Here is a 91,114-nt window from a genome sequence, read left to right on the forward strand (position 1 = left end):
TCATCACAACCGCTATATAGTACTCTTTCCTCTAAAGAGTCAATAGCATCTCTATAGCTTTTTTAGCATTTCTATAGCTTTTTTTAAAATAAATAATTCTTCCATAAATTGCAATCAAAAAGTGTTATTTTAAAAATACTACCATAAATATCTTTCTATCTTTCAACCAAAATACTGCTAGAGAGAGTACTCTTAGCCATAAAACCCAGGAATCACCCGTGCATATTTCGTACATGTTTGTTGTGCGATGTTCAGATCCTTTTTAACGCTGTTGTTGCTCTTCTTCTTTTCTTTGCTATTATGTTCGTAGAAAGCCATTACTCGATAAATAAGGGTTCGTTCTTTCTGTAAAATAATCAACTTCTTGTAGAAACACTCTAGGCTATGCAAATTTTTCATATTCGATATTTTAAAAAGAGTACAATAAAATTCCATGTGGGATGACAAACAACAAAAAAACGATCCCGGACTGGACCCTGCTATTGTGGTCAAACGCTTTCTGCCTGCTCATCGACAAGTTTCTGTTCGTTGGCTTACAGGGACAATTCTTACCGGAATCACTTCCTGCGTTCTTATGGGTATTGCGCTTTTTGCTGCCCTCGATGAACAACAACGTTTGGTAACACCCCCACAATGGTTTACGCCAACAAACCTCTCACAAACACAAAATCCTGATACCAATGGACATAAAAGAGATCGTATTGCTCAAACCCATGCACGGCAAAGTTTCGATAGTAAGCGCCAATTTGAATTATCAATTCTGCAAAAAAAGGGCGACCAAAAAGTTATTCAAACACAAAATTTTGAATGGATTCGAATGGCATTAGCCGAAGAGCGCCCCCAGAAATATAGCTATCCTAAATTTGATGCCCTAAATATTTTCGCTATTGATTCGAAAAATCAAGCCGCTATTCCACAAGACACCGGAGAAATTTATGCTGCAAAGGTAGAAACAAAAATAACCCTACGCAACCATAATTTTATCCTTGATCAAATAAACTTTGATGGCGCAGATACCCTCACAGATGATGAAGCACAACAAGAATTACAAAAAGCTGGATTTACTTTAGAAAAAAACCATGAGCTCCTTTCAATTCTCACACTGGTTGACCCTTTAAAATTAGAGAATTTATCCTCTAGCTCCCAATTTACAGATACCCCTGAGGTACGTATCATTCAAGAAAATGTAACCGTTTCCTCTCAAAATCACCGCATTGATCTCACCAAAAACTATGCTGAAGATATTATTCCTATTCATAAAAAACAAAAGATAATCGAAGCTTTTAAAGAAACCAATTACACAAAAGAGCAAATTGAACAGGTTGCAAAAACCTTAGCTCTGTTCAACCACTCTGAAACACTAAAAGCGGGAAGTCTTCTGCGTATTGGCATCGTCACACAAGCTGGAGAAGAAGATCACCTTGTGCGGGCAAGTATCTATCAGGGCATGTATCATGTTCTCACCATTGCTCTAAATGATAAGGGGAAGTTCGTTGAAAGTACAGAACCCCAAATGTCTCAAGCACTGAAAGCCGCTTTTCAAAATGGTATTCCGCATTCTTATATCAATACAGCACAGTTACCAACAGTTTATGATGCACTCTATAATGCTATACTAAGTCATAATATGTCACAATCTCTCTCGCGGCGTATCATTCGTTTACTTGCCACAAACGTTGATATGAAAAGTCGTATAGCACCAACCGATCAGCTCGAAATATTTTATGCCGTTCCACAACAAAGCGAAACAGGAAAAAACAACAAAGAAACGCCAAATGGCCAAAAGAGCCAAAAAGCCAAAGAATATTCGACCAATGCAGATCCTGAAATTCGTTATATCAGTGCTACTTTTGGCAACGCAACATATAAATATTATCGTTACCAATCAAAAGATGGCAGTATTGATTACTATGATTCAGAAGGAAAAAGCTCAAAACCTTTTTTACTCCGCAAACCCACTCCGAATGGCATCTTTGGCTCCCCCTTTGGACCACGCAAACATCCTATTTTAGGCTATATCCGCATGCACACAGGCGTTGATTGGGTTGCACCAAAAGGATCACCTATTATTGCTATAGGAGATGGTATTGTCATAAAAATGGGTGTCAGAGGTGGCTACGGCAACCATACAGAAATTCAACATCCCAATGGATATATCAGCAGTTACTCACACCAAAGTCGTTATGCACCAAACATCAAACCAGGTGTTAAAGTACAGCAAGGACAAATCATTGGATATGTTGGAACGACGGGGATGGCAACCGGTCCCCATTGTCACTTTGAAATTATTGTCAATGGCGTAAAAGTTGACCCCATGCGCATTCGTATACCTGACAGTAAAGCCCTAACCAATCAAGACCTACAAGCATTCTTACGCGAAAAAAACAATATTGATTCTTTGCTAAACAGCCCGATGAAACCATCAGAAGATACTTCTTAAACCATGCAGTGAAAACCTCTTGATCACTGGAAACAACTTTCTTTGAATCCTTTGTCAAAAAGGGACACTGTAAAAAATCTGAGAAAAAACAAAGCCTTAGCTTTTACCGTTTTCTCAACCTTTTTACAAAACCCTCACGAGTGGTGACAAGGTTTCTTATTAATTTCCTATTTCTTGAGACCGATTGTCGCAAAGTAATAAATTTTACTGAAGCGCTTCTCACCATTAGAGGTTGATATGGTGGAAAACCTCAACAGGTTTTTAAAGTGATTACTGTATTTGACGTTCCCTTATCATACGCATCACGCCAAGAATACATCTTAGCAGACTTGAGAGAGCAGTGTTTCATCCTCTCCTTCCTCTAAAGAGAAAGGATAAGAAAACGGAAAAGACTGGTAAAAAAGAATATTGATGAACAAAAAGTGAAAATCATTGACCAATTTTTAACGGTTGATGAGGATAACAATTCAGCACCCCTTCATTTTAAGGAAGATGAAATTACTCTAGAAATGCTTTGTAAAGGGAGAAAATACCAGAGCTTAAACATAAAATTCTTTGCCTTTTTTGCTTTTTGCCCATTTTTATCTTTTATAAATTTAAAGACATCTGTAGATAAAGATATCTCTTATGTCTTTGATTTATGATTGTTCGCTTATGTGGTACCTAAAAATATCTTTGTCAATGAAAACATCAATTGGACAGCAGGAAAACTTCAAAATTCAATTTATAAGAATACCAGCCCCCATGTTACGAAAACCTTTGCATTGATACAGTTTATAAACGCAGGTTATTTGACTTCTTTCTTCAAGAATTTTTCTCATACGCTAATTCGGCTTGTAATGTGTAATGAAATGGTTTTAGCGATTGAACATACACAGGTTTGAAATAAAAGAATCTTAATGTATTCGAGAATTCTCATTCAACATGAGAAACAATGAATTATTCTTATAAATCAATATGTTCCTATATATGCATTGCCTCTTTATTTAAAATCAAGCAGATGCTTCTTTTGAGGTGTTGGGGGTTAATTTTGGCAAAGGAATTACAATTTTTGTTCCTCCTAAAGCAGAAGTTTCAAAAAGTGGTTTCTCACCAAACTGCATACAAAGCTGTTCAACCACCACCCGACCAAGACCTGCTTTTTTCTCTAGCGTTTGGTTCTTCATACCCACGCCATTATCTTCCACAATCAGCATCAGTTGCCCATCTTTCTGAGGACCAAATGAGATGTAAATATCACCAGAGCGTTTATCAGGAAAAGCATGTTTTAAGGAATTTGTCAGCAATTCACCAAGAATAATGCCAAGTGTTGTCGCATCTCTTGAAGACAATCGACACTCTTTAAAAGAAGTATGAATAACGATATTTTCGCGCAATTCAAGAGGCATTGCCAATTCAACATCATGTACCACTGAACTGAGAAACTCAGCCAATAAAGTTGTTTCCATATCATCACTCAAACGCAAACGGCGATGTGCCGTGGAGATTGTCTGAATACGATCGCGTGCAGCACCAAGAACAGAACGCACTTCTTCATTGTCGCTGCGATTTAATTGGAGCCCTAGCAAAGAAGAGACCGTACCAAGAGAATTGCCAATGCGATGGCTCACATCTTGCAATAACATTTCAACACGTTGTCGTTCTTTCTCAGCGTGATTGCGTGCTTTTTCCAATTCTTGCGTACGTTCTTTCACCCTGGCTTCAAGAGCTATATTTTCACTATGAAGCAGCAATTGATACATTTTTAAAGAGCGTACATCACGGTGAAAACGATTAATGACAAAATAAGCCGACATAAAAGTACTCACGACAGAAACAATGGCCGCCAATGTTAAAGCAGCCCGCATCAGTGCGATTCCTTCGCGCTGTTTTTGCCGCACCACATCATCACCATTAATAAAGCTTGTCATCAATTGTGCTAAACGCGCTACTTGAATCTTTGGGATTTCAGAAGAAGATGGTTGAGAAAATTGATTAGGAAGTGCATCAAGAGCACGCATATGGTCATTCATAAAAGCTTTGCGTGCTTCAACTTCTTTTTTAAAAGAAGTAAACCATTCATACCACTGCGGATGTGCGTAAACAATAAGTTCAATATACTCGAGAATATCATCAAGATTACGAGCGGCATGTTCAAAGCGTGCTTTATCTTCTGCCTTATGGTTTTTTGCATAGCTACGGTCAGCTACGGCCATATCGATCAAACTAATAAGCACCAAATCAGCCTGTTCACGCAATTCTGAACTTGTATTCAACTGTGCGACTTCGCGATCAACAGCGTTTGAGAGTAACAAAATAAAAGCCGAAGCCAACAGAGCCATAATAAGAGAAACAATAATCGCCAACCAACGCCAACGCGATATTGTTGCATCAGAAGAGGGTATGTGAGGAAACAAATTCGTCTTTGTTGTCATAGAATTCCCATTGGCGAACCTGAAAATCGTCATTTTTCAGCGCAAAAGAGGGCGCCCTTATGGCATCATAGTGCAGCAAACCCAATAGAGAGTTCCTATAAGCTTCCTTTATTTTTCCCAAGGGTCACGTTAAACACCATGAATTTCTTTAGATGCTGACTTTACTTTAATAGCTATAAAGGGAATTAAAAAAACAAGACTCTTAAACATAATTATTATACTTTTTTAGCCGTTAAATGAACATAATGTGCTTCTAGCCGAATAAGAATCGGGACCATAATCAGATTCACCATCCACTTTGAGAAGTTCCTGTAAACGATTACGCGCTCGGCTCACACGGCTTTTAATTGTTCCAACAGCACAGCCACAAATCACCGCGGCATCTTCATAAGAAAAACCGGATGCACCAATCAGAATAATGGCTTCTCTTTGATCAGAAGAAAGTAGATTTAAGGCTTTTTTAAAGTCTTGCAAATCAAGCGATCCATATTGAGGAGGATGAACAGCCACATTTTCGCTAAATATCCCTTCGCTGTCTTGAACTTCTCTACCCCTTTTGCGCATTTGACTGTAAAATTCATTGCGTAAAATGGTAAAAAGCCAAGCTTTGAGATTGGTTCCCATTTCAAAACTATCCTGCTTAGCCCATGCTTTCATAATAGTATCTTGAACCAAATCCTCAGCTTTATCGTGCTTACTACTTAAAGAAAGTGCAAAAGCCCGCAGAGACGGTAGGATCAAAAGGAGTTCCTGTTTAAAGTCTTTCATACCCTTTGCCATAAAGGATTCAAACCTTTTCCACATTTTTTAAGCTAAATTGCTCTGCTTGCTCCAACCTATCCAAAAGTTCGAGCAAATGCGCAGGCAGTGCTTCTTCCTGAATTTCCAAGTAAAACTGGCGTAACTTCCGTGCTATTTCGCTATTGACACCGAGAAGATCCTCTCCAAACGTAAAATGATTGGTGAGATTTTTTTTATCACGGTCGTTCATTTTTTCCCCCCCTAATCCATATAATAAGTAGCAGCTAGAACAATTTTTCGCCCTGTAGTTGTAAATATGCTTGTATGTAAAAAGTTCCATACGAACAGAGGAACTTTTTCCTCTGTTAAGGATTTCGATCAACAAAGTGCTTCAAATGTCAAAGGAGTTAGAAATCATGTCATTATCAACGCGCATTGCACCGCATCTCCCTTATCTTAGACGTTTTGCCCGCTCTGTCACAGGCAGCCAATCCTCTGGCGATGCTTATGTTTCAGCGATGTTAGAAGCGCTCATTACGGATATTTCCATTTTTCCAAGAGCATCCAGTGACCGGATTGGCACCTATTGGCTTTTTTGCCACCTTTTTGACCAAACCACGCCTAATATCCCCGAACCATTGCCACAATTTGGTCTTGAACAAAAAACCAGTGCGAAATTATCGTATCTCACACCCCGAGCACGCCAAGCGTTTTTGTTGATTGCTGTTGAAGGGTTTAATGAAAAAGAAGCCAGTGAAATCATGAATCTGGATGCAAAGGAGTTCCGTAAACTTCTCAACCAAGCATCGCTTGATATTTCTCAACAAATTGCCACACAGGTTATGATTATTGAGGATGAACCTCTCATTGCAATGGATATTGAGCAAATGGTTGAAAGTCTCGGTCATCAGGTGGTAGGCATAGCTCGAACCCACAAAGAAGCTGTTGTCATGTATCATAAAGAAAAGCCACGGTTGATTTTGGCTGATATTCAACTGGCTGATAACAGTTCCGGCATTGATGCAGTCAATGATATCTTGCAAAATGATCGTATACCAGTGATTTTTATTACGGCATTTCCTGAAAGATTATTGACCGGAGAGCGTCCAGAACCAACTTTTTTAGTCACAAAACCCTTTAATCCTGATATGGTAAAGGCTCTTATTTCACAGGCTTTATTTTTTAAAGAGAATGCTTCTAAAGCTGCCTAGAAAAAATTAGCATCCTGACCATGATCATTACGCCTATTCCCAAGCATCCTGTAGAGAGATCACATCTAAGCGCTCTGATGCAAGCGATCCGTGGTGCTAATATTTGTGTTTTATACCAGACAACGAATCTGGTCTATTTATGGGCTGAAAACCTGCCACATCATTTGCACAGCAAATGGCGGATGGGCTGCCGTGACAGTGATTTTTTTTCGCTTGATCTTGCAGACAATATGGAAACCATCAAATTACAGGTTTTAGCCACGGGCAAGATGCAAACCATTGAAGCACGGTTTGAAGATATGGCCAAACAAGCCATTTGGTATAAATTTTCTATTGATTGCCACCACAACGATAATGGAGATATTATCGGTATTATCACCACTGGTGTTGATATTTCAGGATTACGCCGCCGTGAGCAAGTGCTAAAAATATTGCTTCGCGAAGTCAGCCACCGTTCTAAAAATCTTCTGGCTATCATTCAAAGCATTGCCAGTCAAACCGCACGCTATACTGAATCTCTTCAGGTTTTCTTACGCAAATTTCAAGGACGACTTCATTCTCTGTCACATTCTCAAGATCTGATCACCGCTTCCGATTGGCGTGGAGCCCAATTTCGCGAATTGGTTCATTCGCAAACTTTGGGCTATGTGATTAAAGAAACAGAACGCTTTTCACTGGAAGGCATAGATCCTTATCTATTTCCCAATGCTGCTTTGCACATTGGTTTGGCTTTCCATGAACTCATTGTCAATTCTCTTTCTTTTGGCGCTTTATCACAAGAAAAGGGAAGCGTCTGTGTGCGGTGTGAGGTGCACACAAAAATGAATGGAGAAACACAACTTCTCATCACTTGGAATGAAAATTTTGCAGCAGAGACTCCTCTCTCTAACCATAAAAAAGCTTGTTTTGGGAGTGCTGTCTTAGAAAAGATTGTCCCTGTTTCTGTCAATGGTTCGGCTTCCTTAAAACTGACCGAAGAAGGAATTATTTATTGCTTGTGGGTCCCTGACAGTTATTTTGACATCTTTTTTTAAAAAAACGTTTAAAACACTGGGAAATGAAAAAAACAAAACACCTGCTCCGCACAATTGTCTGAGAACCTTCATTTCTCACAAAAAAACATATTTCCCAACAACCAGCGTCTTGTAAGTCGAACCTCTCGCCTTTATCCTATCCCATTGAAACGCCCACGCTAAAACGAGCACACTGTAGAAATCCAATTCAAATAAACACATCCCCACACACGGTAAATGTATTATCTAACTGCATCATCACCTAGCATATGCCCATGTCTTCTTTCAAAGGCAGAGCATTTCCATTTTTTTACTGCTCTTTTTTTGATACATTGCTTTCACAAAAGATGAAGATTTGGTCCAAGATACTATTATGAAAGCATGAGCAAAAATAAACAGTGTCTTTTCTTATCTTCAGTGTTTATTGCATCGCATTCTTGCGCCTTATTTTCATCGTGATTCTCATCACAGCGAACAAATGGAACTTTACCAACTCTCTTATCACATAAGAACAAAAAAGCAAAAAATATCCATCATCCCACACTGTTAAGACGATAACATCACCACAAATGCTTAAACAGCGCTTTTTCATTTAAGCATTTTTCCTTGCTAAAGAGAGCACCCCCGCCCCAACATGATTTGTTTATCTTCACCCCAGAAAAAATACAGCCTAATCTTCCCACTGGAAACCAACACAACAGCCCATTGGAACCAAGAACCTTTAAGAACGTTTTGCCGTAAGAAAGCTCGCAAAAGTAGACAGATTATGTGCCCTGCTATCAACCTCTCATTAAGAAAGTTTTTTATGAATACCCTTGTTTTTATTCTCTTAGTGGTTTCATGTACAGATGATTTTAACAGCTGTTATTCTAACAATACAATGGCCACAATCTACCCAACAGCTGAAGCCTGTGAACAAGCTATGGTGCCTTCCACCAAAAAATTTGCATCCTATGGGCAACAAATCTTCGCTCAATGTACAAAGCTATATACAAACCTACACCGACAAGAAGTCAATCTGATCTGGTCTGTGACAAACCGAGGAAATTTCCTACTTCAAAGCCAAAACATCAATGATAACATGTCAACAGAAAACGAAGCAGATATCTTAACCACATCAACCCCTCTTCTACATCCCCCTCTATAAACTTCTTGCATAAATGCCTTTAAAAGCATAAGTCCATCGGACACTCAGAAAACAATTAATGGAAAAGTGCAGCATGGTGGATAATAAGCAGATTCATATTTCAAAAGACCATTGCATAGAGCAATGCGCACTGCCTCAAGAGCTCCCTTTAGACCCTACAGTAGAGCGCATCAGAAAAAAACTTATGCGTTTCATGATTATTTCCATTTCCATAACGCTCATGATAACTCTTGCTGTCTTATTTTTAGTTGCTTATAAAATGTTAGCAACAAGATCAACTTCCAAACACCTTCCTCAATTTTCCTCTCACAGCAAAAATCCAGAAGTTGCTTACCACACACTCTCTCTACCGAAAGGAACACAAATTCTGTCGCAAAGTCTTTCGGAACACAATATCGTATTGAAAATCTTAATGCCAGACAATCAAATAAAATTTATGGTTTACAATTACCATACCGGTGCACTTATCGCTGTTCTTTCTGTTGAAACAACACAGCCAAATATCGCCCCTCAGCCCCGTTAACACGGCAACACTGCCACAGACCCTTAAACAATGTTTTTTCGTTCAAACATTCTCCTCTGCCAAAGGGATTACGACAAAGTGACAACATGGTTTTCCCTATATTTCGCACCCAAGCAAAGGCAAAGACGTATCTTTCTCTGTCAGTTACAGCACCATTTTCTGATGCTGCCCATAAAAATCTAAAATGGGAAAATTCAAGGGATGATTCTTCTTGAACACGGACAGTGCGCTGACGTGAAGGTTGACGTGTTTTCTTGACAGGTTCAGGCTTTTCTCCCAAAATCCACTGCGCTTGGTCCGTATTTTCATCTGGCAAAGTACCTGCCTCTAGCGTCTCATACAGGCATATTCATTTTGAGTTTCTGCCCGCCGACCATTTCCATTTTTCTGCAGCTGTGTTTGTGACACACTGATATCACAGTGAACGACAGTGTCTTTTTTTGCATCTTCCACATTTATTTCATCGTATTATCGCGATTCTCATCACAACGAACAAATTGTGGCATCTGCTCAATCCTTTTTCTCTCATGATAATAACAACGCAACCCAATACTGCTTCCCCCGCCCCATTAACAAAGCATCATCGCCACGGGCTCTTAAACAGTGTTTTCTCATTTAAACATTTTTCTCTGCCGAAGAGGTTACTACCCGACGACGACGTGGTTTTCTCTGTATTTCTGCACCCAAGCAAAGCAAAGACGCATCTTTTTCTGTCGATGCATCGCCATTTTCCGATGTTGCTCGTGACAGTTCAAGGGATGATTCTTCTTGAACACGGACAGTGCGCCGACGTGAAGGTCGACGTGTTTTCTTGACAGGTTCAGGCTTTTCTTCCAAAATGCACTGCGCTTGGTCCGTATTTTCATCTGGCAAAGTACCTGTCTCTAGCGTCTCATCACAAGCATATCCATTTTGAGTTTCTTCCCGTCGACCTTTTCCATTTTTTTGCTGCTGTGTTTGTGATACATCGATATCATAGTGAACGACAGTGTCTTTTTTTGCATCTTCCGCATCTATCTCACCGTATTCTTGCACGTTGTTTTCGTCGCGATTCTCATCACGGCGAACAGATTGTTGCGTCTGCCCAACCGCTGCGAGAATAATACGCAAGTAGTGTTCAGCATGCTGCAGATAATTCTCTGACATAACGCGATCACCAGCACCCTGTGCATCACGCGCAAGACTTATGTATTTATCAGCAATTTGCTGAGCATTTCCGCGAATCTTAACATCCGGACCGCTACTTTCATAATTCCGAGACAACGGGTTAGGACCGCGACGATTATTATTATTGTTATTACCATTGCTGTTATTATTGCGACCGCGTGCCCGTCTATTTTGTTGTGGCCTCATCTTTATCCCTTTTGGAGTGTTTGTATGTCTTAATGACTTTTCCTCATCGCATTACTTTTCTATAATGCTGATCATGTTAAAAATACGGTTATCAGGCTATCCGCGTTTACTTCACTCAAATGATAATACCTACTGATATTTGATAAAGCATATATGTTTTGAAAATCACAAAAACAGCAGGGAAACCGTAAACCTAAAATTCCCTATTTCTCTGCTAACCAGCAAAAACCTAGTGATGTTCACATAAAATGCCAAGTGTTTTTTTTCAAAATAGATCATATTTCACTAAAAAATAACCATCTTGTGGAAAAATAATGAAAAATGAGAACAGACACACAAAGCTTCTGGCACAAAAAACACCTCTGCTAGAAAAAAATATCTGTTTCTCTTTCCCTTTAAAACCATCGATCCTAAAAAAACCGATACTTTCTACCTTTCGCGCACTTAGCTTACAAGCACTTGTACCCTTAGAAGTTATTGCACGAATGTATTTATTGATTATATAAGCATAACCTCTCTTTTACGCTAAAGCACCCCCCTTATGAAAGACAATTTTTAAGCGATACTTCCGCTTTACAAGACCTTTTCACATCTATAGCCTATAGATATAGATGAATAGAAAGCATTATTCAAGTACTATAACTATCATTGGATCTCTTTTCTTGCCAAAGCTAACCAAAAACACTGTAAATTTTTCAGTTCGGTAGATTTGGGTGAATTGTATCTATAATGGATGACAAACTCAACAGAAAAGCAAAAAAACTATAGAGCTTTTAAGAAAGAAACAAGCAACATGGCGCACACCTTAAAAACAAAGTTTATCAATAAGAATGGCAGAAAACACTCTTCTGTTTGTGTTATACTTCCTGATGAAAAAACTGTGTTTGCAAAACGCACGCAACGTTTTATACATTTAGCCAATGAGACGCCAAACAAAGAATCTTTGCTTTTTTTTGCACATTTTTGTAATGCCCAACAACAATCAATCGAAAAATTTAAAGATTTCGCCAGACCTCTTAGTCGTTTTGGAACAACTTCTACCTCTTCTTCTGCTTCTCCCACTTCTTTTGATCGCTCAAAATTGTTATCTTTGGGCTTGTATAGCAGTATTGTGAAAGATTTTCTGCAACGTCTCTCATCCCCCACGCTTTCTATCCGAGCCTTTTCGGCAACAAGGCACAAAGCTTTAAAACGCACGCATCAGCAAGAAGATCAATGGCGTTTGTGGGCAGAGAATCTGTTAAGCCATAGCCTTCCCCAACAACAATTAGCAGAACATCTTTTCATCATCGGCGCATTGCAAATTATGTATTCTCTTGCAGCTTCACAGCTTGATGGACAAAGCTTACCTCCACAACCAAACAACCTCTGCCCTGCTTGCGGGGGCACACATTCAGCCAGCATCATTATCGAGAAGGAACCGCGAAAAACCATACGAGTGTGTTCTTGCCTTTATTGCAACACCCTTTGGCGCACCCCGCAGTCCCAATGCACTTTTTGTGCAACAACGCAGAATATTTCCACCTGCGCTATAGAAAATATTCCCAACGATATTGTACTAGAAACCTGTAAAACATGTGGATATTATTGCAAACAATTCAATTCCCACCAAAATCCCACCTTGGATGTTTTTGCCGATGATATCAGCACACCTACACCCGATTTTTTGCAGCAAGGCTCTTTTCATTTCAAACACGGAAACTTCAATCCCTTTTTAGCAAAAAAGAGGAAATAATTTTGTTCTCAAACAAAGAACTTAATGGACAACAAGCCACATTAGCAACGACTGGAACAAAAAGCTGACACAAATCTCCGGACAGTTAACAAAAAAAAAACGCCGATCTCAACAGGTAGATATAACAAATACAAAGGCTCCCTTTACACCTCACTTGCACCCACAAGGAGCTCCAAATCTATCTTTACTGTCACAAGCAATAGGATAATTTTATGGTTTGATTGAAGTTCATCAGGTTAAAAATGCGCATGCTATCTTACCAAAACACCCTATTGATTTTTAAAGATAATTCATCATTTTGAAATGTGAATAAAAACCCTGAATATCGTAAGATTCTCTGATCTCAAAGCCTCTTATAGTGAATAAAGCAAAATCATTGGCTTGCATGTCACGAGCGAGGTTCGCATGTGGATGAAAACTCTTCAAGAAAAGAATAAAAATACTCCTTATGAACCATCTCAAGTGCCGAGGGCTGATGCAACATTTTGAGCTGGCAAAGAGAATGATGATGCCGGTTTTCTCCTTCATAAGTGCAAAGAGGATGGTTCACAATAGCTTTTACGATACCCCCTTCACAAGCACCGTCGTAAAAGGAGATTGTGGACATTAAGAGATATCTCTTAAAAAAACACGTGAATGCACAACACAATATTGTTCTGTTTTGCATTGAGGGTCTTGCCCCCACTAAAGAACGAGATAAACAAAAATGTGAGGCAATACACACTCTCCATTACTTAAAAGACAGTGCTCTGGATGCTCTTGCAAGCTGGAAAGCCGAATTAAAAGGAAATGGTAAGGCTGGAAACTGGTTTTCACTTTTACAACTTCATATTCTCCCTAAATTAGGCAGCCTACCCATTTCAGAGATTCGCCAAACAGAGATACGCAAGCCTCTTCTATCTAGTGGCATACAAAAGCTGCAACAACAGAGAAAGCACTTATCCATCTCAATCTTTGTCTTAAACATGCAGCTGTTGTTAGGTTTAGATATTGATTTATAAGCAACAGAAAAAGCATGCACTTTAAATTAGAAACAACAACTCCATAAAACGCATGAAATGAGTTGAGAAATCAAAGTAAAACACACCTCAGATCTAACGAACAACGTAGATTGCAATAACGATTGATTGTTGCAAAGTCTCGTGTGTTTTGGGAGGATAAAGACTTGTGAAGCGTGCTTGTTTATCCTGATCAGAAAATTTATTATCTTTCTTGTATGGGATTTTGCAGCAGCTTTTCATCTTTTTCTCAAACGATAGCTACATCTCTTTCTTTCCAAAGTACTCTATGATATCTTTCAAACAGTTAGAAAAAAGAAAGAATCCATTAAGCACTCATGATCACTTCAAAGTTGTCACTTTAAACAGGTTTGTTTTACAAAATGAGATATTCTTTCATAGAACAAACAAGCCTTTGAAAGAAAATAGTTTCCATCGCGATAGTCACATCCATTTTCATACATTTTTTTGCAGTAAGAGTACAACTTTTACCTTTTTTCACGCAACTTGCCGCCCTTTAAATTTGCTCATGAATTTAAAAGTGGTTGCGCGCCTTATTTTTTTCACCGTCTTTTTCATTGAGCAAACAGTCCTGTAAGAGAAAATAGTTTCCATCGCCTGGTCGCACCATTTTCATACATTTTTTCTTTGAAGTATCAGAAAGCGTATTCCACATTTCACGAATTGCAAAATAAGCTTCACTTTCCAAATAAAGACAGTGCTGATACGCTTCCTTTTTCATATCGGGCATCACTGAAGCAGCAATTTCTTTGCAATACACACGGTGATCAAAAACTGGAATAGTCAATTCAACAGGCACGTGTTGTGTTACTTGTTTGTTGGAAAAAAAATAACCGATAATTTTTACAACACCAAAACAAAAAAACACCACAAAAAAGAGCAGCATACAAACAAAAACGATCTTACGATATAATTTTTTAAAATAAGCTTTTTGCCTCGCGCGGATTCTTTTTTCCATAAAGACCGTATCCTTTGAATATCTCAAGAGAAGCTTTTTACAACAAAAAATGAGAGAAATATCAATGCACACCATACATGTTGTCGCCACACATGATCAATCTTTTCTGTAAAAATACGTTTTTTTCTTTATGCCATAAACGTTTTTATTTTCTTTGATATTAAAAAATCCTTGTCGATTTTTTTGTGTTGCCTTTATAAAAAGGGTATAGAGGTATTCTCCATAAAATTTTGGAGATGTAAAATCCCATACAAGAAACGTGATAAATTTTCTGATCAGGATAAATAAACACGCTTCACAAGTTCTTATCCCCCAAGACACACAGGACCTTGCAACAATCGTTATTGCAATCCACGCTGCTCGTTAGATCTGAGGTGTATTTTACTTTGATCTCTCAACTTATTTCATGCATTTCATTATTGTGAATGTGATTCTATTCTTTTTACCTATTAACGACTTAATTACCTCTCTTATATTTTTCAAAAACTTTATAGAAAAAAATCATCTCAATTATCTCTTCTTGAGACAACCCACTCAAAGCAGCTTTTGAGAGATTTTCTGAATTTCTTTAACGCTATAGCATTAATAACATGAAAAGCAATTTCCGTACATCTCGGCTGTATGATCATTATGCTTTTTACATTATCATATTGATTTATAAAGACAATTAATCGTTTTGAACGGTAAACGAGAACCCTGAATATCGTATGATACTCTTATAGTGAATTACTCAAAATCACTCGCTTGCACGTCATAAGAGGGATTGGCGTGTAGGTAAAAACTATTTAAAGAAAGGAATTTAAAATACCTCTCATAAACCGTCTCAATGCAAGGGCTAGTGAACTATTTTGCGCTGGCACAGAAAATAATGGTGCCGACTTGCTCGTTCATAAGCGTAAAAAGAGGATAGTGCACAATGAGCTTTTACAGTAAAATCGTTCACACACACAAACAAAAAAAAGAGAATTTTTCACCTCCGTGGTGGTATTGAGTTCTTCTCCCTCCCTTAATAATTCATAATATCCTTGCTTTTAACCAAATTGATCTATTGCTAAAATCCAGGGTGATAAGAGTTTTTTTTAATCAAAGAAGCAGATCTATGAATAATCAAAGATTTATTCATATCACGCAAGAGAGCAATACATTTGTCTAGCACCTCATCAAGCCCTATCAAGAGCAAGAAAGAAGCAGAAAGAGATAAAATTTCCTTCATCATTTTATCACGATTTTGTAAGATTGAAACAGCTTGGATCAAAGTTGTTATGCTCAAAGAAGCATCCATAAAAAAAGCTGCTCAACGCAGCGTCAAGCATAAAGACGACAAGAAAGCTCTCATAGAGAGAAAAAAATCACGAGTACTCTTCTCTCATCTGATAGACAGACATCCCAATAGCAGTGATTGTAGCCAAAACCATAACCACAACTAAAGCCCATTGTATAGGTCCCTGTCCCGTTAAAATCCCTGTTAATCCTGAAAATGAACCAAGGATTGGCGCTAAAACTTCTATCTTCCCCAAAAGGCTTTCTAGGCGTTTTGACTTGTTGATAATTGGAAGCAATATAAGCACCCTTAGCCTACAAACCTGCTTCAGAATCTCGGCGATCACAAGTCTCTGTAAGCGTTTCCTTCCTGCTCTGGTCCATTTTTGCAATTCAGTCGGCATAGCTTCATACTTCCCTTTATTAAGTTTTTTAGGAGTTTAGAATTGCAAAAAGTTTCTTATTCCAATATTACAGCAAAAAGGTATAAGAGCAGAAAACTGCTCATCGTTTAAGGGCTGCTTCACCATTTCTTCGACAGTTTTTTCAAATTGTACGAGATCTTTTTGCAACAGAGTTTCCGCTTCAGCAACAGTAATCTGCGTTCCTTCCTGCACAAGAGGATTGCCCACTCTTGGGCGGTGTGTCCATAACCAATTGTCTACACACCAACGGCATCTTGATAAGCATGCAAATGGAGCCCTTCCCATTGTTTAATGAGTGTAAGTCACTCTTTTGAAATTTTTCGCATTTTTAAAAACTCCTCAAATCACCTAAGAATATAAAAATAAAATTGGAGCATAAGCCATGACGATTACTTACAAAATACTCATCTCCAGAAACAGCCTCATAACCTGCCACGGATTACTTTTTCCTCTCTCTTGTATATTTTATATGTAGTGCAATAAATGATATGCTCCTTTCAGCGAGCGATAGGCTTTCTCCTCTAGCAAATAATCGGCTTTTTCAGTGAGTAATAGATTTTCTTTAGCTCCTGATAGACACACTTTTTCAGCTACTTTTGTTGCATAATAATCTGTTTCACTGTTTTTGCTAGCCTTCTTTGGCATCTCGTTGAAATTTAAGATGTTCAAGATCTTTGAGAATCACTTTCAATTGTTGTTCCAAAGCATCCATACGCTGTAAAATTTGCGTAGTATTTTTAACTTGTTTTTTTTCAAAACATCCGATGGTTTGGTGCATTTGCTTTAACAGTGCATTTAAAGGGGCATGGCCCATTCTTCCGCTAGCGTAAAGAACCACACGAATATGTTCAGGATCATCAATATCAGCAATAGAAAATGGGAAAAGTGCCATTGCATTCTCTCCTTTTACTGAACTCTAGAGCAGCGATATTGTTAGATTTCAGTACATTTTTACCGACAAACTTTTGCACCGTGCAAAGCCCCTCAAGATGGCCCCCCAAGGCAGAACCATTGAAAAAATTTAGGAAACCCGAGCAAAAAATCATCACAAGACAGCGTCTTTTTTCTCTCACTCGAAACGGATGAGCTCCCAATCTAAAACCTTATCCTCTAGAACACACTCGAAACAAAGAATACCTTCCCAACAAAGTTGGTCTTATTATCCACCATCGTCTAAGCACAAAGACATTTTTCCGCAAACCAGCCCTTTAAACTTAACCTCTAGAATCTAGCCCCTGTAACGCACCCACTAGATCTAACCGACAGAGAATCCAGACTGGTAAAATTCCAACTCAGACGGTCACATCTCCACAAATGATTCAACACCACTCTCTCACTTGAACATTTTCCTCTGCCACAGGTTTTACCACCTAACGTTAACGTGGTTTTCTCTGTATCTCTTCACCAAAACACAAGCAAAGTGGAATCGAGCTCTTTGGAAACCAACCAACTAGAAACCAGTCTACGCCCCCCCAAAAAAGAAATGCTCCAAAACCTCGCAGGTCCACTCCATCACCTACCATCTTTTACAAATAACTTTTCTGGTCCTCATATTCCTCGTAAGCCAATTTTCAGCAACCAAAAGCAAAATGTCATAAGGAAAAGCTTTTAGAGCACACACGCCCACCATAGGTTGGTGTCATAATAAATTGGTCATAGATAAAAGCCATACAATTTTTTTTTGCACACCTTCCTTCTTTATCAAAAAAGACAGAGCATTGTTATTCCCTATTTTCTTAAACCATGGCAAACTTGAAACAACACAGAAAGTCTTTCATCAATAAATGTCACTTCTACCAACTGAACAAAGATGCATATAAATTTTAAACGCACCTTTACGCATGCTATTTTTCTTAGCCAATTTTTCGTATATTAAAGACAAAATAATGCTCCCTTAACAAAAAGAGGAAGCGCTTACAAAAAACAAAAGCACTTGTACTTTTTTCTTGTCAGCCGATGGGAGAAAAATGGCAAAGAGATCAAGAAACAGATCCAAACGCTGGAAAACACCCCACACAGCCCTCACTTCTCTCTGCACAGAAGCATTGAAATACCTTCAAGACAAAGTAAACGAAAGATGCATTTTTTCTTAAAATCAAGCGCTTGCCATTAAATTTAGTGCACGACATATTTTCAATTTTTTAATGCACCTTTTATGCCAAAGCTCTTGCAACAATTGAAATCTACAAGAGTTTCAATTTTCACACTTTGATAGCATAAACAACAGCCACATTGACGGGGCGCGTTTCATGCCCACCTGTTTTTTCCAAAAAAATCTGATGATCATGCTCTCCTTCAAATTCTGTTAAAGAATTTTGGGAATCGTATCCATAGGCATAAGCTTTCCACTCATCCAAATTGCGCTGTACAACCACGCTTTTAAACCCTTTAAAACCATGCTGGTGCTTACCGGTGGAATTTGTTTTTCCTTCATGGGTATGGGCTTTAAAAGACTCTTCTTGCCTACTTCCCAAAAGACGTCCTTTATCAATTTCTTTTCCACTATCGAGTCCCCGCAAAAACATTCCACGCAAATCAGGCACATTAAATGTTGTTTGCCCATCACCTTTTCCCCATATTTCACCGAGAACAGCAAAGAGGCTTGCATATGCGTTGCGCGAATATTCTTTCCCATCGCAAAGAAGCCAACCCGTTGGAATTTTTTCCGTAGCAAAAGTCCCAATAAAACCTGATGAAAAACTTTCCGGCAAAGGGGGAAAGGAGGGGATTTCAGGAAATCTGAGTGTAGGATTGGTTAAAAACCAACCATCCGCATTTTTTCCAGCAATATCACAAACGTAAACGAGTTCATAAAGGCCGCCCCTTTGAATTTCCCCGCCCTTTAAAGGCACTATACCATCATCGTGATTTACCATATAAACAGGCCGTGAGAACAATTGATTTAAGGCAACATTTGTCATTCCCTTATTCACCTCTTGTGCTTTAAAGCGCACAACAATCCCACCCATATAAGCCTCAAGAGAAGACTTTGTCATCAAATGGATAGATGTTCTATTCTTCTCCTCATCGAGCATAAACTGCGTCTCAATCACCCCACCATTATCTAATAAATATTCTTTGATGCGTTGCATCATCGCCCGCGCACTATCATTGACCGAACTTGGAGGCTGTCCTTCTGCCCAGTTTATACTCTCATCAACATAAGCATTTTCAGATGCAGTAAGCGACCAATCATAAATCGAACTCATAGAATATATCCTTTTTGCAAAAAGCAAAAACGTGCAAAGAGAGCAGAAAAGAAAGCAGAAATTCTTTTTTTAGGTGCTGGTATTTTCTTCATTTTCAAGCCGATTTTGTCATAATCGACATGCAACAATTTTGTTTTTGCATTAACAAAAACAGCCTCAGGCTTCAAACACAACACTTCTTGGGCAAGAACGCCACGATAGCGTTGCGGATCTCCTTTATAATTAAAGACATAAAGTGAATAGCCATTTTTTTCGCCCACAGGGACGATATTTTCTTTAGCTCTCATATCACAAAGTCCTAAGACTCCTCCCATCAATCCAAGCACTTGCTGTGCATCACGCAACGGATCTTTTGTAACGGAAGGCATTTTTGTAGATTTTCCTGATATTGTTCCATAATTTCCAGCGGCTTGCGTACCCACACGCAACAAGCGTTCTAATTGGTTCCAAGCTTGATTATCTTGTTCTGTCCATTTTTGGCGTTCAGTATCTAAGGCATTTTGCCGGTTAACATCTTGAATGAGACCACCTTTCAAAGCATTGTTTTGTGCATTACTTTGCCCTTGATAGTAGTTATTTGCCGCATTCACTTGATCATACAAGGAGCGATCAATCATCTGATTAGCATTCACCATATTATGAATATCTTGATTATATTGCTGTGCAGCAGCGTTTGTTGCCAATGCACCAAGCTCATCAGCAAGCACCCCGGTATGCGCACCAGAACCATAGCGACCAGCTCCCGCCATAGATTGATTAATAGCATCGGAAGTTTTACTTAAAGCATTTTGCAAAGCAGCATTAAATTTACTATTATTTCCAATCCAATCACCCTTAGCCATACCAAGAAGATTCTGAGCACTTTGGGTTGGTGTATTAAACCACTGTGTCAATGCGGGATTATTATACTGACCAGCAACCTGTTCTAAACCGGTAAGAGCATTCTTTGTCATAGTACCAAGCCCAGCGATGCGTTCTCCTTGATAAACATTTCCACCAATTCCTTTATTATAAAGATCAAGTGCTTGGCTACTTGCTTTTTTAAGGATATCAGCTGCCCAAGCAGGTGGTGCATTTGTTTGTGTTGTTGTTTGCACTTGAGGTTTTGTTTTTCTACTCATGGAACGAGAACCTTTCTATAATGAATAAGATTACGGAAATATCCGTGATGACTAAGCATTTTAGACCATCCAGGCCTTCCAAACATATGCATTTCCTCAGCATGAATTGTTCGCGCCCATTCTTCAACCTTATCGATCAATTTGACCAAATCCAGCCCTCCCTCTCCCGCCAAATCTGAAAGGATGACGCGTTTTTTTCCCGTATGGGTTATTTCAACTTTGGTAATCGCAAAAGCACTAAATTGGGTTTTATTTTTAAAGGCTAACCACAATTGTGCTTGTCCTCTCACCAGTTCTTCCGCAATTGTTGCCAAATAAACATCATCAGGAAAGCGCTGAGCGTATTTTTTCAGTGCGGCATTGATAGCCTCTTGATAACGTGCAACTTTTTCCCATGACCATTGCTCTGTAAGATGAACAGAATAAGAATTTTGTCTCTCGCAACGCCGTTTCATAACTTTGGCTTTTTCCGCTTTTTCGCTACGAATCTTCCAGCCTTTCACAGCAAATCCTCAAAAAATATTCATTTTTTCCGCAGCATATAAGGGCATTACTTGTTTTTTATAATAAGCCATTCTAACACATTATTTTTGACGTTATAAAGCATAGTTAACATGCTGCTTCCCCCTCATAAGGCGTATCTCACTGCATTATTCTTTCACGATAGGAGGCATGCTTTACCGTATAGCGCCTTTATATTTAAAGCCATGCATTAGCGCATGCCAGCAGACTGCAATTCCACATCGAACCCCGTAACATGAGACCAATTCATTCCTTCCGGGATGCGCAACTTAAAGCGATAAAACCTTGCTCTTGCACGGAGATGAATTTGCCCCGTATTATGAGAAGGTTGTCTTTCTGGCAACCAAACAGTTTCCTCTTCAAGGGATTGCCGAAAGCGCATGCCCACAGATAAATAAAACTCTCCACTATTCACTTGAGGCATAATATTTTTCACCCGTGTTATCATGCCATTTGTCTGCCCCATTTCCTGTGATGTCACCACACAAGCCATAGGAGAACCAGAAAACGACCCCATTCTCCCCTGATGATCAAATGCACCAAGAATAGGAGATTCATTTTTCCAAACTTTACTGTCGAGAGAAAAGGGTAAATCATCAATATTCTGAGCAACCCGATCCAGTCCTTCTAAGGTAATTCCTGCAAAAAAAATGGGCAAAATCATTTTGATATCCACGACCGCCTTTGTCCATTTTTGCAATCCCCAATCATAAACAAGTAAAATGCGTTCGTGAATACTCTCATCGGTATCAACCATCCAATAAACGCGATTATACACCCCATCGATAGCAGCAGACAGAGTATACAGATTATTCTGTCTCGATTTTGCCGTCATGGTTCGGTCGACTTTTTCGAAGCCAATTGGTATAATTTGTCCCTCATTGGTGATCTGATAAAATCCACCCTCATCAGCAAAGAATGCAAGATCTCCTCGACAAACGATAGATTCAGCGTTTTTTGCGCCGCGCTTATCGTGGATTTTTTGGAAACTAAAAATAATCTTAGATCCAGGAATAAAAGAGCCGGCATAGATTGCAGAACGCATAAATATGATTGGATTTGTTGTTTCTGTTGCGCCTTGCACAAAACCGCCATCGGGAAAATCTTGATAATCGCAGCTTTTTTTTCCCACAGTCCAAAATTCGGCATCGTTCAATCCTGACCAATGGACACGTCTTGGATGCTCTGTCAATTTCATCAAACAAACGAAATCTCCCCACACACGCACAATCCCGGCTTGTGGTGGATTTCCACCTAAATTTCTAAAGTTTTTGTCATGATTAATGTCGATCACTTGTGGCTTATCATTGGCATTCACAGCAATGACATAATCCCCAAATAAAGCGAAAGACCATGGAGCATCGACATTGGCAAGATAAGATTTTCCCTTTTGACTGATATTTTTCCACTGCTTTGTAGTATTGTCGAGAAGGTAAATTTTTTGTCCGGTCCCAACAATAATAGACACACCATTTTTCGTTTTAACGGCAAGAGCTCCTAAAATTGGATCAGGGCAAGGTTCTGACATAGGTTGAAAGCTTGGCATAGGAATATAGGACCCATCAGCAGGCAATACATTGATAAGCTCATCGGTAAAGATGCCATTAATATCAGCGACATCAGGCCGATAATCAGCAACTGGAAAAAAAGCCATTGAGAACCCCATTAGAAGAATATTTGAAAAGCCTTATCAATGCGAGATTTCAAACCGCCAAAGCTTTTTTATTTTAACCACAAAAGTTCTATAAGATAAGACTCTGTAACAAAAGCATAAAACTTAGATTATAGAGAGCAAACGCAAACACATTGATATATTCACGAGTAAAATGACATAAATGTCAACACACCAGCAATTAACACCAGTCATCAGCCACCAGCGACCAACGCCAATCATCAATGATAGAGTAAAGAGCCTCTAAAACCGCATTGGAAGAATATTTGAAGAGCCTTTTCGACGCGATGTTTCAAATCGCAAAGCTTGGAGCTGTTCTTGAAAGTCTCTAAAAGAAGAAGAAGCATATTCAGGATCTTTAAGGATATTTTTGTAGAGTTCGTATTTTGCACGTGCTTTAATAAGATCAAATGCATAAATCAACCAAGGATTATCGTCCTCCATCACCTGTTCATCTCCAAAACGGATAGAAGCATAAGAAAGACGCACGGTCTCAACCTCTTTGGGTGTTGGAAAAAGCCCTATTTTTTGATCAAGGTATGTATAAAAGAGAGGCATTCCTTGTGGAGGTTTTAATCCATATTGTTGTTGCAACACTTCAACGGATTTAAAAAGTAATTGTATTTGTGTTGCAGCATGTGCTCCTAAAAAGACGGTTTCAAGAGACCTTTTTGATTGAATAAAAACGCCCTCTTCCTGCCCATACCATGTTTTTTCACATTGCGTTTTGAATATCACCTCCCTTTTTTCATTAAAGAAAAAGGGTTCTCGTTCACACAAACGCAAAGCATTAAAAATTGAATCTTGAATTTGAACGGAATATTCAGCTGTTGTATCATCAATTTCATCTTGAATAAGTGCGACCATAAAGGCAAAAGTGTGAGAATGGTCTGAATGTATAAGATTGAGATGATTTGGATCAATGGATGAAACGGTCATGGGCAATGATAATCCTTTTGCGTGTGAAGCATTTTAAGTATCTTTCCTACAAAAAATGTATTCTTGTGAGAGAAAAAATTCGCAAGCTTTTCAAACAGCTTTTAAAGTAAGCACTCCAGAAGCTCAAATCACGCGCGTACAGAAATTCGAACACCTTCTCTCCTCTAGAAATTTCTCCTCCCTAGCAGCATCTTCTGTTAAGAAGAAGGATTCCTATAACTTTTAAGCAGCTCTTAAAGGAAGTGCTCCATAAATTGGCATCACGATACTACCAAAATTCTAGGCTCTTTGGTTGTTCTCTGACAAGCTCTAAAGCCAATACTTGGAGCCGCTCCCCCCAACAAGATATTCTGTTGGGAAGAAGCATTCGAATATCCTTTAAGCGGGTGCTCCATAAGTTGGGATCACGATGGTACCAAAATCTTGTGCCCCTTGTGTACTTCCTGGCAAGGTGAAGCAAGTTTTTTTCATACCGATAATGGTTTTTGCTGCAACACCGAACTCTCGTTCATAATCGAACAACTCTTCTACCAATTTATAGCGTGTAGCGCCGCGATCTTTTCCAAAAGCGATGACAGCACTTTGTGCACCCAAAAGAACAGCACGGCGCACATTTGGTACAGCTTTATTTGTTGCACTTGATTCAACACCTTCGGTAACATGCTCAGCCTCACGCAAGACGACGCCATTATACATCCCAAGTGATCCATCATAGAGAGGGTTTTTAAGGCGGCTCCCACTATAGATTGCCTTGGTAATATCAAGCCACTGACCGGCTTCTGTATTTGTTCGCAATTGTGTCACCTGCGTTGGGTGCAGATAAAGCACATAAACATTTTCCCCCTCGACGCGGACAGGTCTAATTTTTGGATTTGCCAACTTAGCTCGTTCAACAGCTTGATCGATCAGTTTAAGATCAAAGACATCGGTTTGTTTCAAATCTTCATCTTTTGTTTTTCCATTAGGGCGCACGACGCGTTTATCGGTTGGTGCAGTTGGTGCATTAAACCCATAATGGACAGGTTTAAGAGCAATAGTACGTCCTTCAAAATTAATGGCTTTTGCAGTATAGCCGCAAACTTGAATAAAGAACATCAAACTTAAACGATCAGCATACCAATCAACCAACCCATTTTTGGCTTCAGTACGCAAATCGTGCAAGATACGTTGCTGATCGATGGTACCTTCATTTTTGACACGCACCGCATGAACAAGTTCATTAATTGCCAAGCGATCACTGAGAAATTGGAGGGCTTCTTCATTGCCTTCAAGCGCCTGCCCTTCACTCACCCCATCGCCAAGCAGCTGTACGCGCAAATTAAAACTAATGGCATCACCACTTGCTTTGGTGGTTTCATCTTTTAATTGTACGATACTATTTGAATCATTCCCAATCAAAGGTGCAATAGGGATTGCTTTTGAGACTTCCTGGTTCAAGAGTTTAGACCACGTGCGCACTGCCATTGGGTCATTAAGTCCGATGTAAGTTACAGTCATTTTATCCTCTAAAAGTTTATTGACATAAAAAAGTCGGCAAAGTGCCGGTTGTTAACATTCCACATTTCTCCTTTTCAGAGAGTGGATCAGTTATTAGGTGTTTTGTATGATTTTTATTGATTATCTTTGCCTCCCCCTTTGAGCAATTTTCTCATTGCACGAGCCACCTCAACTCCCATAGGTTTGCCTCAAGAGTTCCTAGGCAGACGTCTCAAAAGGCCCGGCACATATCGCCTCCAATCCCTCACGCAACCGCCTCAAGCCCTACACAACCACTTCACGCCTCCAAACAATCTACTTCGAGAATTTCCCCACCATGCATTCATGGCTTTTAGAATTCTCCACCACCCATTAAGCGATTAAAAACAGCTTTGTTTTTTGGATCAGCAATCCAATGATTAAATTCTGTCTCCGACATTTTGTCGAGCATATCCAAAGAAATGGGTTCTTTTGGCGTCAAACCGTTATAGGCAGCAAGTGTGCGTGCAGAATTTTGCCTTTCCTGAAAATTTTCACCAATGGTATTTGGAGAATTTGTGTAACCAATTTTTTGCGCGATAGCGTAAATCACTTCGGCAGGATTTTGATTTTTTTTCGCACAATCGTGCAAGATCTGTTTCAATTCATTACCAATCACTGCATCCACGATATTTGGGTCAGCCATTTCAGGATAGAGCGAAGAGAAAGCTGCCAACTGCTTAGCCCGCGTATCATAAATAAAGTCAGCAGCTTGATCAAAATCATGATGCTTTTGTTTAACAGCAGCAACAGATTTCTGATAGAAAGCATGCAACTGTTCTGAGTCAGGGCTCATAACAGGTGGTTGTTCAGAGAGCAACGCCCCTTGTTTGTAGAGTGTTTTTCCCAACCATTGTATATAACCCATAAAATCTTTTTGCGGGTCTGGTGGAACATCAACTTCTAGCACCTTTTGAACATCTTGTGACTGTGAATCTACTTGCAATGATCGCTGTTGTTGATGTACATTTCGGTGCCCTTGGAAATTTTCTTCGAAAGTTTTTGCTTTTTCTCCCGCTCCAATTTCACTATCTTCTCCCTGTTGGGCTCCTGAAAGAGAACCCTTTTTCAATTGGTTTTGTTCTGCTGGGTTTAAATGTTCTTGATCCATATTGTTGGCCTTCTCTTTTTCAGACAATAAAATAATATTTTTTCAAATGAAGTCGTTTACCTTTACACATGCGCCTTCTACAAAATGGTCTACCAACTGCTTTTCCCCTGCATGACCACTAAGGCTGCCTCCAACATTACCAGCGCCTCCCCTTTATTCACACCGCAATGTTATACTCTCCACTAGCTCCACCACTAAGTTCTTCTACTACTGAGCTGCTCTCCAGCATGTCATGTAATGGAGCACTTTGCCTCACTAAGCTCTGTTTTGTATTCTGAGTATAATCTTATGGATGAGTGATGCGGACAAAAGAAAAGAACGCTGAAGATTAGGCATCCTGAACATAAAGCCATTTACCTTTGCGCCTTTGCCTTCTACAAAATGGATTGCATCAACTGCTCCACATTACCGTTAAGCTCTCCACTAGCCTCTCTGCTAAACTCTCCTCAACGCCTGCCATACAATGGAGAACTTTTCCTCTCTAAACTCTACTTATGCGTTTTAAGTGCAATTTTGTTGAAAAGCCGATGCGGACAAAAGAAAAGTATGCAAAAAATTAGGCATCCTAAACACAAAGCCATTTCACTTTTTATGTGTCTTCTGCAAAATGGATTGCATCAGCTGCTCCACACCGGCATGACCGCTAAACCCTCCTAAAGCCTCAGTACTATTTTGCAATGAAGCACTTTGTTCCTCTAAACTCTGCTTTTGTACTTTGAGTGCAATTTTATGGATGAGTGATGCGGGCAAAGGTGAATAACGCAAAAGATCGAGCATAATATCTGGCGTTGTAAAACTTTGCATCAAAGGCAGCAATTGTATAATAATAGCAAATGTCCGCTCTTTTTCATTGAGACTTGTTGGAGCATCATCAACCACAATATCATATTCCAAACTGGTGATCATTTCGCGTGTTAACGGCACATACCTAGCATTTTCATCACCAGCAATACGCACCAATCGCCCATCGGAAAGATAGTTTTGAATAAGATAGAGAATAATTTTTCCCTGTCGTTGCCGATATCGCCGCAAACCATCAAAAAAAGAAGCTAACAAATTGAGTGAAGATTGGCGACGTTGTTGTTCAAGAATTCCTGGTTGGTTTACCGCCCGCGTTCCGACAAATTCAGAAGACAATCCGGTCACTTGTTCGATCGCGCCTTTTGCTTCATTAAACAACTGAAAGAAGCCTTGTGGGAATTGTGCAACAGGCTTAGGCTGGATTCTTCCCCCAGAAACAGCCCCACTTTTTAGCCAAGTAATGCTATCGGCTCTTGCCCAACTCTCTGTGGCTTGGCGATCATCATCAAAAGCATCGCGTTCAGCCATAATTCCGCCTTTTGACTGACTATTAAGCAAATGCATCACTTGACTAAAATATTTATTTGCCCAGCGTTGCGGATCTTTTGTTGGTTTGACAATCCCATAAAATTGCCGGCTCAACTTATCAAAAGTGCCGGTAATACACTCCCACCCCAATTGATTTGGTGGCACCAAAGGTTTATCTGGTGCTTCAAGCAGTTTTCGACCCAAAAAAGCACGTTTGACAATTTTTTTCGTCAATCTTGTCGCTTGGAGTCCAGGAAAATTTTCGAACAAATTTTGGAAATCCTGCTCCGAATAATCGATAAATTTTCCACTTAAAGGATCGAGGACTTTATAAACAATCTCACGCTCGAACCAGCGGCATTCAGCTAATGTGACCATTTTAGGACGTTGATAGCTACCCACCTCCTCCACATCTACACGATAGCTTTGCGTATTAATAACGCTAGTTTGATGAAAAAATGTCTGATGTTTGACCCAATCAGCATTGAGATCACTCCAATGGACATGAGGAAACATTTCCTGAGCCATTGCCAGCGGTTTTTCATCAATATACCATAGACGCTGTGCATCAACTAGATTGGGCTTTACAGCACTTGCATCCCAGACCATTTTCATTGGGTCCAATCGTGCAATCACAGGTTTTCCTTGCGGATCCTCTTCATAATCAAGCCTGGTATCTGTCCACCCCATTCCGCAAATGATAGCATCTTGAAAGGCATCAGAATCCTCGTACTCTCCGTCAGCTTCATCACGAAACCATTCGGCTGCTCCAGTGAGAATCTGGTTGGCAAAGGCAGCCCCTTCTTGACGTGGAATAAATTGCACTTGTCGTTTATTATTACGCTCTGCACCAATCACAGCATTGATCAAAGGAGCAATGCGGTTAAAAGTCATGACCGGTCTGTTTTGTTCGCGCAACACGGCAAGATCTTGCTCATTCCATTGGCGTCCATTATAAAAATCGTAGTCTTCTTGGGCATTTTTTCGCCATTGCTCGACATGTGCAATATCGTCCTGATACCAGCTGACGAGTTTTTTGAAGAGTGCTTGGTGTTCAAGCGTCTCTAGTGGATCAAAAGAGTCTGTAAAAATATTCATTAAAAAGCCATCCATGAAGTTTGAGAATGGTGATAAGAATGATAAACACTTTTTTTCAGCCGTATATTTGGCTGTTCATAAGCCACACACATGAGTCCGAAACTATCAGCACCATGGCTTGCCCAATCATGTTCAGCACCCAGTCCGATATTACGCTGTTCGTCCCGTTTTTCATGATACCAAGCGAGTGCTTTTCGCCCAGCATGTGTTGTTTCACGGTTAAACCATATAGCAGGAAACAATCGCCTTACGGCTTCGATACGCATTTTCACAGCCCCCACACCTTGATTAGGAATAACCTTAGTTTGAAACCCAGCTTGTTGGAGAGCACTTTCAAAACTCACATTATAGACACGATCTTTCGTTGCCCCATCATGGGGCAAGACCATCAATGCCTTGTCATATCCTCTTTGAAACACCCAGCCAACATGCTCAGAGAGTGGTTGTCCTTGGGCTTCATAATAATCGAGGACACGGATTTCTCGTCCTACAAATTGTGCTACCCATAAAGCGGTGGCATCAGCCTTTGCTCCTGTTCCACCGATATCCCAAAAGATTCTGATCTGCATCAAGGGATCACGAGGAACAGTAGTAATGCGCCCCTCCTGTTCAGCTTCCAGCAGCACTTTTTGATAATAAGCACCTTCAACAGTTTGGAGATATTCCCCTTCCCAAATATGGTTATAGTATTCAGGCCGTTGTTCTAAATCCGCCTTGCGATCTCGATTAAGTTTTTCGGGAAATTGAGGATTATCACGCCAAGTGATTTCAGCACCTTTGATATGAGGATTATTGACATTTCGGAAACGTTTTTCGACGGGTGCATTTTCACGGCAAGGATTCCATGTCACCCACAATTCGGCATTCCAATCTTTTCCTTCCTCGCGCAAAGTTGGAATAAGCGTTTGCCAAGCGGCCTCAGTCACAGGCTCTGCCTCATCGACCCAGCAAAGGAAAACACGCCCCATGGATTTAATACTTGCGATATTGCGATCAAGTCCAGCAAAAACATAGACGATATTTCCATCTTTTGACTTGATATATTTATCGCCGATTTCATAATAGTCTTGCAGGAAAGGATAGGCTTTAATAGCCCGTTTAATTTCTTCCAAGGAACTTTCACTGAGTGAATTTTGAAATTGTCGTGCACAGAGTATAATCCCTTGTTCTCCAGACTTTCCATGCCGATATCCAATCACGGCAGACATCAAAGCAAAGGAGCGTGTTTTCCCAGACCCCCGTCCTCCCCAAGCAGCACGCACATCGGCTTTTCCGGTAAAAACAGGTATAAGCTTTGGAATAAGAGCAATTTGCGCAGTCGTCATTCATCCTCAAGCATAACGCCCCTCAAAAAACACGAGTGCCCGTAGACTACAGTGTCAAGACTCTACCATCTTCAAATATCATGCCAAATACTCCTCCCCTCAAGCATCACCCTCTTTACTCTTCTCAGAGATTGCATCCTTTGCACGCACCAGTACAATCTCAACAGGTGAAACAGTCTTAACACCTCCTCCCTTTTCATCCCATAACTTGCACAGGTAAAATTTACAAGAAGCGAAAAACAGCCTCATAAGGCACACACACCAGCTTTTCCAGTAAAAACAGAAATAAGCTTTGGAATAAGAGCAATTTGCGCAGTTGTCATTCATCCTCAAGCATAACACTCTTCAAAAAACATGCCCCCAAAGGAGACGATGCCCGTAGACTACAGTGTCAAGACTCTACTATCTTCAAATATCACGCCAAATACTCCTCCCCTCAAGTATCACTCTCTTTACTCTTCTCAGAGAGAGCATCTTTTGCGATCACCGGCACAATCTCAACACGTGAAATTGTTTTAACATCTCTACCCGCTTCTCCGGTAACTTGCAGAGGCAACACTTTAGCCAGAAGCGAAAAAAAAGGCACAGGATTATTCAATGCATGATATTGAAGATAAGACACCAACCCATCTTCACCATAGTGATATCCAGCTTGCTCAGCAGCTGTAAGAAGGGCTTCATTAAAGCGCTTTGTTGTTTTATTCAAAGCACTTTTTGACCGTCCTCTTCGGCGTAAGGGAAGAAGCTGTTTCTCTGCCATCATCTTGTTCCTTCAAATTAAAGAAAAGCTAATCCTATATCTTGAAAAACAGCATGAAAATCAGCAATGAAATTTTAAGAACAACCAACTACACGCAAAAAATTTGTGATCAGAGACCAATCGGATAGCTTCGATAAGCTTTGTGTAATGATGTATTTTTGGTAATCCTTTACCGGATAATTGAGCGAAAATTTTTTTGCCTTTTTATCATAAGCTTCTCTCTCTCATAACCGTAGCTCTCTTTATCCTCTAAAGAAACGCGCAAACCTTCCCTTATAGTTTCCAACAAAGAATACATAAAAGCTACAACAGCAATAGAAGAGAAAAAGAATCATGACCTTTAGAAGAGAAACCACCTGAGATAGAATAAAATAGAATTTTCTGATAAAAAAAAACGAAAAAAATCTACACTCATTCCCCCAACCTTAGCCATCCGGCAAAGGATTACCAAAAATGTATCATCACGTAAAGACTCACTAAGCCATACCCTCTTTCAGAGAAAGACATCTCTTAGAAATCTCTCAACGACCGGAAAACTTATTGATTATATAACACAGTAAAACTGATGAATACGACAGAGTCTGACTACTGAGTGAACAGAATTCAAGAATTTATAAATGAATAACCACTTATAACAATAAGCCTGTCATGATAATCCAGAAAACGATCACTGAAAATGAGAGGAGCTGAAAGCTCACAGACTCTAGAAAGCTCTTAGGAAGTAACCGAAAGACAGAAAGTATCTTGTTTACAAACCGCTTCTCCCGTAATGAAGTGTCACCACCACTCTATCATCCGCTTTACAAAAGCAAAGAACGCTGATTGTATCATTATGATACGCGTTCAGATTTACCTTGTCAAGTTTTTTGATGTTTTATTATTTTTTCTCTGCTTCATGCAGCATTGTCTTAACGCATTATCATATCCTTATTTCATTGCCATGTTCCTTATTTCTAAGGCGTACAGTGTCTTAATTTTCAGGAAAAAAAGTCAACTGCTCTCCTTTTTTTGCAATTGTCACCATCATCTCATCGTGAATTTTCCCGAACAAAATGTTTTCTGCCAGTGGATCTTGAATTTCTCTTTGGATAATGCGTTTGAGAGGTCGCGCCCCATAGAGAGGATCATAACCCTTATCGCCAAGGAATTGCCGGACTTCTGGTTCGATATGCAAAGTTATTTTGCGTTCATTGAGCAAATTTTGCAAATGTTGTATTTGGATATCAACGATGGCTTCCATGTCCTTACGTTGTAATCTCTGAAAGAGAATGATCTCATCAATACGATTAAGAAATTCGGGACGGAAAGCTGCTTTTACAACATTCATGACGTCATTTTTTGCCTGATCGGTCGTTTGCCCTTCTGGCAAGGCGGTTAAAAATTCCGCTCCCAAATTTGAAGTCATAATCAGCAAAGTATTACGAAAATCGACGGTACGTCCCTGGCTATCGGTCAAGCGCCCTTCATCAAGCACTTGCAGCAAGAGATTAAAAATATCGGGATGCGCTTTTTCAATTTCATCGAACAAAATGACCTGATAAGGTCTTCGCCTCACAGCTTCAGTAAGCACTCCCCCTTCTTCATATCCGACATATCCGGGCGGTGCCCCAATCAGTCGTGCACCGGCGTGCTTCTCCATATATTCCGACATATCGATGCGCAACATGGCATTGGGGTCTTGGAAAAGAAAAGCGGCAAGAGCTTTGGTTAATTCAGTTTTTCCCACACCGGTAGGACCAAGAAACATAAAGGAGCCAATGGGGCGATTAGGGTCTTGCAGACCGGCACGTGCACGCCGTACAGCACGCGAAACAGCTTGCACAGCTTCACCCTGTCCAACCACACGGGTGCTAATTTCGTCTTCCATACGCAGGAGTGCCTCTCGTTCTGCCTCGAGCATACGATCAACAGGAACTCCAGTCCATCGAGAAACAATCCGAGCCACATGTTCAGCGGTAACAGTTTCTTCAACGAGATGATTTTGCTGATCATCATTTTCAGCTAAGCTCAATTGTTTTTCGAGCTGCGGAATGACGCTATAAGCGAGTTCTCCAGCTTTTTGGAATTGTCCATCACGCTGTGCAATAGCCAAAGCATTGCGTGCTTCTTCGAGCTGTTTTTTCAGATCTGCAGCATGTCCTAATTTTTGTTTTTCAGCCTGCCAAGCAGTTGTCATCTCGGTAGACTGTTGTTCCAATGTTTCAAGTTCAGCTTGCACGATTTTCAGACGATCTTTTGCTGTTGGCTCCACATCAGTTTTCAAAGCCTCACGTTCGATTTTCAACTGTAAGATTTTCCGATCAAGTACATCGAGTTCTTCAGGCTTTGAATCGACTTGCATGCGCAACCGTGCCGCCGCTTCATCGATAAGATCAATGGCTTTATCGGGCAAGAAACGATCAGTAATATAACGGTTAGACAAACGAGCCGCAGCGATTAAGGCGCTGTCTGCCAAACGCACTTTATGATGCTGTTCATATTTTTCTTTAATGCCGCGCAAGATAGAGATTGTATCCTCAAGGGTTGGTTCAGGCACAAAGACGGGTTGGAAGCGACGTGCAAGAGCGGCATCTTTTTCAACATATTTGCGATATTCATCGAGTGTCGTTGCCCCCACACAATGGAGTTCTCCGCGCGCAAGAGCAGGTTTTAGCAAATTGGAAGCATCCATAGGACCATCAGATTTTCCAGCACCAACGAGATTATGCAATTCATCAATAAAGAGAATGATCTGTCCATCTTCGACTTGCACCTCGGCCAAAACAGCTTTAAGACGTTCTTCGAATTCGCCGCGATATTTTGCACCAGCGATAAGTGCTCCCATATCTAATGCATAGAGTCGTTTATCACGCAAAGTTTCTGGCACATCGCCATTAACAATACGCAGCGCTAACCCTTCAACAATTGCCGTTTTTCCCACCCCTGGTTCACCAATGAGCACAGGATTATTTTTGGTACGCCGTGAAAGCACCTGAATAGTGCGACGAATTTCTTCTTCACGTCCAATAACAGGATCAAGTTTTCCTTCCCGTGCATCTTTGGTAAGATCGCGAGCATATTTTTGCAAAGCATCATATTGGCTTTCGGCATGAGGGCTTGTAGCCGTTTTTCCTTTACGCAGCGCATTAATGGCTTGATTGAGCGCTTGCGGAGTCAAGCCTGCTTTTGTGAGAATATCGGCTGTTTTTGCAGTTTTTTCCATGATAAGCGCTTGCAGAACACGCTCCACGGTTACAAACTGATCCCCGGCTTTGTGTGCGAGATCTTCTGCTAGAGTGAAGACTTTTGCCAACGGCTGCGAGAGATAGAGCTGCCCATTTCCGCCTTGTACTTTTGGCAAAGCATCGAGCGTTTCTTCAAGCGATTTTTGAATAAGAGAGAGATCACCGCCAGCTTTTTGGATCAATGATGCGGCCAATCCTTGAGAATCCTCTAACAATACTTTGAGGAAATGCTCCGGCATAAATTGTTGATGATCAGAAGAGAGAGCCTTATTTTGTGCTGTTTGTAAAAAACCTTGCAAACGTTCGCTATATTTTTCCAGATTCATTCTTTTTCCTTTCTTGCGCCACCGCTGCACTTTAACTCCCCAAGGCATCCGCAAGGATCAGACCTACCCCTACAAAACACCGCGAACGAAGCAGCATGAAAATAGCTGTAGTGCTAAAACAAATATGGGTTCTCACAAGCCCCATAGCAAGAGGGGAATCACGCGAGTAAAGAAGAAACAAGAGTAAAAACAAACAACGACAAAAAGAACCGTACAAGAAAGATGATAGCAAAGAGAACAATTGAAAAAAAGAGAGTATTGTTCATAACAAAGAGTGACAATATTCTGTTTTAACATACCACTCTCAAGGCTCAATTTTCTTTTTGGTTTCAAATATATGGTTTTCTTTCAACTTCAAATACTTAAACACTCCGGACTTCAAGCACGCAACACCCGCTCTATCATTCATCCAATCGACTTCCTTCTTGCTACCTAGTGCCGGCTCCCATGGTCCAATACCCAATCCTTCTCTAACAAAAATACCAATTCCCCCAACCCTAATGCCCAGCCCTGCTCAACTTCAAACACCCGTGCTCTACCCAACCAAAAGCCAGATCTTCAACGCTTCTCAAAACTGCGCAACTCTTTTTACTCTTCTTCGTCAGTTTTTTTCGAAGGTAGAGCTTTTTCTCAACTTCAAACACTTAAGCGCTCCGGACCTCAAACACGCAACACCTGCCCTATCATTCATCCAATCGACCTCCTTCTTAGTACCCAAGGTGCAATTCTCTCGGTTCCAATAGCCAATCCTTCTCTAACAAAAATGCTGCTTTTCTTTTCGTTCAAACACCAATCTTGCCCAACTTCACCATCTCAATCCTTGTAAAATCCAAAGCCAGATCTTTAATGCTTCTCAAGACTATGCAGCCTTTTCACTCTTCTTCATCAGTTTTTTGTGGCGGGGGTGGCAAGATATAAGACCCCGAAAGCCATCGGTTTAGATCAATTGCCCGGCATCGTGTTGAACAGAAAGGATAGGCGTTTTGCTGTGCCATCTGACCACAAATTGGACAAGGATGGGGAGGACGGATTGAAGAGATCTCTGTTTGCGTCAAATTCGGCTGTGTTTGCGTTTGGTGCATTTTTTTTATCTGTTCGCGTACCTTGCTTAATTTTTGTTTTGTTTGCTTCTTTCCGTTTTTCTTCCTCTGTTCTATTTGTTTCTTATTCTGTTCCATTGGTTTTGCCAGTCAATCCATTTCTCTAGTGTGTTTTTCCATTCCAATGCGGAAGAAGTGGATAGTGATAAGCCGTCAGAAGATCCATTGTTTCAGCCAAAGGCAAGCCCACCACATTGGAATAAGAGCCAGCGATATAGACAACAAAAGCACCCGCTTTGCCCTGAATAGCGTATCCACCGGCTTTTCCTTGCCATTCTCCAGAATAAAGATAGGCCTCCATCATGGGAGAGGTCAATCGTTTAAAACGGACACGACTTTCGACCAATTTTACGGTTATTTTTCCGCATTCATTCAGCGCACAAACAGCGCCATAGACTTTGTGTGCACGTCCAGAAAGGAAGCGCAAACATTCATAAGCCTCATCTTCACTTTCTGGTGAGGGAAGAATGGTACGTCCAACAGCAACCACAGTATCAGCAGCCAAGATGACCATTTTCTGCACTGATGCTTTTCCTCCACTGCTTTGATAGCGCCACAGAAAAGTTTCTTGCGCTTTAAGAGCTTTTTCCTTTGCCAAACGTTTTGCAAGGTTTGCAGGATGTTCTCTTAATTTTGGTGTTTCATTGATATTGGTTGCATAAACCTGATGGGGATCAAGACCAATTTGTGCTAAAAGCGCCAAACGACGCGGCGAAGCGGAAGCAAGCACCAACTGTATTTCCTCTAACGAGGTTTCTCCCAAACGAGACTTTTTAAAGAAAGCTTTTCTTATGACTTCCATTTTCACCCCCTCAAAATAATCTTAAACGACCAGCCAATGCGTTTTAGCACCACAGATTTTCTTGTTGAGAGACCTCTAATATTCTTCACTCACTCATATGACGCATTTCCAAGATGATTTTTTTTGCCTTTTTAATTTTTTTCTCTCGAAGGCTTTTAGAGAACACTATTGCTGCTTTTAGAGAAAGTAACAACCACAGATGAGCTACTTATAGCGATATATAATACGGCCTTTTGTTAGATCATATGGAGTCATTTCAACCATGATTTTATCACCAGCTAACACACGAATACGATTTTTGCGCATTCTTCCAGCGGTATGGGCAATAATTTCATGATCATTTTCCAGTTTTACGCGAAACATCGCATTCGGTAAGAGTTCAGTTACGATACCAGAAAATTCCAAAACTTCTTCTTTTGACATAAAATAATAATTTCCTTTATAGATAGCTGATGCGTTTTTGAGCAGCGCATTATTTTTCAGCGTTCATATCTTATTTTCTTGGTTTTGTGAACAAAAATTCAACAAAAAGGAAAAGGTTTTTCTTGTTATATTTGTTCCCTGACGCTCTCAAAAAAACTTTAACAAGTCTCTGTACATATCCTTTTAGCAGGTTGAACTACACTCTCAAGGCATTCTTTAGGGCAAATTTCACTCTTCTTACTCTTTATCTCACCGACATCGTACCTGACCAAACTTCTCGTTTAGCGCACTCTCCAGCCTACTCTTTTTTCCTTCTTTCCGTTCTACTCTCCCCATAGTCACCACACCTCACTGATAACCAATCATCCTCCAACCTTCCAACAACAACCTCATCGCAAACCGCACAATCCTCCTTGTCATCCGGCCCTTCACCCCACTCCCCATCTCATCCTTCAGCCTACTCTCTCTCCATCGGACACAATCACACCAATAACTCCCCTTCACATCCCTCTCATTTCTCCCTTCAAATGGCACACCATATCATTCTTTAGAACAATCTTTGCCCCATCTTTACAATACATTTGTGAGGACGAAGATCATACACACTGTTTTCCATTTTTACAGATTTACGTTTTATCGTTTTTGTGATTACACGAAAAATAGTAAAGTAAGCTTATGATAAAAACACCGTTAGGATACATTTGAAAAACACTTAAAATAAGAAGAAAACACATGAAAGTGTACTCCTCTTATTCACTCATCCACTCCTTTCTTTTCCAGCTTGCTCTCAGCCTATAAGCAAACTTCCACGAACAATTACCCCACCAAAAACCACTCTCATGATTTAATTTTGAAAAGTCCTATTTCTTTTCATTGCAAGATAAAAAAGTAAATTTTAACATGTCATTCAACTCTGCATTATGCAAAACTTTTTACGAACGAACAACTTCCCCACCGGCATCCAATTCCACCAGAAACAACCTCCTTCAACGCCGCTTCACCAACAACCAACCCACAAACCTACAAGTACCAGCCGCCTCCTCATCCTTTAGCCCACTTTTTCACCTCGCTCACTACACCACCCTCCAACATCCTCTCTCCCTACCGGAAACGGCCTCACCGGCAACTCCTCTTCACCTCACTTTTCAATTTCCCCTTCAAAAAGCCATCCTCCCACACACCCTTTCCCATCTTTACATCACACTTTTAAAAACACAGATCATACACAATTTTCCTATTTTTTTTATCTTTACGTTTTTACATTTTTACGAATTTACAGAAAAATATAAAAGAGTATAAAATGAAACACGATGATAAGTTTTTAAGTTTATCGATCAGAGAACGCACTTAATAGAAGCTATAGTATATTGATATTTTCTCTTTAAAAGCCAGTATTTTCACAATAAAAATGCACACTATCCCCCGCATTAAAGTAATGCAACACATCGATTTATAATGATAAATCATCGTTTTGCTTATTGAATAAGATCCCTGAATATCGTAAGGTTCTCTCATCTCAAATCCTTTTATAATCAATCGATTAAAATCACTTACTTGCATGTCATAAGCGGGGCTGGCGTGTGAATAAAAACTCTTCAAGAAAAGAGGTAAAAATACTCCACCATCTCAATGCAAGGACAATCGCAACATTTTGAGCTGACAAAGAGTTATGACAAAACTATCTTCCAATTTCATAAGCGTAAAAACGATAGTGAACAATGGCTTTTACAGTACCTCCTTCACAAACGCCTTCGTGAAATAGGCTTAGGAGCCTTGAAAAATGTTTCTTTAAAACAAGCGCGTGAATTGGCAACACAATAGCATTTTATTCTTCGTGAGGAGCATACCCCCATTATACAATGCATAAACTTTTGCTATTTTAAAAGAAATAATTATATAGACTCTATAACCCCGTTTATGATGACATATTATCCAACTAAGAACTTTAAGAGTCTTCAAAAAAAAACAAGACGAATATCATCTTTGTTTTACCCTATTCTTAATCTTTATCTCACCCCTTAACATCTGCTCTGTCTTCCGTGGGGCATAACATCCATAGCCTTATCTCCAACTGCTTTATCACGATGCACAGCTTGTTTTGATAGAGCGCCCCTGTAAAATTATAGTGGAAGTGAAGAACAAAGGATAAGGTTAAAAGCATACTTGAACACTTTTCGCAAGTGCACTCCTACCCCCAAGCACCGCAATTTCTCATTCATTTACCATTTATTGCATTTTTATTCAAAACAATCGTGGCTGCTTTAATCAATGACGCATGGAGAATTGCGTTATTTTACATCCATAATTTCAATCTACACTTCCTGCTTTATGCCTGGCAAAAACTTCACCATCCTTAACAGTCGCAAAGCTATGCATGTGGATGATTATGCCACATTGCATAAATAGAAAAATCCTTTTGCCAATGCGTAACGCACATGATTATTTAAACAATCATCCCCCTCCTCAACATTGTTTAAGCATGCTTTGCACTCATAAAACCCTCAAAATGCGGACCCTTATTTAACAGGGAAAATCCGTATGTATATCTGATCGCTACAGAGAAAAAATCTGCCTCACGACAAAACCGACAATCATTTATAACACGAAAAACAATCCACCGACAAATAGACACGCTCCACTAAAAGCTTTTGGTAACCAACCATTCCTGTTTGACGCAAAAAATTCTTAAAATTAATCAAATAAGCTGATAAATTATTGAGCCCACTTCAATCAAACGCACCCAATCAACCGCCTTTGCAAAAGCAAAGCAGTCTTGCCAGAAGATCAAAAACTGGAGAGCTTTGCTCTCAAAAGCTTTTGCAAAAAAGAAGCGGCACAGTTAAAAATGCCGCCTTTTTAGTTATAACATTCAAGATATACAGATAGAAAATTTATTGAAAAACCTCTTTAATGAAGAGGAAAAAAACTAATAGGATAACAGCTCATATCTTACGGGATCATCGGCACACTGCCCAACTCCACATTCAAGCACAGTAGAAACCAAGTTTGCTGCAATTAAAAACACAAAGAGAGCACTTGCCATTTTACTGAGTAAAGGGAAAGGAGCAAATACTTTGAATTTGTACGACAGTTCACTTAAAATCATGAGGAAAGCAACTGCAAAAATACAGAGCACAGCAATAATAAATGCCCAAGTATAAAAATGCAGTCCAAAGAACGTTGAACCATATCCAAGATCATCTGGTGTGATATGTAAAAATACCTGACGTGCAGCAACAATACTGGTTACCATACAACCAAGAATAACCATACCATAATGGGTATTTTTAACCTTATAATGGATATTGAGAAGGAAGCCACATCCTGCCAGCATCAACCCCACGCGCTGAAGAAGACAAAGAGGGCATGGTAATTCAAACTTCACCAGTTGATAATAGAAAGCCACCAACAGGACAGCAGAAAGCCCTAATAATCCTAATGTGTTCATAAATATGATAAAATGATGATTTTTTTGTTGAACATTTTCCATGGTTATTATCTCAAAAAGACAGATTTAAAGTAGAAGTTGCATGATGATTAAAAGTGAGAAGAATAACAACCAAGAGAATTGCCCATAAGGCGTAACTTATGTTTTTTTTGCCATACACAGTCGTTATTGCTGTACTTAAAGCGAGTAAAAACGGAACAAACATCTAAAGTCTCCTTTCTTATGTAACGTGCAACATATCGCACAATTGTGCTAAAAAATGGAGATAATATATTAATTATTCACAATTCATTACAAGTTATTACAATTCACAATTATATTGTGTTCTCTATATGATTATAGACAAGGACAATGAAACAGAGAGACTGCTAAAAGTGAATTTCAAAACAAAGCATCTCAGCATGTGCTGGCTTTTTCATGAAGCAAAAGAACGTATTCAGCCTAACCATAGAAGAATCATCTGAACGACAAAAATCATCATTCACTAAATATTGAGATTTTCATATCTTTCTTTTCACAACATACTCTTTCTTATTTTTGCAACAAAATTCTCCTTCTCGCCAACTAAGCGGTGGTTTAAATTGTAATACAATGTGCCAATTTTCTGCCCTTTTAGCAAATAAAAAATGCTGAGAATTTCTAAAGGTCTCACAAAAAGGTGGGTTTATGCCTCTAAAATCTCTCAGAGGAAAAGAATTAGAATGAATCTCCAAGAAAAATGAGGAATGCATTAGGAGAAAAACGATTTGCGTCAAGAAAGAAGGAGATGTTTTACCCACGTAACCTTAACAGCTGTTCAATTTTCACCCTCCACTTCTCACCCTCTGCCTCTCATCTCTCATTAAAAAATTGTACGTTCAAAAAAGCTATCTTAATTTTTATTGTAAATCCCCTGAAATTACTTTACGATTTTAAAAATGTTTGGTCGAATACGCAACAACCAACAGAGAACTGAAAGCCCGAAACCCTAGCGTAAAAATGAACCCACTCTGTGGATGTCTCGGGATTCCGGGATTTTTTGCTATATCCAGGTACTTCTCAGCACTAAAAGCAAAAAAACTGACTCGAACTCAGTATTTTGACTCCCAGAATACTAATGCGAGAGCACTCGCAACCGGCTGGGATCAAATGCAAACTAGCAATCTTCATCAAGAAAAAAATCCTCATAACGACATTTTTGTTGGCAAAAAAATTCGCTTTAGAAGAAAAATGCTGAAAATGTCTCAAAAAACATTAGCTGATCACTTTAAGGTAAGCCATCAACAAATTCAAAAATATAAAACAGGATTAAATCGTGTGAGCGCAGAGCGTTTAAAGGAAATTGCTAATATATTGAATATTCCTATTGCCTTTTTTTATACGGATCTCTTAACACAACAAGAGCACTCCACCCAGCATGATGAAATCGCCTCAAACAGAGAGGAATACTTCCTTTTTAAAAATTTTAGAGAACTCAAACCTAAAAAACAGAAGGCAATTTTACAATTGATTTCTGATTAAAATAAAATCACTTTTCCTTCATTAACCTTTCACAGAATCATTATAATGGCGGATTAAAAACTGTAAAAACATCACCAAGAGTGAAAAATTTTACTTAAGCCGCGTCAATTTCTTAACAAGTACCCGAAGTACATTTACATTTTGTGAATAACACACCTTACTATCTTATTAGCATATATGATCGTCAAATAGCCGCTAATAGAACGGTCTTGCGTATTCATCACGAGGATTTTTTTTAAGCACTTAGTATTGCTCCAGAGCTTAAATATGAACGTGAAAGAGACCCCAATATTCCCGCGTGTCAGGCTATTCAGGCTATTATTTCTCAACGTACGGTGCATCTTGCTGTCGATCAACTAAATTTTTAAAATATAGTTATTTTTAATTTTTTAGTTACTAATGCTGATGTTCAGGGCAAAAATTTTTCCCTCCTTTATAGACAAAAAAACAAAGTTTTCTCCTGCATATGATTTATTAATATAGCTATTTATCCAGATTTATCTCAGAAAATGGCTATAAAAATAGGAGGAGAGTATATGCCGAAAATACATATTTACGTCATTTTATAAAATGGTTGCTAATACAAAAGAATCTTAATTATCTTTGGAAAAGCAAATAAAAAGAATGATTGTTTCAATTAATGATAAGGCAATAAAATTAAAAAAAGAACTTAAGATGCAAGATTTGAATTCTGAAGTTTTTAGTGCAATTATGAATATTATTCAAAAACGTTCTCAACATTTAAAATTTTAAGCTTTTCTCTTTCCACTTTATGTCATGATAGACAATTCAATCATGAAAAATTGTTTGTTTTTAGCTTACTTTAGCTTAAAAGAAGCTTCGCTAAAAGCTATTAAAAAGAGCTAAGAGACAAAAAAGTCCCTTTCTGACTTTTTTCACCCAAAAGAAGAGCTCTTACTTGACCACTTTGACACCATATTACCTGTTATCGTAGCTGATATATCTAGGACATATCCAGAAAACGCACCAACCAATCTGCTTTTCCAAGACTAAACTGCTAAAACAAGGGCGTTTCTTTGCAAGAAAGTGAATCTCGTACAACAAGATACACTTTCTTCATCAAGAGTCGTTCTCTCTTTACTACTTTTAATTAATAGAGCATAACATCCATTTTTGGCCACTATATTCCTTCGGGTCAAGATCCATACAACCATTCCTCATTCCCATAGCCCTAAGAATTGCATGGTACTTCTTTTGAATTTTAAATTTGTCATTGTTATATGTAAAGAGATTCTTTCTTTCAGGAACAATGATTTCTTGAAGAATCTTTTTCTCTCTGTCTCCAAAACCATTTTTTGTTACAAGTTGCCCGACTATCGCATCACTCTTAGTTCCCCAGCTATTTCCCACCGGCAGAGCATTAGCCGTTACCGGAGATAATACTGAAGAAAAGATAGAAAACAAAGCTGCAGTTAAAACAATACGTTTCATGAGATAAATTCCCTTATTAATAATTAAATTTATAAATGATTTCTGCTATGAAATAAAGCAGTGCACATTTTGTGTTATAAACATTTTTGTTATTTTTTTGTTATACACATTTTGGTTATAATTGTCAACTTTATATTCTGCTTATACCTTTCAGCCTCTCACCGTCCCCTTATTACACCTCTTCTGCTTATATTCCATTTATCATTGTCGATTTGTAAGATACGGCATCTCGTTTAACTAGCTATAACTACCAGTCAGTCTGATTTCGTCATCATTTCAATGAAGGAACAGCAATAAAATGTTTTGGTCATCATTGATGATTATTAAAGAAATTCATTGAAACATAAAAGCTGTACGCCGTTCTATCACTCACGCTGTTTTATTTATTCAGTCTAAAGTTGTTGCCAAATCTAGAGCTTCTCACTTTGTCTCATCTCAGTTTAGAAAAAATCACCAAATTGATACCTTTGAAACTGAAATCAACGAATGTGATGCATTCTCAGCGATTTTTGCAGCTGGAGATTTTCATTGTGACCTCAATATAAAGGAAATCAATGACCTCAACGCTGTAATGAGTAATTTTGAAGCATTCGCTGCAGAAGTTATTAAAAAAACTGAGAGATAAGCAGACAAAGAAAGAAATAACGTCATGCGTTAACACTTAAGAACACTCTTTCTATGCTTTGTTGAATCAAGATTGCATAGAAAGACTGAACAATGGACATACAGAAAAAACTATTAAACCAAAATCAAAAAATGAAACAATTCTTTAGTTTCAATCAGAACTAAATCAATTTTTGAAAAATTTAAAAACGTCAAAATTTTCAAATAAATTTACTTAACAAAACTAAAGAGACAAAGGCATTCTTAAAAAACCTCATTTTTGTAGCTCAATTAAGCCATATGATAAAAAGGTCATCAAAGGAGGTTTACTATAGAATATAGCAATGGCTTCAAAAGATGTTGTATGAATACGCATAGACAAAAATTAAAAAAAGAAGCACATGAAAAAATATAAAATGCTCTAGAACTTACAGTGTCTGATTTTAGAGGGATTGCTCTCACTAAAGTTGTTAGTGAAAAAGAATTGCCGTTTGAAATGCATATTCCTAATACAGAAACGCTTAAAACTTTTGAAAAAACGAACAAAGGTGAAGATATTTTTTACGCACAAGATATGAAAGACTTGTTTAAACAAATCGATATTTAATTATGCGTTCAGTTAGCTATTCTGGTAAGTTTAAAAAGAGCGAAAAAATGCGGAGAAGATATGTATAAATTAACAGAGGTTATGCAACTTCTGATCAATAAGAAGAAATTACCAGGCATCTTAAAAGATTATGCTTTGCAAGGGAACTGGAAAGCATGTTGTGATCTTCATAAAGAACCAGATTGGTTGTTAATTGATAGTGTGAATGATAAACATGTTCATTGTGATAGAACAGGAACACGTTCTGATTTATTTAAATGAATTTAATCTAATCCCTGTAAAATAAACATTGATTCATTAACGATGATAATTGTGTGTGTTTTAAGCTTGCTTTCTCTTGTATAGGTTGATCACTACAGCGCTATATGACGGCGCGTTCCCTTCCCTATACATCGCTTTACTTGTAAAATGACAGGCTTTCCGTCTCTCAAACTTTCTGACCTTTCATCAAAATTATGACATCATAACCTGCGTTTTTTGAGGAAACTAATAAACCTTGGTTTTAAGGTCAAAGAAACCCTTACAGGGCACCTTATAACGTCATTGACTCCATAATCAAACAACTTATTTTGTCCTTCACACACGAATCCAAAATCATGATTATCAGTGGGAGCTAATAATGGCACCTTAAGAAAGGATTATAATATGGTATAAAGATACTAGCGTAAACGCGTAGAAAGTGGATCTATCTTAGGTTGTTTACGTTTTAAAGCTTTCGATAAATCATAATTTGTTTGCATAATTAGCCAAGCACGTGCTGTACTTACACCAGCCATTTCAAGCCGAATAGAGAGATTAGTACTAATAGCGGCTTTTCCATTTAAAACTCTAGAAAATGCGAAACGCGACATACCAAGACGTGTAACCGCTTCATTAACAAACAAACCAAATTCTTTAATCACATCTTCACGCAATAATTCACCGAGATGTAGAGGATTTTTTCTTATTGTTTAGCAATCTTTTTTAGTGATAATTATGCCATCAAAGCAGAACATTATGCGACAATTTCCATTTACAGTAATTGACCAATAACCCTTGAGATCACCCTTTAGCGAATGGAGACGAAAAGATAGATAATTTAAATCATTTTATTATATAACGACTTCAATAGCAGAGAGAATACGCTTGAGTTTTTCAGCATGTGCAGCTGTAATCTCTTCGATAGTACCAATTTATAGAAGGCTTTAAATCTTTTATGTTTAAAGCTTATAATCATGATTTATCGTATATTGATACAAGAAAAATATTCATTTTTAATCTAAAATATCATAAATCCTAATAATAAAATCGCATCTTTCTATGCTACGTCTTTTTTCTATTTAAAAGCAGTCGCTCCCCGTGCCCGTTATTTACGCTGCTGTAGCGACAATATCTACAATGTTAGTGCCATTAATAAACCTCAAACGTTGTATGAGCAAATTCTATACTTGTTAATTTTGCATTCCCATATATTTTCTCTTAAACCTTTACATAACCAGAAAGTTTAGCATTATCATAAACAGAGTCATAGATTCTTGCGTAGCCACTCACTGTAGCATTACCATCAACACTAACCTCTCCGATAAACCATAGCATTCTCCCCAACCCAACAATCACCATAATGTTCTAAATTTTCTACCTTATGTATAAAATAAATTGGAAAACACAGATTAATTTAACTTAACGTATAGGTATTTTTCTAAACCTCTTCTGTTAATCTCAGTTGTTTTTTGCCATTCTATTTCCTTTTATTTTGAACAATTAACGTTTTCAAAAATTAAGGTTTAACTCTATTGATAAAGAAAAAAGTTAAAAATATTCAAAAGTAAAGCTCTTTCAGTATTGTTTTTTCGATCTAATACATGAAGTGTCAACGAGAAGCTTGCCAATAAAAACAAAATTGCGATGAATAAAATAGCAAATTTTACAAGTTGTTTAGCAATTATCTTGGCGTTTTTTCATTCAGCCAAATCACGCAAAATAAAACACTGCACAACGAGCAGAGCATTCGCAATCCATTTATCTTTAAATATCCAAGCTCATAGAAGTAATTCATAGCTTTATAAACGAGCTGTTTTCAATATTTTACAGGTCCTCATATTTACCATGAATCCCCCTTATTGTTTACTGTATCTTACATTCTATAGCCCACCTTAAAAAGGAAAGTGAAATTGAAAAAAACTGTTGTTCTGTCATCAATTAACTTTGCAAAAGCCTGTAAGGCTCTTAAAGAGTAAGGAGAGAGAATCGCCTTGAACGTTTGAAAAGGATGTAGAACGATGAAAAAATCATGCGACGTAGCGATTTTAATGGGCAGCCAATCGGATTGGCAAACGATGTGCCATAGTTCAGATATTTTAACCTGTCTTGGTATTTCTCATATTGCACATATTATCTCAGCCCACCGAACTCCTGAACGACTTTACCAATTTGCGAAAGAAGCAAAAGCGGTAGGTTTTAAAGTTTTGATTGCTGGAGCTGGCGGTGCAGCGCATCTTCCTGGTATGCTAGCGGCACTCACTCCCCTTCCTGTTTTTGGAGTTCCAGTGCACTCACAATCTCTATCTGGTCAAGATTCTTTACTTTCAATTGTGCAAATGCCGGCAGGAATACCGGTTGGAACGTTAGCAATTGGAAAAGCAGGAGCTATTAACGCAGCTCTTTTAGCGGCAGCAGTGATGGCAGTTTATGATGATCATTTAGCACAACGGTTAGACGATTGGCGTCAGAAACAAACAGCTAGTGTTGCGCAAACGCCTACAATTGAGGTTTAAAATGACGGACTCTTTTAACATTCTGTTCTCATCCAGCACATCCTCCTCACTCAGCACGTTCGCTTCACCCAATACATTCCCCTCATCCAACGTATCTTCTTCATCCAATATTCTCCCTTCGAGAAGCGTGATCGGTTTAATAGGTGGAGGACAGTTGGCGCGCATGTTAGCCATAGCAGCAGCAGAACTAGGATTTCGAACGGTTGTTTTTTGCCCTGAAACGGATTGCCCAGCGTCACAAACAACAAACGACCATATTGTTTCACCCTATGATGATTACTCAGCCTTAGATCATTTTATATCTCTGTGTGATGTTATAACCTATGAGTTTGAAAATCTTTCCCTTCAAATGGTTCAATATGTAGAGAAAAGCAAGCCAGTTTATCCCTCTTCGAAGGCATTAGAGCTTACGCAAGATCGGCTTTTTGAGAAGCAATTTCTGCAAAAGCAAGGCATCAAAACGACATCATGGTATGCTGTTGATGATATGTCTTCTCTGCTTTCGGGACTTTCCCAGTTAGGCGGTCGTGGTCTTTTGAAGACACGACGTTTTGGTTATGATGGAAAAAATCAGATGATGCTCAATCATCCCAGTGAAGAAGCCCTAGAGAAAGCATTTATGACTTTTAAGGAACAGGCATTGATTTTGGAAGAAATTGTTCCTTTTTTATCGGAAATTTCGGTTCTTTCGGCACGCACGAAACAAGGAGAACATATTTTTTATGATTGCCCTGAAAATCAGCATCAAAACGGCATTCTTTACAAATCATTTGTTCCATCACGTATTCCGTTTTCGGTACAGAAGGCAGCACAAGAAATAAGTGCAACGGTTATGGATTCCTTAAAGTATGTAGGTATTCTTTGTATTGAATTTTTTGTCTTAATGGATGGAAGCCTTTTAGTGAATGAATTGGCGCCTCGTGTTCATAACTCTGGTCACTGGACGCAAAAGGCGTGCGTAACTTCACAATTTGAACAGCATATCCGTGCCATTTGCGGTCTTCCTTTAGGGAGCACATACCGACATAGCAATTGCGAGATGATCAATCTTCTTGGCAGCAATCTGCAAGATTTCAAATATTATCTCACACAAGAGCATACATCAGTCCACTTATATGGCAAAAGCTCTTTGCAGCCGACGCGCAAAATGGGGCATGTCATCCAATTAACGGGACCAGTTACTAAATCCAAACAGTAACCCCAAACAGTAGCCTATGTGAGAAAGAATATATTTCATTACACTGTTTGAACACAGGACAACAATTTTCAGGACTCTTCATACGCTTACTCTTGGTGTGCAAGGGAAGACGCAAAACAGCAGTATAGCTTTCCAACGGCACCTTCGAGCATTACCCTTAAAAGTTTTCTGTCAAAACACCTCATCAGATACAGCACTCCCAATATCACTCCACTATCTTCTCAAGAATAACACCCCAAAATCTTTCGTTCAGAGCATATTTCTCAGAACATCCCCCTAAAACAACTCTCACGCCTCCCCTGAAATATCTTCGAAAGCCTTACTCATCACCTTTAGCAATACATAACCGATCACCGCGACTTAATTGCAAAGTGCAAACGAACAAATCGTCAGCCATAGCTTTTTCCAAACGTAACACTGCTTAATCCTGAGAAAAATCTGACAAAAGCACGCACTCTTTCTCAAAGCAAACCAAGACTTTAAGGAGCATCATTCTGGACAAGACGTTAATCTCCCCTGTTACGCCAGCCTCCACAACACCCGTACAGCCCTCACGCTTCCCCAATGCTCCCAGCGCAAATTTTCCTCAGGAAATCTTTTCCAAAAACCTCTCTCACACCTCATCAGCCTACTTTTTGGTGGGCAAATTGCTCCTTATCCCAAGCTCTTTCAACATCCTGCACGGCTGAGAAGTTATAGGGAATTTGTAAGGGAAGATTACTTGACAAGAATAAGACTTCTTGTTAGAAATAAGGTAGATTTTTTTGTAATTTTCACTTATTCGTTGTGCTGATGAAGTGTTTTAATGCGTGCTATATTAAAGGTGCGTTTTTCTTTTGTGATTACAATGAAAAAGTGCATAACAAGATGTTATGACGCAATCACAGTCTTAGATACAGTGTTGTCTCTTACAGCGTGTGGCTATGAGAATGCGATTAGAGGCTTGAAGTTATGACATTGCGTTAGAGAAATATCTATCAACGGTGAGTATGATGAAAATTAAAAATTCGCTTAAAGCACTTAGGGAACGCCACCGTAACAATCGTTTGGTGCGTCGCAAAGGTCGTGTTTATATCCTCAACAAAACGAATCCACGTTTTAGAGCGCGTCAAGGCTGATGGTTTTTGTGCCTGCTTTTTTGCAGGCATTAAACCTTTTTGGTCTTTTGGAAATTTGTTTTTGCATCGCCAATCGGTTGGTTGGTCCCTCATTTTTGAAGATTTGTTTTTATGAAGTTTTTTATTTTTTTAAAAACTTTACAATTACGCAGCTTTTGTATTTTTCAACAAATTTTTTTGCTTTTTTTTACGGTTTTTTTTATTATTTTTGTAAGCAATCTTTGTTTTATTTCTCGCGGATACGGGCAAAATCCTCCTTCACTTCCTGAGGAATCTCCTTCTCCACAATTGCTTTTGCCCTTAGATGATCTGATCCCCAACGATTCTGCCTCAACACCAACTGAGCCTGATTCTGATTCGGCAGCAACCATTCTTGAAAATTTTGACGCCGCCCACCAGTCCCATACCCAGAGAGCTGAACAACAAAAAGAAGTAGAAGTTTTACGCTTACTCAAAGAATTGAAATTTTGTGCTGATGTTGAAAAAGCAAGAAAGATCAGTCGGCAACTTCAGCGTTTATGGTCACAATCGGGCAGTGAGACAATTGATCTTTTGATGTTATGGGCAGAAAATGCTATTAATGCTGACAATTATGGTCTTGCTCTTGATTATATTGACAATGCTCTTGCACTTTCACCGACTTACGCTGAAGGTTGGGTAAGGCGCGCTTGGGTGCATATTCAACTGAGTGATTTTAAACTTGCCATGCTTGACCTGCATCATGCTCTAAAACTCGAACCGCGCAATTATATAGCATTTTTTGAGCTTGGAATTACTATGGAAGCAACGGAACGTCCAAAGCTTGCACTCAAAGCTTATGAAACAGCACTAAAATATTATCCGCAAATGCAAAAACTACAAAAGCGCATTGAAGAGCTTTTAAACAAGCAATCACCGCAAGCTCTTTAAATTTACCCCTGAAAACTAGTGATTACATCCTTGTGCTTTTACCAACTTATACTGAAAACTGAAGCGGAGGTGCTTGTGCATATTCAACTGAGTGATTTTAAACTTGCCATGCTTGACCTGCATCATGCTCTAAAACTCGAACCGCGCTAATTATAGAGCATTTGAGCTTGGAGGTTACTATGGAAGCAACACAACCACCAAAGTTTGCATTCAAAGCCTATGAAAGAGCACTGGAATATTACCCACAAATGCAAAAGCTAAAAAAGCACTTTAATGTGCTTTTAGACGAGCAATCACCGCAAGTTCACTTACTCCCTTAAGAGTGGAATGCTCTTCTCCTTCTTTTTTCATTTTGAGCGAAAGTTTTCATATTCTATAAATAATATGTTTTTAACCAAGGATCATAATATAGATGAGGTTTTTATCAAACCATTTTGAATATTCACTATTTGATTTTCATTTTGAGAATAATAATGGCAAAGAAAGTACAAGAAAAGAATTGCATGCAAAATCATTTTCTCTCTAGCTGAAGACTTCAAACTGTCTTATAATAAGAACGGTGTTCTACGCTTCGCGACAGGAAATAATGTATTCCTGAGACCTTAGTGATTTCCAAGGGAGCTGTCCCTGATTAAGCTCGTGGGCTTTTTCATATGGCGCCCACCTATTTTTGTAGGTTCCCGGGGATCAACTTTTTCCATCGGTTGTTGTGGATCACCACTTTTGCACAAATGCAACAAGATGGTATTGTCCTTTGGAGCTTCTTTGCATTAAAATCGTGGGCTTTTTCATATGGCACCCACCTATTTTTGTAGGTTCCCAGGGATCAACTTTTTTCATCGGTTGTTGTGAATCATCACTTTTTGCACAAATGTAGCAAAATGGTATCGTCCTTTTTGGCGGGGGGAAAATCATTTTGATCTTTTTAAGAGATTTATGAGAGCTAGCTTTAGAATAGCTTATTTTATTACACCTTTTCGCCATTTATGAAATAATTGAGAAATAATGACCCAAGACACAAAAACCGCGCAATCTGTCTCATCGATTCGCTCACAGTTACGCAAGAGCGGCTTATCCAAACGCGATGCACTCTCAGCACAAGAGCGGGATGTTTTTTCGCAGCAAGCTTGTTCTCACCTGATGCATCTCCTTGAACAAAGGGGGGAAGATTTTTCACGTATGATTCTAGCGGGTTATTGGCCAATCAAATCAGAAATCGATCCACGTCCTTTATTCGATTGCATAAGAGCGCGTGGTGGAAGTTTAGCATTACCGGCAGTGCTTGATTCCACTACCATGGTTTTTCGTACATTTTCACAAAACACGGTTTTAAAGCCTATGCGCTTTGTCACATTGGGTCCTGGTGCAGAAAATGCAGTTGTTGTTCCAAGCCTTATTCTCGTCCCCCTTTCAGCGTTTGATAGTCAATGTCACCGTCTTGGCTATGGAGGAGGCTACTATGATCGTGCTATTGAAAGTCTTCAAAAACAAGGGCATCAAATTACTTTATTGGGTTTAGGCTTTTCGTGCCAGGAAGTTATTTCCATTCCTCATGCAGAACATGATCTGATAGTAGAGGGCGTTTTTACAGAAAAGGGTTTCTTAAAACGCTAAAGTATGATTAAAACGCTCATGCGTTTTTTATTTTTAGGTGACATTGTTGGAGAAACGGGTTGTAGCGCTGTTTTTGCAAAGCTTCCAGGGCTTATTAAAAAATGGCAGCTTGATTTTGTTGTGGTGAACGGTGAAAACGCCTCTGGTGGTTTTGGGATCACGCAAGAGACTTATCAAGATCTTTTAATGGCAGGTGTTGATGTTGTAACCACAGGAAACCATGCTTTTGCACGCAGAGAAATAATGCGCTATATACATGAGAATGATCGTTTTTTACGTCCAGCCAATTTTTCTAATGAAACTCCAGGAAAAGGTTCAGGTGTTTTTACGGCAAAGAACGGAGCGCGTGTTCTTGTAGCAAATTTTTTGGGACGTGTTTTTATGCCGTGTAAAGTTGATGATCCGTTTGAAATGGCTGAAAAGATTCTTCTTGCCTGTTCTTTGAGAGAGCAAGCAGATGCGATTATTTTTGACTTTCACGCAGAAACGACGAGTGAGAAGCAATGTTTTGGTCATTTTCTTGATGGTCGTGCCAGCGTTATTGTAGGTACTCACACGCACACTCCAACAGCTGACGCGCAAATTTTAGAAGGCGGCACTGCTTATTTATCGGATGCGGGGATGTGCGGAGACTACAATTCATCTCTTGGAATGGATAAGGAAGAACCTTTACACCGTTTTCTTTATAAGAAGAAGCAAGATCGTTATGAGCCAGCGCGAGGTCCTGCAACACTTTGCGGTTTAGCGGTTGAGATTTCAGAGAAAACAGGTTTAGCAGCAAAGGTCTCACCGGTACGGATTGGTCCCCATTTAAAGCCTGAGAGTCCAGATTTTTGGTAACCCCCTTTGCCCACTTCGGGGATTTGGGGAGGAGAAAGCTTCTTCTACGGTGATTCCTTAGTTCATTCTTTGAGGGGTTTTCTTTTCAAGTTTTTCTCCCTTGAATACCATTTTTCAAGGTGAAAATCTGACAGATGACCATCCTCCACGATAATTTTTTTAAAGAGCTGCCTCATCTTCGATGGAAAACCTTTCTGGAGCGACGTTTCTTAGGGCACCCCTCTTCGAAAGAAAGTGCTTAATAAAAGGAAGGAGAGAGCTTGAAGAAACTACACTAAGACAGGGATAAACCCCGAAGGGAGTGAAAAGAGTAAAAAGGAAATTATACTGTTATGCGTTGAATGGTAGCCCCACAACGTGCTAATTTTTCTTCCAACCTCTCAAACCCGCGATCAAGATGATACACACGATTGACGGTAGTTTTTCCTTTTGCAGCAAGCGCGGCGATAACAAGAGAGACAGAGGCACGCAAATCGGTTGCCATTACTGGTGCACCTTGTAGGCTCTCTGTTCCAGAGATAGTTGCTGTCCGACCATCGAGCTTTATTTTCGCGCCCAAACGAGAGAGTTCCTGCACATGCATGAAGCGATTTTCGAAAATTGTTTCGGTAATATGAGAGGTTCCTTGAGCACGTGTCATCAGAGCCATGAATTGGGCTTGGAGATCTGTTGGGAAAGCAGGATAAGGACCTGTTTTAATATCGACGGGCATTATTTTTGTTTGCCGTGGATTTCTTTTAAGGTGAATTTCTTGAGGTTTAATTTCGATATCGAGGCCAGTTTTTTGGAGGATCTTAAGCACCTGTGTAAGATGGTGAGAGTTAGCATTTTTGAGCACCACATCGCCCCCTGTCATAGCAACAGCCATTGCATAAGTTCCAGCTTCGATTCGATCAGGGATGACAGAGATTCTTGTTCCCTTAAGTTTTTCAACACCCTCGATGATAAGAGTTTTTGTTTCTTCACCGGTTATTTTTGCTCCCATTGCATTAAGGGCTTGAACAAGATTTGTCACCTCAGGTTCACAAGCAGCATTTTCGAGGACGGTTGTTCCATTTGCGGTTGCTGCAGCCATGATCATAACGTGCGTTCCACCGACAGTGACTTTAGGAAAACGATAGTGAGCACCTTTTAATTCTTTTGGGACCTTAGCATGAACATATCCATTTTCGATAGTAATACGAGCGCCTAAAGCTTTGAGTCCCTCGAGGATAAAATCAACAGGCCTTGTTCCGATAGCACACCCTCCTGGCAGTGAAACATAGGCCTCTCGGCATCGTGCGAGCAATGGCCCGATCACCCAAAAGCTTGCACGCATTTTTCGAACGAGATCGTATGGTGCATATGTTGTGGTTATTTTTTGTGCGGTAAAATGAATTGTTCTTGAATGAATACAATCGGTATGGTTTTTTTGCCCATCGACGGCATATCCGACACCATGATTATTGAGGATACGGATTAACAGCTCGATATCAGCGAGATGGGGGATATTGTCTAAAGAAAGGGTCTCTTCGGTGAGCAAAGCAGCAATCATAAGAGGCAATGCAGCATTTTTTGCCCCTGAGATAGGAATAGTACCTTTCAGTTTTTTCCCCCCAACAATTTCAATAGAATCCATAGTACTTTCCTTCTTTTGCTTTGCATTCCCCCTTCGAAAGCTTTTGCTTCCTTAGGAATTTATTGTTCGTGATGGTTTTAGAACGAATCCCAAACTTTAGAACGAATCATGAAGAAATTTGGTTGCAAAGAAGCCGTAAAAGGCATTCTTTTTAGGGTTCTGTTTGCGCCCTTTTTCGACTTTGCTCTTTTCGACGTTTTAAGTTTTGGCGCAATTGTTGCGCCAATCTTTCCTGACGTTGTTTTTGTTTTTGTTCTTGATGATTCATTTTCTCTTGCTTTTGGTTTTGATACATTTGTGTCATTGCACAGCCTTTTGAGGAGTCTTGAGCATTTTTAAGCAATCCATTACTATTTATATAAAGAAAGAAAATACGTCATGACACAAGACGTATTTTCTTTCAAGAATGCATAAATGCTCTCTTGCCTATTTTATGACAATATGGCACAAGGCAGCGCAGGAATTGAAAAAGTGCTGCGGTAGCTCAGTGGTAGAGCACTCCCTTGGTAAGGGAGAGGCCGAGAGTTCAATCCTCTCTCGCAGCACCATTGTTTAGCGGTTTTCTTGCGCGCAATCTAGTAACACTCTTGTAAACTTTTGTTTCGGTATTTTCTGTGGGTTTTTAGTACTGCGCTAATCCGCCTCTTTTCTTTCCCTTCCTATACTTTGTTTTGCCTTTTCTGCCCCGGAGAGACCTCTCCTCTCACACGCCTGCCGGCTTATACTCTCCTCTGAATCATTTTGGCTTCTCACGCTTTCTGCTGTTTTGGCACCCTGAATTTGTTGCACCATAATTTCCAAAGCCTCATTAAAATGGTTAATCTCACTTTCCAGTTTGCGAATATAGGCTTCGTCACGATAAGCGCGTTTAATCAAAGGCGGCATATCAGGCCAATAGAGCATCAAATCGATCCATTCGCGTTGGGCGATCCATAATCCTCCCTGACATTGCGCTTTATGCTCTGCGGGAAAACTTTTTTGCGTAAAATGCGGGATCAAGATTTCAGGTTTTTTTGTTTTAATTTCCAAGAGTCCATTTGTTCCAATAAAAGCATCGGGAGAAAACCCTTTCATGCGATCATCAGCCAGAACAAAACCAACAGACTGAGGCTCAGTATGCGTGAGTGTAGCATAAAGCTCGCGTGCAATTGGTTCCAATTCTGTACCGCGGCGCATGGAAAGCGTTGTTGCCTCTTCGACGACTTTTCCGGTGATTCTTTCTCCCGCGAGTTTTCTCATAACAGCATGATATTTTGAGGTTTTTTGCCCCTGTTTTTTTTGTGCCATCACCATTTCAAACAAAGACGCCGTAATCAAGCCATTGCGCACCTGATGCCATTGCTCTGTTCCTTGAATACAATCGATAATAATTGGCATATTATTCTCCCCTGATTTTTGAAGCATCTTTACTCTTTAAAAAGACTTGAAGAAGTCTTTTTTATAAAGCAGCACCTCTTTCGAAACCCATCCGCTATTTCCAATATTTTTGAAACATTGTGCGATATGATCCCCCTGCAAACATGGGCCCGCATCCCCACGGATGCACTGCACCTCTCCCCAGCATAAACACTTTCCCCTTAGCTGCCCCACCTAGACGCTCCCCCCCAGAAAAACTAATAACTTCTCTGTTCTGCTATAAAAGCCCCAAGAATCTTCGATCCAAAAAACTTTCAGTCCAAAGAAACTTCAGTCTGAAGGGCTTTCTCCCTTGTCACTAACCTCGCAATCTCTGCCTCCTCCATCAAACACAATACAGCTTTTCCCAAAACACCTCAGACATAAAGCATTTTGAGTATTTTTCATGCTTATCTTAAAGAGCTATCGATCAAATCACAGAGGATTTCTAAGTCTACGTCCTTACTTCATTGACTCAACATGATCCCTCCTCAATAAAGTCTACATTTCCCCATGGACGCTCTGCACCTCTCCCCAACATACACCCCCGTAGCCGCCCCACCTAAACACTCTCTCAGAAAAACCAAGTAACTTCTCTGTTCTGTTATAAAAGCTCCAAGAATCTTCGATCCGCAGAATCTCCACCCTAAAGAACTTTTAATCTGAAGGACTTAAGGACTTTTAGCTAGCCACATCTTCAATCTGAAGAATTCTAATGGCTTTTTTTCCTGAGCTTCTATGACAAAAGATTTTCAATCATGCTGTTGCACAACGAAAAAATCATTTCGTAGATATTTCTCTGCCAATTTTTTTGCCATACACTCTGCAGCCTTTTGCGATATGAAAACAACAGCATTGTGTTTTTGTGGTTCGAGTCTGATTTTATTTTGGGCATTTCCCGCGTAATAAAGTGGAAATCCCTGATAAAAAGTCTTCAGATAACGTGCCATGATCTTTACCACCAGTAATCGTTCAAGACGTCACATGGGCGCAAACGATGCTGTTTCTCGTAAGAACCATAGAGATTATCTTCATACTCGCACGCGACTTTTTCATCTAAATAAGCATGATAGGCATCACTATTGAGAATGAATGGCTGAAATTGGGTATTCTGTTCGTCAATTTCATAATTAAGGACGTATGCATCAGCGATTTGCTCACTCACATCATCGGCATGTAGTGTTGTAAGATCAAGACGTAAGATTCTTTGAACGGTTTCTTTCTCTTCAATAAATTCGAGCACTTCTTCGACTTGTTCGATCGGTCCTTCAATAACATCACAACTTTCATCTTCACAGAGAAGTATGATAATTTCGTCCTCTTTAACGAATGGAATATTTTTCATGATTTCCCCCCTTTGTAAGTTAAAACCAAAGCTTTATCTTGACATAGTCAAATATAGCGTTAGTCTTATCTCCTCTATGGGAGAGATGTCAAATTATTTTATCCTTAATAAAAGATATATTTTTAGTCTATACGACGTTCCAAACGGCATGTGTGAATAAAAACTTGCCTTATTTTGTTCACCTCATAGCCTTGTATTGTTCTCTATTTGTTCTTACTCAACGCAACCACAAACAGACAGGAGAGCTAAAATGAGTGATTTAGAACTGATAAGGTATTGGCGTACTCTTGATTTAAAAACACAGAAAGAACTTATTTTGATGCTTCGTCGGATGGCCGCCGCAAAAGAGTCAAAATTGCCTGCCTCTCCTGAGGAGAAAGCTTTGAAATAAGATCAAGGAACTCTTTATCTTCAGGACTAGCGCCCTGTCCATAGAGAATATAATTCATACTGATATTAATTTCATGACAAATGCGCGCTAAAGATTGAATTGTTGGTTCTTTTCCTTCAATGAGGATAGAATGAAGATATCCCGCACCTTTACCGGCTGCGAGGGAGATAGATCTTTTAGACCGACCACTTTTTTCAAGTGCTGCCGCGAGTCTTTGACGCCAACCATTAATATACATAGTTTCACCATATAGCGCGTCTTTTAAAAAAAACACGTCCTTTTTTATAAAACAGACTTGCATTATCCTCCAAAAAGGATAAAATTAAGGAAACAAATTTTACTTTTTTAGGGGGGTAAGAGCTCATTTTCGGGTCAAAAGAACACTTTCCCACCCCAAAGGATGCGAAAAGGCGCCCCCCGAAAGGCCGTGCGTCTCTCAAGTTTTGTACTGTTTACCCTTTGTCATCTATACAATCTCAAACTGTAAGCATGCACCCGAACATGCACAACGAGCTGTCAGAGTGTACGAAAGCCTTTCAAGAGCACGTTCTCTAACAGAACAACCGCAACAAACCTGTAACACATTGCACTAAAGCGTAAAAACTTTAATCGCACACCAACAACTGCACAAGAACATTGTTTTGGTTTTGTTGTGAAAAAAAAAACATAAAAAAAAGAAGAAAGTGGATTGAAGTATGCAACACGCCAATCAACAAGAAACTCCATATTATGAATCGTGTACGCTTCCCTATGTTTGTTGGTATCAGAATGATTTTCTAGGAGGTGTTCGTGGAATGCGGGCACACGAAATTGGGATTTATACGATTCTCCTTAACGAAATGTACGCACGTGGTCGTCCTCTAGAGTTATCGGTAGAACGTTTAGCGCGTCTTTGCGGTTGTGACAAGCGAACTTTTGTAAATGTTTTAGAAATGCTTGTACGAGAGGGAAAGATTTTAAATTTAGCGAATGGTTTATGGAATAAGCGGTGCGAAAATGTATTTTATGAGCGAGCGAAATTGCTTGAACAAAAATCCTTTGCGGGTCGTTCTTCGGCAAAAAAACGCAAGGAAATCAATGCTAAGATTCAACGACTGCTCAACGAGAGAGCAAGAGATAATGAACGTAACTCAGAATCTCAGAAGGGAGAAGAAAAGGAAACACCTCACGGTGTTTCAGAAAAGCCATTTTTTTTGATGCAAGCAGGAGAAGAGAAAAGGTATGAGACAGCATGCACAGACCTATGTTCTGGATGCACATCCACACAGGCTTGTACCCTTACGACACCTCCAGAACAAGAGAACAGCAAGCACTTTGCTGATTCTAGCGGAGAGCAAGCAAGTTTCTCCGGCTCTATCGGCAAAGCCACAAGCCGGCCAATACTCCCCAAAGGACAACGTCTTCCGAGCGATTGGCAAGCAGACATCGGTGCAGCGATTTCAGAAGGTTTGAGTGAAGAGCAAGCGCGTTGGCAAGAAAAGAAATTTCGTGATTACTGGCATGCAAAAAGCGGCAAAGAGGCGCTGAAAGTAGATTGGCAAGCCACATGGCGCAACTGGTTTCGCCGCGAGATTGAACGAATAAAAGAACATCAAGAAAGGCTTGCCATTTTTTCTTCTCATGCATCCCCAGCACCACCTCGGAGCGACAATAATGCCCTTTACCGCAGTCTCATCAACTACCACACGAATGAACATGAACACGATTGTTGAAATCAAACAAAAGCTTATCTCTCAAACGAACACAAGAGCAAAATCAACGGGATCGCAGTGTGAAACAATCTTGTTTGGCTGGCAAGCTCTTTACCCTGCAGGCTACGCACCTAACTCAACAGACCACACACCACTCTTCACACATCACGCCCCTACTTCTATAAACCACGTATCCTCTTCGATGCACCATGCCTCCAACACAAACAGCAACACCCAAAGTCTTCCTGCTACACTGACAAACGAGGAAAACTCTAACCATTCACAGGCAAACATCAAGAACCCCAAAAGCTTGCAAGAAAATACACAAAATGCCTCCTCCCCCACAAACCACACATCCACCTCCACACACCAAAACACCTACCCTAAAAGACCACACATTTCCCTCAATAAACCGAGTTCTTGCCTCAATGGTTTCATCAGGTTTGAGCGAAAAAAAACGCGTTGGCAAAAATGTCGTAATTACTGGCATGCAAAAAGCGGCAAAGAAGTACTGACTGTAGATTGGCAAATCCCATAGCGCAACGAGTTTCAAAGTAAGATTGAACGGATAAAAAATCATCAAGAAAGACTTGCTATTTTTTCTTCTCATACATCCCCAGCACCGCCTTGGAGCAACAACGATACCCTCTAGCATCTCATCAACGATCATAGGAATGAACATGAGTACCATTGTTGAAATCAAACAAAAGCTTATCTCTCAAACAAGCGCAATAGCAGAAATGCTCCTTCCACAGGGGCGAAGACGTGGCAACGATTGGGTTGTCGGCAACACAAGAGGAGAAGCGGGTCAAAGTTTATCGGTCTGCTTGAGCGGCAGTAAAGCCGGTCTCTGGTATGACTTTGCAGAAGGCAGAGGCGGTGATCTTTTAGACCTTTGGTGTGCAGTCAAAGGGATTAGCCTCTCTCAAGCCTTAGAGGAAGCACGTGCCATCCTCAATCTGACGCGCCACAAACCCTTTATAGCACCGCATCGTTCCTATCGGCGTCCACCAGTTCCTAAAGGAGGCATACCCCAAAATTTGGTGAAGACGTACTTAAACAGAGAACGCAGTATTCCCCTTGAGATTTTAAAACGTTACCGCATAGGAGAAGAGGGTGAAAAAATCATTTTCCCCTTTTATAAGCCTGATGGCACCCTTGCTTTGGTAAAAGAACGATTGGCACAAGCGGGAGCAAAAGCAAAACCAACAGCAGCACAATGTGAAGCAATCTTGTTTGGCTGGCAAGCTCTTTACCCCATGGACCACACGCCTACCTCCACAAACCATGTACCCTCTTCCATGAACCATGCCACCAACACAAACAGCAACACCCAAAGCCTTCCTGCCACACCAACAAACGAGGAAAACTCTAACCCTTCACAGGCAAACATCAAAAAACCCACAAACTTGCAGACAAATACGAAAAACGCATCCTCTCTCACAGATCGCATAGTTTTCTCTACGCACCATTCATCTCCTTCCACGCATCACATACCTACCCCAACAGACCACACACCACTCTTCACACATCATGCCCCTACCTCTATAAACCACGTACCCTCTTCCATGCACCATGCCGCCAACACAAACAGCAACACCCAAAGCCTTCCTGCCACACCAACAAACGAGGAAAACTCTAACCCTTCACAGGCAAACATCAAAAAACCCACAAGCTTGCAGACAAATACGAAAAACGCATCCTCTCTTACAGATCGCACAGTGTGCTCCACGCACCACGCATCTACCCCAACAGATCAGGTCTTTTGCTTCACGAACCGTACACTTGTCATCACTGAAGGAGAAATTGATGCCCTCTCGCTAGCTGCCTATGGCTATCCAGCAGTTTCAGTTCCATTTGGAGGAGGCAGCGGAGGTAAACATAACTGGATTGAAAATGAATTTGATCATTTAGAATCTTTTGAAACCATTTTTTTAGCCACCGATATGGATAAGCCTGGCGAAGAAGCAGCATATGAGATTGCCAACAGACTTGGTCGTCACCGCTGCTACCGTGTACAACTCCCCCGCAAGGATGCCAATGACTGTTTAATCGCTGGTATTGATGCAGCCACCATAAAAGCTGCTTTTTCATCAGCAAAAAGCTTTGCACCAGAAGGCTTACGACGCGCCTCAAACTATAAAGATCAAGTTATCGGTCTGTTTTGGCCAGAACCTAAACAGCATCTTGGCTATACGGTTCCCTATCCTAAACTCAACGGCAAGCTATATTTTCGCCCAGCAGAATTAACGCTATGGAGTGGCGCCAGTGGTGCTGGAAAAAGCCAACTGTTATCAGACTGTATTCCCCATTGGATTTCGCAAAATAGTCGTCTTTGCTTAGCCTCTCTAGAGATGAAAGGAGCACAATCCTTGCGCCGTTTAACGAAACAAACCGGAGGTTTAGAACAACCAACAAGAGAGATGATTGAACGAATTTTACAGTTTTTAGATAACGGACTTATTCTCTATGAGCATGTTGGCAAATCGAGCGTTGACACATTGCTGGATGTTTTTGACTATTGCCGTGCGCGCTATGGCTGCGATCAATTTGTCATAGACAGTCTCATGCGGCTAGGCATTGCCTCAGATGATTATACTGGTCAAGAACAAGCAGTTTATAAAATGGTTGATTGGGCTGTTTTAAACAATGTACACATTCATCTTGTTGCCCATGCACGCAAAGGCAGTTTGGATAAGGATATTCCAGGCACTGAAGACATTAAAGGTGCCTCAGAGATTGGTGCCAATGCTTTTAATATCATCACCATCTGGCGCAATCGATCCTTAGAAGACAAAATTTTTGCTGCCTCTCTCGAGCAAGAAAAAGCAGATTTAGAGAAACGTCCAGGCGTGATTATGAATATCGCCAAACAACGTTCTGGTGATTTTGAAGGCAAAATAGGTCTTTGGTTTGACCCGCACACTTATCGCTATCGCTGTTCTTCTGAACGCCCTTTAACCCTACGTCGTTATCTGGAACACCCAATCCAAAACACTAACCTCTCTAAGTACCAACCCCATGAAACACCAAAACACTTTGTCACTTCATCAGCAAATCTCCCTTCATAGGCAACACTAAGGACACTTCCAACAATACAGATCAACCCCCACTCACCCAAGAACCAAAGCCAGCTAAAACCAAAATGCTTTGCTCCCATAAAAGCAAAGACAGCACTCACAATGCACCAACCAATTCAAAAACAACAAACCACGCAACACCAATGCACCCCGTACTCTCTCATGAGTATAGACCAATGGCACTCGCAACAATGAAGGCAACTCAGACTTTTCAAAGATTCCCTCTTTGCAGAAGAGCACGCACAAAAACTTTCTCTCGACAAGCTTATATTGAGCGGCATTCAATTTCTTTAAACCAAAACTTACAATTTTCGAGGAGATAACATGAACCATCAAAATAAAAGAAAAAACACTCCACCAACTTTTTACCCTTTCCACTGTGGTGAAGCACAACCACATCTTGGCCATTTAAAGACGCAAGAAGTGGCCATTGAAACAAGCAATCCTTATTTTCAATCAACACATCCAGAAAGCTCTAGCAACCCACGCACCATCAAAGCCATTATCAATGCCCGAAGCCGTCCCATTGCGCTTTTATACGGGAAAGGGCATATCAGCAAAGCACAATATAGAGCAGCAGAACGTTTCTATATTTATTGGCGCCAAAGTCAGGCAGATCTGCATATGAGCCCTGATTATACACGTCAAAAGGTTGCGTGCAGTCAGAGTTACACACACCCCATTGAACTACAAATAGAGGCATCCAATCATTTACAAAAGGTCAAAGTTCTTCTTGGTGTTCTTGGTTATTCTCTTGTAGAAAAAGTTGTTGGTTACGGTCAAACGATCAAAGACTTAACCTCTTCAAAACGCAAACAAAACTCCCTTGCTGATCATTTGCGAGATTGTTTAGAGCTCCTGGCATGCCATTGGGGATATACAAGCCGTAAACACTCTAAATAAGCTCTGCGCCTCTCTTTTCCACCCCCTCTCTAAGCCTCTTTCTCTCCATTTTTCTCCACGCCATTCTCTACACACTTCCCCCTTTCGCTTATCATCCCCCACCTTCTCGCCCACCGGCAACCAACCCATGAGTAGCTAAACATCCCAAGTTCTTCACCAGCAACCACCCCATCTTTCTCCATCCATTCACTTGCTCTCCAGCCTCTTCTCCTCCATCTATTCACCCTACTCACCAGTCCCTTTTCCGCTACCAGCACCTCAGCTCATTCTTTACATCATACTGATAAGAATATATGTCATGTGCAATACTTCTATTTTCCGTTTTATCGTTTTTACGTTTTATCGTTTTTACGTTTTTACGTTTTTAAAGAAATAAGACAAATAGATTTCTGATAAAAAACTCCAATAAAAATACCATGGCAACATATGCGAAAAACCCTTGAATGGAATACAAAACTTTTAAAATTTTCTCCCCTACTCCCCCATCCTTCTCTCATTCTTTAACTTTGCTTGTCCAGCCTCTTCTCTTCTACGGCAATCAGCCCACGAACAACTAACCACTAAAAACTACCTCACCAGCCACCAATATCTCCCAGACAACCGTCAAGTATCTAACGACCAGGAAATATACACCTCTAGCGCCTCTACACTTTTCCACTGCCGCACATCACCATCCCCCGCACCCACCACGTCTCTAACCACCATAGAGTTTCAACAAAGCGCACTCCCACAGAAATAAAAACCGAATGACAAAAAACAAAAAGCACTTATGCTGAACCAACGCAATCATTTTTTACCAGAGCAAATCACACACAAAACCGTTCAGCTTAACACCAAAAGTAAGGTTTCCATTTTAATTGCAAAGTTTATTTGAAGTATTGCTCCATAGAACTATTTGCCCTCTCCATGACTGAACAAATACTTCCTCCATTACTAAAGAAACCAAACTGATTGAAGTATTTTCCATTGAGATTTGCACATTTAAATCTTTCATTTTTTCTGTGAAAGTATTCTCTGTAACAAATGATACATAATATAAAACGAAGATCCACTTTCTTAGCTTCTGGTTGTAGATGAAACAATTACAAAACGAAACAGCTTTATAATCAATCAAAAGTTAAACGATACCAAGCATCATCCATGACTAATCGTCCAAAACAACATGGATGAAATGGATCTAAAAAGCAGCAAAGAATAGCAAAACCAATGTTATGAGGGAGTTTTTCTCACGAGCAACTATTATACCAGGAAAAATCCCAGCAAAAGCTTCTCTACCAATCAACCAATCTTACCAGGGAACAAAGCCACATGAGAAATCAACCCATGCTTCCCCATCCTTCACTTCGCTCGCCCAACCTCTTCTCCTCCACAGCAACCAAACTACCGGCAGCTAATCTCAATCTACTAAAAACGACTGCTCAATGGCGCAACTATATGTAATTCTCTTGCTCCTTCGTATTGATTTTGAGACATTGATAAATCTTTATCTTATGTAGTTTAAAAATTATGGGAAATGCGTATGAACATCTTGGCAACACATTTCAAGCGGAATTGTCATACAATACAGAGTAAAAAAGAAAAAACGTAACAGACTGTCTTGCTACTCTGGAAAAGCAACTATAGCTTTTAGGAAAACGGTCGACAAAACCTACTCGATGGACAAAACCGATACAATCGGCCATAGCGCGCTTAACCTTTCACTGAACTTTTTCTAAATTCTTGCTTCTGAAAAACGCTTTTTGGTAAATTTTTATGAACTTAAGCCATATTTTACCGAGTTACGCTGCTAAAATACGAGAGAGATCCCCTTGTTTTTATGATTGTCATAAATTTTTCTTCTGCCTAAACAGGTGCAACAACATCTATTTTGTCTAAAAAGAATGGGTATCATAGCACCCCCTTTAACGGGCATAAGAAGAGCTTTATAGCAAATATTTTGCTGACAAAATTTTACATGAGAGTGATTTTTGCTCCACCCAATAAAACCGAAAAAAGAAAAAGAAAATAGACTGACAAAACAGTTGCGTGCAATAAAGTGAATAACGAAAATATGGAGTTTTTATGTAATTCCTTAATTATATAAGGTTCTAATTGACAACGAGGTATTCTAGACAATTACAAAATTGTAACATAGAAGTCACCATACTAAGGAATGAAGCCCTATCATAGAGTCTATAGCCTCATCCTTATTGGCTCGTAATAAATAAAGAGTGAAACATTTATGGGCATAAAAAAACACAAGTAGTGGATTTTAACGCACCAACCATTCCTGCTAAACTTATGCAAAAGCTTTGACGTGGTGCCTACACACCCTATCGTGATACAAAAGTGAAACTTCCCCTGAAGAGAGAGAAAAACTCGCGACACAGCTTTATGGAAAATCGCAACAACTTATTCATAACATTAACGATAACAAAAGAGTTTAAGCTAACTTTTCCTCTTTTAAAAATTCATTGTACTTATGGATGACACAAAAAGCTGTTAACCAACGCTTTTTTTGTTCATGGTGAAAGAGCTCACTGAAGAGCACAATATTCATGAAAATTCAGCGAATCCTGAAGATTTCGGCTGTGACCTATGCCAATTAAGTATTTGCTATGGAAGCTATATATCTAGAGCATCAAATTAAAGCTGAAATAATACATCGATAATGACACAAAATTCGACATAATAGCGCTCTACAATGAAAAAATTAAGAAAAAAATCTTTTTTACTTTTTTGTTATTTTAAACCGATTGCAAAGCAGTTTTATTTTTTATTTAACTTTTTCAAAGGTTTTTCAAAAGCAATTTTCTCGTCTTTCAAAAACTTTTTAAAAACCTTTACAGGAATTTTAAAGGCCACGGGTTTAAAGATCCTTCATAACTTTTTCTCCTTTTTGCAATCAAATGTTGATTTTTGAAATTATTCGCTCTTTTTTTGATTTTTGGCTCTCAAAATCCAATTTGATAAACACCGTGAACGATAAAAACGGAGATAAAACAAAGGAGGATCACTTCTTCTTTTCTCATCTCGAAGATAGAACGGGCTTTCAAATGACACACAAAGGCAATCCTCCCCAATAAAATCGCCAGACTAGTAATCTACCAATCTTCATCTTTCTTGAAAGATTATTACTTTTACAACCATTGGCTAATTTCTTTCAGATCTTTATCGATTGGCCTTTATCTTTTCAGCTCTTTCTCCATCAAGTATATGGAATCACTCTCACTATTTTCAAACATAAGTAAATCTTTTCAGGTTTATTTTTCTTGTCAAAATTCTGTTTCGACAAATAAAAAAGCCTCTTTATAAGAATACTTATACCCTAGTTATTCTAATACTCTAAGTTCTTCTTTTATAAAACAATTTGAATATATTGAAAAAATAAATAACTTAAAAAAGGATAAATAAAACAACAATTATTATAATAAAGTTCTTTCTATAGAATTTTTTATTACATTTATAACCTAAAACACAAACCTCTGCGAGAGGTACACTTTTAAAAATTACCAAAACAAAAAAATAAGTAAGCAGTAGCACTAAGATTCGCCAATTGTTCTAGATTTTTCATCGTCTTTCTCCACTAGCTTGTTCTCTTCAATCCTCATCATAGAATCACCTCATATGCAAGATATCAAAGGAACAGCAAAAGAGAGACATAAGCTGTTAGTGTGAGAAATAGAAAGAACCAACATTTCTTATTTTTTCAACTTTTTTAAAGAATTTACCACATTTCCACAGGATATCCACAGCATCGCGCAACATCCTTAAGCTCCACACAGAATGTCCACTTCCAACCTCCATAAAATATCCCTACCCCGCAAAAGAGATGCACCCCACAGGAAATAGGTACACCACAGGAAATACATGCACTACAAGAGATACAGAGTCTCCACAGCAGAGATCTAACCGGCACAGATTACAGCCAAAACCTTCAGGATTCGCTGAATTTGCATGGATATTGCGCTCTTCAATGGACCCCTTTACCATGGAACAAAAAAACTTTGGTTAACACTCTTTTGTGACATCCCTTTTCGTGTGAGTGTTCGACAGAATTTCTTCCATTTTACACAATCAATAAAACAATATTTGAAATAAATTATGAAATATAAAAAGAACAAATTTTATTTAAATATAGTTTAACTTTATTCTTTTTATGAGTGTTGTATTTTTACTATGGTAATATAAACACAATTTACATATTATACATTTTGATATTTATTTATATTAAATAAATAGTAGGAGAAAATGATGAATATTAGATACTTTTTTATAGCAGGAGCAATGACAAGTAGTTTAGCTCTTGCTATGCAAGAAAATAATTATATTATTAATGACCAACAAGCCCATATTATTAATCCTTATACTATTCCTGGAAGCGATTTACAATTTATTGAGCTTATAAATATTGAATTAAATAAATAAAATATTAAAAAAATATTAACAACAAAGAAAAAATGAACATAAATCTTCTCTATCCAAACAGAAAAATATTTTATACGCCGAACACATTTTTGCATTTTGTGCTCTTTTTAATAGATACAAATTTGAAATTGCATTAATTGAAAATAAATAAAAAACCAAAGAGGTGCTTATATATTGTAATGTATTACCAAGCAGTAGTGATTTATTATAAAAATAAATATTGAAAAAGCGTCAGATAAAGAGCGAGCTTTTTTAAAGTGTCTTTTCTTTTTATCAAAGATTTTCTTCTGCGTATGTATTCTCTTGTGCTGATCTTTAGCACACCTTTGGTTACAGTAAAGTCCTTTTCTTGAAAGGCGAAATAACAGTGAATTTGATCACAATAACTCCCTTCCACTGTGTCAATAATTCTCTTTTACTGTGTATACTAAGTTATTTTCAATCGACTTTTTTTGAAAATTTTACTGTTATTCTTCATTTTCTTTAAAATTTTTAAGAACCTCTTGATTTCGTATAAAGTAGCTCTTTGTTTCTCCCAATAACGGTTTGTTCTGTAAACAGCTTATTTTATCTCCTGTGCAGATTGTTTCTTCCAGTTTCTGAATGTTTTTTTTCAACTTACGATCCTGCAAACGGTGGAGCCCCCAAAGAATAGGGAGAGGTGCGAAAATACAGGCCCAGAGAAAAACTGGGAGGAAAAATATCAGATAACCGATACCATTCCATCTTGCTCTACCCAACATCTGTGTTTCGCTCAACACCTGCATGAGAGACATCGTCAGCATAGAAGACCCTGCAATCACTATGATGAGAAATATAGAGAAGATGATAAGAAACTTGAGAGACGTTCTTTTATCATTTTTCAATGTATAATTTTTCAACGAAAACACCCTTGCTTTTCTAAAACGGAAGAAAGTATACTTGTAGCAGGAGCTGAATTTTCCCCTTTAAATCTTCCTCTTATTTCTTCCATAGTTAACCTTATAACCGCGCCTCATCAATATCTCCTATATTTGGCCCATGATAGGATTCCTCCACCGTAACAAATTTACCATGACAGACTTATCTCTCTCCGTAACAAACTTATCCCCATAACCTAGCTTATCCTTGTCTGTGTGCCTCTCAGGGATCATTCAAATGCGGCTCCTTTCCTAGGTCTCATAACTGCTCCATTTTTAAAGATTTCTCAAGCATTTTGAGGCACGATTTTATCATTTTCTTTCAATTCCTTCACTATTATACTATACAATTTTGAACATTTGATAACAAAGTCATAGAATGCAACAATAATGCTACCTTTGACTAACGACAGCCCCCTTCTTGACGAAAGAGAAAAAATCATAGCTATGCAAACAACAGAAACAAAGGGTTTAAAAGCTCTTTATTGTTCTTTTCTCCTGCATCCCGTAATGTCATCGGTTTATCCTGCGGCTCTACCTCTTTTTTTAATTTTTGAATCATTTTTTCAACTGACCCATCACTCTTAATATGAACAAGCAAAAAAACCGAACAGAAAAAAGAGTAGACATAACAATCCATGTGAGGAGGCTAAAATAGAATAAAGGAAAAGCTTTCTCCCTTCCTCCATTACCTGGAATGAGAAATATTGCCTAGCATGAAAGAAAAGAATAATTGGAAAAACCACCATTACAATTACAAGAGAGACAGAGACTATTCTTTTATAATCTTTCTAAGTATAATTTCGCAAAGAAAAAGAGTGTATTTTTTCTCAAAGATTGAATTTTTTCCCTTTATTTTTTATACAATTGCCACATACACTGTTCAATGATTGTTTTTCCGCTCTTTATTCATACGAAAGTGAAATCTCGCACACTTGATAAAAAATTAATACAAGACCCCCCACAATTATCATATTATTAAAAATGACCAGGGTGATGAGTCCTACAATAGCGAGACCGGCCAATAATATTGTAAAGAGAGTCATTTTTCCTCCATCACACTTTGTAGAGAGATTGATTTGTAGCACTTCTCCGCTGATTTTCCATTTTTTGAATCATTTTTTTCAATTTATAATTCAGTATGATATGGAAAAGCAGAGTAACTGGCAAGAAGATGACAAGACATGCCCAAACTGCAATTGACAGAAGAAACATAGTCGGAATAAAGCCATCCAATCGAATACCATCCATCAAACAAAGAAAAAATTCAGTCCGAATAAAAGCTGTTAAAACCAACAGAATAAGAGAAATACAAAATATTATGACGTAATTTCTCGAAAAAAGCATCACTGATGTTTGAACGAAAAAAGTTTAAATTCTTTATCAAATGTTGAATGTGATACAGAGAGTATATCAGCATACTCTTGAAAAGATTGAGGTGATGGTGGTTTGTTTATTGTCACGCTGACACTTCTCCGCTTTTTTAAATTGCATGACACTTTAACATTTTACTACAGTGGCAACCAGTACTTTCTCTACAAAGAGCTCTATCACTGATTTCCCCCATATATATATATTATAAACATGATGAGGAAAACTGCAGATACCAACGTAAAACTATACGTTGTTTTCTCTCAATCAAAACATATGACAAAAACCAGCAACAGACTTGACTGCACCATCTAATCTATCAAAAAGCAAAATGCCCCTCTCCACAACACACATAGCAATACAATGTTCATACATTAAAAGTTCGTATAACAAACCCAATAAAAATTTTTAACCCTCTCTTTTAAAAAGCTATAAGATTCTAATAAAAAGGTAAAAGCAGTGGAGTATCTCCCAAACGAAGATGAACAGCAGTTCATAAAGAAAGATGAACGCGTGACACAAACCGCTTTTTCAAGAGCAGATGATCATTTTTTCCATCACCAAACTTTATAACAGTCTCATAATCAAAACCTGTCAAATTGTTTTAGAAAGTAGCAAAAATGAAGACTAAAATCTTAGAAAAATCCTCTATAAAGGAAATTTTTAAAGAAAAAAAAGACTACGGTAAGAAGGAATCAAAAAAATGGACCATTTTGTCATTCATGTTGTATTCTCAGTGTCTTATAGATATTTTATTTGAAAAGATAAGCCATTTTATAGTATTATAAGAAAAGGAAGAAGATTTGTTTTTTGCAGATATTCTCTGTTTAACAGACAACAAATTTTCTTCAAAAGAGGATAAGTAAAAGTGCTAAACAGGAGGATAAACTCAAAAAGTGTTATCTCTTAAGTCTTTTGTGGCTACTACCAATGGCAAAATCCTAAAAGAAGCCCCAAAACAAAGCAATGGCTTCTGGAGTAAGGTTTAAAGGCTTGTGCAAAACTTTTTTTCACACAAAAGTTAATAAAAACAACCAGCCAGAAAATAGAAGGGCATTTTTTTCAGTTTTTCATGCACAGCTATATTTTGCGCCATATAGGCACATCAAATCTGGTAAAAATTTTTCTTCTAGAGGCAAAGCACAGGTTCAAAAATGATAGAAGCAAGCAAATGATTGGCTAGAAATGGCAGGTTAAAGAAGGAAGAAACAATGTGCAAGAAAGAATATTTTGCTACAACTTTAAGGAGCATTGTACTTTTTTGAGGGGGGAAAGGACTATTTTAAACTTATTGCTTTTCATCGCCCTCCCACCGATAGGCGTCTCCCCTATAAGAGTATGACTCAAAGAGTTTTCCCTATACTGTCATTGTAGCAAAGGAGTTCCTTTTTACTTCAAACGGTAGATTCATGAAAACAGATAAAAAACGCGGTAGACCTAGAATAACAGGTAAACCAAGAGAACCCAATGGCCGTATTTCACGTGCGAAAAGACCAGACAAGGCTACTCCACAAGTTACGATTGAAATGCGTGCGAAGCACTTTAATTTAAGCATAGAAGAGGCGAAAAATCCGCTTTCGAGTTCTTATATTGGGCGACTTTATATGCTTAGCAATAAACAAGATGGCTCAGGCATCAATAAAGAGCAATATGATACAGCACAAAGATATCTTCAAATCAGAAACGACTATTTATGCGCAAAAGGTTTACCGAATGGCTATTATGATAACTTTACACATACATTATCTGATGAAAAGGCAAAAAAACAATGGATTCGTAGAGCAACCGATCACTATGAAGAAATGCAAGAAGTGATCAAAGAAACACAACAGCTGCATCGCCAACATAACTTCCATGCGGCTTTACAATATCTCGTTGTAGAAGATCAATCGTTCCCCTCTCTCATTTGTTCACTCCGTCTTATTCTTGACACACTTCACAAACATTTTGACGGTTAAATAAAGAGTGATCATTCGCGGAGAAGCGCCCACCAAAACCCAGCAATCTGTAAATATTTAAGCATTCGTACGTTTGTATTGATGAGGCATAATATATTTGTTTAAGAATGGGGGCACTGTAGTAGAATGAGGAGCTAAAAATTATTGCAAACCACCACGTAAGAGCTTTGAATATATCATTGAGGTAAGACTATTGTCTCTACCTGTTTGCATAATCTCAGAAATGGGAAGACAGCTTAATTTGGGGAGAATATAAAGTCTTAAAGGTGAAAAAGAGCGCTCATCTTTACCATCACTCTTTCATTCGACTTTACAGTTTTCAAAACTATCCACAACCAATATCTTTATAAATAATGAAGAGTGAGCATTGCCTCACACTTTTTTTCTTAGGTTTTTTTTAATAGGGTTACGCCCCTCAGGAAAAATAAAAACACCATTATGTTGCGCATTCACGGGCTTTTTTTAGAGAAACATCTCTCAGCACATAAAAGCCCATTTCACAACGATGTCCATGAAGGACATATAGTAAAGCCATTGTACACCACCCTCTTTACGTTTATGAAGATGTAAACTGGCACCATCATTCTCTTTGCCAACTTAAAATGTTGCCATAAGCTTTACATTGAAACGGTTCATAAGGGGTATTTTTATTCCCTTAAATAGTTTTTATCCACACGCTAACCCCGCTTCTGATGTACAAAAAATGATTTTTCTGATTATGAATGAAGCATTTGAGATGAGAGAATCATACGATATGCGGAATTCTTATTCAAATTGAAAAAAAAATGAATTATCTTCATAAATCAATATAGTGACAGAAAAATCCTTACCCCATCAATAATCCTCACCAAAAGCAACAATCGAAAAGCATCTCACCAGAATCAAGTCTCACCAGCAACACATTCATCAGCTCCCAACCTTACCGGAAAACTCTCTTACCTCTTTTAAAACACCCTTCTCTTCGCCCTCCAAGTTATTCCCCAGACCGATCTCACCTCATCCGCCCCCCTGCCAAAAGCCGTACCATCAATAATCAACCACAAAAGACAACCTGGTAGTTTAATCTTTGCAAAATCTCATGTCTTTTCTGTTTTTGAAAGGCGAGAAAAATGCAATTATACGAGTATGTCATGCTGCTCTGCTTTGTGCAGAGCTTTTTTTATACCAGCACCCACGCTAGAAATCTCTTCACTAAAAAGCCAGACTATAATAAACTGAAGAAAGATGAAAAAATGGTTCTTGTTCATATCCAAAAAAACTTCCGATTAAAACAGCACACTCTGTTACAAAACTAGCGGAGTTGATTAAAATAAAAAACACAAAATCTTAACTTTTCTGTTGACAATGAAGAGAAAATCGTATTTAATGACATATGCGGGGAGGTTTTTTTTGTGTCTAAATTTCACTGTTATTTCTAGCAGTGTTTTTGTTGTTGTCTGTGTAAAGTGTCATTTCTCTCCTATTCTTGGAGAAAGGAATAGGGAGTGTTCTTCAGCTATTGCTTTGTGCAGAGCATTACTCACGTCAGAAACCAACTTTCTAGAGATCTCTCTACCAGAAACCCACACCTACAAAAGTAACAATTGAAAATCAACTTCACATATCATCAGCCCTCACCTCATCGGCAAACCTTCCTGTTCCTTTAGCACACCCTTCGCCCCACTCTCTGAGCCATTGTCCCTCTCACTCTTCACTACAGAGAAAACCAACAAACAATGCCCCCGTAAAAAGGAAACCATAGCAACCCTCCTCCTCACCAGCCTCCCACCCTCACCGGCAAACCCTCCCGTCTCTTTAATACACCCTTTGCTCTATTCTACGAGCCATTACCAACCTGATCTCAATCGATCCGCCCAACCTTAGCGAAAACTACACCATCAGCAATCAACAATAAAAGACAACCTGATGGTTTAATCTTTGCAAAATCTCATGTCTCTTCTGTTTTTGAAAGGCAGGAAAATGCAATTTGAGAGTATGTCACGCTGCTCTGCTTTGTGCAGAGCTTTTTTTATGGAGAAATTTATGCGAAAAATATCAAAAGAAGGGCTTGCGCTGATTAAACAATGGGAAGGATTGCGTTTGAATGCCTATCAAGATTCTATTGGTGTATGGACAATCGGTTATGGCCATACAAAGAGTGCTGGAAAACCTTTTGTTCGCAAAGGCATGGAAATCACTGAACAGCAAGCCGAAGAACTTCTTTGTCAAGACTTGCAACAATTTGAAAATGCTGTTGAACAAGCTGTCACTGTTTCTTTAACAGATGAACAATTCGCAGCATTAGTTTCATTTTGTTATAATGTAGGAACAGCAGCTTTTTGCAACTCGACACTTTTAAAAAAACTCAATAAAGGTAATTATGAAGCAGTCCCAACCGAATTACAGAAATGGACCAAAGCAGGAGGTAAACGCCTTCAAGGTCTAGTCAATAGACGTGCAGCAGAAACAGGGTTATGGGCAAAACGCTCTTATGTTTCTTCTAACACTCAAAAAGTAGAAACGAAAGATGCAACAAGTCTTTTTAAATTAGAAGCGCTTGCACCGATTATAGGCTCCTCTTCAGGGCTTGGAGGCTTGTTAGCAGTTAATGGTCCGATCCAATGGGCACTGGCAACGGTGATGGTTGTAGCTGCATGTGCTGGAATTTTCTTTGTTGCAAAACGCTTTCAGGAACATCGTCTATGATCTGGTGGATGAAAAGAAATCTGATGGTAATAGGTGCGGTTTTGTCCGCTTTTTTTATAGCCTTAACAAAAGCTTTTACTCTCGGCAAGAAGATTGAGCAGCAAAAGCAAACAGAAAAGATTCTAAAATCAGCCACAACACGTCTTGAGATAGAAAATGAAGTTAACAAAAAAAGTGATACTGATGTGCGTGCTGAGCTCTCTAGCTGGCTGCGTGGTAAATAAGCGTCCTTCCTGTGAAGGATGGTTGCCCATTTACCTAGAGAAGAAAGATCTAAATGTCATCAGTGCAAACTTAGCAAGAGAGATCTTAAAACATAATAAACAGGGTGAGTACTTGTGTGGGTGGAAACATGGCTAGAAAAAAAACTGAACAAACGACAGAACTCACGGAATTAGAAAAAGAAATACTTCACGAAATAATCCTTACTTATCAAAGTGTGAAAATGATGTCTCGTTTTATGAAGTGGATAACATTTTTCCTCTTTTTATTGATCCTTGATTTTGCACGCCTCATAGACGCAATAGAGAATATCTTTGTACATTTAAAGCAGTGGGTCATCTCAAAGAAGTAAAGAACAAAATTACTCTATCGCTCTGTGCTGCAAGAGAGAGCAAAAAATCCTTGTTAAAAAAAATCCATAAAGCGTTATCGTACTCCCATCTTATATCTGCTCCAATGGCTTTTACGGTAAACCCTTCACGAGCGCCATCGTGAAATGAGCTTTTGTGCCTTTTAAAATGTTTCATGCATACACCACACGAGCACATCTGCAAAATTATCTAATCTTGCAGGCTTACTCACCATTCGGCAAGATTTCAAATTTAAAAGCTTTGCGTCATTGTAGAGGATCTATTAAAGAGTCTTTATTATTACTTTACTCTACTATTTTATACTTCATTTATGAAAAAAACTAAATTAAGATGCAAAAGATACTGTGTTTTTAAATGTCCACTTAGCCTTTATAACGAAGTAGCGTAAAAAAGTTTTTCCGAAAGTAATACGAAAAGATTTACATTTTATTTTTAAAAATGTTTGTTTGGCTTTTGAAGCTGAATATGTAGAATTTAATGGTGACGCTGATCATATCCACCTGCTTAGTGGAGTCACACTTCTCATACAAAACAAAAAACGCTATTGCGTTACAAATTCACGCGCTTTTTTAAAGAGGCATCTCTCAGCGCAAAAAAGCCCATTTCACGACGGCGCCCATAAATGGTAATGGTAAAACCATTATGCACCATACTCTTTACGCTTATGAAAGCCAAAACCGAGCACTATCATACTCTTTAGCCAGCTCAAAATGTTGCAAAAACCTTTGCGTGGAGACGATTCATAAGGAGCATTTTTACTCCTTTTTCGAAGAGTTTTTATCCACACACCAACCCCGCTTGAGGCATGCAAACGAAGAGTTTTGAATAATTTCACGAGGGAACCTGAAATAGAAGAATCTTACATATTCGTAGCTCTCATTCAAGTTGAACACCACTAAATGTGCTTTATAAACAATGTGCTGCCTTCTCAATTATCCACCTAAAGTAACAATATCTATACTCGTTAACAGCTTAAAAAACGTTCCTAGCGGAATACTAAAGCAGAAAAAATCATTTATTACCCCAAAAACTATAGAGCAATGACCTTTGGTCTCCATCTTCCTTTGCTAGGAGCTATGGAACGCACCAGTTAATATTCTTCATCAATAGATCCAACAACAAAACACCTGACATGTAAAGTTTTACAGACCTTATACTCCTGTCCTAAACGGCAGTGTTTTAAAGTATAATAGGATAAAAGAAAAAGCTTTTTATCCAATTGTCCCAAGATAAAACCGATGGTTTGAAAACGAAACCGTCTTGCTCTTTGCAGCAGCTTTAAAGCGACCCTTTCACTTGTGCTTGGAGCAATAACCTTTGGTTTCCATCCTCCTTTGCTAGAAGCTGTTGGGTGTATCAATTAACACTCTTCATCAATAGATCCAACAACGAAACATCTGATACATAAAGTTTTACAAACCTTATATTGCCGCCATAAACCTGCTCCATCACCATATTTCCTTTGGGAAAACTCTTACGGATAAGATGGAGAGTCTGTTACACATTCTTGCCCTTCGAGGCACCTCTAAAATCACCTTTTGCGTTGTGTTTGGAACACTCTCATCTAAGATGAAGACTACATATACTAGAAATAAAAATGTAATAAAAACAATTAATTAAAAGGAAAAAGTAACAGAAAACGCTCTCAGGTGATATTACAGAAAATCCTCAGAGAAAAGAAAAGTGGTGCGGGTGGTCGGACTCGAACCGACACTCCTCTCGGAACCAGATTTTGAGTCTGGCGCGTCTACCAGTTCCACCACACCCGCACACTGATTATAAAGGACAGAGTTATCCATTATCTCTTTGCACTATAGGAAGAACAACAGATTCGTCAACAGTAGACTTCTTATTTTTTTAAATTCGTATTATTTTTATTTCATCGGACTTTGTGAGGTATTTTCCCTATTTCGTTTAATAGGAGACTTTTCTCATTGGATTTGATGAATATTTGCCCTATCTGATTGACGAAGTGCTTCCTTTAGAGGATTAATTGATCCCTTTCGCAAGCTGGGTTTATGGAGTACAATTTGTAAAGTCTTTACCTCTTAAACTTATGAAAGATCTCATGATATTGAACAAACTAAAGTTTTGGACGATTTCTTTAGCAAATCGGCACACAGCATCATATTGGCTCGGGTTCATTGCTTTTATTGAGAGTTCTGTTTTCCCGATTCCTGTAGATGTTTTGTATCTTCCGATGGCCCTTGTCTACCCCAAGAAAGCTTATCGCTATGCCTTTATTGCTACTGTATGTTCTGTTTTGGGAGGAGTTTCTGGTTGGTTTATTGGTCATTTTGCTTATGATACACTTGCCAAACCGATTTTAGAATTTTACGGTAAAGTTGAAAGTTTTCAAGCACTGAAAAGCAGTGCAACACTGAAATTTCTTATAATTTTACTAATCACTTCAGGTTTTTTACATCTTCCGCCTATCAAGATTATTACGCTGTTGGCAGGTGTTATGGGTGTACACCTTGGACTTTTTATTCTCACCTGTATTTTTGCACGGGGGGCTCGTTTTTATCTTCTAGCATGGTTGGTTAAGCGTTTTGGACGTCAAGTGATGCATTTCCTTGCCCGCCATTTCAAATGGATTGTTCTGATTGGTTGTGTTACTCTATTTTTAATCTATGGAATTCTCATAGCTTTTGTGAACAAGCACCTTTTATTTTAAGGAACATGCTCAATGGCACGTATTTTATCTTTTCAACATATTCTGCACAAGCATCTTTATAGTAAATCAAACAGAAAAGAGCAGATTTTATGGGCTTTTTTTCTTGCTTTTTTTCTCTCAAGCACAATAGGCTTAGCACTTGGTTTTGAACATATTGGAGGATATATCCCTTGCGATTTATGTCTCATTGAACGTTTTCCCTATTACGGTTCTCTACCATTTTTGCTTTTAGCAGGTTTTGGAGCACGGTTTTTCCGCACAGCTTTTTGGGTACAGCTGTTATTTTGGTGTGTTTTTGTTTTAATGACCATCAGCCTTGTTTTAGCAGTATATCATGCGGGTGTTGAATATGGCTTTTGGCCAGCACCTCTCAGTTGCAGTGTAAGCGTAATAAGAAAAACAACAGATGTCAACCAGCTCTTCAATCGATTAAACAACACCCATCCTCCTTCTTGTTCTGAAGTATCCATACGCGTTTTTTTTCTCTCATTTGCCGGTTGGAATGTCGTTTCCAGCCTCTTTTCTATGTTTACAAGCTTATATATTGCTTCAAAAGGGCTCCTTGCAAGCTATAAAAAACTTTAACCACACCACGAAAGTCAAACTCTATTCCCCTTTCTCTCCGGCCAAAGCACACATATCACCCCTCTCAAAGCACCAGCATCCCACCCCAACACTACCATCGCTCCTAACACCGGCACCCTCCTTTCTGCCAAGCATACCCAAACCCCCGACACCAGTGTATCCATCCCTTCCAACTTTCCTCTCTCCAAACAATGAAACAACATCCATCCTCCTTCTTGTTCTGAAGTATCCATGCACTTTCTTTTTCTCTCATTTACCGGTTGGAATGTCATTTCAGCCCCTTTTTCTATGCTTACAAGCTTATATGTTGCTTCAAAAGAACTCCTTTCAGGCTATAAAACGATAACTGCAAAACAAGAGCAAAACCGCGTGTTCCTATACTCTCCAACACACTGCCTCCTTCCCACACCTTTCATCAATATTTTTTTCATCCACTGGAACATTTTCCAAGCAGAATCCTTTCGGTATTTTGTTCTCATTTTTTCGCATACAGTTTTTTGACCAACTTATGATTGTTTTTTAGCCAGTCTTTTACTTTTCACACACCAACGTTCTTCTTTTCTCATAGCTGTCTTTTTTCGATTCTTTAATTTTAAATTGACTTTCATTTTTTTTCTCTTATATCTTTAGAATTATTCTAAAGTGCAAAGGAACAGAAAATGTTGAGATCGTTTTTTTCATTTGTACAACGTAAAGCTCTATCCTTTCGTTCAGCACAAAAATTGATGTTTCGAGCGCTCAAGGCAAAAGAACAGCATGCAGCTCTTTATCTAAGATATGCAAAAGCTTTAGAGCCTTACTCTCCCAAACAGGCAGCAATTTTTACAGCAATGGGTATACAAGAGCTTAAAAATTATAAGCAGCTTTTGTGTCTTTCTTGGAGCAATCGTGTGGAAACTATGGATTCAGTATGTGGTCGATCTTCTCTTATAACAAGCAAACAAGCTTATACACACTCTCGAACCAAAACGACAACGCAAACCACCAAAAGGCCATCGAAAACACAAAAGCAAACACTTTTAACGTGGATTCAGCCTGGTCTTGCAGGTTTAATGGATGGTTCTGTTTCCACACTTGCCCCGATTTTTGCGGCAGCTTTTGCAACAGGTGATACACATCAAACCTTTTTGATAGGGCTCTCGGCTTCGATTGGAGCAGGTCTTTCGATGGGTTTCACAGAAGCAGCCCATGATGACGGCAAATTATCAGGCCGGGGTTCTCCATTTAAAAGAGGCCTTGCCAGCGGTATTATGACAACGATAGGAGGATTAGGCCACGCACTTCCTTATTTGATCAGCTCTTTTTACGTCGCCACACTTATTGCATTTATTATTGTTTTCTTCGAACTATGGGCCATCGTGTGGATTCAAAATAAATTTATGGCAACTCCTTTTTGGCGGGCATCTTTACAGGTAATTATTGGTGGTGCTCTCGTTTTTGCCACGGGTATTTTTATCGGTAATATTTGATATGAATGCTAACAACATCCTTCACCTATAAACTTCTTACTATAAGGTTTTGCAACAAATTGAGAATCCCCTCCCTTTTTAGCACGCATCTTAACGGATTATTCTTGGGAGGGGTTTTTATTTTTGTTCCAGCACTTTTTATCGACAAAATTTAAAACCAGCACTGAAACAAACAAGTATTGGAGAACAATCTCCAAATGTAGTTCTTTATCGACTTGTTTTATGAACAACTTTTGCTAAACTAGCATTTATTCTGTTCTTTTAGATCTTTTTATAATTTAGAATTGCTTTAGCCATGCCTCACTCTCAAACTGACGCACACCAAAACAGTCAGGAAAATCTTTCTTTCTCCCTCATCTATTCTTCCCCTCCGCAGCCAGTAACTTTATCAATCCAGCGTCTTGAGCATGGACAAGGTTTAGAACTTCCTCATTATGCCACAGCTGGTTCTGCTGGACTTGATCTACGAGCAGCTCTTGGTGAAGAAGAAACGGTCATCCTTGCCCCCGGGCAACGCACGCTCATTCCAACGGGGCTGATCTTTCATTTATCTCCTGGGTTTGAAGCACAAATACGTCCACGTTCTGGTTTAGCTTTAAAGCACGGCATCACATGCCTAAACACGCCGGGAACCATTGATAGCGATTACCGCGGTGAAGTCAAAGTTCTGCTCATCAATTGTGGACAAGAAAACTTTGCCATAAAACGTGGCATGCGCATTGCACAAATGGTTATCGCACCGGTTCTTCAAGTCAATGTTTGCGCATTTGAACCAGAACAAAACGAGAGCATAAGCAGTACAGGAAGCCGAGGTATAGGAGGTTTTGGCTCAACAGGACACGATTAAACAGCACATTGAGCAAGAAGAGACGGTCATCCTTGCCTCCAAGCAACGCGCGCTCATTCCAACGGGGCTGATCTTTTATTTTCACCTTGAGTTTGAAGCACAAATACGTCTACGCTCTTACTTAACCTTAAAGCACACCATCACATGCCCACCCGGAGCAATTGCATTGCGTTTAGTCGGTAGTGAGATCAAAGTTCTGCTCATCAATTGTGGACAAGAAAACTTTGCCATAAAACGTGGCATGCGCATTGCACAAACGATTATCGTACCGATTCTTCAAGCCAGTGTTTACGTTATTGAACCAAAGCAAAACGCGAGCATAAAAGCTATACAGAAAACCAAAGTGCCCACAATCAAGGCGCAAAAAACTAAATGCTTTGGGAATTTTAGCACAACAGAACGCACTTAAGAAGCCAATAAATGGCAAAGTACCCCCTTTATTGACAGTCTATTTACTCTACAGGAGAAATAGTTTCCATCGTAGCAGTATTGGCATTTACCGCACCGCTTGTCGCCGCCACGTCGGCATCACCTATAATATTCGTTCCCGCAGCTTCTACCACATCTGCTATTGCATCATTTGTTGCACCTCGTGTAGATACATTGGTAGATTTTTGCAATCCTATAAGACCAACTTTGCTATATCCAGCAGTGCGTATTTGATTAAGCAAATCCACTACAGTCCCATAATTGATTTCGCTATCGGCTTTGATCAAAATCTTTGTTTCTAGATTTTGGTTTGTTTCTTTCAACAAGGCCTCTACAAAGGCTGTTTTCCTAACAAGATGATCACCAACATAAAGAGAATGATCTTTTTGCAAGGTCACATAAAGAGGCTCGTCAGGCTGAATCACAGAAGGCGCCTGAGTAATGGAAGGCAATTGAACGGGAATAACAGAAGTGGCCAAAGGCGCAGCAACCATAAAAACAATAAGCAATACCAAAACAACATCAATGAAAGGGGTGACATTGATCTCGTTGTGTAACCCACTCTTATCGAGATCCCAATCCTCATGAAAGTTTGTCTTCATTGTTTATGACTTTTCTGTTGTCTATATCTATCGATTTCACGGCTCAAGAGTCTCTCAAGTGCAGCAGCGATATCACCCAAATCATTGCGATAACCGCTCAAAGCACGCATCAGGCTATTATACATAATAACAGCAGGAATAGCCACAAAAAGGCCGATAGCCGTTGCAAGCAAGGCTTCGGCAATTCCAGGAGCGACAACATCAAGCCGTGTTGTTTGCGATTGAGCAATTCCGATGAAAGAATTCATGATCCCCCAAACAGTTGCAAAAAGACCAACAAAAGGAGCAATAGCGCCAACAGTTGCAAGAACAGCGCTCCCACATGAAACACGGCGTGTAGCAGCCAGCAAGCAACGCGATAAAAGTGAATGCACGCGCTCTTTCAAACCCTCATTAACATCACGGGCACTCTCTCCATATCGAGCTATCTCCGCATAGGAGATAGCATCTTCACAGGCAAACATTTGTTCCTCTTGTTTTTCACTGGAACTTTCCGTTGCAATAAAATTGACCTTTTGCGTAGAAAGATACACCTCTTTAAGCATTTCTTTTAAAAAAAACACACCAGGTCCTTTGCTGTCTTTCAAGCTAGCAGCCAAACGTATCAGGGTTTGAGCACTAAGAACCACACGCAGTTCATGACGTGCTCTTCGTTTTGCCAAAGTAATTTCAACGATTTTCACAAAAGCAATTGTCCAAGACGCCAAAGAAGCCAGCAACAAAAAAACGATAACGGCTTTCACCACAAAATCAGCAGCCATAAACATAGAAAAAGGGGAAAAATCATGCGTTGCAAATACAGCAGATGGAGTGTCTAAGGGTACTGTTTCAGATTCCATTTCTCTCTCACATTATTATGGTTTTCACTTTTTGACTTTACAGCTGTGCCATCAACCGGCGTAGCATCACTTTGCCACTATACCACTTTCCTTCTTATGTCACCCTATGTTGAGTCTAAAAAATAAAACTTGATAAATCAAGTATAGTTTTATTTCAGGAAAAGTCTCTTTCAAGAGGGAGTATTTAAGAAATTTTGCCCAATACACAATTAAAATCAATTTATTTTAAATAACAGAAAATCCATTTTTCTAAAGAATTAGACAGGCAAAATACCTTTCGCAGGCAACACGGATCAAACAAACAAGTTTGATTTTATCAAAAATAGTTTAAAATCGCACAAAACGATGGAACTAAGAAAATTGTTCGACGTTATCCAAGCAGTGAAAATTTTTACTCCAAAGCAAATGATCACTACGAACACATAAGAACGACAATGCGTAAAAATGAGTCAAGAGAGGGAAAGAGCATCATGGCAAATAATAAAACAACAGAGCATAATAAAACAGTAGCAGAAAAAGGTCTTCAAACACAATTAGAAAAGCTACACACTGAAATTTCCGGTATAACCTCGACATTAACAAATCTTGGTGCAAATAAATTGAACAGTGCCAAAAATAAGGCAGAAAAACTGTATAATTCCGCCAAAGAAAATAGTGAAGACATTCTGTCTCAAGCAAAAGACAAAATCAGTGACCTTGAACACAATATGAACCAATGCGTTCGCAGCAATCCTGGCAAAAGCGTTTTGTTTGCAGCAGGGATTGGTTTTATTCTGGCACACTTATTGCGTCGTTAAGGCATGTTTATGTTTATAGCACCTCTGTTAAATCATCTTGTCGGTGGGGGGTTGAAAAGTACTGTCAAGCAAGTCCGTCTCCAAGCGATTTGCTTTGGGATTATTGGCATTTCCTTGTTTATGTCTTTGATATTTTTATGTGTCATTGGTTTTATTGCGTTATGTTCGGTGATAACACCTCTTGCAGCGGCTAGCGTGCTGTTTTTAATTTGGCTTTTTCTTGCAGCCTTAGGTATTTTAATCAGCCGCTTTCTCAAAGCCTATCAGCACTATGACCAACAAAAGAAATTAGAGGAACAACGCCATAAACTTATGACAGAGGCAACACTTTCTAGTGTTGCATTGCTTAGCAAACATCTACCTTTTGCGAAATTAGGTGTTCCGATCCTTGGATTTGCAACTTATTTCTTGTGGAAAAAAGAGAAAAAAAACCGTTTTTAAGATCAAAGTCTGTATTGTACAGTTCATCCCCCGAGGTACTTTCTCTTGCATAAGAGAAAGTACCTCTTTTACCTCTCATCCAGCAATGTTTTAGAAGCTTTAATCTTTATTCTGGTGAAGATAAACAACAAGAGTCGATAGGCTTTTACATCCCCATGCATCTACCATTCTCTGTATCATAAAATGCTTTTATCCTTCATGTTATGGGTGATAAAATAAAGGAGAATGTTCTACAAAAAGCTCTCCTCCGAGAACTCCATCGGATGAGCATTACTTCCAAACCTATCTGACTTTTCTAAAAAAACGATGAAAAACTCTCAGCCACAAAGTTTTATAAGAGAAGCAATGGTGATCTCTTGTTTGAAAAAAGCCTTAACAATCAAAGCATACAGTTTTGAAAAAGCATCATGGATGTGCAATAACTTTCACCATTTCTGTCACAACAGCATCCAGCACTTCTCTCTCATCGCCTCCAGCTCTCACACAGATAACCAGTTTTAGAAAAGTAAATCACCAACAGATCTTTTTTTTCAAACATAAAACAGCCCTAATCAGCGGTTTCACTTCTCATCCCTCTCCTCACAACCAAAAAATTTGCACAATCCTCTTCCCCCTTAAAAACCAAGCCATTCTCAAAAAAAATTTTCCTAAACATACCTCGTAAAACTTTGCGTTTATACATTCAACTATAATACGGACTACGGGCTGGCCTCCAGAAGTAAGCATCACCTATCGAGGCTCTTTCCTAAGAATATTACGTGATTATTCGGTCAATTCTCTCAAAGCCTTCACGATCCTTCAATGGAAGCATGCACTTTTGAAAGAGTATCATGATACGCGATAATATCCACCATCTCTGTCACAACAGCATCCAGCACTTCTCTCTCATCGCCTTCCCCCATAATACGAATTACAGGCTCGGTACCAGAAGCACGAATCACCAGCCTTGCTTTTTTTCCTAAACGCTGTGTTGCTTGCTCTATTGCTGCTTTGACTGGATTTTTTTTCAGCACATTTTTATTTTTAATCGTTACATTTTTGAAAATTTGTGGCACAGGTTCAAAGCGCTGACACAAGTGACTCATAGAGTTTTGGCTTATCTGCATACAAGCTAAAATCTGCAAAGCAGCTACTAAGCCATCGCCAGTTGTACCAAAATCACTCAACACAATATGCCCAGAAGCTTCACCACCAACATTATATCCCTTTTTGCGCATCGCATCGACTACATAGCGATCCCCAACCTTTGTCCGAACAAGATCTAACCCTTTACTGTTTAAGAAGCGCTCGAGTCCAAGATTTGACATAATAGTTGTAACGACACCCTCGCACTGTAAGCGCCCACTTTTATGCCAATGTTCTGCAATAACAGCGATCAACTGATCTCCATCAACAGTTTGGGCTTTTTCATCCACAAGAAGAACACGATCTCCATCTCCATCGAGAGCAATGCCTACATCAGCGCGCACTTCATGAACTTTTTGTTTTAAAGAGGCCAAATCAGTTGATCCACATTTGTGATTAATATTGGTACCATTAGGCGTATCATTAATCGCAAAGACCTCGGCTCCCAATTCCCATAAAGCACGCGGAGCCGCCTTATATGCAGCACCATTGGCGCAATCAACAACGATACGCAAATTATCCAAACGAACATCACGCGGCAAAGTTCTTTTGGCATATTCGATATAGCGGTAAATATCTCCCTCAACCCGTTTTGCATAGCCAATTTCGGCACAACTGGCTAAAGATTCTGAAAGATCTGTATCGATCAATTGCTCAATTTTTTTTTCTATCTCATCTGAAAGTTTAAAGCCATCAGGACCAAAAAGTTTAATACCATTATCATAGAAGGGATTATGAGAAGCCGAAATCATCACCCCCAAATCAGCGCGCAATGAGCGACAAAGCATAGCAACAGCAGGCGTTGGCACAGGTCCCAACAAGAAAGCCTCCATTCCAGCAGCAGTAAATCCTGAAACCAAAGCATTTTCGAGCATATAACCAGACAAACGGGTATCTTTACCAATCACCACACGACGCGACTGACGTTGTGACCGAAATAAAACCCCCACAGCCATCCCCACTTTCATAGCAAAATCTGGTGTCATAGGAAAAACATTGGCTTTGCCGCGAATTCCATCTGTACCAAAATATTTTTGTGGCATCCCTCTTTCCTTTATACACACTTCTTTTCTTGCAATCTTCACCAAGCAGAGCTCTGATAGTGCAAAACCTCTTAAGCGATCATTCGGTCCCACTATTTTTTAGGCAATCAAGACACCCACCCCACGTCTGTCTCCTACACAAATCTTTGATTTTCTGAAGCTTCTAGACCATCCAACAGACTTTTATGCCTTCCACATTCAACACTGTTTCTCTATGACGCGTTGTCCACACACTCGTTTTGAACACCCTAAAAATAAGCACATACCCTCTCACAAAATGCACTCACACTCTTGCCAAAACCTCACGGGCTTCTCTGACATTTCTCTCAATCAAGACACGCATCAACCCTTTCCAAAAGTCTCCTAAACCTAAGACAGTGCACACCTGTTTTCATGCCCCTTGGCAAACCCGAAAGCAATATATCACCTATTTTTATATCCTCTTCCAAAGAATATTTCAAAGCCTTAAGGTAAATTAGCGCTTTACCTTAAAGAATTTGGCACAAGATTTCTCCAAGACAGAATTCCTCAAGTTTTGTTAGAAGATTCCTGTTTACCTTTACGTTCAGCAGCATTTAAGTCTTTTTCAGTTTTCGCTTTGCTGCCAGAGAGGTTGGCTGCTCGAGAGGGATTTTTTGCGCTTTGTGTTTTTTTCTCAGCCCCAGGAGATTTTTTTCCTTTAGACTCGGTATCATTGGATTTAGCATGATTGGATTTTATTTTTTCTGTTCCAGCTTTTAGCTTTTCCTTTTTTTCATCTGCTTTATGCGCATCTTTTTTATCCAGTGTTTCTTGATCGAATTCAGCTTTACTTGCTCCAGTCTTAGGAACAGAAAAAGTCCGCGGAGAAGCATTTTCATTTTTTTGGGTTCGTGAAGGAGGCTTTCCTGCGATGACTTCTTGAATTTCAGCACCAGTTAAAGTCTCATATTCCAACAAACCTTGAGCAAGAGCGAACCATTCTTTCTTTTTTGTTTTCAAAATTTTGGTAGCATTTGTATAAGCATCATCAATAAGTTTACGCACTTCAGCATCGATCATACGCGCTGTCTCTTCAGAGACATTTTGTGTTCGTGCAACGGAATGTCCTAAAAAAACTTCATCTTGGTTATCTCCATAAGCGACATTTCCAAGCAAATCAGAAAAGCCCCATCGGGTAATCATTGCACGTGCTAATTTTGTTGCTTGTTCAATATCGGAAGAAGCACCAGAAGTGATATTTTCTTTTCCGAATCTCAATTCCTCAGCTACACGTCCCCCCATCATAATAGCCAAACGAGAAATCATCCACCGATAACTCATAGAATAGCGATCACCTTCGGGCAATTGCATAACCATTCCCAAAGCTCTACCCCTTGGCACGATTGTTGCTTTATGGACAGGATCAGCCACAGGCACATTGAGAGCAACGATAGCATGACCTGCTTCGTGATAAGCGGTAAGTTCTTTTTCTTCTTGTGTCATAGCGGTTGAACGGCGTTCAGCCCCCATCATAACTTTGTCTTTTGCATCCTCAAACTCTTGCATAGTAACGACTCTTTTATTGCGACTAGCAGCCATGAGAGCAGCTTCATTTACAAGATTCATCAGATCAGCACCGGAAAATCCTGGCGTTCCTCTTGCCAAAACTTTCAGATCGACGTTAGGAGCTAAAGGCACGTTGCGTACATGCACTTTCAAGATTTGTTCACGCCCAGAGACATCAGGGTTTGGCACGACGACTTGCCGATCAAAGCGTCCTGGTCTTAACAAAGCAGGATCGAGCACATCGGGACGGTTTGTTGCAGCAATAAGAATAATACTTTCATTGGGTTCAAAACCATCCATTTCGACAAGCAACTGGTTTAAGGTCTGCTCCCGTTCATCGTTCCCGCCTCCTAATCCGGCGCCACGATGGCGCCCGACAGCATCGATTTCATCGATAAAGATAATACAGGGAGCATTTTTTTTAGCCTGTTCGAACATATCCCGCACGCGGCTTGCCCCAACACCAACGAACATTTCGACAAAATCAGACCCTGAAATGGTAAAGAACGGTACATTAGCTTCACCGGCAACGGAACGTGCCAGCAAGGTTTTACCAGTTCCAGGAGGGCCAACAAGCAAAACGCCACGTGGAATACGTCCACCTAAGCGTTGAAATTTTTGTGGCTCACGTAAAAATTCGACAATTTCCTGTAAGTCCTGTTTTGCTTCTTCAACGCCAGCAACATCCTGAAAGGTAACGCGCCCCTGTGCTTCATTAAGCAATTTTGCTTTTGATTTACCAAATCCCATTGCCCCACGCGATCCACTTTGCATTTGTCGCATAAAGAAGATCCAAGCCCCAACGATAATAATGACAGGCAACAAAGAAAAGAGAAGATTGAGGAAAATACTATTGCCAGAACTTTCAGGAACAGCTTTAACATTCACATTTTTGCTTTCCAATTTTTGTATCAAGCCTGGATCCCTTGGAGCATAGGTTGAAATAACTCTGTTCTCAACGGTTTTTCCTGTTAACTTTTGACCCTGAATGGTAACAGCCTGAAGCTCATTATTCTCAACTTTCTGCAAGAATTCGGAATAAGAGAGCTCTCCACCTCCAGAACGCTGGCTATCTCCATTAAAGAGAGAAAAGGATACAATCAAAATCAAAGCAATAACTCCCCAAATGAGGAGAGAGCGGTAATTGGAATTCATATCAAGTCCACTTAATAAAATATAGATCCTAAATAGTTACCCCTAACATATAACCTTGTCAGCCCCTTGCCAAGATATGAGAGGATGTTTATTCTCGTTTAGAGTGATTTTTCTTTATCCTTTCACCTCTATATCGAAAAAAGGCTGAACGACATTCACAAAAGCAGCATCTTCAGAAGACAAAAGCCAATTGAAGGGAGCCATAATGCGCTTTATGGTAATAGTGTGTTGCAAAATAGCGTGATAAGCCAATTCTGGAATATCACACCTCTTATCATTTGAGATCATCAACAGCGATTTTAGAGAGGGGAAATGAGTGTTTTCAAGATTGAAATTGTTGTTTTCGAAGAGAGATTTCAACTGTTGTAAACCCGCTGCTCCCACTTTTATGGCATCATGACCATGATTTGTAATCTGATAGCGCCCATCCCATAAAAAAGTTTGTCCTTTTTCAACGATAGCTTCTTTGATATTTCGCGCTTCACGCCAAAAAGCAATTCCGCTTCTGTTATATTCAATGACAGATCCAGCATAAGTAAAGCGCCGTTTTTCTGAAGAATGGAGAGATATTTTTTGAACAAGAGTGCTTAATTTTTTATGAGAGAGCAAGTAAAAACCACCTCCCATCAAAACAGCGAAAAGCCCCACGACAAAAGGAAAATCTGGATGTTTCTGTAAGAATGGCAAGGGCTTTGCAATAAAACAACGCCCATATTTAACAGTAATATCCAAAGCCAAAATCAGATCAGCAATATTTTTTGCTTGTTGACGACGTTGAAGCGCCGATTCATGAACTTTTCGTACAATGCCAGCAAACTTTTTGGGATGAAGGGATTGACGCACACGCACACGTTCAAAATTGCAATCTTCATTGGTTGGATCCTCAATCCATGTTTTTTTCTTTAAGCGTAAATAAGCTCGCAATGTTTTACGCTTTACACCAAGAAGCGGACGAATCAAGCGCACTGTTCCACGCAACAGTGCTTCACGCGGGATACAAGATAAACCGCGCTCATAGATTAACCCATAACTTTTTTCAGCAATATTTGCTCTTATGCCTCCAGCATCCATCTCCTCACATCTCTCTGCAAAGACTTTCTGCTGCAAAACACCCACGCTCTTTTGGATACGTTGACAGCGCATTTGATAAGTTTCAACCTGATCATTAAGCGTATGCCCTGTCATAATAAGTGTCGAGCCTTGTTTTTGCGCTTCTTGAAAGAGGAGATCATAGCGTGCAACACGAGCACTTGAAGCGATATGGGTCTTTGGCTTTTTACCCTCCCAGCGCACAATGCAATGTTGAATATGATGAGCACGACAAATTTCCGCGACTGTTGAAGCTTCACGCGCTGATTCCTGACGCAATTGATGATCAACGGTCACAACAATCATTTCCGGAGGAACAGAAAGCGTTTTTAAATGGTCCTTTACCAAAAATAGTAAAGCAAGCGAATCACTTCCGCCTGAAACTGCAAGTATCAATTTCTGACACTGAATAAAATCTGATGTTTTAAAGAGATTTCCTGCTAGTCTAACGCACACTGTAAACGACTCCTTCCGTTTTTAGAGGTTTACAAAAAACAGACTCCAACATTTTTTGATGTTTTGATCTTTTTACAAAAAGCGCACGAACCTCTTTAATTCTGTTCAAAAGCAATCATACTCCTTGCTAATTTCAGCTAAATCTTGGAAGTGCAAAGCTTCTTTTTATCTGTATACCATACGTTAAGATAAATTTATGCTGCTTCGTGATAACGTTTTTATCTCAATAGTACTTCTGCCAACCAAAACAAAACATCATTACTTAAAGGATCTTTTTTATAACGCTGTTGAAAAGCACAAAAGACTTTTTCAGCATCAACATAATTGCCAAAAAGCATAAAATCATATCCTTTTTTATACAATGCTTGAGAAGAGAGAAGAAAAGTATTTCCACCATGATGTAGATTAACACAATTTCTTTCTTCAAACCTCTTCTTTAACAGATTGTCCGCTCCCTTAAAGCACCTCTCTGTTTCCTTTGCATTTTTATGTATTTTTTTCAAATAATCACCGATGTCATTCAAGTGATTATGTATTGCTTGCAAACGGCTTTTATGATTATAGCTTTCCACATCAGCAAAACTTTTCTCACCATCTTTTATGCTATACTCTTCCCACCTTTCCTCTACAGCCTACAAATTTTCATCCAAATCAGCACTCTCAAAAGCAAAAGAATAAACAGAAGAGTCCTTTTTATCAAAAAGCTAATAGAATTGCTTTTGCACATTTTTCAAACAACTCTTTTCAAACACCATCCGCATATTATGCAAGAGTTTACCCAAATCATAATCTCTAAACAGAATCCTCTGATTTTCTAAAATAAACTCTCGACTTTTCAACATCCCCTTAAAAGAAAGAACCGTAGCATTCTCATTCACCTGCATCAGAAGCCTTACCTGCCGCATCAGGAGCAGACTCGTTCACCGCATCGGAAGTCTTA

Annotated in this window: 75 protein-coding genes, 2 tRNA genes, 1 other RNA gene and 6 pseudogenes; 37 read left to right on the top strand and 47 right to left on the bottom strand. The window is 39.2% G+C overall.

Annotated elements, in window-relative coordinates; genetic code table 11:
- The first annotated feature begins 433 nt into the window (after positions 1 to 433).
- Both O9A_RS00010 and O9A_RS00015 read left to right on the top strand, forming a co-directional pair.
- Positions 434 to 2,440 (top strand): M23 family metallopeptidase, encoded by a 2,007-nt coding sequence (locus O9A_RS00010; protein WP_034457573.1) that lies wholly within the window; start codon positions 434 to 436, stop codon positions 2,438 to 2,440.
- 422 nt (positions 2,441 to 2,862) lie between these two features.
- Positions 2,863 to 3,084: a hypothetical protein gene (locus O9A_RS00015; protein ID WP_034457576.1), complete on the top strand. Its 222-nt coding sequence runs from the start codon at positions 2,863 to 2,865 to the stop codon at positions 3,082 to 3,084.
- A gap of 348 nt (positions 3,085 to 3,432) precedes the next feature.
- Here the strand turns inward: O9A_RS00015 and O9A_RS00025 are convergent, their stop codons facing one another.
- The 3 genes from O9A_RS00025 to O9A_RS00035 form a co-directional block, all read right to left on the bottom strand.
- Positions 3,433 to 4,854 carry a sensor histidine kinase gene (locus tag O9A_RS00025; protein ID WP_034457580.1) on the bottom strand — a complete coding sequence of 474 codons (1,422 nt, stop codon included), beginning with the start codon at positions 4,852 to 4,854 and terminating at the stop codon, positions 3,433 to 3,435.
- A gap of 225 nt (positions 4,855 to 5,079) precedes the next feature.
- Entirely contained in the window at positions 5,080 to 5,634 is a 555-nt protein-coding gene (locus tag O9A_RS00030) for an RNA polymerase sigma factor (protein WP_034460115.1), read from the bottom strand.
- Positions 5,635 to 5,641: 7 nt separating this feature from the next.
- Complete coding sequence (locus O9A_RS00035; RefSeq protein WP_034457583.1) at positions 5,642 to 5,845, bottom strand: NepR family anti-sigma factor; 204 nt, start codon at positions 5,843 to 5,845, stop codon at positions 5,642 to 5,644.
- A gap of 166 nt (positions 5,846 to 6,011) precedes the next feature.
- On the opposite strand from O9A_RS00035, the gene O9A_RS00040 reads away from it, so the two are divergent.
- From O9A_RS00040 to O9A_RS00055, 4 genes and pseudogenes are all read left to right on the top strand, one after another.
- Positions 6,012 to 6,806, top strand: coding sequence for a response regulator (locus O9A_RS00040; protein ID WP_034457585.1), 795 nt, complete (start codon positions 6,012 to 6,014; stop codon positions 6,804 to 6,806).
- 20 nt (positions 6,807 to 6,826) lie between these two features.
- Positions 6,827 to 7,840 (top strand): sensor histidine kinase, encoded by a 1,014-nt coding sequence (locus O9A_RS00045; protein ID WP_034457587.1) that lies wholly within the window; start codon positions 6,827 to 6,829, stop codon positions 7,838 to 7,840.
- 784 nt (positions 7,841 to 8,624) lie between these two features.
- A pseudogene (locus O9A_RS00050) lies at positions 8,625 to 8,986 on the top strand (hypothetical protein); the annotation flags it as partial.
- A 53-nt stretch (positions 8,987 to 9,039) separates the two neighbouring features.
- Positions 9,040 to 9,489: a hypothetical protein gene (locus O9A_RS00055; protein ID WP_034457590.1), complete on the top strand. Its 450-nt coding sequence runs from the start codon at positions 9,040 to 9,042 to the stop codon at positions 9,487 to 9,489.
- Here the strand turns inward: O9A_RS00055 and O9A_RS07855 are convergent.
- Both O9A_RS07855 and O9A_RS00065 read right to left on the bottom strand, forming a co-directional pair.
- Positions 9,431 to 9,805 (bottom strand): hypothetical protein, encoded by a 375-nt coding sequence (locus O9A_RS07855; RefSeq protein ID WP_154656351.1) that lies wholly within the window; start codon positions 9,803 to 9,805, stop codon positions 9,431 to 9,433. The two genes, O9A_RS00055 and O9A_RS07855, sit on opposite strands and share 59 nt — an antisense overlap.
- Before the next feature lie 299 nt (positions 9,806 to 10,104).
- Positions 10,105 to 10,842, bottom strand: coding sequence for a DUF4167 domain-containing protein (locus O9A_RS00065; protein ID WP_034457593.1), 738 nt, complete (start codon positions 10,840 to 10,842; stop codon positions 10,105 to 10,107).
- A 793-nt stretch (positions 10,843 to 11,635) separates the two neighbouring features.
- Between O9A_RS00065 and fdhE the strand changes: the two genes are divergently transcribed.
- On the top strand, positions 11,636 to 12,577 hold the full coding sequence (fdhE, locus tag O9A_RS00070) for a formate dehydrogenase accessory protein FdhE (protein WP_034457595.1): 942 nt from the start codon (positions 11,636 to 11,638) through the stop codon (positions 12,575 to 12,577).
- Positions 12,578 to 13,066: 489 nt separating this feature from the next.
- Positions 13,067 to 13,575 (top strand): annotated as a pseudogene (locus tag O9A_RS00080) (integrase); the annotation flags it as partial.
- 535 nt (positions 13,576 to 14,110) lie between these two features.
- On the opposite strand, the gene O9A_RS00085 reads toward O9A_RS00080, so the two are convergent.
- From O9A_RS00085 to O9A_RS07860, 20 genes and pseudogenes are all read right to left on the bottom strand, one after another.
- A complete protein-coding gene (locus tag O9A_RS00085; protein ID WP_034457601.1) occupies positions 14,111 to 14,554 on the bottom strand; it encodes a hypothetical protein in 444 nt (147 codons plus the stop codon).
- Positions 14,555 to 15,605: 1,051 nt separating this feature from the next.
- On the bottom strand, positions 15,606 to 15,836 hold the full coding sequence (locus O9A_RS00090) for a hypothetical protein (RefSeq protein ID WP_034457603.1): 231 nt from the start codon (positions 15,834 to 15,836) through the stop codon (positions 15,606 to 15,608).
- Positions 15,837 to 15,903: 67 nt separating this feature from the next.
- A pseudogene (locus tag O9A_RS00095) lies at positions 15,904 to 16,532 on the bottom strand (lysozyme).
- Between the two features lie 335 nt (positions 16,533 to 16,867).
- On the bottom strand, positions 16,868 to 17,131 hold the full coding sequence (locus O9A_RS00105; protein WP_034457608.1) for a hypothetical protein: 264 nt from the start codon (positions 17,129 to 17,131) through the stop codon (positions 16,868 to 16,870).
- Between the two features lie 1,309 nt (positions 17,132 to 18,440).
- Positions 18,441 to 19,448, bottom strand: coding sequence for a phage tail protein (locus tag O9A_RS00110; RefSeq protein ID WP_034457610.1), 1,008 nt, complete (start codon positions 19,446 to 19,448; stop codon positions 18,441 to 18,443).
- Positions 19,445 to 20,569 carry a tail fiber domain-containing protein gene (locus O9A_RS00115; RefSeq protein WP_034457613.1) on the bottom strand — a complete coding sequence of 375 codons (1,125 nt, stop codon included), beginning with the start codon at positions 20,567 to 20,569 and terminating at the stop codon, positions 19,445 to 19,447. The genes O9A_RS00110 and O9A_RS00115 overlap by 4 nt, the downstream gene beginning before the upstream one ends.
- Positions 20,566 to 21,024 carry a hypothetical protein gene (locus O9A_RS00120; protein WP_034460120.1) on the bottom strand — a complete coding sequence of 153 codons (459 nt, stop codon included), beginning with the start codon at positions 21,022 to 21,024 and terminating at the stop codon, positions 20,566 to 20,568. The genes O9A_RS00115 and O9A_RS00120 overlap by 4 nt, the downstream gene beginning before the upstream one ends.
- Before the next feature lie 257 nt (positions 21,025 to 21,281).
- Positions 21,282 to 22,745 carry a hypothetical protein gene (locus O9A_RS00125; RefSeq protein ID WP_034457615.1) on the bottom strand — a complete coding sequence of 488 codons (1,464 nt, stop codon included), beginning with the start codon at positions 22,743 to 22,745 and terminating at the stop codon, positions 21,282 to 21,284.
- Between the two features lie 261 nt (positions 22,746 to 23,006).
- Positions 23,007 to 23,702: a hypothetical protein gene (locus tag O9A_RS00130; RefSeq protein WP_034457618.1), complete on the bottom strand. Its 696-nt coding sequence runs from the start codon at positions 23,700 to 23,702 to the stop codon at positions 23,007 to 23,009.
- A 378-nt stretch (positions 23,703 to 24,080) separates the two neighbouring features.
- Entirely contained in the window at positions 24,081 to 25,199 is a 1,119-nt protein-coding gene (locus O9A_RS00135) for a N4-gp56 family major capsid protein (protein ID WP_034457620.1), read from the bottom strand.
- A gap of 331 nt (positions 25,200 to 25,530) precedes the next feature.
- Positions 25,531 to 26,328 carry a hypothetical protein gene (locus O9A_RS00140; RefSeq protein ID WP_034457623.1) on the bottom strand — a complete coding sequence of 266 codons (798 nt, stop codon included), beginning with the start codon at positions 26,326 to 26,328 and terminating at the stop codon, positions 25,531 to 25,533.
- 582 nt (positions 26,329 to 26,910) lie between these two features.
- Positions 26,911 to 28,755: a portal protein gene (locus tag O9A_RS00145; protein ID WP_034460122.1), complete on the bottom strand. Its 1,845-nt coding sequence runs from the start codon at positions 28,753 to 28,755 to the stop codon at positions 26,911 to 26,913.
- On the bottom strand, positions 28,755 to 30,080 hold the full coding sequence (locus O9A_RS00150; protein WP_034457626.1) for a PBSX family phage terminase large subunit: 1,326 nt from the start codon (positions 30,078 to 30,080) through the stop codon (positions 28,755 to 28,757). The genes O9A_RS00145 and O9A_RS00150 overlap by 1 nt, the downstream gene beginning before the upstream one ends.
- Before the next feature lie 436 nt (positions 30,081 to 30,516).
- The gene (locus O9A_RS00155) at positions 30,517 to 30,840 is read right to left on the bottom strand and encodes a hypothetical protein (protein ID WP_034457629.1); all 324 of its coding nucleotides are present in this window, start codon (positions 30,838 to 30,840) and stop codon (positions 30,517 to 30,519) included.
- Between the two features lie 970 nt (positions 30,841 to 31,810).
- The gene (gene clpB / locus O9A_RS00160; protein WP_034460126.1) at positions 31,811 to 34,390 is read right to left on the bottom strand and encodes an ATP-dependent chaperone ClpB; all 2,580 of its coding nucleotides are present in this window, start codon (positions 34,388 to 34,390) and stop codon (positions 31,811 to 31,813) included.
- An 872-nt stretch (positions 34,391 to 35,262) separates the two neighbouring features.
- Entirely contained in the window at positions 35,263 to 35,568 is a 306-nt protein-coding gene (yacG, locus tag O9A_RS00165) for a DNA gyrase inhibitor YacG (protein WP_034457631.1), read from the bottom strand.
- 25 nt (positions 35,569 to 35,593) lie between these two features.
- A complete protein-coding gene (locus O9A_RS00170) occupies positions 35,594 to 36,292 on the bottom strand; it encodes a Maf family nucleotide pyrophosphatase (RefSeq protein WP_034457634.1) in 699 nt (232 codons plus the stop codon).
- Positions 36,293 to 36,496: 204 nt separating this feature from the next.
- Positions 36,497 to 36,715 carry a translation initiation factor IF-1 gene (gene infA, locus O9A_RS00175; RefSeq protein ID WP_004856585.1) on the bottom strand — a complete coding sequence of 73 codons (219 nt, stop codon included), beginning with the start codon at positions 36,713 to 36,715 and terminating at the stop codon, positions 36,497 to 36,499.
- Positions 36,716 to 39,641: 2,926 nt separating this feature from the next.
- Positions 39,642 to 40,205, bottom strand: a complete 564-nt coding sequence (locus O9A_RS00190; protein ID WP_034457640.1) for a disulfide bond formation protein B — start codon at positions 40,203 to 40,205, stop codon at positions 39,642 to 39,644.
- 10 nt (positions 40,206 to 40,215) lie between these two features.
- Positions 40,216 to 40,368: a DUF5993 family protein gene (locus O9A_RS07860; protein ID WP_034457642.1), complete on the bottom strand. Its 153-nt coding sequence runs from the start codon at positions 40,366 to 40,368 to the stop codon at positions 40,216 to 40,218.
- A gap of 923 nt (positions 40,369 to 41,291) precedes the next feature.
- Here O9A_RS07860 and O9A_RS00200 point away from each other — a divergent pair.
- On the top strand, positions 41,292 to 41,663 hold the full coding sequence (locus tag O9A_RS00200; protein WP_034460129.1) for a helix-turn-helix domain-containing protein: 372 nt from the start codon (positions 41,292 to 41,294) through the stop codon (positions 41,661 to 41,663).
- A 1,107-nt stretch (positions 41,664 to 42,770) separates the two neighbouring features.
- On the opposite strand, the gene O9A_RS00205 is transcribed toward O9A_RS00200, so the two are convergent.
- Positions 42,771 to 43,115, bottom strand: coding sequence for a hypothetical protein (locus O9A_RS00205; protein WP_051665502.1), 345 nt, complete (start codon positions 43,113 to 43,115; stop codon positions 42,771 to 42,773).
- 1,036 nt (positions 43,116 to 44,151) lie between these two features.
- Between O9A_RS00205 and O9A_RS00210 the strand changes: the two genes are divergently transcribed.
- The gene (locus O9A_RS00210; RefSeq protein ID WP_245262459.1) at positions 44,152 to 44,325 is read left to right on the top strand and encodes a type II toxin-antitoxin system RelB/DinJ family antitoxin; all 174 of its coding nucleotides are present in this window, start codon (positions 44,152 to 44,154) and stop codon (positions 44,323 to 44,325) included.
- Between the two features lie 60 nt (positions 44,326 to 44,385).
- Positions 44,386 to 44,586, top strand: coding sequence for a type II toxin-antitoxin system mRNA interferase toxin, RelE/StbE family (locus tag O9A_RS00215; protein ID WP_034457647.1), 201 nt, complete (start codon positions 44,386 to 44,388; stop codon positions 44,584 to 44,586).
- 398 nt (positions 44,587 to 44,984) lie between these two features.
- Here O9A_RS00215 and O9A_RS00220 read toward each other — a convergent pair whose 3' ends face one another.
- The 3 genes and pseudogenes from O9A_RS00220 to O9A_RS07865 form a co-directional block, all read right to left on the bottom strand.
- The gene (locus tag O9A_RS00220) at positions 44,985 to 45,272 is read right to left on the bottom strand and encodes a HigA family addiction module antitoxin (protein WP_034457649.1); all 288 of its coding nucleotides are present in this window, start codon (positions 45,270 to 45,272) and stop codon (positions 44,985 to 44,987) included.
- Positions 45,273 to 45,275: 3 nt separating this feature from the next.
- Positions 45,276 to 45,353: pseudogene (locus O9A_RS08590) on the bottom strand (hypothetical protein); the annotation flags it as partial.
- Between the two features lie 430 nt (positions 45,354 to 45,783).
- Positions 45,784 to 45,924 carry a hypothetical protein gene (locus O9A_RS07865; RefSeq protein ID WP_154656352.1) on the bottom strand — a complete coding sequence of 47 codons (141 nt, stop codon included), beginning with the start codon at positions 45,922 to 45,924 and terminating at the stop codon, positions 45,784 to 45,786.
- A gap of 659 nt (positions 45,925 to 46,583) precedes the next feature.
- On the opposite strand from O9A_RS07865, the gene purE reads away from it, so the two are divergent.
- The 8 genes from purE to O9A_RS00255 all read left to right on the top strand — a co-directional run bounded on the left by purE (position 46,584) and on the right by O9A_RS00255 (position 52,757).
- Positions 46,584 to 47,078, top strand: a complete 495-nt coding sequence (gene purE, locus O9A_RS00225; protein WP_034457651.1) for a 5-(carboxyamino)imidazole ribonucleotide mutase — start codon at positions 46,584 to 46,586, stop codon at positions 47,076 to 47,078.
- A 1-nt stretch (position 47,079) separates the two neighbouring features.
- A complete protein-coding gene (locus O9A_RS00230; protein WP_034457653.1) occupies positions 47,080 to 48,276 on the top strand; it encodes a 5-(carboxyamino)imidazole ribonucleotide synthase in 1,197 nt (398 codons plus the stop codon).
- 992 nt (positions 48,277 to 49,268) lie between these two features.
- Complete coding sequence (gene ykgO / locus O9A_RS00235) at positions 49,269 to 49,394, top strand: type B 50S ribosomal protein L36 (protein ID WP_011181208.1); 126 nt, start codon at positions 49,269 to 49,271, stop codon at positions 49,392 to 49,394.
- A gap of 111 nt (positions 49,395 to 49,505) precedes the next feature.
- The gene (locus O9A_RS00240) at positions 49,506 to 50,303 is read left to right on the top strand and encodes a tetratricopeptide repeat protein (protein WP_034457655.1); all 798 of its coding nucleotides are present in this window, start codon (positions 49,506 to 49,508) and stop codon (positions 50,301 to 50,303) included.
- 179 nt (positions 50,304 to 50,482) lie between these two features.
- Positions 50,483 to 50,623 carry a hypothetical protein gene (locus O9A_RS08145; RefSeq protein WP_245262460.1) on the top strand — a complete coding sequence of 47 codons (141 nt, stop codon included), beginning with the start codon at positions 50,483 to 50,485 and terminating at the stop codon, positions 50,621 to 50,623.
- 238 nt (positions 50,624 to 50,861) lie between these two features.
- Positions 50,862 to 51,023, top strand: a non-coding RNA gene (gene ssrS, locus O9A_RS07505) — 6S RNA.
- A 285-nt stretch (positions 51,024 to 51,308) separates the two neighbouring features.
- Positions 51,309 to 51,917: a 5-formyltetrahydrofolate cyclo-ligase gene (locus O9A_RS00250; protein ID WP_034457659.1), complete on the top strand. Its 609-nt coding sequence runs from the start codon at positions 51,309 to 51,311 to the stop codon at positions 51,915 to 51,917.
- A gap of 18 nt (positions 51,918 to 51,935) precedes the next feature.
- A complete protein-coding gene (locus O9A_RS00255; protein WP_034460131.1) occupies positions 51,936 to 52,757 on the top strand; it encodes a TIGR00282 family metallophosphoesterase in 822 nt (273 codons plus the stop codon).
- A gap of 322 nt (positions 52,758 to 53,079) precedes the next feature.
- On the opposite strand, the gene murA is transcribed toward O9A_RS00255, so the two are convergent.
- Entirely contained in the window at positions 53,080 to 54,375 is a 1,296-nt protein-coding gene (gene murA / locus O9A_RS00260) for a UDP-N-acetylglucosamine 1-carboxyvinyltransferase (RefSeq protein ID WP_034457661.1), read from the bottom strand.
- A 151-nt stretch (positions 54,376 to 54,526) separates the two neighbouring features.
- A complete protein-coding gene (locus O9A_RS08070; RefSeq protein ID WP_195890906.1) occupies positions 54,527 to 54,679 on the bottom strand; it encodes a hypothetical protein in 153 nt (50 codons plus the stop codon).
- A gap of 169 nt (positions 54,680 to 54,848) precedes the next feature.
- On the opposite strand from O9A_RS08070, the gene O9A_RS00270 reads away from it, so the two are divergent.
- Positions 54,849 to 54,923: transfer RNA gene (locus O9A_RS00270), tRNA-Thr, on the top strand.
- A gap of 85 nt (positions 54,924 to 55,008) precedes the next feature.
- On the opposite strand, the gene O9A_RS00275 is transcribed toward O9A_RS00270, so the two are convergent.
- The 4 genes from O9A_RS00275 to O9A_RS00290 all read right to left on the bottom strand — a co-directional run bounded on the left by O9A_RS00275 (position 55,009) and on the right by O9A_RS00290 (position 57,744).
- Positions 55,009 to 55,752, bottom strand: a complete 744-nt coding sequence (locus O9A_RS00275) for a lambda exonuclease family protein (protein WP_034460134.1) — start codon at positions 55,750 to 55,752, stop codon at positions 55,009 to 55,011.
- 770 nt (positions 55,753 to 56,522) lie between these two features.
- Positions 56,523 to 56,720, bottom strand: coding sequence for a hypothetical protein (locus tag O9A_RS00280; protein WP_034457665.1), 198 nt, complete (start codon positions 56,718 to 56,720; stop codon positions 56,523 to 56,525).
- Between the two features lie 5 nt (positions 56,721 to 56,725).
- Positions 56,726 to 57,115 carry a hypothetical protein gene (locus O9A_RS00285; protein ID WP_034457667.1) on the bottom strand — a complete coding sequence of 130 codons (390 nt, stop codon included), beginning with the start codon at positions 57,113 to 57,115 and terminating at the stop codon, positions 56,726 to 56,728.
- 311 nt (positions 57,116 to 57,426) lie between these two features.
- Positions 57,427 to 57,744, bottom strand: a complete 318-nt coding sequence (locus O9A_RS00290) for a hypothetical protein (RefSeq protein WP_034457669.1) — start codon at positions 57,742 to 57,744, stop codon at positions 57,427 to 57,429.
- A 457-nt stretch (positions 57,745 to 58,201) separates the two neighbouring features.
- On the opposite strand from O9A_RS00290, the gene O9A_RS00295 reads away from it, so the two are divergent.
- Positions 58,202 to 59,218, top strand: coding sequence for a YdaU family protein (locus O9A_RS00295; RefSeq protein ID WP_034457671.1), 1,017 nt, complete (start codon positions 58,202 to 58,204; stop codon positions 59,216 to 59,218).
- Between the two features lie 259 nt (positions 59,219 to 59,477).
- On the opposite strand, the gene O9A_RS00300 is transcribed toward O9A_RS00295, so the two are convergent.
- Positions 59,478 to 59,879, bottom strand: coding sequence for a hypothetical protein (locus O9A_RS00300; RefSeq protein ID WP_034457673.1), 402 nt, complete (start codon positions 59,877 to 59,879; stop codon positions 59,478 to 59,480).
- Between O9A_RS00300 and O9A_RS00305 the strand changes: the two genes are divergently transcribed.
- Entirely contained in the window at positions 59,878 to 62,268 is a 2,391-nt protein-coding gene (locus O9A_RS00305) for a bifunctional DNA primase/helicase (protein WP_034457675.1), read from the top strand. The genes O9A_RS00300 and O9A_RS00305 overlap by 2 nt on opposite strands.
- A gap of 333 nt (positions 62,269 to 62,601) precedes the next feature.
- Positions 62,602 to 63,180: a hypothetical protein gene (locus O9A_RS00310; RefSeq protein ID WP_034457677.1), complete on the top strand. Its 579-nt coding sequence runs from the start codon at positions 62,602 to 62,604 to the stop codon at positions 63,178 to 63,180.
- 3,795 nt (positions 63,181 to 66,975) lie between these two features.
- On the opposite strand, the gene O9A_RS07875 is transcribed toward O9A_RS00310, so the two are convergent.
- A complete protein-coding gene (locus tag O9A_RS07875) occupies positions 66,976 to 67,152 on the bottom strand; it encodes a hypothetical protein (RefSeq protein WP_154656353.1) in 177 nt (58 codons plus the stop codon).
- A 258-nt stretch (positions 67,153 to 67,410) separates the two neighbouring features.
- On the opposite strand from O9A_RS07875, the gene O9A_RS07880 reads away from it, so the two are divergent.
- The gene (locus tag O9A_RS07880; protein WP_154656354.1) at positions 67,411 to 67,587 is read left to right on the top strand and encodes a hypothetical protein; all 177 of its coding nucleotides are present in this window, start codon (positions 67,411 to 67,413) and stop codon (positions 67,585 to 67,587) included.
- Between the two features lie 467 nt (positions 67,588 to 68,054).
- Here O9A_RS07880 and O9A_RS07310 read toward each other — a convergent pair whose 3' ends face one another.
- Complete coding sequence (locus tag O9A_RS07310) at positions 68,055 to 68,468, bottom strand: hypothetical protein (RefSeq protein WP_051665506.1); 414 nt, start codon at positions 68,466 to 68,468, stop codon at positions 68,055 to 68,057.
- Positions 68,469 to 71,266: 2,798 nt separating this feature from the next.
- Between O9A_RS07310 and O9A_RS00345 the strand changes: the two genes are divergently transcribed.
- The 5 genes and pseudogenes from O9A_RS00345 to O9A_RS08635 form a co-directional block, all read left to right on the top strand.
- Positions 71,267 to 71,815: a hypothetical protein gene (locus O9A_RS00345; protein ID WP_034457687.1), complete on the top strand. Its 549-nt coding sequence runs from the start codon at positions 71,267 to 71,269 to the stop codon at positions 71,813 to 71,815.
- A 2,022-nt stretch (positions 71,816 to 73,837) separates the two neighbouring features.
- Positions 73,838 to 74,500, top strand: coding sequence for a gene transfer agent endolysin BgtA (locus O9A_RS00355; RefSeq protein WP_034460136.1), 663 nt, complete (start codon positions 73,838 to 73,840; stop codon positions 74,498 to 74,500).
- Complete coding sequence (locus tag O9A_RS00360) at positions 74,497 to 74,724, top strand: hypothetical protein (protein ID WP_034457691.1); 228 nt, start codon at positions 74,497 to 74,499, stop codon at positions 74,722 to 74,724. Before O9A_RS00355 ends, O9A_RS00360 begins: the two co-directional genes overlap by 4 nt.
- Positions 74,725 to 74,852: 128 nt before the next feature.
- Positions 74,853 to 75,074, top strand: coding sequence for a hypothetical protein (locus O9A_RS00365; RefSeq protein ID WP_034460137.1), 222 nt, complete (start codon positions 74,853 to 74,855; stop codon positions 75,072 to 75,074).
- A 414-nt stretch (positions 75,075 to 75,488) separates the two neighbouring features.
- A pseudogene (locus O9A_RS08635) lies at positions 75,489 to 75,596 on the top strand (transposase); the annotation flags it as partial.
- 587 nt (positions 75,597 to 76,183) lie between these two features.
- Here O9A_RS08635 and O9A_RS00375 read toward each other — a convergent pair.
- A complete protein-coding gene (locus O9A_RS00375; RefSeq protein ID WP_034457695.1) occupies positions 76,184 to 76,453 on the bottom strand; it encodes a hypothetical protein in 270 nt (89 codons plus the stop codon).
- A gap of 324 nt (positions 76,454 to 76,777) precedes the next feature.
- Positions 76,778 to 76,862, bottom strand: a tRNA-Leu gene (locus O9A_RS00380).
- Positions 76,863 to 77,161: 299 nt separating this feature from the next.
- On the opposite strand from O9A_RS00380, the gene O9A_RS00385 reads away from it, so the two are divergent.
- Complete coding sequence (locus tag O9A_RS00385; RefSeq protein WP_034460139.1) at positions 77,162 to 77,770, top strand: YqaA family protein; 609 nt, start codon at positions 77,162 to 77,164, stop codon at positions 77,768 to 77,770.
- A 12-nt stretch (positions 77,771 to 77,782) separates the two neighbouring features.
- Positions 77,783 to 78,355, top strand: a complete 573-nt coding sequence (locus tag O9A_RS00390) for a disulfide bond formation protein B (RefSeq protein ID WP_034457698.1) — start codon at positions 77,783 to 77,785, stop codon at positions 78,353 to 78,355.
- 14 nt (positions 78,356 to 78,369) lie between these two features.
- On the opposite strand, the gene O9A_RS00395 is transcribed toward O9A_RS00390, so the two are convergent.
- Entirely contained in the window at positions 78,370 to 78,588 is a 219-nt protein-coding gene (locus O9A_RS00395) for a hypothetical protein (RefSeq protein ID WP_084790482.1), read from the bottom strand.
- On the opposite strand from O9A_RS00395, the pseudogene O9A_RS08155 reads away from it, so the two are divergent.
- The 4 genes and pseudogenes from O9A_RS08155 to O9A_RS00410 form a co-directional block, all read left to right on the top strand.
- Positions 78,551 to 78,685 (top strand): annotated as a pseudogene (locus O9A_RS08155) (disulfide bond formation protein B); the annotation flags it as partial. The gene O9A_RS00395 and the pseudogene O9A_RS08155 sit on opposite strands and share 38 nt — an antisense overlap.
- A gap of 329 nt (positions 78,686 to 79,014) precedes the next feature.
- Positions 79,015 to 79,824, top strand: a complete 810-nt coding sequence (locus O9A_RS00400; RefSeq protein ID WP_034457703.1) for a VIT1/CCC1 transporter family protein — start codon at positions 79,015 to 79,017, stop codon at positions 79,822 to 79,824.
- 295 nt (positions 79,825 to 80,119) lie between these two features.
- Complete coding sequence (gene dut, locus O9A_RS00405; protein ID WP_034457705.1) at positions 80,120 to 80,671, top strand: dUTP diphosphatase; 552 nt, start codon at positions 80,120 to 80,122, stop codon at positions 80,669 to 80,671.
- On the top strand, positions 80,649 to 81,080 hold the full coding sequence (locus tag O9A_RS00410; RefSeq protein ID WP_051665511.1) for a dCTP deaminase/dUTPase family protein: 432 nt from the start codon (positions 80,649 to 80,651) through the stop codon (positions 81,078 to 81,080). The genes dut and O9A_RS00410 overlap by 23 nt, the downstream gene beginning before the upstream one ends.
- Positions 81,081 to 81,123: 43 nt before the next feature.
- Here O9A_RS00410 and O9A_RS00415 read toward each other — a convergent pair whose 3' ends face one another.
- Both O9A_RS00415 and O9A_RS00420 read right to left on the bottom strand, forming a co-directional pair.
- Positions 81,124 to 81,702 (bottom strand): biopolymer transporter ExbD, encoded by a 579-nt coding sequence (locus tag O9A_RS00415; RefSeq protein ID WP_034457707.1) that lies wholly within the window; start codon positions 81,700 to 81,702, stop codon positions 81,124 to 81,126.
- Positions 81,699 to 82,541, bottom strand: a complete 843-nt coding sequence (locus O9A_RS00420) for a MotA/TolQ/ExbB proton channel family protein (protein WP_034457709.1) — start codon at positions 82,539 to 82,541, stop codon at positions 81,699 to 81,701. Before O9A_RS00420 ends, O9A_RS00415 begins: the two co-directional genes overlap by 4 nt.
- Positions 82,542 to 83,011: 470 nt before the next feature.
- Between O9A_RS00420 and O9A_RS00425 the strand changes: the two genes are divergently transcribed.
- Complete coding sequence (locus O9A_RS00425; protein WP_034457710.1) at positions 83,012 to 83,338, top strand: ElaB/YgaM/YqjD family protein; 327 nt, start codon at positions 83,012 to 83,014, stop codon at positions 83,336 to 83,338.
- A 3-nt stretch (positions 83,339 to 83,341) separates the two neighbouring features.
- Positions 83,342 to 83,779, top strand: a complete 438-nt coding sequence (locus O9A_RS00430; RefSeq protein ID WP_034457712.1) for a phage holin family protein — start codon at positions 83,342 to 83,344, stop codon at positions 83,777 to 83,779.
- A gap of 788 nt (positions 83,780 to 84,567) precedes the next feature.
- On the opposite strand, the gene glmM is transcribed toward O9A_RS00430, so the two are convergent.
- From glmM to O9A_RS07315, 4 genes are all read right to left on the bottom strand, one after another.
- The gene (gene glmM, locus O9A_RS00435) at positions 84,568 to 85,947 is read right to left on the bottom strand and encodes a phosphoglucosamine mutase (RefSeq protein WP_034457714.1); all 1,380 of its coding nucleotides are present in this window, start codon (positions 85,945 to 85,947) and stop codon (positions 84,568 to 84,570) included.
- A gap of 528 nt (positions 85,948 to 86,475) precedes the next feature.
- On the bottom strand, positions 86,476 to 88,629 hold the full coding sequence (gene ftsH, locus O9A_RS00440) for an ATP-dependent zinc metalloprotease FtsH (protein WP_034457716.1): 2,154 nt from the start codon (positions 88,627 to 88,629) through the stop codon (positions 86,476 to 86,478).
- Between the two features lie 114 nt (positions 88,630 to 88,743).
- Positions 88,744 to 90,174: a tRNA lysidine(34) synthetase TilS gene (gene tilS / locus O9A_RS00445; RefSeq protein ID WP_034457718.1), complete on the bottom strand. Its 1,431-nt coding sequence runs from the start codon at positions 90,172 to 90,174 to the stop codon at positions 88,744 to 88,746.
- Positions 90,175 to 90,392: 218 nt separating this feature from the next.
- Entirely contained in the window at positions 90,393 to 90,746 is a 354-nt protein-coding gene (locus tag O9A_RS07315; protein ID WP_051665513.1) for a tol-pal system YbgF family protein, read from the bottom strand.
- Positions 90,747 to 91,114: the final 368 nt, after the last annotated feature.

Source organism: Bartonella koehlerae C-29 (assembly GCF_000706625.1).
GTDB classification, from domain to species: Bacteria; Pseudomonadota; Alphaproteobacteria; order Rhizobiales; family Rhizobiaceae; genus Bartonella; species Bartonella koehlerae.

What these genes read in the sequence shown, in the direction of transcription:
- O9A_RS00010 (WP_034457573.1), top strand. Translation starts at nt 434, where the DNA reads ATGTGGGATGACAAACAACAAAAAAACGATCCCGGACTGGACCCTGCT.
- O9A_RS00025 (WP_034457580.1), bottom strand. Translation starts at nt 4,854, where the DNA reads ATGACAACAAAGACGAATTTGTTTCCTCACATACCCTCTTCTGATGCA.
- O9A_RS00030 (WP_034460115.1), bottom strand. Translation starts at nt 5,634, where the DNA reads ATGGCAAAGGGTATGAAAGACTTTAAACAGGAACTCCTTTTGATCCTA.
- O9A_RS00035 (WP_034457583.1), bottom strand. Translation starts at nt 5,845, where the DNA reads ATGAACGACCGTGATAAAAAAAATCTCACCAATCATTTTACGTTTGGA.
- O9A_RS00040 (WP_034457585.1), top strand. Translation starts at nt 6,012, where the DNA reads ATGTCATTATCAACGCGCATTGCACCGCATCTCCCTTATCTTAGACGT.
- O9A_RS00045 (WP_034457587.1), top strand. Translation starts at nt 6,827, where the DNA reads ATGATCATTACGCCTATTCCCAAGCATCCTGTAGAGAGATCACATCTA.
- O9A_RS00055 (WP_034457590.1), top strand. Translation starts at nt 9,040, where the DNA reads ATGGTGGATAATAAGCAGATTCATATTTCAAAAGACCATTGCATAGAG.
- O9A_RS00065 (WP_034457593.1), bottom strand. Translation starts at nt 10,842, where the DNA reads ATGAGGCCACAACAAAATAGACGGGCACGCGGTCGCAATAATAACAGC.
- fdhE (WP_034457595.1), top strand. Translation starts at nt 11,636, where the DNA reads ATGGCGCACACCTTAAAAACAAAGTTTATCAATAAGAATGGCAGAAAA.
- O9A_RS00085 (WP_034457601.1), bottom strand. Translation starts at nt 14,554, where the DNA reads ATGGAAAAAAGAATCCGCGCGAGGCAAAAAGCTTATTTTAAAAAATTA.
- O9A_RS00090 (WP_034457603.1), bottom strand. Translation starts at nt 15,836, where the DNA reads ATGGATGCTTCTTTGAGCATAACAACTTTGATCCAAGCTGTTTCAATC.
- O9A_RS00105 (WP_034457608.1), bottom strand. Translation starts at nt 17,131, where the DNA reads ATGGCACTTTTCCCATTTTCTATTGCTGATATTGATGATCCTGAACAT.
- O9A_RS00110 (WP_034457610.1), bottom strand. Translation starts at nt 19,448, where the DNA reads ATGAGTTCGATTTATGATTGGTCGCTTACTGCATCTGAAAATGCTTAT.
- O9A_RS00115 (WP_034457613.1), bottom strand. Translation starts at nt 20,569, where the DNA reads ATGAGTAGAAAAACAAAACCTCAAGTGCAAACAACAACACAAACAAAT.
- O9A_RS00120 (WP_034460120.1), bottom strand. Translation starts at nt 21,024, where the DNA reads ATGAAACGGCGTTGCGAGAGACAAAATTCTTATTCTGTTCATCTTACA.
- O9A_RS00125 (WP_034457615.1), bottom strand. Translation starts at nt 22,745, where the DNA reads ATGGCTTTTTTTCCAGTTGCTGATTATCGGCCTGATGTCGCTGATATT.
- O9A_RS00130 (WP_034457618.1), bottom strand. Translation starts at nt 23,702, where the DNA reads ATGACCGTTTCATCCATTGATCCAAATCATCTCAATCTTATACATTCA.
- O9A_RS00135 (WP_034457620.1), bottom strand. Translation starts at nt 25,199, where the DNA reads ATGACTGTAACTTACATCGGACTTAATGACCCAATGGCAGTGCGCACG.
- O9A_RS00140 (WP_034457623.1), bottom strand. Translation starts at nt 26,328, where the DNA reads ATGGATCAAGAACATTTAAACCCAGCAGAACAAAACCAATTGAAAAAG.
- O9A_RS00145 (WP_034460122.1), bottom strand. Translation starts at nt 28,755, where the DNA reads ATGAATATTTTTACAGACTCTTTTGATCCACTAGAGACGCTTGAACAC.
- O9A_RS00150 (WP_034457626.1), bottom strand. Translation starts at nt 30,080, where the DNA reads ATGACGACTGCGCAAATTGCTCTTATTCCAAAGCTTATACCTGTTTTT.
- O9A_RS00155 (WP_034457629.1), bottom strand. Translation starts at nt 30,840, where the DNA reads ATGGCAGAGAAACAGCTTCTTCCCTTACGCCGAAGAGGACGGTCAAAA.
- clpB (WP_034460126.1), bottom strand. Translation starts at nt 34,390, where the DNA reads ATGAATCTGGAAAAATATAGCGAACGTTTGCAAGGTTTTTTACAAACA.
- yacG (WP_034457631.1), bottom strand. Translation starts at nt 35,568, where the DNA reads ATGGAACAGAATAAGAAACAAATAGAACAGAGGAAGAAAAACGGAAAG.
- O9A_RS00170 (WP_034457634.1), bottom strand. Translation starts at nt 36,292, where the DNA reads ATGGAAGTCATAAGAAAAGCTTTCTTTAAAAAGTCTCGTTTGGGAGAA.
- infA (WP_004856585.1), bottom strand. Translation starts at nt 36,715, where the DNA reads ATGTCAAAAGAAGAAGTTTTGGAATTTTCTGGTATCGTAACTGAACTC.
- O9A_RS00190 (WP_034457640.1), bottom strand. Translation starts at nt 40,205, where the DNA reads ATGGAAAATGTTCAACAAAAAAATCATCATTTTATCATATTTATGAAC.
- O9A_RS07860 (WP_034457642.1), bottom strand. Translation starts at nt 40,368, where the DNA reads ATGTTTGTTCCGTTTTTACTCGCTTTAAGTACAGCAATAACGACTGTG.
- O9A_RS00200 (WP_034460129.1), top strand. Translation starts at nt 41,292, where the DNA reads ATGCAAACTAGCAATCTTCATCAAGAAAAAAATCCTCATAACGACATT.
- O9A_RS00205 (WP_051665502.1), bottom strand. Translation starts at nt 43,115, where the DNA reads ATGAAACGTATTGTTTTAACTGCAGCTTTGTTTTCTATCTTTTCTTCA.
- O9A_RS00215 (WP_034457647.1), top strand. Translation starts at nt 44,386, where the DNA reads ATGTATAAATTAACAGAGGTTATGCAACTTCTGATCAATAAGAAGAAA.
- O9A_RS07865 (WP_154656352.1), bottom strand. Translation starts at nt 45,924, where the DNA reads ATGGTGATTGTTGGGTTGGGGAGAATGCTATGGTTTATCGGAGAGGTT.
- purE (WP_034457651.1), top strand. Translation starts at nt 46,584, where the DNA reads ATGAAAAAATCATGCGACGTAGCGATTTTAATGGGCAGCCAATCGGAT.
- O9A_RS00230 (WP_034457653.1), top strand. Translation starts at nt 47,080, where the DNA reads ATGACGGACTCTTTTAACATTCTGTTCTCATCCAGCACATCCTCCTCA.
- ykgO (WP_011181208.1), top strand. Translation starts at nt 49,269, where the DNA reads ATGAAAATTAAAAATTCGCTTAAAGCACTTAGGGAACGCCACCGTAAC.
- O9A_RS00240 (WP_034457655.1), top strand. Translation starts at nt 49,506, where the DNA reads ATGAAGTTTTTTATTTTTTTAAAAACTTTACAATTACGCAGCTTTTGT.
- O9A_RS08145 (WP_245262460.1), top strand. Translation starts at nt 50,483, where the DNA reads ATGGAAGCAACACAACCACCAAAGTTTGCATTCAAAGCCTATGAAAGA.
- O9A_RS00250 (WP_034457659.1), top strand. Translation starts at nt 51,309, where the DNA reads ATGACCCAAGACACAAAAACCGCGCAATCTGTCTCATCGATTCGCTCA.
- O9A_RS00255 (WP_034460131.1), top strand. Translation starts at nt 51,936, where the DNA reads ATGCGTTTTTTATTTTTAGGTGACATTGTTGGAGAAACGGGTTGTAGC.
- murA (WP_034457661.1), bottom strand. Translation starts at nt 54,375, where the DNA reads ATGGATTCTATTGAAATTGTTGGGGGGAAAAAACTGAAAGGTACTATT.
- O9A_RS08070 (WP_195890906.1), bottom strand. Translation starts at nt 54,679, where the DNA reads ATGACACAAATGTATCAAAACCAAAAGCAAGAGAAAATGAATCATCAA.
- O9A_RS00275 (WP_034460134.1), bottom strand. Translation starts at nt 55,752, where the DNA reads ATGCCAATTATTATCGATTGTATTCAAGGAACAGAGCAATGGCATCAG.
- O9A_RS00280 (WP_034457665.1), bottom strand. Translation starts at nt 56,720, where the DNA reads ATGGCACGTTATCTGAAGACTTTTTATCAGGGATTTCCACTTTATTAC.
- O9A_RS00285 (WP_034457667.1), bottom strand. Translation starts at nt 57,115, where the DNA reads ATGAAAAATATTCCATTCGTTAAAGAGGACGAAATTATCATACTTCTC.
- O9A_RS00290 (WP_034457669.1), bottom strand. Translation starts at nt 57,744, where the DNA reads ATGTATATTAATGGTTGGCGTCAAAGACTCGCGGCAGCACTTGAAAAA.
- O9A_RS00295 (WP_034457671.1), top strand. Translation starts at nt 58,202, where the DNA reads ATGCAACACGCCAATCAACAAGAAACTCCATATTATGAATCGTGTACG.
- O9A_RS00305 (WP_034457675.1), top strand. Translation starts at nt 59,878, where the DNA reads ATGAGTACCATTGTTGAAATCAAACAAAAGCTTATCTCTCAAACAAGC.
- O9A_RS00300 (WP_034457673.1), bottom strand. Translation starts at nt 59,879, where the DNA reads ATGTTCATTCCTATGATCGTTGATGAGATGCTAGAGGGTATCGTTGTT.
- O9A_RS00310 (WP_034457677.1), top strand. Translation starts at nt 62,602, where the DNA reads ATGAACCATCAAAATAAAAGAAAAAACACTCCACCAACTTTTTACCCT.
- O9A_RS07875 (WP_154656353.1), bottom strand. Translation starts at nt 67,152, where the DNA reads ATGGTAAAGGGGTCCATTGAAGAGCGCAATATCCATGCAAATTCAGCG.
- O9A_RS07880 (WP_154656354.1), top strand. Translation starts at nt 67,411, where the DNA reads ATGATGAATATTAGATACTTTTTTATAGCAGGAGCAATGACAAGTAGT.
- O9A_RS00345 (WP_034457687.1), top strand. Translation starts at nt 71,267, where the DNA reads ATGAAAACAGATAAAAAACGCGGTAGACCTAGAATAACAGGTAAACCA.
- O9A_RS00355 (WP_034460136.1), top strand. Translation starts at nt 73,838, where the DNA reads ATGCGAAAAATATCAAAAGAAGGGCTTGCGCTGATTAAACAATGGGAA.
- O9A_RS00360 (WP_034457691.1), top strand. Translation starts at nt 74,497, where the DNA reads ATGATCTGGTGGATGAAAAGAAATCTGATGGTAATAGGTGCGGTTTTG.
- O9A_RS00365 (WP_034460137.1), top strand. Translation starts at nt 74,853, where the DNA reads ATGGCTAGAAAAAAAACTGAACAAACGACAGAACTCACGGAATTAGAA.
- O9A_RS00385 (WP_034460139.1), top strand. Translation starts at nt 77,162, where the DNA reads ATGATATTGAACAAACTAAAGTTTTGGACGATTTCTTTAGCAAATCGG.
- O9A_RS00390 (WP_034457698.1), top strand. Translation starts at nt 77,783, where the DNA reads ATGGCACGTATTTTATCTTTTCAACATATTCTGCACAAGCATCTTTAT.
- O9A_RS00395 (WP_084790482.1), bottom strand. Translation starts at nt 78,588, where the DNA reads ATGGATACTTCAGAACAAGAAGGAGGATGGATGTTGTTTCATTGTTTG.
- O9A_RS00400 (WP_034457703.1), top strand. Translation starts at nt 79,015, where the DNA reads ATGTTGAGATCGTTTTTTTCATTTGTACAACGTAAAGCTCTATCCTTT.
- dut (WP_034457705.1), top strand. Translation starts at nt 80,120, where the DNA reads ATGCCTCACTCTCAAACTGACGCACACCAAAACAGTCAGGAAAATCTT.
- O9A_RS00415 (WP_034457707.1), bottom strand. Translation starts at nt 81,702, where the DNA reads ATGAAGACAAACTTTCATGAGGATTGGGATCTCGATAAGAGTGGGTTA.
- O9A_RS00420 (WP_034457709.1), bottom strand. Translation starts at nt 82,541, where the DNA reads ATGGAATCTGAAACAGTACCCTTAGACACTCCATCTGCTGTATTTGCA.
- O9A_RS00425 (WP_034457710.1), top strand. Translation starts at nt 83,012, where the DNA reads ATGGCAAATAATAAAACAACAGAGCATAATAAAACAGTAGCAGAAAAA.
- O9A_RS00430 (WP_034457712.1), top strand. Translation starts at nt 83,342, where the DNA reads ATGTTTATGTTTATAGCACCTCTGTTAAATCATCTTGTCGGTGGGGGG.
- glmM (WP_034457714.1), bottom strand. Translation starts at nt 85,947, where the DNA reads ATGCCACAAAAATATTTTGGTACAGATGGAATTCGCGGCAAAGCCAAT.
- ftsH (WP_034457716.1), bottom strand. Translation starts at nt 88,629, where the DNA reads ATGAATTCCAATTACCGCTCTCTCCTCATTTGGGGAGTTATTGCTTTG.